Here is a 112,144-nt window from a genome sequence, read left to right on the forward strand (position 1 = left end):
GTTACAGATTCAGGATGTGACACCGTGATGGCTGCGATAGTTGGTGCAGCTGGTTTAGTGCCCACCTTAGCTGCTGCCAAAGCAGGTAAAAGAGTACTACTTGCCAATAAAGAAGCTTTAGTGATGTCCGGCAATTTATTTATGCAAGCGATGAAGGGGGGCGGAGGTGAGCTGCTGCCAATTGATAGTGAGCACAATGCAATCTTTCAATGTCTTCCTCCTCAATTTTCTAAAACACCAAATCCAAGCCTGGGGGTGGAAGAGTTGTGGTTAACCGCCTCAGGCGGCCCTTTCAGAAATACCCCTCTGGAGCAATTGGGTGACATTACACCTGATCAAGCTTGCGCTCATCCAAATTGGGTCATGGGTAGAAAGATTTCAGTCGATTCAGCCACGATGATGAACAAGGGTCTCGAAGTGATTGAGGCTTTTTGGTTGTTTGGTTTACCTTTAGAAAAAATTAAAGTGTTGATTCATCCACAAAGCGTAGTGCATTCCATGGTGCGCTACCGAGATGGCTCTGTGATTGCGCAATTGGGTCAGCCAGATATGCGCACTCCTATCGCTTATGGTTTAGCGTGGCCAGAGCGTATCGAGGCTGGTGTTGCGCAATTGAATTTGACTCAATTGGCAGCGTTAAGCTTTTCCGAACCAGACTTGGCGCGCTTTCCTTGTTTGTCTTTGGCTTTTGCGGCTGCAAAAGCGGGAGGTACGGCACCTACAGTTCTCAATGCGGCTAATGAGATTGCGGTGGCAGCATTCTTGAATGAAGGTATGCCTTATCTGGATATCTCCTCAGTTGTTGATAAGACATTAAATGCAATACCAGTTTCAGGTGCAGACTCAATCGAGTATATTTTGGATATTGATATACAAGCCCGAAAAGTGGCGCGTGATTGCATTAAATCTATTAGCCCTTAATTTAAAAAGTCATTAGGAATTCATTTGCAGACACTGATTACTCTCGCTGCATTTTTAGTCACCTTAGGCGTCCTCGTGAGCTTTCATGAGTTCGGACATTTTTTAGCTGCCCGCTTATGTGGAGTGCGCGTGCTCCGATTCGCGGTTGGCTTTGGTAAGCCAATATTTACTTATGTAGCAAACAATAAAACAGAGTGGGTGATCGCCTCTATTCCTCTGGGCGGTTATGTGAAGTTGCTTGATGGCCGTGATAGTCAGCAAACGATTGCCACCACAGATGAGCTAGAGGCTTTTGATCACAAACCGCTGTGGCAGCGTTCCTTGATTGTTGCGGCCGGCCCATTTGCTAACTTCTTTTTAGCAGTCGTTTTATTTGCTGTGATTTATGTTTCTGGTGCACCACAATTGCCGGCGATATTAAAGGCTCCACCTGAAAATTCAGTGGCTGCCAAACTCGGTGTTGAAGGCGGGGATCGCGTGATTGGCTGGCAGATGCTAGCAAACTCAAATTCAGTACCCCTTTCTGATGAATTTGAATCCGTTCTCAGTTGGAATGCTTTGCGCTGGACTCTTTTAGACGCCCTTACTGGTGAGACCGGATTTTCCTTGGAAATGGAGACTCCTTCGGGCGGTCGCTATATCAAGACCTTTTTAGCCAAGGATTTACCTCAGCTAAGCCCTCAAACTGACCCCATGTTGGCCCTTGGCATTTTGCCTCAGTCTGTGCCCCTCACGGATTGGGATCAGTTGAAGTTGGGCCCGCTTGATGCTATGGGATTTGCTGCCGAGAGGGTTTGGTTGATTACCAAGGTCTCCACAAGGCTAATGGCAGGGATTTTTACCGGAAATACCTCCGTAAAACAGCTGGGAGGCCCCTTAAGTATTGCGGATATGGCGGGTAAGTCTGCCCAGGTAGGCTGGCAGCCATTTTTTGCATTTTTAGCACTTATAAGTATTAGCATTGGCCTCTTGAATTTGCTCCCTTTTCCCATGTTAGATGGGGGGCAGCTCCTGTATGATGCATGGGAGTTAGTCGCTGGTAAGCGGATATCGATTTCGGTACAAGAACAGTTCCAGAAGGTGGGCTTTTTACTACTGATTTCTTTGTCCCTTCTGGCCTTATTTAACGATTTACAACGCTACCTTTCACCTTGAATTTTCTGACCTCGCCTTTGCGTATTTCTACCCGCTTGATTGCTCAGCTTTTGTTGGTGATCACTGCTGCGCTCAGTTTAAATATTCATGCAGCTGAATCTTTTGTAGTTAAAGATATTCGTATCGAGGGATTACAGCGCGTAGAACCAGGTACGGTATTTAGTTATCTTTCTGTTCAGGTTGGAGATACTTTTACAGAAGAAAAGGGCGGAGACGCAATCAAAGCCTTGTATAGCACAGGCTTTTTTCGAGATGTGCAAATTCAAGCTCAGGGCGATATTCTGATTGTGATTGTCGAGGAGCGCCCAACAGTTTCCCGTATCGAATTCACGGGGATGAAAGAGTTTGATCAAGAGATTGTGCGAAAGTCATTAAAGTCAGTAGGCGTTGCAGAAGCACGCTTTTATGACAAGGCGATCATTGATAAGGCTGAGCAAGAGTTAAAGCGCCAGTATGTCGGTAAGGGCATGTATGCGGCTGAAGTGGTCGCTACGGTAACTCCTGTTGAACGTAACCAGGTGGCGATTTATTTCAATATTGATGAAGGTCCAGTTGCCAAAATTCAAGAGATTAACTTTATTGGTAATGAAGTCTTTAGCGAAAGCACTCTTAAAAGTGAGATGCAATTGAAGACTGGTGGATGGTTATCTTGGTATAGCAAAGATAACTTGTATTCGAAGCAAAAGTTGACTGCTGACTTAGAGACTATTCGTTCTTATTATTTAAATCGTGGATATCTTGAGTTTGTCATTGAGTCTACTCAGGTATCGATTACTCCAGATAAAAAAGGTGTTTACCTCACCATTAGTATTAAGGAAGGTAAAAAGTTCACAGTGAAGGGTGTACGTGTAGCTGGTGATACTTTGGGTAAAGAGGCCGAGTTAATGCAGTTGATTACATTGAAGCCGGGTGACACCTTTTCTTCTGCCAAGTTGACAGAAAGCACCAAGGCAATTGCTGAGATATTAGGCTCATATGGCTATGCTTTTGCAACTATTAATCCGCAGCCAGATGTGCGACGCGAGCAAGCTGAAGTTGATCTAACCCTAGTGATTGATCCGGGACGTCGTATTTATGTTCGCAATGTGAATATTTCTGGTAACGCAAAAACCCGTGACATCGTTATTCGTCGCGAGATGCGTCAGTTTGAGAGCTCTTGGTTTGATAGTGACAAGATCGATCTATCTAAAAAACGTTTAGGTCGCATGGGTTACTTTACTGAAACCGACATCACTACTGAGGATGTTCCTGGGTCTCCTGACCAGGTGGACGTAAAGGTAAAAGTGACTGAAAAACCAACGGGTGCGGTAACCATTGGTGCTGGATTCTCTTCCACAGAAAAATTAATTTTGTCAGCTGGTATCAATCAGGAAAATGCATTCGGAACAGGTACATCCGTTGGTTTGAATTTTTCCATGGGCAAAGTGAATCAAAACCTCGCTTTTTCTAATTACGACCCTTATTTCACTGAAGACGGCATTAGCCGTTATACCGACTTGTACTATCGCTCTGCAAAGCCGCTCTATTACGCCGGAGATCCTAACTACCAAATTAAGTCAGTAGGTTCAAACATGAAATTTGGCGTTCCCTATACCGAAGTAGATAGGGTGTTTTTTGGGACTGGTATAGAGGCTTTCCGAATCAGCACCTCTTCGAATACACCGCAGCCGTATCTCAACTATGCAATGGATTACGGCATTCCTTCACCCGGTTACCCTGGCACTTTAACCACTTATAACGTGCCCTTGACTGTGGGTTGGTCACGCGATGGTCGTGATAGCGCATTAATTCCGTCGGAAGGTTCATTGCAGCAGCTATCTGGTGAGGTAGGTACACCGGTTGGTGACCTGACTTTCTATCGATTGTTTGGGCAGTACCAGAAATATCACTCTTTCTCAAAAGGCAATATTTTGTCCTTCAATGGTGAAGTGGGATATGGCGAGGCATATGGCACTAAACCATTCCCTATTACCAAAAACTATTATGTCGGTGGTATTGGCTCTGTACGTGGTTATGCTCCGGGATCCTTGGGGCCCCAGTACTACAACTACAATATAGGCTCTTACCAAGCCACTGGTGGTCAGTCTAAGATCGTCAGTAACGTGGAATATACCTTCCCGGTTCCTGGGTCTGGCGTAGATAAAACCCTGCGTTTATTTACCTTCGTTGACGGTGGTAATGCCTTTGGGGAAAATATCAATTTAGTCTTAAAATATTCCTACGGATTAGGTTTATCATGGATATCTCCGCTAGGACCCTTGAAATTTAGTTACGGTATCCCGTATAAATCTCTACCAACAGACAACGTCCAGCGATTGCAATTCCAGGTAGGTACGGCGTTTTAATTGTTTAAGGAAAGATTATGAAGTTTTATCACTCTTCAAAATGGATTCAAGTTGGCTTCATTGCTGCAATGGCGGCGATGATTGCCCCACAAGTTTTTGCTCAGGATGCAGGAGCCAGAATTGGCGCTGTCAATGTTGATAAAGTATTTAACGAATCCAATATTGCCAAACAAAGCCAGGCCAAAATCGAAAAAGATTTTTCTAAGCGCCAAAATGACATCAGAGATGCTGCAGGAAAGATAAAAGCTGCAGCTGAGAAATTGGAGCGAGATGCTCCTGTCATGAATGAGACTGAGCGGGTACGTCGTCAACGTGAGCTGGCCGAGCAAGATCGCGAACTGCAACGTAAGCAACGTGAGTTTACAGAAGACCTTAATCAAAGAAACTTTGAGGACCGTGCCAAGATTGCTGAGAAGGCTAATATCGCGCTCAAACAGGTTGCTGAGCAAAAAAAATTAGATATCATCATCCAGGATCCTCCTTACGCAAATCCTAAGGTTGATGTTACTGATGAAATCATCAGGGTTTTAAATAGCCTAAAGTAAATTTATGCCGACTGCCATCGAGCTGGCCGAACAGTTTCAAGCAAGCTTGGTGGGGGAGGCCTCCCGAGTATTGACTGGCCTCGCTCCTTTGGAGCGGGCGCAATCAAACCAAATATCTTTCCTCTCCAATCCACTGTATCGCCAACAGGCCAGTGATAGCCTTGCAGGGGCATTGATTGTTAGTAAAGCCGACTTAGACTTTTTACAAGCGAATCCAAGCCTTGGTTCATCAAAGCGGGTTTACTTTGTCTCTAAAAACCCTTATGCAACTTTTGCCAGAATGGCGCAGTTTTTTGCAAAAGAAAGCTCGCCAACATATGCCCCTGGAATACATCCAAGCGCTGTGATAGATTCAACTGCAATTGTTCCAGCTTCATGCCATATTGGACCCTTTGTACAAATCGGTGCCGGCGTAAAGTTAGGCGAGCGTGTATCGATTTTGGGAAATTCCTCGATTGCTAGAGATAGCGTTATTGCAAGCGATACACTGATTTACCCTTCAGTTTCAATTTATTACGGAACTCAAATTGGCGAGCGCTGCATTATTCATAGTGGCGCTGTGATTGGTGCCGATGGTTTTGGGTTTGCACCAGATTTTTCTGCAACTGGCGGAGAGTGGGTCAAGATTCCACAAACCGGCAGAGTAGTGATTGGTAATGATGTCGAGATTGGTGCTTCAACCACAATTGATCGTGGTGCTATGAGTGACACCATGATTGGTTCTGGAACTAAAATTGATAATCAAGTACAAATTGCGCATAACGTCACTGTTGGTGAGTGCTGTGTGATTGCAGGGTGCGCCGCTATTTCGGGCAGTACAAAAATTGGTAATTTCTGCATCATTGGAGGCGCCTCGAATTTTGCAGGGCATCTCACTATTGCGGATAGAACTACGGTTTCTGGCAATACCTCAATTATTCGCTCTATAACCGAGTCAGGACAGCATTTTACGGGTGTTTACCCCTCAATGCTCCATAGTGCCTGGGAGAAAAATGCAGCGATCTTGCGTGGCCTAGATAAAATACGTCAACGTTTGCGTTTATTGGATAAGAGCAAAGGTTCTGGATCTTAAGACCCGCCAGTAATTACATTTATTTTAACTTTTAAGTAGGTAGCCCATGAGCAAGCCAATTGCGATCGATATCAATAAGATTCTGAACTTATTGCCGCATCGCTATCCATTTTTGCTAGTTGATCGCGTGCTCGAAATCACACCACGTGAATCTATTACAGCATTAAAGAATGTGACGATGAATGAACCATTTTTTCAGGGACATTTTCCGGACTTTCCGGTAATGCCGGGAGTGCTCATTATTGAGGCTTTGGCACAAACTGCTGCGCTACTGACTTTTTCAGAAGAACGTGCAGAGGATGCAATTTATTATTTCGCTGGAATTGATAATGCCCGCTTTAAAAAGCCAGTCCTACCGGGTGACCAACTCATCATGACTGCTAAATTAGAGCGCGGACGTGCTGGTATTTATAAGTTTTCCGTTCAAGCAGCAGTAGATGGTGAGATTGCTGCAGAAGCAAATATCACTTGTGCGGTTCGTACGAAAGGCGCGTAATGACTCGGATTCATGCATCCGCCGTAGTTGATAGCAAAGCGGAGTTGGCTAGCGATGTTGAGATTGGCCCTTACTCTGTTGTCGGCCCTAATGTCAAGATTGGTGCCGGCACTAAAGTAGGCTCACATACCGTGATTGAGGGTTATACGACTATCGGCAAAGAGAATAATTTTGCGCACTTTGCTGCCATTGGTGGCCCGCCTCAGGATATGAAATACCGCGGCGAACCTACTCAACTCATTATTGGTGATCGCAATACAGTACGTGAGTTCACAACCATTCATACCGGCACAGCGCAAGACGAAGGTATCACTCGTATTGGAAGTGATAACTGGATCATGTCTTATGTGCATATTGCGCATGATTGCCAGATAGGCGATCACACCATCTTCTCTAGTAATGCACAAATTGCAGGCCACGTTCACGTTGATGACTGGGCGATTATGGGCGGTATGTCTGGAGTACATCAGTTTGTTCGCATTGGACAGCATGTCATGTTAGGCGGAGCTTCTGTTTTAGTTCAAGATATTCCGCCATTTGTGATTGCAGCTGGTGACAAGGCTAGCCCTCATGGAATTAACGTTGAGGGTCTCAAGCGCCGTGGATTTTCAAGTGAAACGATTTCTGCATTGCGCCAGGCCTACAAAGTGCTCTATAAGGATGGATTGAGCTTCGAAGATGCCAAGGTAGAAATCAAAAAAATGATCAGTACACATGCAGCTGATACTGCTACTGTAGAAAAATTGACTCAGTTTCATGATTTCATTGCCGCCTCTACGCGCGGCATCATTCGCTAAGGCTTTACTTTGCCTAAGTTAGCTTGTGTAGCGGGAGAACCCTCTGGTGATTTACTTGCTGCACCAGTGCTAAGCGCTTTGAATCAAATTCCAGATATGGTTTGCTTGGAGATCTATGGCATCGGCGGCCCTCGTATGCAAGCTCAGGGCATGCGTTCCGATTGGCCTATGGAGACCTTGAGTGTTCGAGGCTATGTTGAGGCAATCAAACAGCTTCCTGCTATTTTGAAGCTCCGTAAGGATCTCATCCAAAATCTGACAGGCGAAGGGCGCCCGGATGTGTATTTAGGGGTAGATGCTCCAGATTTCAATATAGGTGTTGAGTTCCATTTACGCAAAGCAGGTATTCCCACTTTGCATTTTGTTTCACCATCGATTTGGGCGTGGAGAGCGGGCCGTATTAAGAAGATTTCTCAGGCTGTCGAGCGCATGCTGTGTATTTTCCCTTTTGAAACTGAAATCTATGATCGAGCTGGTGTGGCTTCAACCTATGTGGGTCACCCCTTGGCAAGTGAAATTCCACTTGAACCAAATACAAACGAAGCCCGAGAAAAAATCACCAATACACTAAATCTTTCTAGCGGTGCGCTAGATGGAGTTGTGATTGCAGTGTTGCCTGGTAGTCGTAGTTCAGAGATTGAGCTCATTGCCCCAGTTTTTTTTGAAACGATGCAGTTGTTGACTGAGAAGTTAAAAGGACAGAAGCTTCAGTTTTTAATTCCGATAGCTACACCACGATTACGTGCGCCGTTGGAGGAGCTTCTACTTCAAGCTAAAAATCTGAATCCTGATATTCAGATTCAGTTACTTGATGGTATGGCTGATGAAGTATTAGAAGCCTCAGATGTAGTGTTAATTGCCAGTGGTACTGCCACATTGCAAGCAGCGCTATGGAAAAAACCCATGGTGATTTCTTATAAGGTGCCTTGGTTAACTGCACAAATCATGAAACGTCAAGGCTACTTGCCCTATGTCGGTTTGCCGAATATTTTATGTGGTGAGTTTGTAGTTCCAGAGCTGTTACAAAATGAGGCTACTGCAGAAAAGTTATCCCAAGCTCTCATTGATTGGTTGAACCATCCCAATAAAGTCGCCGAACTCAAGACGCGGTTTTCTCAAATGCATGAGACCCTCCGTCGTCCAACGGGCCTCTTGGTTGCGCAAGCAGTTGCTCAAACTATCACAAACAGTCGTCAGAAAAGAGTGCAGTCGTGAGTCTGATTTGGGTCTGCGGAGTTGATGAGGCTGGGCGAGGTCCATTAGTCGGTGCGGTCGTGGCAGGGGCGGTAGTGCTGGATCCAAGCAATCCTATCGAAGGCTTAAGAGACTCCAAGAAACTGACTCCTGCACGGCGTGAGTTTCTCTACGAACAAATCATGGAGAAAGCCAAGGCCTGGGGTGTTGGCCAAGCTAGTCCCGCAGAGATAGATGAGATTAATATTTTGCAAGCCACGATGTTAGCGATGAAGCGGGCGATCGAGGATTTAACGGTGCGATTAGGCGCTTGGCCAGATAAAGCACTTATTGATGGCAATCGTTGCCCTGAGTTGCCGATATCTGCTGAGGCAATTATTAAGGGGGATGCCAAAGAGCCAGCGATTTCAGCGGCATCTATCATCGCTAAAGTAACACGCGATCGCCAGATGCAAATATTAGATAGGCTCCATCCACAGTATGGATTTGCACAGCATATGGGCTACCCAACCGAAGCACACTTTGCCGCTCTCAAAGAATTTGGTGCATGCGATGAGCATCGCAGAAGTTTTTCTCCTGTACGAAAAGTGCTTGAAGGTCTTACAGCTTAGCCATGAACTTTGACCTCATTAGCTCTAAAGAAAATCCTCTATTTAAAGAGATACGCCTTTTGCAGGCGACTGGCTCAAAGGGTCAGAAGGCAAGGCTAGCAAGTGGCCAGGCTTTATTGGAAGGCATTCATCTCGTACAAACCTGGGTGGGTGATCCCGCCTTAAGAACCTTATTAACTTCAGAGCTTGGCCTTCAGAATGCAGAAATCTCACAGGCAGTATATGAACATATAGAAGTCTGTCCCAATACCAAGGTTTATCAACTCGATAGTTCCTTATGGGATTTACTGAGTGAGTTAGTGAATGCACCACATATTGCGGGTCTGCTCGATCTGCCAAAAACTTGCTTAACCCCATCGCAATCGATCGCTACGCTTGCTGGTGATGTGCTGATCCTAGATCGCATTCAAGATGCAGGGAATGTCGGCTCTATCTTGCGTACAGCTGCTGCTGCAGGATTCACCAAAGTCATTGCTACAACGGGTTGTGCACACCTATGGTCTAGTAAAGTATTGCGAGCTGGGATGGGCTCACACCGCTTATTGGATCTACATGAAGCTTGGTCAAATCAGCAAGTACTCAGTGCAGTGACCGCTCCAATGTTGGCCGCTACTGCAGATGCTGACTGTGAAATCTACTCACTGCAACAAAAACTTCAGCATCCTGTTGCTTGGATCATGGGTAGCGAAGGACAGGGAGTCTCCGAAGATCTTCTAGCTCAAGCCCAAGGAGTATCGATCCCGATTGATGCCAGAGTAGAGTCATTGAATGTCTCTACTGCAGCGGCGGTATGCCTCTTTGAAACGCTTCGCATCAGGCGCAGTTAAATTTAACACTAGCCCAGAATCGTTTTATCCGATTTCATGGCCTGCAATACCGTGGTTGCAATCTCTTCAATGGATTTACTCGTGGTTAAAACCCAAGGGATAGATTGCTTTTTCATCATTGCAGTTGCTTCATTAATTTCGTAGCGGCAGTTTTCTAGCTTGGCGTAATTACTACCTGGACGTCGTTCATTGCGAATTTCTGAAAGCCGCTCAGCATCAATCATGAGGCCAAAAATCTTTTGGCGATAGGGCATCAAGTCTTTAGGCAGATGTCCTCGCTCAAAGTCTTCTGGAATCAGTGGATAGTTTGCTGCCTTCAACCCATACTGCATCGCTAAGTAAAGGCTAGTTGGGGTTTTGCCAACCCGCGAGATACCAACCAATATGACATCAGCCTCAACCAGATTTTGATTCGATTGCCCATCATCGTGAGCGAGAGAGTAATTGATGGCTTCGATACGATTCTTGTAAGCCTCGGTATCTGCATTGTGATGTAGACGGTTCATGGCGTGGGTGGATTTCATGCCAAGTGCGGCCTCTAGGGGTGCCACAAAGGTTTGAAACATATCCAAAATAAGGCCGTTAGCTTTGCTGACAATATGATTGAGTTCAGGGTTCACTAAAGTAGTGAACACAATGGGCTGAACATCATATTTTTCAAATGCCTGGTTGATATTGCTGACAGCCTCATGAGCCTTGTCGACGCTATCCACAAAAGGGATGCGGATGTGCTTAAAAGTGGCCTCAAATTGAGCCAAAATCGATTGGCTGAAGTTCTCGGCAGTGATGCCGGTTCCGTCAGAAACTATGAAAACGATACGGGTTTCGGTAGACATGGATTTGGCCTAAAAGTCAGGGTCAGCACTACAATAGGAATTATTGAAGTATGCCCCATTTGAGTGGCCGCTCTACCAGTTTTCCTACCCTTAGAGAGTATTTTATGTCCAACCAACAGCAACAAAATAGCAGTATGGCAGATGCCTATGTTTTGCCTTTTGAGCAGCTTCGTATGACTGATGTTGAATCAGTCGGCGGTAAGAATGCTTCATTGGGTGAGATGATTTCTCAGCTGGCTTCCACTGGAGTTCGTGTACCAACTGGTTTTGCGACTACCGCTTTGGCATTTCGTGATTTTCTGAAACATAATAATCTGACTGAGCGCATTCAGAAGCGTTTGGAAGGTTTAAATATTGATGATGTACGTGCACTGGCGCAGGCTGGTGCAGAGATTCGTGAATGGATCGAAACGGCGCCATTTCAGGCCAAGTTAGATGAAGAAATTCGTAAAGCTTTTGCAGTTTTGGACGATTCTGGCAAAGGCTCCTTTGCTGTACGTTCATCTGCTACTGCGGAAGACCTGCCAGACGCCTCCTTTGCTGGCCAGCAAGAAACATTTTTGAACGTTGAAGGCATCGACGATGTTCTGAAGAAAATTCGTGAGGTATTTGCTTCCCTTTACAACGATCGCGCCATCTCTTACCGGGAGCACAAGGGCTTTGCCCATGCTGAAGTAGCTTTATCTGCCGGTATTCAGCGTATGGTCCGTTCTGATTTTGGCGCGGCTGGCGTCATGTTTACCTTAGATACTGAATCTGGTTTTGAGGATGTCGTCTTTATTACCTCTAGCTACGGTTTAGGTGAGACCGTCGTGCAGGGTGCGGTGAACCCTGATGAGTTTTATGTATTTAAAACTACGCTAGCCCAAGATAAAAAAGCGATCATTCGTCGCTCTTTAGGGTCTAAGTTAATTCAGATGCAATTTGCACCTAAAGGCTCTAGCGAGAAAGTACAAACTGTGGATGTCACCCCTGAGAAGCGTAATCGCTTTTCTTTAGAGGATACAGACATCACCGAGCTGGCTAAATACGCTGTCATTATCGAAAAGCACTACGGTCGTCCAATGGATATCGAGTGGGGCAAAGATGGTCAAGATGGCCGTATCTATATTCTTCAGGCGCGCCCTGAGACTGTGAAGAGTCAAGCAGCTGGTCAAGTCGAGATGCGCTACAAACTCAAAGGCAGCTCCAAAGTACTAGCTAAAGGGCGTGCAATTGGCCAGAAGATTGGTGCAGGCCCCGTCAGAATCATTCGTGATCCTAGCGAAATGGATCGTGTTCAGCCAGGCGATGTATTGGTTGCCGATATGACTGACCCGAACTGGGAGCCAGTGATGAAGCGCGCTTCTGCAATTGTGACTAACCGTGGCGGCCGTACTTGCCACGCAGCGATCATCGCACGTGAACTAGGGGTGCCTGCAGTAGTAGGCTGCGGTGATGCTACCGAGCATTTGCAAGATGGCATGATGGTGACCGTTTCTTGTTCTGAGGGTGATGAGGGTCATATTTATGATGGCTTGATCGAAACCGAAGTCACCGAGATATCTCGAGGTGTATTGCCAGAGATTCCAGTGAAAATCACAATGAACATTGGCAATCCTCAGTTGGCATTTGATTTCTGCCAAATCCCCAATGCAGGCGTAGGCCTTGCCCGTCTTGAATTCATTATCAATAACTATATTGGCGTACATCCACGTGCTGTATTGGAGTATCCCAATATTGATCCAGAGCTCAAACGTGCAGTAGAGAGCGTAGCTCGCGGTTACGCCAGCCCACGTCAGTTTTATGAAGATAAATTAGTTGAAGGAGTGGCAACGATTGCAGCCTCTTTTTATCCAAAACCCGTGATCGTTCGTTTATCCGATTTCAAATCGAATGAGTACAAGAAGTTAATTGGTGGTTCACGCTATGAGCCGGATGAAGAAAATCCAATGCTAGGTTTCCGCGGCGCATCACGCTATGTATCTGCAGATTTTGGCGAAGCCTTTGCACTTGAGTGCGCAGCGATGAAGCGTGTGCGTGAAGAGATGGGGCTTGATAACGTCGAGATCATGATTCCGTTTGTACGTACCATTAATCAAGCTAAGCGCGTGATTGAGATGATGGAGAAGCTTGGTCTGAAGCGCGGAGTCAATGGCTTGCGCCTCATCATGATGTGCGAGATTCCTTCGAATGCGATTTTGGCTGATCAGTTCTTAGAGTATTTCGATGGCTTCTCGATTGGCTCTAACGATATGACGCAGTTAACACTAGGACTAGATCGCGACTCTGGCATGGAATTGCTTGCGATTGACTTTGATGAGCGTGATCCAGCAGTGGAGTTCATGATTGCGCGCTCTATTGATGCTTGTCGCAAACAAAACAAGTATGTTGGTATCTGTGGTCAGGGCCCATCAGATCACCCAGACTTTGCACGCTGGTTAGTGGAGAAAGGGATTACTTCTATCTCATTGAATCCAGATAGCGTTGTGGAAACTTGGGAGATGTTGGGAAAGAGTTTAAAAGCCTAAATTACTCAAGCAGCACATCAAAAGGCCTAGTCTCAATCTAGGCCTTTTTTCTTAGAAATATTAGGCATTCAAATCGCCTCTAGCAATGCGACCTTTTTGCACTTCCCATTCACGCTCTTTGGTGGCAGCACGTTTGTCATGCTGTTTTTTACCTCGGGCTAGCCCAATCTCACACTTCACATTACCTTTGGAAAAATGCAGGTTTAGGGGTACTAAGGTGTAACCCTTTTGCTCTACCTTGCCGATGAGCTTACGAATCTCAATGGCATTGAGCAGGAGTTTTCTGGTACGGGTGCTATCAGGAACAATATGGGTGGAAGCAGAAAGCAGGGGGGTGATATGGCAGCCGATCAGGAAAAGCTCCGCCTGGCGAATGACGACATACGCTTCTTTGATGTGCGCGCGACCAGCGCGGATGGCTTTGACTTCCCAGCCCTCCAGCACAAGTCCGGCCTCAAAGCGTTCCTCGATAAAATAATCGAAGAAAGCTTTTTTGTTATCGACGATACTCATAGTTATTTAGCTTCCAAGATCGATTATGGCAGACGTCTACAAGACCGTTTTAATTGGGCAATCAGCCGACCGGATGTATGGCTTGGTAACTGATGTGGCGAAATATCCCGAGTTTTTGCCTTGGTGTGGCGGGGTGGAGATTTTTGAGCAAACTGAGACGGTCCTGGACGCCAAAATTAATATTCATTTCAAGGGTATTAACCAATTTTTTCATACCCGCAATATCAACCATCGCCCAGAAACCATTGATATGGTCTTTGTGGATGGACCTTTTAAGCATTTTTCGGGGCAGTGGAATTTCATTCCTTTGCGAGAAGATGCCTGTAAGGTGGAATTTAAGCTTCATTGGGAATTTAAGAGTGCCATTCTCGATAAGATTATTGGCCCTGTTTTTAGCCATATTGCCGGCACTTTTGTTGATTGTTTTGTGAAAAGAGCTGAGGATCTGGATGGCTAGCCGCAGACTAGATCTTTTACTCTGCGATGCCAGAAAGGGTGACCCTGTTCTGAGCCCGTTCCAATTTATTCTTGAGGAGGGTGAGCTTGCTACGGTGGGCTTAGCCTTGGTAAGGGCGGGTATTGCCACAGGTCAAGATGACCCACTCCTAGGCAGAAAAGGCTGTTTTGGGGTCTTTGGCAAGCGTAAAGATTGGGACAGCCCCATTTACTCTGGTGATCGTTTGGAGCTGTATTCCCCCCTGTTAATTGACCCTAAAAGCGTCCGCCGTAAGAAGGCTAACCAGAATCAGGACGCCAAATTCCAGGCTGCCGCTGCTAAAAGAAAGGCTAGGAGGCTATAATCTGTTTTTGTGACTAGGGGTTTTGTATGCGACTCATTCAAAAAGCACTCACTTTTGACGATGTGCTCCTCGTGCCGGCCTATTCATCGGTACTTCCTCGAGATGCCAGTCTGGCAAGTAAGTTAACTCGGGAAATTTCTCTCAATACACCGCTGGTGTCTGCTGCAATGGATACCGTGACCGAAGGTCGTTTGGCAATTGCCATGGCTAGTGAGGGTGGCATTGGCATCATTCATAAAAACTTAACGCCAGCTGAGCAAGCGCGTGAAGTAGCAAAAGTAAAGCGTTATGAATCTGGTGTTTTGCGCGACCCAATCACGATCGGTCCAGATTTCACTCTGCGCCAAGTGATTCAGCTTTCTCGTGAACATGGCTTCTCTGGGTTTCCAGTTTTAGTAGGTAAAGAAGTTGTCGGCATTATTACGAACCGTGATTTGCGTTTCGAAGAAGATTTAGATGCCCCAGTTAAAACCAAAATGACGCCGCGTGAGCGCTTGGTGACTGTACAAGAGGGCTGCTCATTAGAAGAAGCAAAGCGCTCAATGAGTCAACATCGTTTAGAGCGCGTATTGGTTGTCAATAATAAATTTGAGTTACGCGGCCTCATTACCGTGAAAGATATTCTCAAGGCCACAGAGCACCCTAATGCCTGTAAAGACGGTGAAGGCAAGCTGCGTGTAGGTGCTGCAGTGGGTGTTGGTCCAGATAATGATGAGCGTATTGAGCTTTTAGTGCGCGCTGGTGTCGATGTGATTGTGGTGGATACCGCTCATGGCCATAGTCAGGGTGTTTTAGATCGCGTCAAATGGGTTAAGACAAAATTTCCACACGTTCAGGTGATTGGCGGCAACATTGCTACTGGCGATGCTGCTAAAGCCCTAGCTGATCATGGTGCTGATGGTGTGAAGGTTGGTATTGGCCCTGGCTCCATTTGTACTACTCGGATTGTTGCGGGTGTTGGCGTTCCTCAAATTAGTGCAATCGTCAATGTAGCTGCAGCACTGAAAGGCACCGGTATTCCATTAATCGCTGACGGTGGTGTTCGTTACTCTGGTGATGTTGCAAAAGCGCTTGCCGCTGGCGCAAGCTCCGTCATGATGGGCGGTATGTTTGCTGGTACAGAAGAAGCCCCGGGTGAAGTGTTCTTATATCAGGGACGCTCCTATAAGAGTTATCGCGGTATGGGTTCATTGGGCGCGATGGCTGATGGTTCTGCAGATCGTTATTTCCAGAGTGATATCGTAGCCAATGCAGAGAAACTCGTTCCAGAAGGTATTGAGGGGCAAGTCCCTTACAAGGGTAGCGTGCTTGCGATCTTGCATCAACTCACAGGAGGCATTCGTTCCTCGATGGGTTATCTGGGATGCAAAACCATTGCCGAGTTACATGAAAAAGCCAATTTTGTGGAAATCACTTCAGCGGGTGTGCGCGAGTCACACGTTCATGATGTGAAGATCACTAAGGAAGCGCCGAATTACCATATTGATTAAGGCTGTTTCTTTCGTGCACGACAAAATACTGATTCTCGACTTTGGTTCACAAGTAACCCAATTAATTGCTAGACGTGTACGTGATGCACGAGTCTATTCAGAGATCCATCCCTACGACTGTGATCCAGAATTCATTCGTAAATTTATTCAAGAGCAGGGCGGCAAGGGAATCATTCTCTCGGGCGGCCCTAGCTCAGTAACAGAAGCTGGCAGCCCACGCGCACCGCAAATTGTTTTTGAACTAGGCGTCCCTGTTCTTGGTATTTGCTATGGCATGCAAACCATGGCAACCCAATTGGGTGGTGCTGTAGCCTCTGCTGAGTCATTAGGTAAGGCACGTGAGTTTGGCTATTCTGAGGTTCGTGCTCATGGCCACACCAATCTCCTCAAAGGTATTCAGGATTTCTCTACTAGTGAAGGCCATGGCATCCTCAAAGTTTGGATGAGCCATGGCGATTCGGTAACGACCTTGCCACCTTCATTTAAGTTAATGGCTTCTACTGAGTCTTGTCCTATTGCGGGTATGGCAGACGAAGAGCGCCGCTTCTATGCATTTCAGTTCCATCCAGAAGTGACCCATACCATCCAAGGTACTGCAATCATTGAGCGTTTTGTGCATGAGATTTGCAAATGCAAGCCAGATTGGGTGATGGGCGATTACATTGCTGAAGCTGTTGAAAATATTCGTAAGCAGGTTGGAGATGATGAAGTCATCCTGGGCTTATCTGGTGGCGTTGACTCTAGTGTCGCTGCGGCTTTAATTCATCGCGCAATTGGTGATCAACTCACTTGTGTTTTTGTAGATCATGGCCTGCTTCGTTTGAACGAAGGCGATATGGTAATGGAGATGTTTGCCCGCAATCTTGGCGTTAAAGTGATTCGCGTGGATGCCAAAGATACCTTCATGGGTCAATTGGCTGGCCTTTCTGATCCTGAAGCGAAGCGCAAGATTATCGGAAAAGAGTTCGTAGAAATTTTCCAGACTGAGTCTGGCAAGATTGAGAATGCCAAGTGGTTAGCTCAAGGAACAATTTATCCAGATGTAATTGAGTCTGCTGGCAAAGGTAAAAAAGGCGCGCATACGATTAAGAGTCACCATAACGTGGGAGGCTTGCCAGAAGATATGCATCTGAAGTTATTAGAGCCGTTACGTGAACTTTTTAAAGATGAGGTTCGTGAGCTCGGCGTTGCTTTAGGTCTACCAAGAGAGATGGTCTATCGCCATCCATTCCCTGGACCAGGTCTAGGTGTTCGCATCTTGGGGGAAGTCAAGGCAGAGTTTGCAAACCTCTTGCAACGCGCTGATGCCATTTTTATTGAAGAGCTGCGCAACACGATTGATGAAGCTAGTCAAAAGTCTTGGTATGACTTAACCAGCCAGGCCTTTGCAGTATTTCTCCCAGTCAAATCAGTTGGTGTCATGGGTGATGGCAGAACCTATGAATATGTCGTGGCGTTGAGGGCAGTGCAAACGCAAGACTTTATGACTGCCCATTGGGCACACTTACCGCATGAGTTATTGGGTAAAGTTTCGAATCGCATTATCAATGAAGTGCGTGGTATCAATCGAGTGGTTTATGACATTAGTGGAAAACCGCCTGCAACGATTGAGTGGGAATAATTCTTTCTAGACTTCTGTCATCAATGCCAGAGCTTCGCCAAACTGCCCTTGAATTATTGGCCATCACTAATCCGACAACCAAGGTTGAACGGGTAAAGCAATTATTTATCCAGTATCAGCAAGAACACATCGATCTAGATACATCCAGTGTTTTGAATGCAGATGGGCTGTCACTTCCTGGACGCCCACAAAAGCCAGAGTTAGTTCCACCATTAACTGTTCCCAAAAGAAAAATGGATACGGTTGAGGGCAGGCTTTCTTTACTACATTCTCTTGCCCATATTGAATTTAATGCCATGAATCTTGCGCTAGATGCAATTTGGCGATTTGCTGATATGCCTGAACAATACTACGAGGATTGGTTAAGGGTTGCTAAGGAAGAGGCTCACCACTTTAGCTTGATTGAGAATCATCTGCAATCGGTTGGTGTTGCCTACGGAAATTTTCCTGCTCACAATAGTTTATGGGAGATGGTTGAAAGAACCTCGGATGCAGTCATCGCCAGAATGGCTTTAGTCCCCAGAACAATGGAGGCCAGAGGTTTAGATGCGGTCCCAGCCATACGAGATCGCTTTAAGCAAATTAAAGATCATGAGGTTGTCGAAATTTTAGAAACTATCTTAAGAGATGAAGTGGGACATGTGCTGATTGGTAATCGATGGTTTAATTTTTTATGTGCCAAAGAGAACGTGTCTCCAATTAAGACTTATAAAGAATTAGCTAGGGCATACTGCGCCCCGACATTAAGAGGCCCATTTAACCTAGAGGCTCGCAAACAAGCGGGGTTCACCTCTGAAGAGTTAAGTCTGCTTGGAACATAATTAGATAAACCTGGAGGAAATATGAATTTATCTCGTCGAACATTTATTGCATCCGCCGCCTTGGCTCCAGTTGCTTGTGGTGTACCACTTTCTTATGAGCGTGGGATTCCGATTGCAGCCCCCAAGCCAACGCCTACAGTTCGACCACCCCAGATTGGTCAAGAGTGGTCCTATATAAAAAAGGATGTTTTCAATGGTAAAACACTTGGCTTAGTTACTGAGCGCATTTCTAAGATTGGACCGAATATTGTGATTGATCGCCGCGATCAAGATGGTGGGATGCTGCCTAGTGAAATTCAAACTTCTTGGGGTATGGTTGCAACGGATACCCAATGGTCTCGTTTGCTGAACTTTAATCCTTCGCTACCCCTATGGCCACTAGAACTTTCCACTGACTGGAGTAAGCAATTTACTACCAAGTACAGTGTTGCTGGTTACTCTGACTCCAGTTTAAATTGGCAGGAATATATGAGTGTGCAGGGCTGGGAAAAAATCACCGTCCCTGCAGGAGAGTTTGTTGCGCTGCGCTTTCAGAATCTCATCAATTATGAGAGTTCAGATGCAAATAAAGTAGATTGCATTCGTAAGGAAACGGTTTGGTTTGCTCCGCAAATTGGGCGATGGGTGGCTCGTGAGGCGTCTGGCTCTTATCAAATTCAAGGCCAGATCGGTGTAACCATATTAGAGGGAAGTTACCAATGGCAGCTGACCTCTTACAAGTAATGAAAATAAATCGCTGCCGAGTATTTTTACTTGTAGCCCTACCTATTATTTTGGCGGGGTGTATTTCCGCGCAACCTTTTCCTCAGGGTGTAAATGTAGCGCAACCCGCATCCCCACCTGCCGTTAGGGCGCCTAAGGTTGGGCAAGAGTGGGTCTATCAGGTTCGCAATGTTTTTAATCAAGAAATTGTTGATACCGTTACCGAGAGGGTTGTCTCGGTTGGTAGTGAAATTCGTATTGCAAGGTCTGGAGTTAAGACCGGCCAACTTCCAGATGAAATCCAATCACCTTGGGGTTTCATTTTGCAAGATCCTCACTGGAGTCCTCCGCAGTTATTTCAACAGCCAATTCCTCTTTGGCCAGAGCAACTTCAAGTAGGTTCTTCACGGTTTTACAAAACCCAGTATCAAGTACTTAACTATCCCGATGCTAGCTATTACTGGGGGCTAAGCATGGCCACGCTTGCATGGGAGCAAATCCAGTCTCCCGCTGGAAAGTTTCTCACCATTCACTATCACAATGAGATGCCTTATTTTGCGAGTAATGACCTTTTTAGGCTTCAAAGTGTGCGCGAAGAGAATGTATGGTTTGCACCTGAAATTGGTCGCTGGGTCATACGCAGAGGTAGTGGGCGCTACATTACAGCTGGCGTCTATTGGCCTAACGCTTATTGGGAAGATTATCTTCAGTGGGAGCTAGTCTCCTGGAAGTAGTAATGCGCTTAAAATAGGCTCATTGTGTATACCGTTAAAGAACTCTTTCCTACTCTTCAGGGTGAAGGCGCCCATGCTGGACGAGCTGCTGTTTTTTGCCGCTTTGCTGGTTGTAATTTATGGAGTGGTCGTGAAGAGGATCGTGCAACTGCTACCTGTAAATTTTGTGATACCGATTTTGTAGGTAGTGATGGTGATGGTGGCGGAAAGTTTGAAACTGCTCAAGATTTGGCGAATGCTATTGAGTCTTCATGGACAAGTACTTCAGCAGGGCCACAACAGCGCTATGTAGTTCTCACGGGTGGTGAACCGCTGTTGCAGCTAGATGAAGAGCTTATTGAAAAGCTTCATCAAAAAGGTTTCGAGATTGCGATTGAAACAAATGGCACTATCAAAGTCCCTAAGGGTGTCGATTGGGTATGTGTCAGTCCCAAAGCAGGCTCTGATTTAATTGTTCTCCAAGCGAATGAGCTCAAGTTAGTAATACCTCAAGAGGGGCATGATTCTCTGGAAAAGTTATTGGCACGTTTTGAGAAGATGGATTATCGTAATCGCTTCTTGCAGCCAATGGATGGGGCAAACCTTAAAATCAATACTGAATTAGCTATCAGTCTGTGCCAAAAACGCCCACTTTGGAGATTAAGTCTCCAATCCCATAAACTCATCGGTATTAGATAAAGTATTCGATAATCTGGCTAAGTCCAGTAGTGCTACTCATGAGATCTAAATGACAAGTAAACAAGCTGCAATTTCCATCACCCGCCGTCTTGAGTTTGACTCAGGACACCGCATTCCCAATCATGATGGGCAATGTAAGCATTTGCATGGACATCGTTATGCAATTGAAGTTACCTTAACTGGAGAGGTTGCAGATCATCCTGGTAAGGCTGATGACGGTATGGTGCTCGACTTTGGGGATATTAAACGCCTAACAAATCAGTATATTGTTGATCTTTGGGACCATGCATTTTTGGTAGCTAAAGAGGATGAGGGCTTAGTTGCTTTCTTGGCGACACTACCTAATCACAAAACAGTCGTAATGGAGCATGTCCCTACTGTTGAAAATTTAGCCAATACTGCTTTTGCTATTTTGCAGCCAGTATTTAGTAAAGCTTTTGGTGGGCGCCTTGAGCTTTCTGCTCTTCGTTTATATGAGACACCCAATTGCTGGGCTGACGTACATCATCCCTAATGAAGCAAGTAGAGCTTGATCGCCAGTTCATGCAGCAGGCTCTAGAGCAAGCTGGGTTGGCTGCTCTTGCGGGTGAGGTTCCAGTGGGTGCTGTGATAGTGCGCGATGGCCAGGTGATTGCTAGGGCATTTAACCAGCCTATCACTAATCATGATCCTAGTGCTCATGCTGAAATGCTGGCGCTAAGACAAGCCGCGTTAGCTGAAGAAAATTACCGTTTACCAGGTACAACGCTATATGTAAGCTTAGAGCCTTGCACAATGTGCGCTGGTGCAATGCTGCATGCTAGAGTTGACCGGATTGTTTATGGGGCCGCAGACCCAAAAACAGGTGCTGCTGGCAGTGTTTTGGATGTATTCTCATTAAAACAACTCAATCATCAGACTGTTATTGAAGGTGGAGTGATGGCTCAAGAGTGCGGTCAATTACTGCGTGATTTTTTTAAGGAGCGACGTTGAAATCCATTCACTTGATTGCTCCTTCCGGAGCAACTCTAGACGATAAAAGTCCTTTAGCTGGGATTGATTGGCTAAAGAGTCAGGGTATTGCGATTCTGAATTCAGAATGCGTGAAGCGTGTTCATGAGCGTTTTGCTGGAAATGATGAAGTGCGCTTAAATGAATTAAATAACTTAGTGACACTTGCCCCTGAAACTGTAGTCATGGCTATGCGGGGTGGTTATGGTATTCATCGTCTACTACCAAAGATCGATTGGGTCGGCATTGCCAAGGCCATCGGCAATGGCTTACAAATTTCTGGTCATAGTGATTTCACAGTATTTCAATTGGGCTTATTGGCTAAGACAGGCGCCATCACTTTATCTGGGCCAATGCTGAACTATGATTTTGGTAAGCTTGATGACGGCGGTAAAGCAATCGCTCCTGATGCATTTATGTGGAGCCATTTTCAAACTGCTATTCAAGACCGAAAGCTGGATTGCAAAGTATCAGCACCACAATCCTTTTTGGCCAAGGCAAATAGTAGTGAAGTTAAAGGGATTTTATGGGGTGGTAACTTAACAGTCCTAGCGGGCTTGGTCGGAACTCCGTATTTACCATCCTTACAGCAAACTCAAAATGGCATCTTATTTTTAGAGGATGTGAATGAGCATCCTTATCGCTTAGAGCGAATGCTGATGCAATTGCTCGATGCTGACATTCTGAATCATCAGTCTGCGATTCTGTTGAGCAGTTTTTCTGCCTATCGCCTTTACGATAACGATAAAGGTTATACATTGGAGCGGGCTATTGAGACTATCCGTCAGCGTTTACCAGATAACATTCCTATTTTGACGAGTCTACCATTTGGTCATCAAGCCAATAAGGTAACGCTGCCTGTGGGTGCGCAGGCAACTTTAGATTACAACGGTAATGGTTTTCATCTCAAGGCAAACTGGTAGATGCGATTAAAGCAGTTTCTAGTGAGAATTATTCTGCTTGTGATTACGCTGACTTTTACGGGAGCAGTAATGGCAACTGAAGAACCGCAATTTACCGTCCTAGAAAAAACACCTCCGTTTGAGCTGAGATCCTATGCGCCCATGATTTTGGCTGAGGTGAAGGTAGAGGGTGATTTAGAGGAGGCCTCCGGCCAAGGTTTTCGTCTCATTGCGGCCTATATCTTTGGACAGAACCAAGTGAGCGAGAAGATTGCCATGACGACACCAGTGGCAATTGAAGAGCAGGCACCCAAAAGCGCCAAGATTGCGATGACTTCTCCAGTCAGCATTGAATCAAATGCTGGCCAATTGATTGTTTCATTTGTGATGCCCGCTCAATACACTATGGAAAACTTGCCAAAGCCCCTGAACTCTAAGGTGCAGATTCGACAGATTCCTGCAGTAAAGCGAGCAGTGATTAGCTTTTCTGGTTTTTATAATGCGAATAAAGTCGCCGAAAGAACTCTAGAGCTAGAGGAGTGGATGAAGACTAAAAATCTTCAGGTAGCCAGTGCGCCAAAGTTTGCACGCTATAACCCGCCTTGGACGCTACCATTTATGCGCCGAAATGAAATTATGATCGATGTGCGGGACTAGAAACTGTTGAAGTGAATTACTTAAGCTTCGAAGCTCTTTAGTAAAAATTGAGCACCAGCGTCTACACCTAATGCCTTAGTGAGAGTGGGCAAAGCCTCTGCCAAATGCTTTTCCAGAGTCCATGGCGGATTGATGATGAACATACCGCTAGCTTGTAGGCGACGCTCTCCTGGCGCATTCTCAACCCTTAACTCAGCCTGTAACCATGAGCGTGTATGGCTAGCAGCAATTTTTTTCATGCGATCTGGCAGTACTGCTGACTCTCTTCGGGAGAGGATCGGGTACCAAATGGCATAGCAGCCAGTAGCAAAGCGTTGCAAAGCTTCTTCCAGCGCTAGTTCAAGATATCGGTAGTCCTGTTTATCCTCATAAGAAGGGTCAATCAGTACTAGACCACGTCTACTTGGCGGTGGCACTAAGCCTTTGAGTCTGGCAAAGCTATCTTCGGCATAAACATCAATCTGCTTTGCCTGCGCCAACTCTCTCACATTGTGTCTCAGTATGTCGATCTCTTTGGGGTGTAGTTCAAATAATTTGAGTCGATCCTGTGACCTTAGTAAGTGAGCCAAAATAAAAGGTGATCCAGGATAGCTAGCAAGTTCATTACCCATATTTTCCGCTTGAACAAGGGCTACATATTTTTTAACACTCTCTGCGCATGGATTACCTACCTCGATAAACTTAAGAAGTCGGAATATTCCACCCTCAGCTTCTTTGCTGACTGCGGCAAAGCCATCTTTCAGACTATAAATACCGGCTCCAGCATGTGTATCAATAATCGTCAGGGCGCCAGGCTTTTCCTGCAGATATTCGACCAGATGAATCAGAGTTAGATGCTTGAGAATGTCGGCATGACTGCCAGCATGAAACGCGTGTCGATAACTAAACATGGTGAATCACTCTGATTTGGTGAGCGAGGTATTAAATTGCGCTTTAATAAAAAAAGCTAAAGTGATCAGCAGTATGGCTATTGATCCATATTGAAGCGGCAGATTGAGTTCATGATCCATGATTTGAGTCAGATGGGCATAAATAGCAGTTATGCTGCCAATGGCTACGAGCCGAAGCCACGCCCCCTGAAGCGAAAAATATCTTTCAGGAATGAAGCTCGCAAAGAGAGCTCCTAGCATTCCACACCATATTCCAAAGCCTGCGCCACCTAATACATCGGTTAACCAGTGAGCTCCAATGGCACTGCGTGATAAACCAACGAGGGCTGCAACAACAAATAGAAGCAACAGGGGTTTACGTTTATCTTTATCACAAGAAAAATATAAGGCTGCAGCTATAGCAAAAGCCGTGAGGGTATGCCCAGAGGGGAATGCTTTATGAAGTAAGGGTTCACCCAGTCGATAAAAGCTACCATCTGCTAAAACACCAGCCGGTCTTGGTAGGTCAAAATAACTCTTTAAAGCGGTGCTTGTAATTGCCACAATGACACCAGCAAAGATTCCGGCAGTTAACACGCGGGGCGCTAGCAAGAGGAGGGGAAAGGTAATGGCGAAGACTCCCCATCCATTGCCTAGAAATGTGAGCCATACCCATAGGGTATCAGGCAAGGTTTGTGCTAATTCATTGAGATATAAAAAGCTACTACTTTGTAGTTCACCAAAATAGATGGCAGATGCAAGGACTAGTGGGGCTAGCGGAATAAACCAGGCTAATGTCGGAATTACTTTGTTGCGCATTTCGCTTAGCGACCCTTAGCCTTATCTGCGTCTTGTAATTGGATGGCGACTTTTTCTAAGACTTGGGATACGGTGATGGCTTGCATGCAAACATTATCTTGACATGGCGTTTTACGGTGGTTAGCAGCGCTTACACATGGAGAGCATGCTAAGTTCACTGTGATCGCAATTGAGTTTCCGATCGATCCGTAGAGGGCCGGAGTCTCTGGCCCAAAAAGGACAACCGTTCTCAATGGAGTGACAGCCGAGAAGTGCCCTGGACCAGAATCATTGGTCACCATCACATCTGAGAGGGTATAGAGCGGCGGTAGTTCTGTAAAGCTAACTTGGCCCGCAAAGTTCAGGGCATTCTTGATATTGGCTACTACACGCACTTTTTCTACGTAAGCAAATTCAGCAGGAGAGCCGGTAATCAATATCAGATCACTTGGGTATTGTTGATGTACGCCTTGAATTAATTCAGAAAAACGCTGCTGAGCCCAGCGGCGTTGTGGCAATAAGTCGCTAGCATTTGGATTAATCAAAATTAAGCGGTTCTTACCGTAGGTATATTCAACACCAGCTTCTTTTGCTAATTTTTCAATTCGCTCACGTACTTTCTCAAGCGCTATTGGATTGATGACTGCTTGCTCTAAACGTACTTCAGAATCTGGGATCTGAATCTTACTGAATGGCACTTCGATCTGTTTTGCAAAGGCCGCATGAATTAAAGATAGAAAATTCTTAGTAATGTGGATATGTGGGTTGTAGTGCACCTTGCGGGTGAGCATGAAACCACGCCATAAGCCTTCACCATGAAAGATGTGATATCCCACGCGATGCCGGGCGCCACACAAGCCGGTAAGTAGGGCGGTAAAGCGCGAGAAGAGCTCTAGATCAATCACGGTATCAATACGATGATGACGAGCGACGATTAAAAATCGTAAAGTATCTTTAATCAAGCCAATCAAGCTAGAGGAGTCAATGGTAAAAATATTTTCTGGTTTGACGGTATTGAGTAGAGTGAGACTCGCACGATTACTCTTAAAGATTAAGAAGAACAGTTCAGCACCACGAGCTTGTGCATTACGCATAGCGGGGTCAACCAAAATGGCACTACCCATTTCTGAGAGCTCAATAAATAGTAATTTCTTTGGGGCTTCTGGACCACGACTAAAGATATTCTTGATGCCATCCATCAAGGCTACTAGTGGGCTAGCGATTGCACACAGTGGTACACCGACCCAATGATCAATGGCACGCATAGTATTGACGCTAATAGTCATTGTTTTTCTCTGAAAGAATTATTTTCGTTTTAGTAAAAAGTATGCACCAGGTAATACCGATAAAACAGTAATTGCGCCATAGCTAATAGATGCCAGTACGGTTAAAGAGGGATTAACACCCCACAACGCTAATACTGAAGATAAGGTGGCCTCACGTAATCCCCAGCCTGAGATGCTAATAGGAAGCATGAGTAATAAACTGAGTGCTGGCAAACCAATCATCAATCCCTCGATGGGCGCATCAACTCCATATGCCTTCATGCAGAATAAAAGAGTGAGAATGGTTAGGCAGTGAATTCCAATAGCTAAAAAAGCTTGCGCAATATTCGTAGGCCAAGCAAAAGCTAGCTTGATACCAGGCATTGCATTATTCATTTGCAAACGGTCAAGTAGCTTTTGAAGCAATTGACGGCTAGGAGTCCATGCCAAGACAAAGGCGATGATCAGTCCTGCCAACAACATGATGCTCAGTACGGCGTAGCCTAAATCCTGACCCCAAGCAGCTAGAGTTACGCCGCCTACTATTAAACCAATCCCGCCCAACAAATTATTGCCAGCAAGACCAAGAAGGCGATCAACTAAAGTCATTGAAAAGCTCAGTCGTAATTTGGGTGTGGCATGACCTATATCAACCGCATGATGGAGTTCTTCATCCAATTCTTTGGTGTCGCTTAATTTTCCGGAGCTGGTGAGATGGGTCGCGGTAATGGCGCGATAGCTATCGCCGCCCAATGTACTTGGTAGGCCTTGGTTGATTAACCCGCCCGCAAAATAAAGACCGATATAAGAATGAATGCGACGCGGGAATCCAACTGCCTGCATCAATAGTCCCCAGCGATAGCCGCCACAGATAAAGGCGGTCATCATGCTGGCCAAAGCAGCTAAAAACCAAATCGGCTCCATTTTGATTTCAGAATTAAATAGGGCGTGCCAATCAATTCCGCTAGTTGCTTTCCATAGGAGTGCAATCGATAGCAAAATACGAATGGTGGGCCATGCACGCTTCAGAATTGATTTCCACCCAGAAGGGGTTTTAGAGGTGGATTGGGGGATTGAGCTCATAGGCGTAAGGATAATGCCTTGGACGCCTAAGATCCTGAATTTACGCTATTTACTGTGCAAAAACGGGTCCCTGCCAGTTGCTGCAGAGGCTAAAGTCAAATTTAGACAGTACTTGGCCAAAGCGCGTGATTTCTAGGCTATCTAAGAGTTCGCAACGTTCAAAGGCTGACTGACTGGAAATAGGGGGTGAGAAGCTCATGCCAGACCAATTAATGAGAACAATATTTGCTCCCAAGGGCAGCTGCCCAAACCAGATATCAAATTGATCTTTTCTTTGATCAAGAACAAATACTGGAATCGGTTTTGCGTACCAAGCAGCACGACTGCCTAGTGTCCAGTTTTGTACAGCAATGCCATCTGCTTTAGTGGCTTCGGTGAGTTCGGCTGCTTTTTGTCCTGCTAATTTCCAGCCATAAAGATCAGCAATAGGATTGGACTTAATGGACGCAGAAGTAATGCCACCAGACAAAACAAAGCCAAAGCCAATCAGGCAAAGTGCTATTTGAAAGATCAATAGAGCGCGTATGACGGTTCGATGTTGAAGAGACCAAGCCTTTGCTAAACCAATACCCGCGAAGGGTGCCAAACAAAACCACGCAGGTGTTGTCCAGTGAGGCAGGCCACCACCACCGGAAAGACTTGCAAAAATAGTAAAGGGGATAAAAAAGAATCCGAATAATGCCAATAAAGAAAGCCTAGTTGCGCGAATGCAGTCTTTCAGAAAAATATAGCTGCCAATAATGAGCAATGGACCAAAGACGAGAATTTGAATTCCAAGAAATGCACCTAATCTACGCCATAACCATTCGCCGCCGCTACCATGAGCGATTTGGTATTTAAAGGAAATCCAATCATTGAGCCAGTTCCAATAGAGTACAGGCCCAATGAAGATGAGGGCGAGTAGGATTGCCAACCAAAAACCGATTTTGCTAATCCAAGGTTTTCTGCGGGCAACTACAAATACAAGCACTAAAGCAAGTGCAGTAAATATGGCCGTGTATTTACTGAGGCCAGCTAATCCTAGTAATGCGCCCGTCAATAACCAATCGCCAATCGAGAAGTGATCTTGAATTAACCAACGTAGCGCCATGAACATGAGACCAAGACTTAAGGGCGCCAACAAAGTGTCAGGTAATAAACCAATAGCTAGTACATGTGGCATTGGCGCTGCCACAATAGCGAGCACAGCCATCAGGCCACAAGCATTGGCAGAGGGCAGTGCGCTGGTGAGATATCCTGAGTTACGACCTTGAATAAAGTGATGTATCTCGAGCGTGACTTGGTAAACCAAGAGACAGGAGATAACCCATAACAACTCTGGCACTAAGCGAATGAAGCCTTCTGAAGAGGTGAGGGCAACGAGTGGCCACTGAATCCAACCGACTAATGGCGGGTGATCAAAATAGCTCCAAGCTAAGTGTTGGGCATATAAGGCGTAGTGTGCTTCATCAACCGAAAATTCAATTGAAAAACCCAGGGCAAAATGTACTAGCGCTGCTATGCAAACGCAGATTACTGCCCAACTTGAAGGTGATTGATGGCGCATAGGCTGATTTTAGACTCACTTGAGTAAATCTTTGGGACAATTAGAGATATGTTGAAACACGTTTTACGCCCCCTGATTCTTGCGATACTGCTGGCGCTAGCTGGCTGTGCTGGTTTTGGTGGGAGCTCAGTTCAAGATGAGTCAGGACAGACCTTTGATCCCAGCAAACTAACGGCACAGGATGAGCTTCCTAAATTTTCTGCACAAACTGCTCGCAATGGCATGCCTCATGGCTGGAATTTTTATCGCATAGCGCCCTATAAGAAAAATACGGTTTACCGTCTTGAAAATTATCAAGGTAGAACAGTACTGAGCGCTAATTCCAAAACATCTGCCTCGGGTCTAGCTGTGAAATTACGCCCAAGAGCAGCAAATAATTTATGGTTGCAGTGGGAATGGAAGGCATTAAGTGCAATTCCTGAGGCTGATAATGCTGAGCGTTATCACGATGATGCACCCCTAAGAATATTGGTGGCATTTGATGGTAATAAATCTAAATTGCCATTAAAAGAAAAGATGAACTTCGAGATGGCCAGCCTCATTAGTGGTCAAGAAATGCCCTATGCCACTCTCATGTATATCTGGTCTGGCAAATCTCCAGTAGATACGATTATTAATAATGCACATACGTCGCGCGTTAAGATGATTGTGGTTGATTCTGGCTGGGATAATTTAGGCGCTTGGCACAAGCATCAACGTGACCTTGCTACTGATTACATGCGCGCTTACGGTGAGGCTCCAGGCGAAGTCATTGGAATTGCTTTATTGACTGATACAGACAATACCAAATCAGAAACACGCGCTATCTATGGCGATATTGAACTCATTCGTAAGAGTCCTAAATAGATTATTTAAGGGCGTGAGGGGCGCCAGCGTTTTAATAAGATCGCATTACTTAAAACACAAAAGCTCGAAAGTGCCATGGCACTGCCTGCCAGCATCGGCGATAGGTAGCCCAAGGCTGCTAAGGGAATCCCAGTGGCATTAAAGATAAAGGCCCAAAATAAATTTTGCTGAATCTTTGCCCAAGTCTTTTTGGAGATATCAATCGCATCCGCAACTAAAGTGGGATCTCCACGCATTAAGGTAATGCCCGCAGCCTGCATTGCAACATCAGTGCCAGTAGACATGGCCATACCAACATCTGCCGTAGCTAGAGCGGGCGCATCGTTAACACCATCACCTACCATCGCAACCCACTGCCGCTCCCCATCCTTTGGAGATGATTGCAGCTTGCGAATCATATCTGCCTTATTGTTTGGCATGATTTGTGCAAAGACTTCATCGATGCCAATAATGTGACCTACTCGATTCGCTGCGGCAGTATTGTCACCCGAGAGCATGACAGTCCGAATGTGCAGTTGATGTAAAGAGGTAATTGCTGCCTTTGCATTGCTTTTGAGCTCATCACCAAAAGCAATAATAGCAAGCGGTGATGATGTGGATTCATTCATCAAAACAGAAACCGTTTGACCTGCATCAAAACACGCTTGCGTTTTTTCAATCATGTCTGCGTAATGAGTGTTTGAACTTAGTGATGCAACGCTTTGTAAGCAAAGATTTTGTCCCATCCAAGGCCCAGCACTAGGCTTACCGCTAATGCCGATGCCTGGGATGGCTTTACTTTCAGAGGGCGGGATGGGACTCATTCCTTTTTGCTTGGCCGCATCGATTGAAGCCTTAGCCAAAGGATGTTCACTACCCAATTGCAAACCTGCTGCGCTCGTGAGGATGACATCTGTATCTACTGAATTAGTCAATGAAATGATATTGAGGAGCCTGGGCTTGCCAAGTGTCAGCGTCCCCGTTTTATCAAAGGCAACAATGTTTAAGCGGTGTGCAAGTTCAAGCACTTGTGGATCTTTAATGAGAATGCCAAACCGCGCCGCTATTCCAGTTCCCGCCATAATGGCCGCAGGCGTTGCCAAGCCAAGAGCGCAGGGGCAAGCAATCACCATGACAGATACCGCCCTCAATATTGCGATTGATGCAGAGTCTAAATAAAGCCAATTGACTAAACCAGTGATGATGGCAATCACAATCACGCTAGGCACAAATACTGCACTGACTTGGTCTACTAATTTTTGGATCGGGGCTTTTTGAGTTTGTGCATCTTCCACCAAAGCAATAATTTGGGACAATACACTTTCGATACCAACAGCTTGTACTGCAATTACCAGAACACCCTCGCCATTAAGCGATCCCCCAATGACTTTTGAATCTAGGGATTTTTTCACTGGGGCGCTTTCTCCAGTGAGGAGAGATTCATCTACATGGCTGCTGCCAAGTAGAATCAGTCCATCAACAGGAATGCGCTCGCCCGGTAAAACTAATACGCGGTCTTTAGGAAAGACTTGATCTAAAGACAGGTCGCGATATTGATCTAGTGAAACGCCTTCGGTAATGGCAATACCGGGATTGAGTACCTTGGCATGCTCTGGCCAAAGCTTTTGCAGTGCTCGAATGGCGTCACTGGTTTCTTGCTTTGCACGAGCTTCTAACCATTTACCTAAGAGCACCATACAAATGATGACGGCAGAAGCTTCAAAATACAATTCATGTACTGCATGTGGTGAAGCGATTAACTGATAAACGCTGAGGCCGTAAGCAGCGCTAGTACCCAGGGCGACGAGCAAGTCCATATTGCCTGTACCTGACATCAGCGATTTAAAGCCGGCTTTATAAAAGCGCCAACCCAAAAAGAATTGCACAGGGCTTGCTAACAGTAATTGCCATTCTGGAGAGGGTGCCCAATGAATACCAAAGGGCATGAGAAACATGGGTATTAATAATGGCGTTGAAAGAGAAAATCCTAATAAGACTCTTCCTAAGCCATCTGCTCCCCAAAAGGTGTGTGCGTGATTTAACGGAGTATTTTTATGAGGGGTACTTAACTTAGCTTCGTATCCCGTTTTTTGGACCAGAGCAATGACGCTGTCAATCGTCATCTCAGAATCTAGATTTAGGCGTATTTTTGCCTGTTCGGTAGCCAAATTGACGCTGGCAGCCTCTACCCCCGGGATGCGTCCGAGAGCCTTCTCAACCCTGCCCACACAGGATGCACAGGTCATTCCGCCAATATCTAGAGTAAATAACCCAGAATTGATCTCTTTTGGAGTCCTCATATAGAAGATAATCTACTCCTTACAGCAGATAATTACTGCAAAAGGACTTATATGTTGAGTTTAAAAGTATCCGGAATGACTTGCGGTGGCTGTATTAGTGCCGTGACTAAGGCAATTCAAGTTCAGGATCCACAGGCTCAGGTGCAGGCTGATTTGGTATCCCAGACCGTGAATCTAGAGACTTCTTTGTCGGTAGCACAGGCCAGCCAGATCATTACAGATGCAGGCTTTCCTGTTTCTCAATAACCCTAAAGTTAGATTTAGCAATTTTTTGCAGGTGCGGTTAATCTACCCGCTATTCAACAAAATTAATAAAAGTAATTCTTAAAATAGATCCGGAATTACTTCGTATAGGAGAAAGTAGTGTCAGTTACTGTAGAGGCTGTTCAAGGTGCCCTTAAAGGCTTGGTTGATCCAAATACAAAGATCGACTTTGTAGCGGCTAAAAATCTCAAAAATTTACGTGTTGAGGCTGGTGATGTCTCGTTCGATATTGTTTTAGGTTATCCCGCTAAAAGCCAATTTGATTCGATTCGTAAATTAGTCATTAATGCTGTGCGTGAATTACCTGGCGTTAAAAACGTGAGCGTCAATGTCAGTAGCCAGATAGTGGCGCATGCTGTGCAGCGTGGCGTGAAATTATTACCTGGCGTAAAAAATATTATTGCTGTTGCTAGTGGTAAGGGCGGGGTAGGTAAATCAACGACCGCAGTGAACTTAGCTTTGGCTCTTGCCGCCGAAGGTGCGCAAGTTGGAATCTTAGATGCTGATATTTATGGCCCAAGCCAGCCAATGATGCTTGGCATTACAGGCAGACCAGAATCGATCGAAGAAAATACCATTGAACCTATGGAAGGCCATGGCTTGCAAGCAAGCTCGATTGGTTTCTTGATTGAAGCAGATGCACCGATGGTTTGGCGCGGCCCAATGGTCACCTCTGCCTTAGAGCAATTACTTCGACAAACACGTTGGCGCGATCTAGATTACTTAATTGTGGATATGCCGCCAGGTACTGGGGATATTCAGTTGACCTTATCGCAAAAAGTTCCCGTGACTGGTGCAGTGATTGTCACTACTCCACAAGATATCGCCTTGCTAGACGCACGCAAGGGCTTAAAGATGTTCGAGAAGGTTGGTGTTCCGATTGTTGGCATTATTGAAAACATGAGTACTTATGTTTGCACTAAATGCGGCCATGAAGAGCATATCTTTGGCAGTGGTGGTGGCGAAAAAATGTGTAAAGAGTATGGCGTAGATTTTTTAGGCGCTTTACCGCTTAATTTATCGATTCGTAAGCAGGCCGATGCAGGACGTCCTACTGTAGTAGCTGACCCCGATAGCGCTATTAGTGCGATCTATAAAAACATTGCTCGGCAGGTTGCTATCCGCGTTGCTACTCTGTCTAAAGATATGAGCAGTAAATTTCCAAGTATCGTCGTTCAAAATACCTAAGGCCCTGAGAATTTATGCGCTTTGCAGTAGTCATGCGTAAGCAAAATCTAGATAACCCATGGGTTTCTTATCGATGGGCTCCTGCGGAGGTTTTGCCTGATTTTGGACAATTCAATCCTCAGAGCCTTCAAAGTAATTCGATCTCAGGTCAATTTCTGGGGCGCGATGCCGACGGAGAGTCTTGGTTATTTACTGGCTTTGAATTAAATCTCTTTCCGGATGAGGCTGAAGGCTACTACCTCACTGTCTCTGCGATAACGCCTGCATGGTTTGTGATGTGGAGATTAGAAGAAGACATTGAGCGTTACATTGATGAGCAATCTCTCGCGCTTGCAAAAGCAGAAACAACAATGGCAATACCTCACCGAATTTGTGTGAGCTATAACGAAGCTGCCCGATTGCTAGATGGGGGAGAGTCAGTAGACACAGTTCCCATGAGTGATGAACATGCTTCATGGTTACAAGAGTACGTTAATGAAAACTATCGACCTGAGCCCAAAAAGCGGCACAAGCCAGCATCATTCAAGGGTGCAAATCGCCCAGCGGAGGAATAATGGCAGATAGTTTCTTAAGTCGCTGGTCTAAGCGTAAAGCTGGCAAGGAAGATGATTTAGTAGAGCAGCCCAAAGAAACTGCTCAGACTCCTGCGCCCATACCTGCCGATGAAGAAACTAAGCCACCAGCATCTCTTGAGGATGTAGAAAAGATTGATCGTTTTGCCCCTGATTTCTCTGCTTTCATGAAGCCCGATGTCGATCCTGCAGTTCAGCAGGCCGCACTGAAAAAGATGTTTACTGACCCCCACTTCAACATCATGGATGGTTTAGATATCTATATAGATGACTACTCAAAACCTGACCCTTTGCCGCCAGGCATGCTTGAAAGAATGGTACAGAGCGATATGCTCAACCTTTTCCGTAAGACTGAGGAGGCTTCCAATACCAAGGAAGCGCAATCTGTGGAGCAGACGGCAGGAACCCAATCTGATCAGAGCCTTTTAGAGGCTCAGGACCAAACTGATTTAACATCCACAGATCCCACAGAGCAGACAAAAACTGCTCACTTGGATGAAGTGCCAATAGAGTCCACCCAGAAAAAAACTTAAGAAGATAGTGCATGAGTCAAAAATTAGTCTGTAACTGTAATGGCACCATGCCTTTGGATGCAAAGGCGCTTGGTGTTCCAGTGCATCGCTCTTTATGTAGGCAAGAGGTCGGCTCTTTTTTAAAGGCGCTTGATGGATCTGATTCTTTACTGGTTGCTTGCACCCAAGAGGGCGCTCTTTTTAACGAGTTAGCAGAGCAATCAGAAAAGCCTTTGGTGGCACCCCTGCGTTTTGTCAATATTCGTGAAGTGGCAGGTTGGACTCAAGAAGCTAAAGCATCAGGACCAAAGATTGCTGCTTTGCTTGCTTTAGCTGATATGCCAGAAGCTGAGCCCGTCCCAGTGGTCAACTATGAGAGCCAAGGTAGACTCTTCATTATTGGTCCAGGATCTTCAGTATTGCCTTGGGCAGAAAAACTGAGCGGATCATTGGATGTTTCTGTCTTGTGTACTGAGCCGGGTGATTTACCTCTTGCACGTAACTACCCCATCTATACCGGAGCAGTGACTAAGCTAGATGGCTATCTTGGCAAGTTCTCAGTTAACTGGGATCTGCAAAACCCAATTGACCCAGAAATGTGTACTCGTTGTGGCGCTTGCGTTGAAGTTTGCCCAGAGAATGCGATTGATCTCTCCTTTCAGATTGATTTGGCTAAATGTAAATCACACCGCGATTGTGTCACTGTGTGTGCAAGTATTGGGGCAATCTCCTTTGATCGCAAGGACCGGGAGCGTAATGCAGAATTTGATTTAATTTTAGATCTGCGCACTGATCCCAAAATGCGGATGAGTCAAACACCTCAAGGGTATTTTGCTCCCGGCAATAATCCTCTGGAGCAGGCTTTAGTAGTTAATCAATTGTTAGAAATGGTTGGTGAGTTTGAGAAGCCAAAGTATTTTGTCTATAACGAAAAAATTTGCGCACATGGCCGCAATGGCAAAGTAGGGTGCAAGGCTTGTATTGATGTCTGTTCGACTGGTGCTATTGGCTCTATATTCAAAAATGGGCAAGGTAGTGTTGAAGTTAATCCCAATCTTTGTATGGGTTGTGGAGCATGCTCTACAGCATGTCCATCAGGCGCAATGCGTTACAACTACCCGAGCGTACCCCATCAAGGCAAAGAGTTAAAGACTATTGCCACAGTCTTTACTGCCGAGGCTAAAAAAATCAGTCAAGCTGCAGCACCAAGCCTACTCTTACATACTTTAAAAGCAGGTACTCAAATGATTGATGGCTTGGGCCGCTCTGCACATGTGCTGCCTAAGCAGTTTGAAGGCTTGCCATCATTTGTGATTCCCTACGGCATTGAGCATATCGCCTCCACCGGTTTAGATTTATGGCTTGGCGCCCTTACTTATGGATTTGCAGAGGTGGTCTTGCTCTTAAGTGGTGATGAAGATCCCGCTTATCGCGCAACACTTGAAGAGCAGGCTGAGCTTGCCAACGCAATCTTGAAAGCTTATGGTTTTGATGAGCGTATTCATTTAATCATGGCTAAATCAGCCGATGATTTGCAAACAGTTTCTAAGGCGATGGCTGCACTACGTCAGCGTGGTTCTCTGAATTCTATTTGTACTCCCGCAAGTTTTGGTTTATCTACCCAGAAACGGGAAACTGTTGAAGCAGTCTTGGAGCATTTGCAAAAACAGGCAAAGACTCCATTGCCAGAGGCGGGTGCTGTTCTACCGAAGTCATCTTTATTGGGCGGCTTAAATATTAATAAAGATGCTTGTACCTTGTGTATGTCTTGTGTCAGTAGCTGTCCTGAAGGCGCTCTCTTGGATAACCCAGATGAGCCGATTCTTTCCTTTATTGAAAAGCAATGCGTGCAATGCGGCATTTGCGTTCAGACTTGCCCAGAAAAAGCTTTAACTCTAAATCCTCGTTTGCAGACTGTTGAGCAGCGCAAACAGAGAACAATCCTCAATGAGACCCAGGCTTTTCATTGCATTAGCTGTGGAAAAGCGTTTGGAACTCTAAAGATGGTTGATCTGATGCTCACTAAGTTGGGTGCCCACGGCGCCTTTGCAGGGGCTGCGATGGATAGGCTCAAGATGTGTGGCGACTGTCGAGTAGTAGATATGGTGAAAAAAGAAACATGAGCGAGATTGAGAAAGTGGTAGCGAAAGATAGCCCGTCAACCGAAGTGGGGGATGTAGGCTTACCAGAGGATTTAGCGAGAGCTGACCTTTACGGCCTCATTGCCAGATTTTTCCAGCTCCCCCCAGACCAAGCGCTGTTAGATCAAATTGCTGCCACAGCAGATCAACAAGATGCTGCTGATCAAGCCCCTTTAGCCAAAGCCTGGATGGATGTTATTGAAGTAGCTAAAAATAATCCTGCCAAAGCTTGGCACGATGAGTTCGACTTAAATTTCATTAGCGTTGGTAAACCCAACGTTGTTCTCAATGGCTCCTTCTATATGGCAGGTCATCTCAATGAGAAACCGCTAGTCAATATTCGCAGGGCTTTAGACGAATTTGGACTTGAAGCTGCCGAAGAAGTCACCGAGACTGAGGACCACATTTCAGCTCTTTGTGAAGTCATGCGCTATCTGATTGCCGGCGATGATGTAGAAATATCAAACCTTACAAATCAAAGGGTTTTTTTCAACGACCATATTCGCCCTTGGTATGACGACTTTTGCGATGCTATTGAGGCAATTCCTGAGATGCATCTTTACCACCCAATCGCCGCTCTGACCCGAGAATTCTTGGCTATAGAGGGTCAGGGCTTTGACATGATTTGATCCTGTCTTGTAAGTGAGGGTTTTCCCTAGCGTTCCCCTAAACATATAAATGTGTCAAAAATGCAAATACGAATTACACTTGATTGCAATCAAGAATTACTAAATAGGAGCATGCCATGAGCACTAAATCCACAGTTGCTTTAAGCGAAGAAACAAAGCCATCTCGTCGCAAGTTTTTTGTAGGCGCAGGTGCGGCCGTTGGGGCTGTTGCTGTTGCCTCACAAACCTCCATTGGCAAAGCTGTGATTCAAGAAATTGGTAGCACAGTAAAAACTAAAGACGAAGGCCATACGATTACTGCGCATATGCGTAAGTATTACGAAAGCACCATGCTTTAAATAGCGCATTACCGCTAAATATTGATTTAACCGTTACTCAATAAATAAAAAACTTTCTCAGGGACAACATATGAGTCTGACTCGTAAATCCAATACCCCCCAAAGCAGTCGCTCCACATCACATTTGATTGGCAGCCTATCCCGCGGCTTAAAAGCAGCGGTACCTACTATGGATCGCCGAACTTTCCTAAAGCGTTCAGGAGTCGGTGTTGGAGCCGGTATTGCTGCTAGCCAATTAAGCTTTGTACAAAAGGCATCAGCCGAGCAAAGTAAGGCAATGCTAGATGGCAAAGGAAAGATCGAAGTCAAAAGAACCATTTGTACCCACTGCTCAGTAGGCTGTGCAACAGATGCAACCGTTGAGAATGGTGTTTGGGTTCGTCAAGATTCCGTATTTGATTCACCGATCAATATGGGTGCCTATTGCGCTAAAGGCGCTTCATTGCGTGAGCATGGTCATGGTGACTACCGTTTGCGCTACCCAATGAAGCTGGTTGATGGAAAGTATCAGCGTATTTCTTGGGATCAAGCGTTAACAGAAATTACTGCGCAGATGAAGAGCATTCGTGAGAAGTATTCTCCTGATGCTATGTATTTCATTGGTTCATCTAAGCACAACAACGAACAAGCCTATTTACTACGTAAGTGGGTTTCTTTCTTTGGTACAAACAATACAGACCATCAGGCTCGTATTTGTCACTCCACCACAGTTGCCGGTGTTGCAAACACCTGGGGCTACGGTGCGATGACCAATAGTTACAACGACATGATGAACTCTAAAGCTGCCATGTACATTGGTTCAAATGCTGCAGAGGCGCACCCAGTTTCGATGTTGAGCTTATTGCACGCCAAAGAAAATGGTTGCAAAGTGATTGTGGTTGATCCACGCTATACCCGGACTGCTGCAAAGTCTGATCAGTTTGTACGTATTCGTTCTGGTTCTGATATCCCATTCTTGTTTGGTGTGCTTTATCACATCTTTAAAAATGGCTGGGAAGATAAGAAGTACATCAATGATCGTGTTTACGGAATGGAAGAGATCCGTAAAGAAGTGATGGAAAAGTGGACTCCTGCAAACGTTGAAGAGGCTTGCGGTGTTCCAGAGGCTCAGGTTTATCAAGTTGCCAAAACTATGGCAATGAATCGTCCGAGCACAGTTGTTTGGTGTATGGGCCAAACCCAGCACACCATTGGTAATGCAATGGTTCGTGCCTCATGCATTTTGCAATTGGCTTTAGGTAACGTTGGTAAATCCGGCGGCGGCACAAATATTTTCCGCGGTCACGATAACGTTCAAGGCGCAACTGACGTAGGTCCTAATCCAGACTCATTGCCTGGCTACTATGGTTTGGCTGCCGGCTCATGGAAACACTACGCAACAGTATGGGGCGTTGATTACGAGTGGATTAAAGGTCGCTATGCACCAGACATGATGGAGAAGTCTGGTACTACCGTATCTCGTTGGGTTGATGCCGTTCTTGAGAAGAACGACATGATCGATCAGCAGACTAACGTTAAAGGTTTGTTCTTCTGGGGTCATGCTCCTAACTCACAAACTCGTGGCCTTGATATGAAGCGCGCAATGGACACCCTGGATCTGCTCGTTGTAGTTGATCCATACCCAAGCGCAACTGCTGCAATGGCTGCAATGCCTGCCGCAGAAGGGCAGCCAGTAAACAAGAATCGTAATGTTTATTTATTACCAGCTGCAACTCAGTTTGAGACTTGCGGAACTGCAACTGCATCTAACCGCTCATTACAGTGGCGTGAGAAAGTGATTGATCCATTGTTTGAGTCCGTTCCTGATCATGTGCTCATGCAAGCCTTTGCTGATCGCCTAGGTTTCGGTGACGAGTTATCAAAGAACTATAAGATGCTCAGCACTAAATTTGCTGGTAAGCAATGGAAAGAGCCGCAAATTGAAGACATTTTGCGCGAGATTAATCGCTCCGTTTGGACTATTGGTTACACAGGCCAAACCCCAGAGCGTCTAAAAGCTCATATGAGAATGGTTGCTACATTTGATCCTAAGACCTTGAAGTCACGCGGTGGTATTGATCCGGTAACTGGCTACAACACAACTGGTGATTACTACGGTTTGCCTTGGCCTTGCTATGGAACAGCTGCAATCAAGCATCCAGGCTCACCAAATCTCTATGACACTAGTAAGAGTGTGATGGAGGGTGGTGGTAACTTCCGCGCTAACTTTGGTGTTGAGCGTGAAGGAGTAAGTTTGTTGGCTGGAGATGGTTCTCATTCCAAGGGCGCTGCTATTACTACTGGCTATCCTGAGTTCGATCACGTATTGGTGAAGAAGCTTGGTTGGTGGGATCAGTTGACTGAAGACGAGAAGAAGCTCGCTGAAGGTAAGAACTGGAAGACTGACTTGTCTGGCGGTATCCAGCGCGTTGTTATGAAGAACGGTTGCCATCCATTTGGTAATGCGAAAGCTCGTGCAATTGTTTGGAATTTCCCAGATGCAATTCCAGTTCACCGTGAAGCTCTCTATAGTACTAACGCTGCAATGATGCGTAAGTACCCAACTTCTGCAGATAAGAAGAATTTCTGGCGTTTGCCAACGCTTTACAAGACCGTTCAGGATCAAAACTTGAGCGAGAAGTTGTATGAGAAGTTCCCAATTATTTTGACCTCAGGTCGTTTGGTTGAATATGAGGGTGGTGGAGACGAAACTCGTTCCAACCCATGGTTGGCTGAGTTACAACAAGAAAACTTCGTGGAGATCAATCCTAAAGCAGCAGCAGCTCGCGGTATTAAGAACTGGGATTATGTTTGGGTGAAATCTCCTACCGGCGCCAAGATCAAAGTACGGGCAATGGTGACTGAGCGCGTTGACCAAGAAACTGCCTTTATCCCATTCCACTTTGCAGGATGGTGGCAAGGTAATGACTTGCGTAAGTACTATCCAGAGGGTGCTGCCCCAGTCGTTTTGGGTGAGGCGGTCAATACTGCAACTACTTATGGTTACGATCAGGTGACGATGATGCAAGAGACTAAAACCACTATGTGTCAAATCGAAAAATTTGCCTAAGTCAGAAAATAAAGTCAGGAGAACACAATGGCAAGAATGAAATTTATCTGTGACACGGAACGTTGCATCGAATGTAACGGTTGTGTCACTGCTTGTAAAAATGATAATGAAGTACCTTGGGGCGTCAATCGTCGCCGTGTTGTTACGGTAAATGACGGCATCATCGGACAGGAAAAATCGATTTCAGTTGCTTGTATGCACTGTACCGATGCACCTTGTATGGCTGTGTGCCCAGTAGATTGCTTCTACCGTACTGATGAAGGCGTTGTCCTTCATGACAAAGATATTTGCATTGGTTGCGGCTACTGCTCATTTGCCTGCCCATTTGGCGCACCACAGTTCCTAAGTCAAGGCGCTTTCGGTACTCGCAGCAAGATGGATAAGTGCACATTCTGTAGTGGCGGTCCAGAAGCGAATGGTAGCGTTGCTGAGTTTGAGAAGTATGGTCGTAATCGCTTGGCAGAAGGTAAGTTACCTCTGTGCGCTGAAATGTGCTCTACCAAGGCTTTGATTGGTGGCGATAGCGATATCATCTCTGGCATCTTTAATAACCGTGTTGCTACTCGTGAAAAGAATGGCAAGTACGCTGGTTCTAAAGCTTTTGGTTGGACCACTGCATATGGTGGGCCTGATACTCCAGCGCCAACCCCAACGGCAGCTGCAAAAATTCCAGGAGCTAAATAATGAAATTCAATTTCAAAACTCTTGGGTTGTGTTTTGCAGCAGCAACTCTGTTGGCCGCATGTTCTGAGCCACCAGAAATTGCAGCCAAAGCGGCGAAGCGTCCTGACGTTGCCCCATACATGGGTGCAGACAATGGTTTCATGACCAAGAACTGGGCTCCAAAAAATCAAGCCAGTTGGACTGAATCCGTTGATAAGCGCACTCAGGGTCAAAATGAATACAGTCGCGTTAAGTGATCAACTAAATAACAATAAATAAAACGAAAACGTTTAAGGACATGTGTATGAAACGATCATTTTCTAAAGTTCTACGCACTTTGGTGGTGGCTGCTGGTTTGTCGCTGACCCTGGCGAGCGGAATAAGTTATGCAGAGCGTGGAGCAATGGCGCCTTTGCCCTCTCCTAGCGGAGTGGATATTCCACCTAAATCAGTGCCAGCTAACCCTAATGCCTTAGCTAATGGAACTCAGGCGCAGTCACAACCAGCCAACCCATCTATTTTTACATCTGCTAATAGTGATCCATATAACTTTGTCAGCATCCCAGACAAAGAGGCTAGTGTTCTGATTCAGCGTTCTGGTGAGCAGTGGCGTGTGATTCGTAATGGTGTGATTACCGTTTACGGTGGTTGGTTGTTGGCGATTGCCTTCTTCGGTATTGCAGCCGTCTTTATTATCAAGGGCCCAATCAAATTACATGCGCCGCTATCTGGTCAAAAAATCAAACGGTTTAATGGCTTTGAGCGCTTTACCCACTGGGTAATGGCTGTGAGTTTTATTGGACTTGCTGTAACTGGTGGCCTGATTTTGTGGGGTAAGTATTTTGCTATGCCTTTGATGGGCGGCGTTGCTTACGGCACCTTCCTCAATATTTGCAAAAATATTCACAACTATTCTGGTCCCTTATTTACTCTGAGCGTAGTGATTTTCTTCTTACTCTTTGCCACTAGAAATATCCCAGGGCAAGGCGATCTGACTTGGATCAAGTCATTTGGTGGAATGTTTGGTGGAAAGCATCCTCCTGCTGGCTTCTTTAACTTCGGTGAAAAAATTTGGTTTTGGTTTGGTATGACCTTCCTAGGCTTGGTGATCTCGGGCTCTGGTCTTGTACTGGATATGATCGTACCGTTTATGCAGGTTGAGTACATCCGCGGAACCATGCAGATTGCTAATATTATTCACGGCGGTGCATCAGTTCTAATGATGACTATGGCTATGGGTCATATTTATATTGGTTCAATTGGTATGCAGGGTTCTTCCGATGGCATGATGTCTGGCTACGTTGATGCAACCTGGGCTAAAGAGCATCATGAGCTCTGGTACAACAAAGTTAATAAATAAGGATAAAGCCATGAAAAAAATCATTGCTTTCACACTCTGCGCATTTACTGCTGCTTCTGTCATGGCTGCATTGCCTCCATTAACTCCGGAAGCGCAAGAAGCTGCAGCATTAGCTAAGGCAAAAGCTGCTTACGGTGATAGAGTTGGCGCTTTTCAGCTTTGCCAAGCTCAAAATCGCGTTGCTGATCGCTTTAAAGTGGCTGGTACAGCAGCGCCTGCTGCTTGCGTAGCTCCGCCACCATTTGTTGCTCCTGTAGCAGCAGCACCTGCGGCGAAGTAATTAGTCAGCGATTAATTCTTGATGTAGGTAGCGTTTAGCAGCCTGTGTTTGAGGATTCAAAAAGAAGGGGCCTACGGGTCCCTTTTCTTTTATCTCACCATGATCAATAAAGATAATGTATTGCGCAAGTCTTTGCACTTGAGCGAGTTGATGTGATGAAAAAATAACATCAGTATTTTGTACATCAAACTGGCGAATCATTTCTTCAACTTGCTCAGTAGTATTCGGATCTAAGTTTGCGGTGGGCTCATCTAGCAAGACTAAGTTTGGCTTTTGCAAAATTGCTCTCCCAAGGCAAAGCTTCTGCCTCTCACCAGCAGAGAGTTTGTGAGCAGGGGTGGAGGCTAATTCCCCCAAGCCAACTTGTTCAATAACTTCTTCAATTGCCTCATCAGTAATCGTAGAGTCTGCATCTCTAACCATACTTAAATTCGTTTTAGTAGAGGCTTTAATCATTGGAGTGTGATGCAAAACCAATGCAGTCTTATTGGCAAACGAGTAACTCACTGTTCCAGTATCTGGTTTGATGAGTCCATCTAGTAATTTTAAAAAGGTAGTTTTGCCTGCCCCATTGGGACCAATGCAAGCAGTAATACGGTCAGCTGGAATGATCGCATGCTGAATATTGAGAATAACCCGACCATTACTTTTGACAGTGATATCGCGTAGCTCGATAAATCTTTCGAATTGCTCTGTCATATCAACCATAGCGACGCTCCGCTACTTGACGAACTGCAAACGTAAATAGGTTGGCTAATAGAACAATTCCAAGCAAGACAATACCTAAGGCAAGCGCTAAGGGCAGATCACCCTTGCTGGTTTCTAAGGCGATTGCAGTAGTCATGGTTCTGGTTGAATTTTGAATATTGCCGCCCACAATCATCACAGCGCCAACCTCAGAAATTGCTCTAGCAAGGCCAGCTAGGATGGCAATGGTGAGAGAGAAACGGCAATCCCAAATAAGCCACTTAAAGCGTGCCATCGATGGCAATCTGAGGCTTAAGAAGGTATCACGATGAATTCTCCAGGAATCTTCTAAGATTTGACGACTCAGGGCAGCAATTAAGGGTGTTGTCAGAAGCGTTTGAGCCACAATCATGCCCTTGGGTGTAAACAGCCATCCCCATGCCCCCATGGGGCCTGAACGAGACAGCATGAGGTAAACCAAGACCCCGACAATTACCGTTGGAACTCCCATTAAGGTATTGAGGCCAATAACAATCGATTTTTTGCCTGTAAATTCTTCAGTGGCCAATAAGGCGCCCAGGGGAAGGCCAATCAGGGTTCCAAAGAGTAGGGCAGTTAAGCTGACCTGGAGGGAAACCAGGACGATTCCCAGAACCCCACCATCTAGATGGGCCAGCAAGGCTAGGGCGTCTTCAAAAGCGGTCAACATGGGCTTGATTCTATCAAGGCAATGGCAAAATGAGCTTAATGCAATCTAAATCCCTATTTTCCGACTGATGGCCGAAGTAGTTTGCCTCTGCAACGAGATCCTTGACGAGGATCTACGCGAGTATCTGGATACTCATCCAATCGACTCAATAGAGGAGTTGCGAGAGCAGGCATCTATTTGCAATAAATGTATGCAGTGCCAAGATTTGGTTGAGGGTGAGATTTATTTGGCACGCGTTCGACGGCAGCGTGCGGCAGGGCAGTTTTAATGACTCACAGTAGAGGCGCTCGCTTTACTGTTATGAGTATGAATGTGCATAAAGGAGTTTCTCCTTTGTATAGGCACTCTACTATTTATCAGTTGCGACAAAGAATGCGCAATCATCATCCAGACTTATTGTTTCTTCAAGAATTACAGCAAGAGCATCGAGGAAGAATTCGGCGATTTGGTCAATGGCCTTTAACTGAGCTCACCCACTTTCTATCGGAAGACTTTTGGCATGACTGGCATTATGGAAAAAATATGGAGTACCCAGATGGCCATCATGGTAATGCCATTTTGTCGAAGCATCCGCTGCATAAAGGCCTTAATTACGATATTTCTGCGTATCGTTTTGAAAGAAGAGGGTTGTTGCATAGCGTGACCCAACTCGATGGAGCCGATCAACCCATTCATTGTTTCTGCGTGCACTTAGCCTTATTTGAGCGGGGTAGAGAGCGTCAGTTGGAGCAAATCATGCGACATATTGAAGAGTTGACCCAGCAAGGCCCAACCATTGTCGCTGGAGACTTTAATGATTGGCGTAATCGAGTAGGCGCACCAATGAAAGCGGCTGGTTTTGAAGAAGTATTTGAAGTCTTAACTGGCTCGCCAGCGAAGACTTTCCCTAGCGTCAAGCCCTTATTGGCAATGGATCGGATTTATGTGCGTGGACTGAAGATTCATTCTGCAGAAATATTGCACGATTGGATGAAATTATCTGATCATCTAGGTATAGCAGCAGAACTGGAATTGATATGAACGACCTACTCAGTATTTTTCTAAAACACACTTTCGAGCTCAATATTAATTGGCTTTTATTGATTCATTTCATATTGGTGACTTACTTTATTGGCGTGATTATTTCTGTTAGAAGGCCGGTGGGTGTGGCATTTGCATGGATCTTTATTGTGATGACTTTTCCTGTTCTAGGAATTAGTTTATATGTCCTGATTGGTGAACGTCCTGTAGGTCGTAAACTCACCAGAAAAATTACCCGCATGAATCTCGAATACACGCAGATTACTGAAAAAGTATGCCAAGACTATGCGGAAGATAGGCAGCAAATGCCTTTGGAGGGTAGGGCCTTAAGTCTTTTGGCGGAAGCTAAAAATGGCTCACCTGTTGTTGCTGGCAATCAGCTTGAGTTGCATACGGATTCACTGGAGATTTTGCAGTGCTTTATTAGTGAAATTAATCAGGCAAAGAAAAGTCTTCATCTAGAGTTTTATGTCTGGGCATTAGGCGGTGCTGCTGATGAAGTTGGTGAGGCCTTGATTGCTGCAGCCAGACGAGGAGTTGCTTGCCGTGTGCTACTAGACTCCTTGGGAAGTAAGGACTGGTTTAAGTCTAAATGGCCAGCGCGCTTTCGTAATGCTGGCATTCAGGTAACTGAAGCCTTACCCATTCAGATTGGTCGATTCCAGTTTAGACGTGCGGATTTACGTTTACATCGAAAAATATTTGTGGTGGATGGCGCTTTTGTTTGGACGGGCAGCATGAATCTGGTTGACCCCCGTACTTTTAAGCAAGGCTCAGGAGTAGGCGAGTGGGTCGATGCCATGGTTCGTGTGGAGGGACCCGTTGCTGCGCAGTTTGAGTTGACCTTTGCTTTTGATTGGAGTGTAGATAATCCCAGTATTACCCACTTTACCGAGTGTGTTCCGACTCAAGCACCTCATAAGGGCGCTGCGATAGCCCAGAAACTCGCTTCTGGGCCCGTGTATCGCGATGATATTTTGTATCAAGTGCTGCTTTCTGCAATTATTGATGCACGAGAAGAGCTCACCATTACCACTCCATACTTTGGTCCGGATGATGGCTTATTACAAGCGCTCATGGCAGCTGCTAGAAGGGGTGTCAATGTCACCCTGATTATTCCAAAGTTAAATGACTCAACCTTAGTCGCTTGGAGTAGTAAAAGTTATTACGCCGACTTATTAGGATCAGGAGTCAAGATTGCAGAGTTTGGCGGCGGACTGCTTCATACTAAAAGCTTATTGGTCGATAAAAGAATCGCCATTTTTGGATCAGTCAATTTTGATCAGAGAAGCCTGCGTTTGAACTTTGAGATTAGCCTGATTGTGTACAACGACGATTTCTGCGTCAAGCTACAAAAGCTCATTGATACGTATTTGGAAAAATCAGATTATATCGACTTTGATGTTTGGTCAAAACGGCCGCGTTGGCGTCACTACTTAGAAAATGCCGCTCATCTCACCTCGCCGCTGCTTTAAATTGCGCCGCTAGCGCGCATGCTCGCAATATCAGACTCTGTCATACCCAACTCTTTTAAGATGGAATCAGTGTGTTCGCCTACGGCCGGAATGGGATCCATGCGATAGTCGTAGCTGTCATTTAATCCTGGCGGTAAAAGAGCTGCAATATTGCCGTTAGGAGTGCCCACTTCAGTAAATCGATTTCGGGCTTTAAGCTGCTCATGCTTCCAAAGGCCTTCCATGTCGTTCAGATGAGCGTTCGCAATTTGAGCCTGATCCAGCTTGGCAATTAGTTGCTCCGCAGTGAGCTTGCTAAAGCAGGAATTAATAATTTCGAGCAATTCAGCACGTTTTTCATTGCGCTTGTAATTTTTATCAAAGCGCTCATCTTGAGCAAGTGCAGGATTCTCTAGTACCGCTTCACAGAACTTCACCCACTCTCGCTCGTTTTGAAGCCCCAGCATGACCGTTTTGCCATCGCCAGCTTTGAAGGGGCCGTATGGGTAAATGGTGGCATGCGATGCGCCGTTTCTGGATGGTGGATTAGCACCCTTATAGGCGTAGTAAAGCGGAAAGCTCATCCATTCGCTCAGTGCCTCGAGCATAGAGATATCAATGACTGTCCCTTTGCCCGTTTTTCCTCTTTGCAAAAGGGCTGCCAAGATATTGGTGTAGGCATACATACCAGCAGCAATATCGGCAATGGAGTTACCAGCCTTGCTAGGGGTTTCTGGCGTTCCGGTAATGGATAGAAAGCCTGCCTCACTTTGGATTAAAAGATCGTAAGCTTTTTTATCACGATAGGGACCGTCATTGCCATAACCTGAAATGGCACACAGGATAAGCCCCGGATTTTCTTGTTGCAATGCCTGCGCAGTAAGTCCCATGCGGGCAGCTGCTCCAGGAACCAGGTTTTGAATAAAGACATCAGCAGTTTTCAGTAAAGTCTTGAGTACTGCCAAAGCAGAATCTTGCTTAAGGTCGAGCGTTAAACTTTCTTTTGAGCGATTGACCCACGCAAAGTGGGATGAGAGACCATTAACCTGGGTGTCGTAGCCCCTCGCAAAATCACCATCACCAGGACGCTCAATCTTAATGACGCGAGCACCCAGATCAGCTAGCTGCCGAGTGCAGAAGGGGGCAGCAATGACATGCTCTAGCGCAACAACAGTAATTCCATCTAGCGGACGGATGCTCATCTCAATAACCTATTAGAACGATCTTGGTAAGCCAAGAACATGTTCGGCCATATAGGAATAAATCAAGTTTGTTGAGATTGGCGCGACTTGATAAAGGCGGGTTTCCCTAAATTTACGTTCAACATCATATTCATTAGCAAAACCAAAGCCACCATGAGTTTGTAAGCAAACGTTTGCTGCCTCCCACGATGCTTTAGCAGCTAAGTATTTAGACATATTGGCCTCGGGTCCGCAGGGTTGGTGATTATCAAATAGCTCACAGGCCCTAAAACGCATCAGATTGGCAGCCTCAGTTTCAATATAGCTATCGGCAATTGGAAACTGAATCCCCTGATTTTTTCCAATCGGGCGATCAAATACTACGCGGTCATTGGCATAGCGACGGGCGCGATCAATAAACCAATAGGCATCACCAATACATTCTGCTGCAATCAGAACACGTTCTGCATTAAGGCCATCGAGGATGTATTTAAATCCTTGACCCTCTGTACCAATCAGGTTTTCTGCTGGTATTTCTAAGTTATCAAAGAACACTTCATTGGTTTCATGGTTCACCATATTGGCGATGGGTCTAACCTCCATGCCTTTACCGATCGCATCTGCAAGATTGACGATGAAGATCGACATCCCTTCGGATTTGCGCTGCACCTCATTGAGCGGAGTAGTGCGCGCTAGCAAAATCATCAGATCAGAATGTTGAATACGAGAGATCCAAACTTTCTGGCCATTGATAATGTATTTATCTCCTTTTTTGACCGCAGTAGTTTTTAGTTTGGTGGTATCAGTGCCAGTAGTGGGCTCTGTAACCGCCATACTCTGCAGACGCAATTGCCCGCTGGCAATTTTCGGTAGATACATTTTTTTCTGTTCTTCAGACCCATGGCGAAGTAAGGTTCCCATGTTGTACATCTGACCATGACAGGAGCCAGCGTTGCCGCCTGCGAAGTTAATTTCTTCCATGATGACGGAGGCTTCGGCCAAACCCAATCCTGAACCACCATACTCTTCTGGTATCAATGCCGCTAACCACCCGGCTTCGGTCATGGCATCTACAAAAGCCTCTGGGTAGCCCCGCTCATGGTCTACTTTTTGCCAATAGGCGGAGTCAAATTTTCCGCAGAGGTCGCGTAAGGCCTCACGTATTTCTTGATACTGGTCTGGCTTGGGAATAGGGTGATTCATGAAACTCTCGTTTTATCAGTTTTATGGATTATTTTTGGGTGCAGACGCTAGTTTAAGCAAGATTTGAAAATCTTGGAGAATGATGGAAATCAGGTGAAAATAGCCTCAATAATCTGTACCTAAAGATAAATAAGGGATAAGCGCTTTCTCATGCACAAGAATCACCAACAAATTCTTTCTGGGGTCAAAGTTTTGGAGTTAGGTCAGCTTATTGCTGGCCCATTTGCCTCAAAAACACTGGCTGATTTTGGGGCAGAAGTGATTAAGGTAGAGTCTCCAGGCGCAGGTGATCCACTACGTAAGTGGCGCCTGCTACATGAGGGAACATCAGTTTGGTGGCAAGCCCAATCACGTAATAAACAATCGATTTGCCTAGATCTGCGCGTCAAGGAAGGTCAGGCGATTGCCAGAAAGCTAGCACTTGAAGCAGATGTCGTCATTGAGAACTTTCGACCAGGCACATTAGAGAAGTGGGGCTTGGGCTGGGAAGAATTGCATGAAGCAAATCCAAAACTGATTATGTTGCGCATCTCTGGTTATGGCCAGGATGGGCCTAGGCGTGATGAGCCTGGTTTTGCAGCAATTGGAGAGGCGATGGCTGGCTTGCGTTACATCACGGGGCATCCAAATGAAGTGCCAGTGAGGGCAGGCGTATCGCTTGGAGATACGATTGCAGGCTTGCATGGTGCGCTTGGCGTATTACTTGCTTTGTACGAGCGAGATGCTCGTGGTGGTCAGGGTCAAATGATTGACGTCGCTTTATATGAAGCAGTGTTTAATTTAACCGAAAGCCTATTGCCAGAGTATTCGGCATTTGGTGCAATACGTCAGCCTGCAGGCGGTGCTTTGCCCGGGATTGCCCCTTCTAATGCCTATTTGTGCGCTGATGGACAGTATGTCTTGATCGCTGGTAACGGCGATTCTATTTATAAGCGCTTGATGACCTTAATTGGAAGGACCGACTTGGGTGAAGACCCAGATTTGGCTTTTAATGATGGTCGCGCTAAGCGCGTTGTTGAGATTGATGCGGCAATTAATGCTTGGACGAAAACATTAAGTCTTGATGAAGTTCTGAGAGGTTTGCTTGAGGCAGAGGTCCCGTCTGGCAAGATTTATACGGCAAAAGATATTGCTGAGGATCCTCACTACCATGCGCGCGGTGTGATCGAGACCGTGCAAGCAGCGAGCGGCCTTAAAGTACAGGTCCCTGGAATCATTCCTAAGCTTTCGCAAAATCCCGGATCAATTCGTTATCGCGCTCCGACATTAGGAGAGCATACTGATGAGGTGCTTAAATCTGCTGGCCTGACTGAAGAACAAATTAGGATCCTAAAAAAGTCTGGGGTCCTCTCTTAATGGATCATACGCTCCAGCATTTTTTTGGATGGTTTGGTATGCCATCCATTGGATTACCAGCTGTTTTTATTAGTGCCTTTGTTTCTGCTACCTTACTGCCGATTGGTTCGGAGCCCATTCTATTTGGGTATACCGAACTGAATCCCGATATGTATTGGATTGCGATCTTGGTTGCAACCGTTGGCAACACTATGGGCGGTATGTTTGATTGGTGGTTAGGCCTCATTTCTCGAAATGGTTTTGAGTCATTAAAAGGCCCAACTCAAAGCCGTATGCAACTTTGGCTAGAAAAGCGGGGTCCTAAGATGCTGCTCTTGTCTTGGCTGCCTGGCTTTGGGGACCCTCTTTGTATCGCAGCAGGCTGGCTGCGCTTGGCCTGGTTTCCATGCTTAATCTACATGTTCATTGGAAAACTACTACGCTACCTCACGATGACGTGGTTGCTAACCTTAGTCCCCAATAGTTTTTGGCACCAATTGGGGCATTGGTTTCGCCTAATCTAAAACCTCGATAGCAAGTTACTTAAACTGCGCAGTACTTTTGCTGTATCTCGTCGTTGTTTAAGAGATTTTGTGCAGTGTCTTGGAACACGATTTCACCTTGATCAAGAATATAAGCGCGATCTGAGATCTTCAAAGCTTTCTGCACATTTTGCTCGACCAAGAGAATAGTGAGGCCCTGTTGCTTGAGTTTTGCGAATAACTCAAACATCTCTTCAACCAGGACTGGCATGATGCCCTCGGATGGCTCATCTAACAAGATCGCCTTAGGCTTAGCAATCATTGCTCTTGCAATCGCTAGCATCTGCTGCTCTCCTCCTGACATCGATGTACCGTCTTGGTGAAGACGCTCTTTGAGTCTCGGAAATGTTTCAGCAATTTCATCGACAAGAATATTCATATCCCCACGGTTTTTTTGGCTAATCACACCTAACTCTAAATTTTCTTTGACGGTGAGACCTGGAACAATGCGGCGATCTTCAGGAACATACGCTAAACCCAGGTGAAAGCGTTCATGTGCAGGTAAATCTAAAAAAGATACGCCATCAATAGAGGCTTTGCCTTGACGTTTAGGTAGTAATCCCATCAGTGATCGTAGGGTAGTGGTCTTACCAGCACCATTGCGCCCCATCAGAGTCACAATTTCACCTTTATTAACGTCTAAAGAGATTCCTTGCAGGACGTGACTTCGGTCGTACCAGGCATTTAAGTTTTCAATGCGTAACATAGGGCGCCTTCAATTTAACCTTGGCCTAGGTACACTCTGCGTACCTCAGCATTATTTTGAATTTCTTCGGGGGAGCCTTCTGCCAAGAACTCACCATGATGAAGAACGATAATCCGTTTACACAGACCCATAATCAGTTTCATTTTATGTTCTACCAAGATCACAGTGCGCTCATTGGCCAAGGTCTTAATGAGCTCCATCATGACCAGCGTTTCTTCTGGCGACATGCCGGCAGTCGGCTCATCTAGAAGTAGCAGGCTGGGGTTGCAGGCTAGAGCCATTGCAATCTCTAATGCGCGTTGCTGACCATGAGCGAGATCACCTGTTTTTTTATTACGCAGGTGTTGAAGATTAACGCGGCGTAAGAGTTGATCTGCGAGCTCGATTGGTTCAGCATAACTTTGTGCATTACGAATAAAGTTATAGCGGGCAGTTTCCATTTGCGCAGCTACGCGGACATTTTCATGAACAGTCAGCTGCTTAAATACATTGGTAATTTGAAAGCTCTTAGAAATTCCGATACGAGCAAACTCGTGCTGCTGTAAGCCAGTAATGTCTTTGCCGTTAAATAATATTTGACCGCTGGTAGGGGGGAATGCGCCACTGAGTACATTAAAGAAAGTACTTTTACCAGCACCATTCGGGCCAATAATGGCAGTTAATGTTCCAGGCATAAAACTGGTCGAAACATTTTGCAGTGCTTTGAACTTGCCAAAACTTTTACTAACGTGACGTGCTTCAAGAATAGGGGTATTGTTTACGCTATTCATTATTTTGAATCCTGCTGAATATGGAGTTTGCTCAAAATACTTCCCCAGATACCCTTGGGGAAGAACAATACAAAGAACATGAACACTAAACCGACAACAGCCATCCAATGCTTGGTGAAGGTGGTGACAACATCTTCGAGATAGAGCATGACTGCTGCACCTATGAAGGGCCCAAAGAATGTACCCATACCACCCAGAATACTCATCATCACAGCTTGACCAGACTGGAGGTAATGCAGGGAATCAATCGGCACAATCGAGAGATGCAGGGCTCGCAGTGAGCCAGCTAGTCCGCAGATAGCTGCAGACAATACAAATACCAGTAATTTTGTTTTAGCAACATCAAAGCCGCAGGCTGCAGCACGCTTCTCATTCTCTCGAATGGCTTCCATCACAGCCCCTAAAGGAGAGTTCAGAATGCGTGAGATCAGCCAAATAGCAATGACTACAAAAAAGAGAATGATGTAATACTTCACTAGTGGGTTTAAAAAATCCACAGGCATACCTAAGATGTTGAATGAGTCAACTCGAACGCCGCGTAAACCATTTTCACCACCAGTCAGGCTCTCAGCTTTATAAAAAACATAGTAAACAATTTGACCAAGCGCTAAGGTCACCATCGAGAAATAGATACCTCTGGTACGAATTGCTAAGAAGCCCATCATGAGTCCGCCGATGGCAGCGCCAATAATGCCAATCAAAATAGCCGCTGCCCAAGGCACTCCATAGTGAACAATGGCAATTCCAGTAAGGTAGCTGCCGATACCCAAGAAAGCAGCGTGACCAAAAGAGAGCAGGCCCATATAGCCAAACAATAGATTGAAGCCCATGGCAAATAAGCCAAAGATCAGGATATTGATTGCCAAAGCCTCATAGGGCATGATGAATGGAAAGATTGCTAAGAAGACCGTGCTGGCTAAAACACGGTGACGTGCAATGAGTTGGAAAAATGAATTCATATATTTACGGGGCCTTAGCCCATTGCCCCCGCTTTACCAAATAAGCCTTGTGGGCGGATCAACAACACTACAGCCATCAATACAAAAATAGAAAGCTCTGCAAGCTCTGGAAAAAATAAGGAAGTCATGCTGTAGACAACGCCAACTAAAAGGCCAGCGATAACAGCGCCAACAGGCGAGCCCATGCCACCAACGACCGTGACTACAAAAGATTCAGCTAGGATAGGAATACCCATTTCTGGGTTTACAGAGCGCGTTGGTGCTGCCAAGATGCCTGATAGGCCTGCAATGGCGCAGCCTAAGCCAAATACGAGTAACCAGACCTTAGCGATATCAACACCCAGTACTTTGACAATTTCTTGATCAGCAGCACCGGCTTTAATAATGAGGCCATAGCGGGTTTTTTGAATAAAGAACCACACACCCAAAATAATGAGGGCGGTAGCAGCAATGAGAAAGAGACGATATTTGGGAAAGTAGCCAATGCCAACATTCATAGTGCCGCCAAGGCCCTCTGGAGTCATGGATGGAAGGCCTTCAATACCAAAGGTGACTCGCATGGCTTCAATCAGAACATACGAAAGGCCGAAGGTGAGTAGTAATGGGTAGTCTAGGCCGCGACCATAAAGTGGTCTTACTAGGAATCTTTCCGTCAGTAAGCCAAGGCAGCCTGTAAGTAGTGGCGTTAACAATAGGCTGAACCAGAAATTTCCTGTGATTCCCAAAAAATAAACGCCTAAAAATGCGCCCACCATAAAGAAAGCGCCATGGGCAAAGTTCACCACATTGAGCATGCCAAAAATCAGGCACAAGCCAAGAGCAAGGAGTGCATAAATACTTCCCAGAGCAATGCCCGTAAGAAGTTGCATGCATAAAAGTTCGAAAGTCAGACCGGTCATAAATGTACTCAGAAAAACTCCCCTTGACCAATGAAGGTCAGGGGGAGTGAACCAGGGTAAATCAGCGATTTACCCTGAAATAGTGTCTTAGGCTTTGTGGCCTAGCTCTTCGCAGCTACGCATATTTTTCTCAGTAGTCGGTTCAATAGTCAGAATGTTAAAGACGTCGTACTTGTCTTTCATATTCTTCGATTTGGACTCAACAATGATGACGGTTTGAACGGCTTGGTGATCGCATTTGCGATAGTACTCAGGACCTTTGTACCAGTCATACTTCAGGGTCTCCATTGCAGCGATCACTTTTGCGGTATCGGTGGACTTGGCAATTTTGACCGAGGCTAGCACGCTTTTTATACCGGCATATCCTAGTGCACCATAGTCAGAGGGTACTGAGCCGTTATACATTTTTCGGAAAGCATCATTAAATGTTTTCGCAGTTGGGATGCGATCTTCAAGACCCCAATAGTATGAGGTGCCGCCAATGATGCCTTCGAAGGCTTCAGGTCCGCCAGCAAGACGCGCTGTATAGAGAAGCACAGGCGTCACAATTTTCATGCTGGATTTAAGGCCAAAGTCAGTACATTGTTTTGCAGAGTTAACAAGGTCACGACCAAAGTTGCAGAGAACCAAAATATCTGGGTTCAATGCTTTAATGCGCGGCAAGAACGCAGAGTAATCAGATGCACCTAGTGGATGACGAATATCAGCCAAAGTGGTAGCACCCATTTCCTTACCAGCACGCTCAAATGCCCGCACCATTTCATGGCCATAAGCATAGTCAGCCGTTAAAAATACAATCTTTTTGCCAAAACGAGGAATGGAGTAGCGCGCAAGAGCGCCAGCTGTCATTGTTGGGTTTAAGGCCTCATGGAAGGTATATATGCTCCAGTCTTTTACTTCATTAATGGCGTCAGACTGACTAATAGAATTGAACAGGATCTTACGTTCTTTGCAAACTGCATTAATGGAGAGCTGGGTGGCTGCGGATAGTGAGCCAACCACATAGTTCACTTTATCTTTTTCAATCAACTCTAAGGTGCGAGTTGCAGCCTCACCTGGATTGAGCTTGTCATCACGAACCAGTAACTCTGCTTTACGACCGTTGAATCCGCCAGCATCATTAAACTCTTTAATAGCTAACTCAGCAGCTTTGACCTGGTCTTGTGCTTCCGCAGAAAACGGTCCAGTTAGTGGAACTGGAAAGCCAATCTTAATTGTGTCGGCTTGCGCATTCGCAACATTTAACCAAAGTGGTGTGCTGGCAGCAGCAGCTCCACCAATCAACATCTTTCTTCTAGTTTGATTCGTTACTTTTTGTTTCATGGTTATCTCCTCCATTTAAAACTTTGTTTGAATAAGAACACTTTTTATTACACAAATCTTAACTGAATGCACCAATTAATGGATGGATTCAGGCACTGCTTTCCCTGCGGCTAATAAGGCACTGATATCTATAGCGGTTTCTGCCATTACAGTACTCGCATTTCTTTTGAGCTTATCGTTATCCCTTGCCCCTTTAATGCCTTGGGCTTGCATATAGCGACCCAAATACTGAGCTCTAGCAACTACCTGTTGCCCTAATTTTAGGCGTTCGTTCCCATAGGCCTGAAGGGCTTCTGGAGTGGCGCCCAGGCTAGCAATATGCTTGGCAATGACGATAGCCTCATCCCCAGCTTTCGTCACCCCCATTCCGACATGTGGTCTACCCACAAATGCTGCATCGCCCATTAAAGCGATTCTTCCGAAAACAATCTCTTCGGAGCGAACGTCATAGATAGCCTGCAGAAATGGCGAAGCTGTTTTTTCTAGTATTTCTGCGTATTGAGGTGCCAAAATCTTTTGAGCTAGCTCCCGCATGTGTGCAATATGTTTTTGGGAAACTTTGAGGGGCGGAATACCGGTTGGGTAATAGTGCCCATCATCATCGGTAAGAAGGCTGACTAGTTCTTGAGTCTCTGAGGCAGGCCGGTACCAAACAAAGTTATAGCGACGTTTTCCTGGACGAGTGTCATTACCAGATCCAGCTACTGGATACCCCAACATCTGCTCCCCATTCGGAAGACAAAATCCAAAGTAATTAAAGAGTGTATCTAGCGTGTGCTGAGATAGCGTTGATTCATCACATACTCCGCGCCACGCAATATAGCCTGCATATTCTGGCCCGATCTCTGGAGCAAGTTGCGCTCTTACTCCTGAGCGAATACCGTCGGAAGCAATTACTAGCTCCGCTTCATAATGACTGTTATCTTCGCAGCCAACTTTAACTGAACTAGCATCCTGCGTAACTGTTTTTACAGTTTTACCTTGTAGGTAGCGCTCAGTTGGAAAGCTTTCCTTGAGCATGTGATACAGGCGACTCCACGAGGTGAGTATTTGAGGTAGCTCCATTTCACCAAGAGTTTGCCCATCGGCACCTAAAGTGACACGCTTTGTCACGTGCACTCCGAGAGAATCATCAACCCTTACGCCCGAAGCACGCAAGGCCTCGGCCAATGCATCGTGAGTAACAATACCTGCGCCACGACCATCTAGTGAGCCGGTTGCTTTTTCTAGCAAGGTGACGTCATGACCTTGACGCAGCAACATATTTGCTGCGAACAAGCCGCCAAGAGATCCGCCAACCACCAGTATTTTTGCCATGTCTTCTCTTAGGCCGCTTTAGCATCCAAAGCAGCTTTTTCTTCCGCGGGGTAATTTAATTCAATCACCACACCATTAGGATCGTCTAAAAAGATCTGATGAAGCTCGATAGCGGGAACGGTGCGCTCACGGTAGGGGAGTTTTAATTCCTTTAATAGTGCGATCTTTTCTTCTAAGCCTGTAGCAAAGAAGGCAATGTGATCCACTGCGCCTGAGCCATATAGTGAGCTAGGATCACGCTCTCCTAAGTACTGCTTTAATCCGTTTGGATTGTTCTTATCAATGGCTATGAGATGCAGTACGGCATTGGCCCAGCTACTATCATCTCCGTTATAGAGCCATACGCCAGGGAAGGGAAAGTCGGGGCGCGGTCCCACGGTAAGGCCAAGTAGCTTACTGAAGAATTCCGTAGTCTTTTCAATTTCAAGACTGCGAATAGAGAAATGATTTAGGCTTAAATTAGTCATAGTTCCTTTGGAATTAAGCAAAGAGGGATTTAGCAGAAAGTAGATAGGAGCTGATGCGATCTCGAATGATGTCTTGTTCGGCATTCGGACTGCTGTCGTCATAGATGGCTTGACCATAGATCCAGCGTCGCATGCCAATGTAAAAGATACCACCATGAAGGCCCATTAAAAACTCTAATTCTCGATGACTTGGCTTTGGCCTAGTTGAGCGATCACAGTATTTGCGTGTTTCCCGTATCAGTCTTGGCAGCAGACGAGAGCGCAGAAGTTCAAAGAATCGATCACTAATAGAGTGATCACTTAAACCAGAGAAAATCAAAATACGCACAAACTCGTATGTGAGTACGGTGTTGGTGTAGTCAAGGTAAAACGCGTTTAACTTTTCTTCTGGCGAGAGATGTTTGTCATCTAGTAACTCCTCCCACTCTGGCTTCCACCTTGATTCAAATACTTCCTTATAGACCTCTTTGATTAAAGCCTCTTTAGTAGGGAAGTAGTGGTAGAGCAGGGTATGGGTCACGCCTAGCTCTTTTGTGAGATTTCTTAATTGACCATCTATGCCATGCCTTGCAAAGAACTGAATGGCGCCATCTAAGATCTGACGCTTGCGATCAGCGGTATTCATCCGGCGACGTATTGGTGCTATCTCTTCAGCCAAATTTTCAGCTTTTCTGATACCAAAGTTAGGATCTTCGTTAAAGCTCATGAGTTCTCAGGGTTTATCCGAATTTGGAGTTATTGACCAAAAGTTAAATAATGGTACATTGTTGAGCAGTTGGTAGATAAGACTCTATTCGTACAAACCCCAAGGAGACTAAATGGAATTAAATGGCGATCAACTGATAGCTGCTTCTGTCTCTGAGGTATGGAAGGGATTGAACGATGTTGACGTACTTGCCAAGTCTATTCCAGGTTGCGAGGAAATTAGTCGAGTTTCACCTGAAGAGGTTCATGCCAAGGTGATGTTCAAGATTGGCCCCGTCCGGGCGCGTTTTTCTGGGAAATTACTCTTGAGCGACATCATTCCTGATCAATCTTGTTCTATGGCATTCGAAGGCTCTGGTGGCGCTGCCGGTTTTGCTAAAGGGCGCTCCCGAGTTGAGCTGAAGGCGGCAGAAGGAGGCACTTTGGTTTCATATACAACTGAAGCTTCGATCGGTGGGAAGTTGGGACAAATTGGTGGACGCTTAATTAGTGCATCCGCGAAGAAGATTGCAGATGATTTTTTCCAGAAATTTGCAAAAGAATTAGGCGGTGAAGCAATTGCACTAGATGCTAGTTCCAGTAATGAATAAAACAGTAGTGACAAAATAAAAGTCATCAGACTTCAATAATTGGTGGTGGAGGAGACCTAATGAAATCAGCAGCATTTGATTATGTAAAGCCCAAGGCTCTGCAAGACGCTTTATCTTTGCTGGCTGAAGCGGGAGATGGCGCCCAATTAATTGCTGGCGGACAAACTCTGCTGGCTACTCTTAATTTGCGCCTATCAGAACCCAGTGTTTTGATTGATATTACCGATTTGACTGAGCTTAAAGGCATTACCTTAGTAGGTGATCAATTGAGAATCGGTGCATTAGTGACTCATACCGAAATTGAAGATTCTGAGTTAATTGCAAAGCATGCTCCTTTATTAAAGGCGGCTGCACCTCATATCGCACATCGTGCAATTCGTAATCTTGGTACATGGGGCGGCTCACTAGCTTATGGAGATCCAGCAGCGGAATGGCCAGCATGTAGCTTGGCATTGCGAGCGACCATGATTATTCAGGGGCCCGGTGGAGCGCGCCGAATTTCTGCCAATGATTTCTTTATTGATCTCTATACCACCTCATTAGAGCCCGATGAAATTCTCGTAGCTACCGAAATGCCGATCGCTACAAGCCAAGAGGTTTTTTATTTCCATGAACTGGCAAGACGTCACGGTGATTACGCTGTAGCAGGTTTGGCTGCAGTTGCACAAAAACAGGGTGATGTTTTGACGAAATGCGCATTTACCTTTTTCTCAGTGAGTTCGAAGCCTGTCATGGCAACCAAGGCTCAGGATTTGGTTAATGGAAAAAAGCTCAATGATGAGTTGATTGGAAAAGCGGTAGCAGCTACTCGCGAAGAGATCGAAGCTATCGCTGATATTACTAATAGCGCGGAAGCAAAAGAGCATCTAATGGGTGTCTTGCTTGAGCGTGGCTTAAAACACATGCTTGCCTAAATAAGTAAAGCTAAAAAATAGAAAAAGTATTTGGAGATCTAGATGAGTCTGAAGAAACAAATTTCAATGACAGTGAATGGCACTCTTGTGAATGCTGAGATTGAGCCGCGTAGGCATTTAGTTGATTTCTTGCGCGAGGATCTGCATTTGAAAGGCCCGCACCTAGGTTGCGAGCAGGGTGCTTGTGGTGCTTGTACCGTCAAGGTGAATGGTCAAATTATTAGAGGCTGCTTATTCCTTGCGGTGCAGGCCAATGGCGCCGTAGTAGAGACTGTTGAGGGATTAACTAAAAGCGGCGCTTTAGCGGATCTTCAGGAATCCTTTATGCGTCGTAATGCAATGCAATGTGGATTTTGTTCCTCAGGCATGTTGCTTGCTGCTGCAGAGTTAATTGAAAAGCAGCCAAAGGCTACACGGGAGCAGGTACGCGAATGGATATCTGGTAATTATTGTCGTTGTACTGGTTATCACTCTATCGTTGATGCGATTGTCGACGTATTAGAGGCCCGTTCAAAGGGTCAAAAAGTTAAACCTGTTGTTGCTCACGCTTAAGAGATTTAGGAAACCGCATTATGAATAAGCCAACTGATTTAAAAGGACTGGTTCTCGATCCTGTTACCAATGATCAGCGTTATATCGGTAATAGCGAGCCAAGACATGGCGCTCGTCGTTTGCTCGAAGGTCAGGGAACGTATATTGACGATATTTCTCTTCCGCGCATGGGCCACGTTGTCTTCTGGCGTTCGCCAGTAGCCCATATGAGGATTGGAAAAATTCATACTGAACATGCTAGCAAGATGCCTGGCGTTCTAGCCGTTGTGGATGGCGTACAAATGGCAAAGATTTGTAAACCATGGGTAGCTACCTTGGGTCACCTGGTTGGTATGAAATCTGCCCCCCAGCATGCACTAGCAATTGAGCGAGCTTGTTGGCAGGGTGAGCCGGTAGTGGCCGTAGTAGCAGAAACTCGGGCTCAAGCTGAAGATGCTTTACAACATGTTGAAGTGGAGTGGGAAGAGTTGCCTGCAGTAGTTTCAATGGAAACTGCACTGGATGCAGACACACCATTAATTCATCCTGAGTTGGGTGATAACTTGTGTTTCACCCGTAGCTTAGATGTAGGCAATGTAGATGAGGTATTTGCCACTGCAGATGTAGTTGCAGAAGCAACCTTTGGATTTGGGCGCCACACTGGCGTGACGCTTGAGCCTCGCTGTCAAATTGCTGATTACAATCCGGGCGATCGCCGTCTTACTGTCTATCACTCTCAGCAAGCGCCGCATATGATGCAAGATTTGTACTGCCGTCAATTTGGTTTATCGGAATCAGACGTGCATGTTATCTGCAAAGATGTAGGTGGTTCCTTTGGTATTAAGGTGCATGCATACCCTGATGACTTTGCCACTGTAGGCTTGGCAATGATGTTGGAGCGCCCAGTAAAGTTTGTTGCTGATCGCTTGGAATCATTTACCAGTGATATTCATGCGCGTGAGCATCGTATTAAAGGTCGAATTGCTGCCAATAAAGCAGGGGATATTTTGGCATTTGAGATTGATGACCTCACAGCTATCGGTCCTTACTCGATGTTTCCTAGGACTAGTGCCATTGAAGGAAACCAAGTTGTCAATTTAGTGGGTGGCCCCTATAAGCACCAAAACTATCGAGCCAAGTTAAATGTAGTTTTCCAAAATAAAACACCAACTTGTCAGTACCGTGGTGTAGGTCACCCCATTGCTTGCGCAGTGACCGAAGGCTTGGTCGATTTGGCTGCCCAGAAATTACAGATGGATCCATTAGAGTTCCGTAAACGCAACGTGATTCCAGATGATGCTTATCCTTGCTCGGGAATTTCTGGAATTAAGCTGGAAGTGCTGTCGCATGAGCAATGCTTGCGAACGATTGAAAAGATGATGGATTATTCAGCTCTGCGTAAGGAGCAGGCTGCGCTTCGTAAAAAAGGCATCTACCGAGGAATTGGTTTTGCAACCTTGATTGAATTAACCAATCCCAGCCCAGCCTTTTATGGGGTTGGTGGTGCGCGCATTGCCTCTCAAGATGGCGCATCAGTGCGTCTTGATCCAAGTGGGGTAGTTTCAGTATTAGTGGGTGTTGGCGAACAAGGCCAAGGTACTGAAGGTATCTATGCGCAGATTGCAGCCGATGCTGTTGGTGTTTCAATCAATCAGGTGCGCATTGTTACTGGTGATACTGACGTGACCCCATACGGTGGAGGTACTTGGGCCTCACGTGGCGCAGGGGTGGGTGGCGAAGCGGTTCTATTAGCCTGTCAAGCTCTGCAAGAAAATATTCTGAAATTAGCAGGTGCGATCTTGAACCGTCCTGTTACAGAGCTCACTGTTCACCGTAGCCATGTTTTAGATAGAGTTACTAGAGAGCAGTTATTGCCATTTAGCGAGATTGGTCGAGTTGGATACTTCAGAACGGATACTTTACCGCCAGGCTTTTCAGCCGATCTAATGGTCACACGTCATTACACACAAAAAGATTACCCGTTTATTTTTACTAACGGCGTCCAAGCTTCTTATGTAGAGATCGATCCAGAAACAGGTTTCGTTAAATTATTGAAGCACTGGGCTGTGGAGGATTGTGGACGCGTACTGAATCCGATGTTAGTAGATGAGCAAGTGCGCGGTGCAATTGTTCAAGGTATTGGTGGTGTTTTATTCGAAGAGTGTCTCTATGACGAAAGCGGCTTATTGCGTAACGGCAATATGGCCGATTACCTGGTGCCGATGGCAAATGAGATGCCTGATATCGAAGTGGCTCACGTTGAGACTCCAACCCAATCCTCTAAATTAGGGGCAAAGGGGGCTGGTGAGGCGGGCACTGCAGGAGCTCCAGGAGCTGTCCAAAACGCCATTAACGATGCTTTAGCACCATTTAATGCGGCTGTTTTTGACCAGCCTATTACCTGTGAAAAAATCTTACGCGCTCTCAAGAAAATCTAAGGGTTTGGTCAGTTCTGATTGCCTCATCCTGTAACATCCAGTTTTGGTCTTTGCCGCCAGTTTGCGCGGCGCGACTACCTGGTTAACTTCTTATGGTAAATAAATATGTCTTCTTTAAAAGGTAAAACAGCTTTAGTCACTGGCTCTACGAGTGGCATTGGCTTGGGAATGGCGCTTGCTTTAGCCAAGCAAGGCGTGAACATCATGGTGAATGGCTTTGGTGAGAAAGACGAAGCGATTGCAAAAATCAAAGCATGCGGTGTTGAGGTTGATTATCATGGCGCCGACATGAGTAAGCCTTCTGAAATTGAAGACCTCATTAAGCAAACTGAAAAACGTTTTGGCTCATTGGACATACTGGTTAATAACGCTGGTATTCAGTATGTGGCTAGCATTGAAGATTTTCCAGTAGACAAGTGGGATGCGATTATTGCTATCAATCTTAGTTCCGTATTTCACACCACACATCACGCATTACCAGGTATGAAAAAACGTAACTGGGGCCGCATTATTAATATCGCCTCAGCGCATGGCTTGGTAGCTTCTGCTCAAAAATCCGCCTATGTTGCATCTAAGCATGGCGTTGTTGGTTTGACTAAAGTGACTGCACTGGAGACTGCACGTACTGGCATTACCTGTAATGCGATTTGTCCTGGTTGGGTCTTGACACCTTTGGTGCAAAAGCAGGTTGATGCACGTGCTGAGCGCGAAGGTATTTCAAATGAGGCCGCCAAGATGGGATTAGTTTCCGAGAAACAGCCATCAGGAGAGTTTGTCACTCCAGAACAGTTAGCTGCTTTAGCTGTGTTCCTGTGCGGGCCAGATGCCTCAGAAGTTCGGGGCGTTGCTTGGAATATGGATGGTGGTTGGACTGCGCAATAAGTCAGCTCAAACCTTTTATCTTTTACAGCCGGGTTTTACTCGGCTGTAATTTTTCTCTCAGAAATAATTTTTCCCCAGGTCACTGATTGGCTTGCGATGTACTTTGCTAGATCTTCGCGGGTTCCAGGATTTGGAGTTAAGCCGTGGTCTGCTAACTGCGTGCTAATCGTTTTATCCTTAAGAACGGCCACTAGAGCTTTATTCCACCTCTCTAAAATGAGGTCGGGCGTTTTCCCTGGCGCTACAAATGCATACCAATTACTAGCATCAAATCCAGGATAGCCTGACTCTGCAATGGTTGGCACATTGGGAAGGGTGGGCGCGCGTTTTAAGCCGGTAGTGGCAATCGGAATTAACTTACCATTTTTGATATAGGGATCTGCGGTGGCAAGAGCAGAGTAGTAGGATGAAACTCGGCCACCAAGGAGATCAACCATTGCGGGGCTGCCACCCTTATAAGGGATATGTACCGTATCAATATCTGCACGTACGTTTAAGAGTTCACCTTGCAGGTGGGATGCAGAACCGCTACCAGTGGATGCAAAAGTAATCTTGCCAGGATTCTTCTTGGCCATAGCGATATATTCTTTGAAATTCTTGACGCCTAGCTCTGGAATAACCACCAAGACGTTTGGAAAGGTGACACCCATGGTCAGAGGAGCTAAATCTTTTTGAGGGTCATAGGGCAACTTCATGAGGTGTGGTGCAATCGATAGTGGCCCAATCGATCCAAATAAAATCACCGAGCCATCTGTTGGTGCAGTGGCAGTATAGGCGTGGGCAATGTTACCGCCTGCACCCGGTTTGTTGTCCACAATCACATTTTGACCAAGATCTTCACTGAGCTTTTTTGCGATCACTCGGGCAGCGCTATCAGCCGAACCCCCTGCCGCAAAGCCAACCACAATAGTGATGGTTTTCTTTGGTGGAAATTCTTGTGCATTTACAGTTGAGGTAAGACTCGTAACTACAATCACGAGAGCGGTCAGTGCTTTATGAATCATTTGAAATGGCATGATCGTGCTTCTTTTCTAGTTTATGGCTGGCATGGTGCTTCATGTAATCTGTCTACTTTGCCTGCCATTAAGAGCTGGCTTGGCAATGTGCGGCCAATTAAAGATTGCAGATCCTTAGAGCAATCTAATAGCGCATCAATCTGCATATTGGTATTAAAGCCCATGAGATCAAGCATATGCACAAGTTCTTCGGTGCAAATATTGCCTGTTGCCCCTGGAGCATAAGGGCAGCCGCCCAAGCCGCCTAGTGAAGAATCAAAGCGGACAATGCCACTATTGACTGCAGCAAGAGCATTAGCCAGCCCCATGCCACGAGTGTTATGGAAATGTAAGGTCCATTGCAGCTTAGGATATTTTGCTTGCACCGCTTCGCAGATAGATTGAACTTGCGCTGGATTGGCCATGCCTGTGGTGTCGCAGACCGTAATACCACGAACACCGCTAGCCGCAAAGCGATCAACCCAGTGCATTAATTCTGTTAAAGAAACGGTGCCAGACATGGGGCATCCAAAACTGGTCGACAAAGAAATGTTCACGGCAGTATTGTTAGAGTGCGCTAAGTCAATCACAGAAGACAATCCTTTAAAAGAATCTTCACGACTCATTTTGAGATTAGCCTGGTTGTGCGCTTCGCTTACTGACATAACGAGATTAAATTCATCAACCCCAACACTTAAAGCGCGCTCAGCACCCTTGAGATTTGGAATGAGGACGGTGTATTCAACGCCTGGTATACGGTCAATTCCTTGCATCACCGCTTCTGCATCGGCTAGCATGGGGATAGCTTTAGGGCTAGTAAAAGAAGTTACCTCAATCTTGGCATAACCAGCGCGACTTAAGCGATTGAGTAGGGCAATTTTTTGCTCGGTGGGCACAAATGCACTTTCCGCCTGAAATCCATCTCGAGTGACTACCTCTTGAATGTAGATCCGTTTCGGGTTTTGAGGGGCTAAGGTGCTTGTCATGTAGTTACGTGGATTTTGCGCTCCAAAACGAGCTAAGTATCTATTTTAAGTAAGAATTATATATTTTTGCAGGATCGAACAAAATTACGAGAATCGTTTATAGTTAGACCCATTATTAATCATAGGAGATCCTTTCATGGCATCAATTTTGACCTCATTGGGACGTACTGTTTTAACTGGATTTGTACTTCTCATTCTCATCATCTTCGCTTTGGGCGGTAACTTTAGCTCTGCTGAATTACCTTTCATATTCCGTTGGTTGCATGTGATGTTTGGTGTGATGTGGATTGGATTGCTCTGGTACTTCAATTTCGTACAAATTCCTTCAATGCCAAAAATCCCTGATGAGCAAAAGCCAGCTATTGGTAAAGTGATTGCTCCAACAGCATTGTTTTGGTTCCGCTGGGCAGCACTCTTTACTGTATTGACTGGTTTGATCGTAGCCATCCTAAATGGCTATGCACATCAGGCATTCACCTTACAAGCACCATTCCGTGCAATCGGTTTGGGTATGTGGATTGCTTTAGTAATGGCATTCAACGTATGGTTCATTATTTGGCCAAATCAAAAGCGCGCTCTAGGTATCGTTGCTGTTGAGCCAGATGTAAAAGCAAAGTCAGCACGCGTTGCAATGTTGACTTCCCGTATCAACACAGTACTTTCAGTACCAATGTTGTTCTTGATGAGTGCTCAGTCACACAATACGACTTGGTTTGTGGTCGTATCTTAATCAGCACTTTAGTATTAAAGAAAAGGCCCGCATCGCGGGCCTTTTTATTTCTTCAACATCAAGCGCTATCAACAAGACTTCACTGGAGTAGTGGTGGCAATTCCTTAGTTAAAGTTGCCCGCTGTGACGTTGCGGCTCCCATTAATGCAAATCCGAGTAGCTTGCCGTCAGGTGCTTCAAAGCGAGCTTCAATCCCGCCTTCAATCGTAGTTGTTTTCCATTGACCATCAGCGCCTTTGGCTGGCGGAGAAACCACGGTGGGTAGTGCCGGAGTTTTGACCATGACCGGCATTGCTGGGTAGCTGAGCGCTGTGACTTGTCCAAGTAGCGTAGGTGCTAGTGCTCGCGCAGCTTGCATGATGGGCATGACATAAGGGAGAACTAGACCATCCACCTCAGCACAATCACCAAGCGAGTAAATATTGCTAGAGCTGGTTTCTAAGTGGCGATTCACCTGAATACCCACGCCGGTTTTTATTCCCGCAGCGTTAGCTAAATCTAATCTGGGCTTTAAGCCAACAGCAGAGAGGGCGACATCACAAGAAATCGAATGGCCATTCGCAAGCTTCATTTCTAGGGTGTCACCATTGCGATTAACTGCTTGGACAGTGGTAGAGAAGTGCCAGCGGACACCAGATTCACTCAGTTTATCTTGGAGCGCTTTGGCTGCAGGTTCAGGCAATAAACGACCAAGTACCTGGGGGGCAAGATCAATCACATCAACCTCATAGCCGCCTAAGGCTAAATCATTAGCAAATTCGCAACCGATGAGACCGGCTCCAAGAATAGCCACCTTCTTTTTGCCAGCAATGAGCTTACGAAATTTTTCATAATCTTCCAGATCATTCACAGTGAGCACTTCACTTACGGCATTGCCTTCCAAAGGTATCTGTATTTGATCTGCGCCAAGGGCTAGAACTAGCTTTCCATAAGAGATTGGGCCTGCACTGGTTTGTAGTTTTTGTGCGGCAGTATCAATGGCACTGACGTCAGTCTGGGCGAGGATATCAATGCCCAGCTGCGATGCCATACCTTCGGATGCCGTGGTAATGAGTTGACTAGCTTCTTTCTTGCTGGCAAGAGCAGTAGAGAGCATCGGCTTAGAATAAAAATAGCCAGGCTCACGGGTGATCAAGGTAATCGGTGCAGCTTTATCTAATTTGCGAATTTCACGAATCAGAGTATATCCAGCCAAACCACTGCCAATGATGACAATGGTGGATGAACCTGGTGTGTTTTGAGTCAAAGCTAAACTCCTAATGAGAGCAAAAAGATCAATAAAGCTACAGCGGTGGAATTACTTAGCTTATACCTGAACCATTTCAAAGTCAGATTTCGCTACACCGCAATCTGGACATTCCCAGTTCTCTGGAACATCTGCCCACAAGGTTCCAGGTGCAATACCATCTTCTGGCAAACCTTTTGCCTCGTCATAAATGAAGCCGCATACGATACATTGCCAAGTGTTCATTTTTATCTCCGGAAATATCAGGTCCATATTTTAAATTTAATCCCACTTTTTTTCTTGGGACGTGTCATTTTGCAATATTCGGCAAAATTCACCAATTCTTGTTACAGTGGTCGATCTCAACATTCATCCATAAAAGGCTTCAGATGTCCGGTAAAGAAATCATGTTCACCCCAGTTAGTCTTGGCTCACTCCAATTAAAAAACCGCCTTGTCATGGCGCCATTGACTAGGATGCGTGCAGTCGCCGGTGATGTGCCAAATCCTTTGGCAAAAACTTATTACGCACAACGTGCAAGTGCTGGCCTGATCATCACTGAGGCAACCCAAATTTCTCCACTGGGTATGGGATATCCAGCAACGCCTGGTATTTATTCACCAGAACAAACTTCCGCTTGGAAAGAAATCGTAGAAGCTGTTCACGCAAAGGGTGGGTCTATTGTTGCGCAGTTATGGCACGTAGGCCGTATTTCCCATTCTTCCTTGCATCCAGAGCACGGTGTACCAGAAGCGCCTTCAGCAATTACACCCGCAGGTCAAACCTATGGTGCCGATTGGAAGCTACATAACTACGAGACTCCTAAAGCTATGAGTCTTGATAATATCGCGCGCTTATTAAAAGAGTTTGAAGCTGCAGCGCAAAATGCTAAAGCAGCTGGTTTTGATGGTATTGAAATTCACTCGGCTAACGGTTACTTGTTAGATCAGTTCTTGCAAGATAAGACTAATCAACGTAGCGATCAGTACGGTGGCTCTGTCGAAAATCGTTTACGCCTGTTGGGCGAGGTGATTGAGGCTGTTACGAAGGTGTTCCCAAGTGATCGTGTGGGTGTTCGTCTTTCTCCTTACGGTACCTTTAACGATATTAGCGACAGCGATCCGATTGCACTCTTTACGGCAGCCATCAACAAACTCAATAGCTATAAATTGGCTTATGTCCATATGATTGAGCCACGTGCAACTAGTGCTGGTGGTGGTGATCAGGTTAATGAAGAAGCGCCCGTAACATCAGAACTCTTCCGTGCAGCCTATCAAGGTAAGTTTATTACTGCAGGCGGCTATGATCAGGCGCTAGGTGAGAAGGTTTTAGAGGATGGTTTAGCCGATGCAGTAGCTTATGGCCGTATTTATATTGCTAACCCAGACTTAGCAGAACGCTTTATGCAGAATGCTCCGCTAAATCCATATAACCGCGCCACCTTTTATGGCGGCCAAGAGGTCGGCTATACGGATTACCCAACGCTCTAAAGCTAATTCAGTTGAGTCAATAAACCCCGATCTTAAAAGCGGGGTTTATTTTTTATCCTCAGGATCTTTCAGAAGATCGTAGTGATTAGCAACCAGAAGCAAAGCAATCGAGGCACAGCCCATGGCAAAGAATTGCCATTGATGGAGCATTGCTGTACCAATCACCGTCATCAATATCGTCCAACCAACAGCCATCTTTGCTTTTTTAGACAAAGGCTTCATTTTTTACTAACTCCTAAGCTTGCGCTTTCACTTTATTGAGCATGCGACGAAGTGTATCGTCCTTTACAACGTAATGTTGCCATAAAGCTGCTAATGCATGAGCGCCGATCAAAAAGTAAAGAGTATTTCCTAAAAACTCATGAATCTCTTCAACTAGTTTTTTCATCTCTGGATTCGGGGTAACTAGTTGAGGCCAAACCAGACCAAAGAAATTAATTTCCTTGCCGCCATACTGGAAATACAGAATGCCAAAGATAGGAGAGATTAGTAGTAGGGCATACATGAGCCAATGCATTGCCTGAGCTAAGGAAATGAATACAGGCCTTGGATTTGTGGGCTTAGGAACGCCATAGGTGAAGCGAAATACCAGGCGAAGAGCCATGGCTAGAAAAATGAGCTGTCCGAAGACGCCATGAATACTTTTACAGAGGTCACGTGCCTCGCTTCCCTTGGGAAATTGGCCTTTTAATTCAATGGTAATCAAGGCTGCAACGATCAGCAGAAATACAAACCAGTGAAGAAAGATGGATGCGGGGTGATAACGGGTTTTGGACATATCGAGCTGCTATTAATTAAAGATTCATTTTAAATGATAATGAATCTCATTAACAATAGCAACTATATGGGTAATTTCCCTAATTTGGCCTGACTTTGGCACTCAGTTCGTTGGGCAGACCCCTTTTATCCACTTGGGAGAGCCTGAGGGCCTCGGCTTCAAAGTCGAGTTGGCCAGGATGAAATTCATCATCATTTTGAAGGTCAATGACATAGGTCCATACAAGCTCACGGCCATGCTTCTTAAATACATCAACAACACGTTTCATATGTACCGCCTTTATGGTGATGCTAATTGCCGACTTGAGAAGAGCTTTGGATCTTCGTCTGTGTAATTTAAAAAGTTCCTGGGTACAAAATATCTTTAGTCACATTTTGAATATCGCGATGTCCAGTAAATGCCATGGTGATATCTAATTCGTTTTGAATGATTTCTAGACACTTGGTAACGCCTGCTTCACCCATAGCGCCTAGACCATATAGAAATGGTCTGCCAATCATTGTGCCACGCGCACCTAAGGCCCACGCTTTTAAAACATCTTGGCCAGAACGAATACCACCATCCATCCATACCTCAATATCTTTGCCAACCGCCGCTACGATTCCTGGTAGCGCTTCAATGCTAGAGATAGCGCCGTCTAATTGTCGGCCGCCATGGTTAGAAACAATTAAGGCATCAGCGCCAGTATTCACGGCTAGGCGAGCATCGTCCTCATCTAAGATTCCTTTGATAATGAGCTTTCCGCCCCAAAGTTTTTTAATCCACTCCACATCGTCCCAACTTAGCCCTGGATCAAATTGCTCGGCAGTCCAAGATGAGAGAGAGGACATATTGCCTACGCCAGTTGCGTGCCCAACAATATTGCGGAAAGTTCTGCGCGGCGTCATCGCCATACCAAGACACCAACGTGGCTTGCTCGCCATATTGATCATGTTGGCGATCGTCAGCTTCGGTGGCGCGCTCAGGCCATTCTTGAGGTCCTTATGGCGTTGCCCCAAAATCTGCAAATCTAATGTGAGCACAAGTGCAGAGCACTTAGCAGCTTTAGCGCGTTCAATGAGACGCTCGATAAAGCCACGGTCTTTCATGACATAGAGCTGAAACCAAAATGGCTTGCTAGTGTGCTCTGCTACATCTTCGATGGAGCAGATGCTCATAGTAGATAAACAAAAAGGCACGCCAAATTTTTCTGCCGCTTTTGCGGCCAGAATTTCACCATCAGCATGTTGCATCCCGGTTAGTCCAGTAGGAGCAAGTGCTACAGGCATTCTTACTTCTTGACCTACCATCGTTGTTTTCGTGGTTCGATTGGTCATATCAACCGCTACACGTTGACGTAGTTTTATTTTCTGAAATTCAGATTCATTAGCGCGGTAAGTAGATTCAGTCCAAGATCCTGAGTCGGCGTAGTCATAAAACATCTTGGGGGTGCGCTTTTTGTGGAGCACCCTTAAATCTTCGATATTGGTAATGATTGCCACAATGTATCCTTCTGTTGAATGCCTCTGATATGGGGCATTTATCTAATTAAGCTCTATCTTAGCAATACCTGGGATTTGTTTCTACAATGCTAGGGTAACCCTCTTAGGGTCCTTGAATGCCTCTCTATTTTTGATCTTTCTGAATGCCTCAGCTAAACCTTGCAACGACTATCTATTTATTGACTGCTACCGCCTTATGGGCTGGTAATGCGATTGCGGGTCGTGTTTTGGTTGCTAGTGGAGCTGTTTCACCAATCACCCTAAGCACAGTACGTTGGGGTTTAGCAGCATTGCTACTACTTCCCTTAGGTTGGCGAGTTTTTACTCCTAGTAGTGCTTTATGGCGTAACAAGAAGCGTTTTCTGCTCTTAGGTTTATTTGGGGTTGGTAGCTACAACGCTCTGCTATATCTCGCCTTAGAGACATCCACGGCCATCAATGTCACTTTAATTGGCGCAAGCATGCCTATTTGGATGCTATTCATTGGCGCTGTTTTTTACCAAACTAAACCTCGTTTATTGCAGGCAGTTGGGGCAGTTATTTCGCTCATCGGAGTTGCGATTGTATTGACGAGAGGTGATTTATCGACCCTGCTTTCAATGCAAATCGTGCTTGGTGACTTTTTTATTATGCTAGCTACCATCACATGGGCTTGGTATAGCTGGATGTTGACCAAGCCTGGCTCAAGCAATGAGCGCCAGTGGCCTTGGGCGCAATTTTTAATGGCGCAGATATTTGCAGGATTGTTGTGGTCAGGATTTTTTAATGGCTTTGAGATTGCCGCTGGACAAGCGTATTTGGATCTCAACTTCTGGACTGCTTCCTTAATTCTGTTTGTGGCCATTGGCCCTTCATTAATTTCTTACCGTTGCTGGGGCTTAGGTGTAAACGGGGCAGGACCTACAGTGGCCGCTTTCTTTGCGAATTTCATTCCATTATTTACGGCAATTCTTTCTGCTGCTATCTTGGGAGAACCTCCGCAGTTATTCCATGGTCTGGCATTCGCTTTGATCGTGACGGGCATTTGGGTTTCATCATCCCAAGGCCGCTCTAATAAGCCTTGAGCTATGTCTAGGTGAAAAATCTAAAAAAACAGTAAAGTATTTTCTTTTCTATCGAAGTCTGAGCCATGTTGGATGTATTAGTGATTGGTGGTGGTAATGCTGCTTTATGCGCTGCTTTGATGGCTCGGGAGGCTGGCACTAGCGTTTTGCTGCTAGAGGCTGCACCTAAAGAATGGCGCGGTGGAAACTCTTCTCATACTCGCAATATCCGTGCAATGCATGATGAGCCTCAAGACGTCATGCTTGAGGCCTACTCTGAAGAAGAGTATTGGCAAGATGTTTTGAAAGTCACTAGTGGGGTTACCGATGAATCATTAGCAAGATTGGTTATTCGCGCTTCCTCACAATGTCGAGATTGGATGCGTCATCATGGCGTGCGTTTTCAGGCGCCTTTATCAGGCACCTTGAATCTCTCTCGTACCAATGCTTTTTTTATGGGCGGTGGTAAAGCTTTGGTCAATGCCTACTATCGCAGCGCAGAAAAGTTGGGTATTCAAATTCGATATGAGGCTCCAGTCTCCTCAGTTGAAATCAAAGATGGAAAATTTATCGCTGCCTATGTTGGTGATGAACGCATTGAAGCAAAAACCTGCGTCTTAGCTGCGGGTGGTTTTGAGTCCAACCGTGAATGGCTCAAAGAGGCCTGGGGCATCAACCAATACGGCGAATCCCCAGCAGATAATTTCCTCATTCGCGGCACTAGATATAACAAGGGCGTTTTACTAAAGCAGCTAATTTCCTTAGGGGCTGATTCAGTAAGTGATCCAACCCAAGCGCATATGGTCGCTGTAGATGCGCGGGCGCCTTTATATGATGGCGGCATCTGTACTCGTATCGATGCAGTTTCATTTGGAATTGTGGTCAATAAAAATGCTCAGCGCTTCTCTGATGAAGGCGAAGACTTCTGGCCTAAGCGGTATGCGTTTTGGGGTCGCTTAGTGGCTCAACAATCTGGCCAAATTGCCTACTCTATTATTGATTCAAAAGTATTGGGCAAATTTATGCCGCCAGTATTTCCTAGTGAAAAAGCAGACACAGTAGATGGGCTAGCTGTTCAGTTAGGTTTAGATCCAAAGGCGCTACAAGAGACCATCAAGTCTTATAACACTGCTTGTAGAGTAGGTACTTTTGATCACACCATCTTGGATGATTGCCATACCGATGGGATAGAGCCAGCCAAAACACATTGGGCCTTACCAATCGACACGGGCCCCTTCTATGGTTATGCGGTTCGTCCGGGCGTTACATTTACTTACTTAGGTCTGAAGACTGATGAGACTGCGGCTGTTCACTTTGGTGGCCTAGCTAGCCCCAATTTATTTGTTGCCGGTGAAATGATGGCTGGCAATGTATTGGGCAAGGGATATGCTGCAGGTATTGGGATGACTATCGGCACTGTCTTTGGCCGCATAGCAGGAGCGCAAGCAGCTCAGGCTGCGCAAGCATCAAAAAATCAAACTCTGGAGACTGAGCATGCATGAGCTTAAGTCGCTGATTAAAGAGGCTGGAGATCTCGCGATGGGGTCGCCAGAGTCAGAAGCTAATCGTATGCTACAGATTTGCAATGCTTGTCGCTATTGCGAAGGATTTTGCGCAGTCTTTCCGGCAATGACCCGTCGGATTGAGTTCACACCTAGCGTAGTGAATTATTTGGCCAACTTGTGTCATAACTGCGGCGCCTGTCTACATGCCTGCCAATACGCGCCACCACATGAGTTCGGCGTCAATATTCCACGGGTGATGGCCCAGGTTCGCAAGGAGACCTACATCACTTATTCGTGGCCTAAGTCATTTGGCGCTTTATATAAAAGTAATGGCGTTAGTGTCTCAATAGCGGTATCGCTATCAATTACTTTTTTCTTATTGTTGAGTGCACTGTTAAATGACTCCCTGTTCTTGGGGCCACTTGAGGGTAATTTTTATGCGGTCTTCTCTCACAACACAATGGCAGTGATGTTTGGTGTAGTGTTCAGTTTTTCATTATTGGCCATTGCGATTGGTATTGTTGATTTTTGGAAAAGTATTTCTGCTGGAGTAATCTCTACTAGTGCTGCGGTAGAGGCAACTCATGATGCTTTGACTCTGAAATATCTTGGAGGAGGGCATGGTGAAGGGTGCAACAACGAAGACGATGCTTTTTCTCTTTGGAGAAAACGTTTTCACCATTTCACTTTCTATGGATTCATGCTGTGCTTTGCCGCTACGAGCGTTGCAACAATCTATCATTACTTTTTCGGTTGGTATGCGCCTTACGCCCTGAGCAGCCTACCCGTCATTTTGGGAACGCTTGGCGGCATTGGTCTGCTCATTGGTCCTGCAGGTTTGCTGTATTTAAATTTGCAAAGAAACTCTGCGCACGGAGATGCTAGTCAAAAACCGATGGATAGGGCGTTTATCGTGCTCCTATTTTTGATTAGCGCTTCAGGTCTGCTCTTACTAGCCTACCGAGATTCTGCCGCTATGGCTGCTCTGCTGGCAGTACATTTGGGTTTTGTCATGGGCTTCTTCTTGACTATGCCTTATGGCAAATTTGCCCATGGCATGTATAGAGTGGCTGCCTTATTGAAAAATTCCATTGAAAAGCGCCAGAAGGGCCATACAAAGTTTGGTGCTGATTAATTAGCCCCCTGATTTTCTGCATTTCTAGCCTTAGATCAGCCAAAATAGGCAAAATTGACCAAAAAAGTAAGGTTGCAGTGCAGTAAGCTGCTAAATCGGTATCATTTAGGTCTACCCACAGAAATCCCTAGGAAACTGCTATGCCAGGTTTACTCCCCAATGTTGATCCAGACGGTTTATTGGAGTTCTCGGTTGTCTATACCGACCGCTCCCTAAATCACATGTCTGAAGAGTTCAAGCGCGTCATGGTTGATATTTCCAGCGTTTTGAAGGATGCCTACAATGCCAGCTCTGCAGTTATCGTTCCCGGTAGCGGTACTTTCGGCATGGAAGCGGTGGCACGTCAATTTGCCAATAATCAAAAATGTTTAGTATTGCGTAACGGTTGGTTTAGTTATCGTTGGACACAAATTTTTGATCTAGCTCATATTACTAACGACATTACTGTTATCAAAGGCCGTCAGTTAGAGTCGTCTACTCAGGGTGTATTTGCACCAGCACCAATTGAAGAAGTAGTGGCCTTCATTAAAAAAGAAAAGCCAGCAGTCGTTTTTGCGCCGCATGTTGAAACCTCAGCCGGAATCATCCTTCCAGATGACTACCTCAAGGCAGTTGGTGAAGCTGCGCGCTCTGTGAATGGTTTGTTTGTACTGGATTGCATCGCTTCAGGCGCAATGTGGGTAGATATGAAAGCCTGCAATGTAGATGTAGTGATCACTGCCCCACAAAAAGGCTGGAGTAGCTCCCCATGTTGCGCATTGATCGCGCTGAGCGAGAGGGCGCGCGAGAAAATTGATGCAACTCAAAGCACTAGCTTCTCGATGGATCTGAAGAAATGGTTGCAGATCATGGAAGCTTATGAAAAAGGTGGTCACGTGTATCACACGACGATGCCTACAGATGCGCTCAAGATCTTACGGAATGTGATGAAAGAAACGCAATCACTAGGTTTTGCATCACTCAAAGCAAAACAGGTAGAGTTGGGCACTAAGGTTCGCGAATTATTAGTGTCTAAAGGTTATCCCCCTGTTTCTGCTAAAGGTTTCCAAGCTCCTGGCGTAGTAGTGAGTTACACCAAAGATCCGGATATTCAATCTGGTAAGAAGTTCATTGCGCTCGGCTTACAAACTGCTGCAGGTGTTCCCTTGCAGTGCGATGAAAGACCAGACTTCCGTACATTCCGGATTGGTTTATTCGGTTTAGAGAAATTGGCTCATGTTGATCGCACTCTTGGTCAACTGGCTACAGCCCTTGAAAAAATTACTGAAGCAGAAGCTTTGCCTGCGTAATTTTTGCCCTTGAGATAATAAAGGCCATCTGATGATGGCCTTTTTCTTTTGATAGATTCCACTCCTTCACAAAAATGATGCTTTCATGGCAACTTTATGAGTATGATCAAATGATCTACAAACCGTCTTGGAGAATTTGATGATTTCTCGTATTACTCGTCTTAGCTTAGCCACCCTGATTTCTGTAGCCATTGGCATTTCTCCAATTTCAGTGATGGCTGCTGATCCTGCTCCAGCAGTAGCTCCAACTGAGAAAGCGACTGACCAGAAAGCAAAGAAAGCAGCAAAGAAGGAAAAGAAAGCTGAGAAAAAATCTAAAAAGAAATCTAAGAAGAAAGCTAAGCCTGCTACAGACGCAGCTACTTAGTAATACTTTTCCCCCTAATTAAGGGACTCCGTTTTATCAAAGTCACCCTGCTCACTCGAGTTCGGTGATTTTTTTCTTGCATCATCGTTGCGAACTAATAACCACATTGCAGCCATTACTAGGCTCATCCCACTGATTTGAATCCAGGTAATAGGTTCAGACAAAATAAAATAGCCCAAAAAGATGGTGGATACAGGCCCCAAGATTCCGGCTTGTGCTACCAGCGGTGAGCCAATTCGGTTAATAGCAATCATGATGAGCAACATTGGGATGACGGTGCATAAGCCTGCATTTACGAGGCTTAACCAATAAATTGCTGGTACTTGTTCGAAGATGGCGCTTGGGTTGTAAAAGGATGACTGTATTAAGCTAAAGACTGCGGAAGCAGTGCTTGCATAGACTACTAGTCTTACGCTGCCAATGCGCTGAACCATTTCGCCTGAACCAATCATGTAGATTGCATAAGAGCAGGCGCTGCCAAATACCAGAACCATTCCGAGCCATGCACTAATTCCGGTAGAGCTGGCATCCTGAATAAAAACAATGAATACACCCAGGTAACCTAATGCTAATGCGTACCACTGCAAACGAGAGATGACTTTGTGTAAAACAAAGTATGAGATCAAGAGCACGATGGTGGGCGTGAGATAGAGCACAATGCGCTCAAGTCCAACGGAGATATATTGCAATCCTAGAAAATCTAGATAGCTCGATAAAAAATAACCCAAGAAGCCCAAGAAAAATAACTTAAACCGATCAGGCCAGGTGAGTGGGTTCATGGGCTTTCTGCGAGATTCCCACCAATAGATTGCCCAGAACATCGGAAGCGCCATGAGCATGCGTAAAGCCAATAGCGTTTCTGCGTTAACGCTATAGCCGAATGCAAGTTTGATGAGGATGGCCTTGCCAGAAAAGAGCATCGAGCCAACGCCGGCCATCAAGATGCCATAGAGATAGCGACTTTGATGTTGTACTGTGTTGGCTGATTGCATAGGGCTTTATAACAGTTTATTGAGCAAGCTTCTCATCTCTAGGATGATTTCTGAGGGGGTTAACCCAATCGGCCCAATACCTTTCCCAACTAGACTATCAGCTGCTGTTGCATGTAACTGCACGGCAATGCTGGTAGATTTCCATAAATTAAGTTGGTGGCGAACGCCCTGAGCTGCAACTGCGGCAATACTTCCTGTGAGAACATCTCCCATGCCTCCAGTAGCCATGCCGGGATTACCTTCTTGACACTGAAGGGCGGCATTCTTGGGGGATCCGATCAAAGTATGCTGACCCTTTAGGACAACAATGGATTGTGTCAGAGTCATTAATTTTTCTAGAGCGCTCAAGCGATTCGCTTGAACATCTTCTGTACTGATGCCCAGTAATTTTGCTGCTTCCCCAGGGTGTGGTGTGATAACGGTCTGTTCAGGAGATTCTTGATTCCGTTTTTGCAATGCCCCCAAATGATCCATAGATGCTGCAATGAGATTGAGTGCATCTGCATCAATGATCAAAGGGATATTTGGATAATGCAAGACTTCCATTAGCCATGCAGAGGCAAGATCAGATTTTCCTAGTCCTGGGCCAATAGCAATGACATCGGGCTGAGTTTTCAGGAGCGCACTTTCAACCTCTGAGTCTGCTAAATGAATCATGAGTTCAGGAGAATCTTGATAGGCATGCGCAGAGGCAGGATCAAACATCTCTAACATCGTCCAGCCAGCACCCAGATGAAGGCAGGCATTACCAGCAAGTAATAGAGCGCCTGCCATACTAGGTGCACCACCAACTAATAGAACTTTTCCTGCGCTGCCTTTATGTTCGGCAGCGCTACGCTTTAAGAGCTTAATCAGTTCAAGGGCGTTCAGTTTGGATGGTGATGAAGTCATATGAATAGTATCGCTCTGATTGAGGACGCTTGAGTTAATTGTAAGAGAGAGTATGCTCAAAATATGAAGATTCAATTTCTTGGTGCCGCTGGTGAAGTCACTGGATCACGCCACTCAGTCGAGATCATGTTAGCCGGCCGGCAGAGACACTTTATGGTTGATTATGGGATGTTTCAGGGTGGACGAGAGGCTACTCATAAGAATTTAGAGCCCATGCCGTACCCTCCTAAAGATCTCGATTTTGTAGTGTTGACGCACGCACATATAGATCACAGCGGTCTATTGCCCCGTTTATGTGCTCAGGGCTTTACTGGCACCATCTATTGCACTACTGCTACTTTTGAATTGTTGAAAATTCTTCTGCCAGATAGCGCATATCTACAGCGTGCTGATGTTGATAGGGCGGAGCGAAAACAAAAAGTAGGGAAGTGGCGAGGAGAAATGCCTGTTGCTCTTTATTCTAGGGAAGAAGTTGAGCTCACTCTGGCCCAATTTGAAGTCTTGGAGTATGGGCAGATGGTAGAGCCAGCTCCTGGTATTCAATTGGAGTTCCGCAATGCTGGGCATATCTTGGGATCGGCAATCGCTGTGATTGATATCACTGAAGATCATAGTGATAAGAAGCGCTGTGTTTTTTCTGGTGATATTGGGATGAAAGGCAAAGTACTCATGCCCGATCCCGATTTAATTGCCAGTGCTGATGTAGTGGTCGTTGAGTCAACTTATGGTGATCGCCAGCATCGTAGCTTAAAAGATACCGAAGATGAGCTAGTTGAGGTGATTTCATCAACGATGACAGCGCATGGCAATATTGTGATGCCTGCTTTTGCAGTCGGTCGAACACAAGAAATCTTGTTCTTATTGATTGATTTGGTAAAAAGAGGGCGCTTGCCGCATCTCAGTATTTGGGTAGACTCCCCAATGGCAACTGCTGCCACCCATTTAACCCAACATTTCTTTTCGCAATTGGATAGCCAGTCTCGGACAACGTTCGATTGGTACAAAGCCAATCCGGGAGCTGTCGATTTACGATTTATTGCTGATGTTGAGGAGTCTAGAGCCCTCAATAAAATCAAAGGAGGCGCCATTATTGTCTCAGCAAGCGGTATGTGCGATGCTGGGCGGGTTGTTCATCACTTGGTAAGCAATCTACCACGAGAGCAAAATGCCATCATCATCACGGGCTTTCAGGCGTATGGAAGTTTGGGCAGGCGCCTTGTAGATAAGGTAGAAAAGCTACGCTTATTTGGTGAAGAGGTCTTAGTGAAGGCCTCTATTCACACCATCGGAGGTTTATCTGCCCACGCCGATCAAGCTGGTTTGTTAGATTGGCTCAAGGGCTTTAAGACGTCACCCAAAACAGTCTTTGTAGTTCATGGTGAACCCGAATCATCTTCAGTATTTGCGGAAAGTATTCGGGATGAGTTAGGCTGGAAAAACGTCATTATTCCTGAGCGCTTGCATACCTATTCATGTTGAGCTGAGAGCCCGCTTTAGTCCGCCACTTTCGCACCCTGAATATGATGGCGCTGTAGGGAGTTAGCTATAAATCCTGATTGTTTCAGTTGTGTAATCACTTCACTTAAGTACAGAGTTGTTTTTTCAAAATCAGGCCTTGCTTTAGCAACCCCCATAGCTTGGTTAATGACCATGAATCGTCCTGGCAGCATGCGTAAGCCTTCATAGCGCTTAGCGTCACTTTCTAGCTGCTGTTTTACACCAGATGCAACATTGCCCTTACCAAGCATAAAGTCATCAACTACTGATTGTGAGTTAGCAGCCCTTAGTAGGGTGGCATGCTTAATTTCTCGTGTGAGGAAGAGGTCGTAGGCACTGCCTTTGCCAACAACAATTTCGGTGCCAGCAACATCCACTTCCTCATTGCGCTTTAAAGCAGAAGAAGATTTCACCATATAGGCGCCTTCAATTTGAATATATGCGGGGGTATAGCTGACATCAGCACCGCGCACGGGGTCGATAGCAACAAACACCAAATCAAGATCGCCATTTTTAATGCCATCGACAGTCGCACCCGCGCTTTTATATGGAATGAGTTGTACGGGCAGATTGATGCGTTGACCAATTTCATTGGCAATATCAATCGTGACGCCACTCAGGTTCTTAGTGGCAGAATCTTCACTTGCTAGAACTGGATTTCCTAGGTTAATTCCAACGCGCAAGGTGCCATTTGGAGCAAATGATTTGAGTATCGCAGGATCAATCGGTTTCATAGCTTGGGATGGCTGGCCAAACGTCAGTTGTGAAATACAAAAAAGAGTGAGGCCAAGTAAGAATTTCATATTCAATCAGGGATAAAAAAACCGCGGCGCACCGCGGTTTCATTTGGCGATAGAAGCTTACTTCTTAGCGTCTGCTGCAGGAGCCGCTGCTGGAGCTTCTGGCGCTGCCGCAGGAGCTGCTTTCTTAGCTTCTTCCATATGGGCTGCTTCTGCACCATGCTTTTCGCCGCCCATATCAATGTCGCCGTCACCTTTAATGAGTAAATAGGCTGTGGCACCAATTAATACTAGTACCATGATGATGAGAGAACGGTTGCTCATTGCATTTCCTTCAGTTTGGTTGAAATTAGGACAATATTAACCCTTGTTGGAATTGGGGTAAATCCCCAACAGCCCTAAGTGCCTCTTGATCGGCATTAATTAGGTATTAATACTAAGTTTTAGGTGGGGCAATCGAGTCCGATCGCTTTAAAACGTAAGAGGTAAGATGGCATGATGTCGATATCAAAGGCAAGAATATGAGCCCAAAGCTCCCTAGTAATAATGCTCAGACCATTACTGATTTTCTAAATCCTGAGCCACATCACATTTCTGAGGAGACTTCCGCAGAGTCCTATAAGTTTGCATTTGATGATGAGGCTTTTCTGGCCCGCAGAGAAACGATTGGAATTCGTTTTGAATTAGAGCTTTTAAAACCAGAAATTTTGCTCAATGAGCATGGGATTGACCATACCATCACAGTCTTTGGCTCAACACGCTTTGTTAGTCGTGAAAAAGCATTAGAGATGGAAAAGAACGCACAAACTGCAGATGAGAAAGCTGCAGCAAATAAAGCATTGCTGCATAGTCGCTATTATGAATCTGCTCGCGAGTTTGGCGCCACAGTGGCTCACTACAACACCACTCAAGATAAGAACTCTAATAAATTACATATTTGTACTGGGGGTGGTCCCGGCATTATGGAGGCCGCCAATCGGGGGGCATTTGAAGCAGGGGATCAAACCATTGGTTTTAATATTAGCTTGCCAAGGGAGCAGCACCCCAACCCATATATCAGTCCTGGCCTTAGTTTTCGTTTTCACTATTTTGCCTTGCGCAAGATGCACTTTATGTTGCGGGCGCGAGCAATCGTTGTTTTTCCAGGAGGCTTTGGCTCATTTGATGAGTTCTTTGAGGTACTCACCTTAATGCAGACTAAAAAAGTAACTGCCTTTCCTATCATCCTGGTGGGGAAAGCATTTTGGGCCGAGATGGTGAATTTTCAGCAGATGATTGAGTTTGGCGTAATTGATGAGAGTGATATGCAGGTCATTCATTTTGCAGAGACTGCACAAGAGGCTTGGGCGATCATCCAAAAGCACTACCAATTAAGCTAGTGAGAGCTTAATTGCTCCAATTGCTTCGCCTGTAAAATAGCGCAAAGCCCAATCATGACACCACAAGACGCCAGCATCGCCACCACTTTAGATTTACCTAGCTATCTTCTAGGTGCCATCATGCTATTGCTAGTGATGATTCTTCATGGCTTCGTATTACTACAAATTACGAAGCGTTACGAGGTTAAATCATTTCTGTATTTAGCAGAAAAGAAATACTCAGAGGTGACGCTCTATTTCTATATCAGCATTTTCTGTTTATTTTTAACTCACATTGCTGAAATTATTCTCTGGGGTGTTTCACTTTATGTCCTAAAACTAGTTCCAACTTTAGGTCAGAGCATTTTATTTAGTGGCAGTACTTATACGGCAATGGGATTCATGGAAGACATCTTGCCGGATGGCTGGAAAATGTTGGCAGTCATTATTGCCTTCTCCGGCATGTTTGCTTTTGCTTGGACTGCGTCAGCCATGATCTCCATGACGAAAAATTTTCGGCAAGCCTACACCAAACGTCACATGGAAAAACTCAACATTTCTTCTGACATGATTGACCGTTTTAAATAAGTGATGACTAAGACATGGGATACCGTCATTGTTGGCGGTGGTGCAGCCGGGTTATTTTGTGCCGGAGTTGCTGGTCAGCTAGGGAAAAAAGTCTTAATTCTTGACCACGCCCCAGTGCTGGGTGAAAAGATTCGTATTAGTGGCGGCGGGCGCTGTAACTTTACTAACTTGCATAGTAGCCCGGCTAATTTTCTTTCACTCAATCCGCATTTTGTTAAGAGTGCACTTGCAAAGTATCCGTCAAAAGAATTTATCAAGCTCGTTGACGCATACGGGATTGCTTATCACGAGAAGCATCAAGGGCAACTCTTTTGTGATGATTCGGCCAAACAGATTATCGATATGCTCATGTCAGAGTGCGCCAAGGGTAAGGTCACTATTCGTAATCCTATTTCTATTGAAGCGATTACTCAAGAAGCATCAGGCTGGTTGGTTCATACAAATGCAGGTATCGAAAAAACAAAGACCGTAGTGATGGCCACGGGAGGCTTACCAGTTCCCGCCATTGGTGCTACTGCTTACTCTTTGGATATCGCTAAACAGTTTGGACTTTCAGTAGTGGAGCCAAGACCCGCATTGGTGCCGCTATCATTTACGGCGGATACTTTTGGTAATCTAAATGAGCTAGCTGGTTTAAGTGTTCCCATCAGAATTGCATCCGGCTCTAAGGGGCATCGTTATGGTGCCTGCCGATTTACCGAAGACCTACTCTTGACTCACAAAGGCTTATCAGGCCCAGCAGTTCTTCAGGCAAGTAGCTATTGGGTCGAGGGCGAAGCGATTCATATTGATTGGCTTGGCGCTATTGAAGTGGTTGGCGGATTTAATTGTGATGCACTGTTTAATGATGAAGACAATCGTTTAAAGCTCACCGAAAATATACTAGCTTCTGTTTTGCCGCAGCGTTTGGCTAAAGCATTTTCTGAGCAACGAAATCTGAGCGGTCGTAAGTGGGCTGAGGTATCTAAAAAAGATCGTGAATCTTTAAAAGAGTTACTCACTAATTGGTCTGTAAAGCCGGCTGGGACCTTGGGCTGGAAAAAAGCTGAGGTCATGTTGGGCGGTGTGGATACTAAAGATTTAGATGGTCAAACGATGATGTCACGCACACACACAGGTTTATTTTTTATCGGTGAGTGCGTAGATGTTACCGGCCATCTAGGTGGCCATAACTTCCAGTGGGCCTGGGCAAGTGGTTTTGTTTGTGCCCAAGCTCTTTAAACCAGATTCACTTTTTCTTTTTTCCTCGAGAGCGAATATTGAGTAGTTCTACAGAGAGCGAGAACGCCATCGCGACATATACATACCCTTTAGGAATATGAACGCCCATACCTTCGGCAATCAGTACTACGCCCACAACAGTGAGGAATGATAGAGCCAGAACTTTAATCGAAGGGTGGCGATGTACAAAATCACCGATCGGTTTTGCGGCAATTAACATAATCATTACAGAGGCTAGGACTGCAGCAATCATGATGCTAATTTCATCGACCATCCCAACAGCAGTAATGACGCTGTCTAGGGAGAAGATGATGTCCAATATGCCAATTTGTACTACAGAACCCACAAATAAAGAAAACATTGATTTATTCAGGTTTGCTTTATTGGCATCACCTTGTTCATCATGCTCTTCATTGAGCTCTACTTCAACATAGATCTCTTTCGAGGCTTTCCAAATTAAGAAGAAGCCTCCTAATAATAAAATCAGATCCCTGCCGCTAATGGCGTGATCGTTAATGCTGAAGAGGGGGTTGGTGAGGCTCATCACCCAAGACAGGCTGAGCAGCAACAGAATTCTGGTTACTAAGGCAAAAATGAGGCCAAACTGTCGGACTTTCTCCCGAATCTCAACAGGGAGTCTATTGGCAATGACGCTAATAAAAATAATGTTGTCTATTCCTAGAATGATCTCTAGGGCGGAAAGTGTTAAAAAAGCTACCCAAGCATTGGGATCGCTCATCAGCTGTAAAAGACTATCCATTGATTTCTATTTCTAAAGTAGGTTTGAGGTAAAGTGTATCTAACTAAATTACCCGTGTGATTTCTATGCTTAAGCCCACACATATTATCAGGACATTGCTCTTCAGTATCACCATGGCACTCACGTTTCATGTGCAAGCTGCCTACCCTGATAAGCCGATCAAAATCATTATTGGTTTCCCTGCAGGCGGCCCCCTGGATGCACATATTCGTCTTTTAGTGGATAAGCTGCAGTCTGTTCTTGGACAGACTGTGATTGTCGACTACAAAGCAGGTGCTGGCGGTACTGTCGGCGCGCAATTTGTAGCGCAGTCTTTGCCAGATGGATATACGCTACTCTTGGCAAATACTGGCACGATGGTCATCAATCCGACCATCTACACCAAAGCGCCATACGACACACTCAGAGATTTTCAACCTATTGCCAGAACTGCCCAACAACCTCTGGCATTAATTGTGAATAAAGATGTGCCTGCTAATTCTCTAAAAGAATTGATTGCCTATGCTAAGGCTAATCCAGGAAAGTTGAATTATGGTTCTGCCGGAAATGGCGGCATCTCGCATTTGGTTCCCGAAATGCTCAAAAGTGAGACTGGTATCTTTATGGTGCATATTCCATTCAAAGGGAGTGCACCAGCATTCACAGACCTAATTGCTGGCCATGTGCAATTTATGGCGGAGTCTGTTCCCCAGGCTGCAAACTATGCCAAGCAGGGCAAGGTAAAAGCATTGGCAGTAACCAGTGCAAAACGTAATGCTGCATTACCTAATACTCCTACTGTGATTGAAACAGGCGTAGCCAATCTGGAGGTTGTTGGTTTTTATGGAATTCTGGCCCCCAAAGGGACGCCACCTGATGTGACAAACAAATTAAGCCAAGCCTTTAAGGAGACTCTAGAGTCTCCTGAGATACAGAAGAGGATGATTGAGCAGGGGGCTGATCCAGCCCATCTCAATGCCGATCAATTTACAAAGTTTCTTGCTATCGAGATGCCGCGCTGGGCAAAAGTGGTGAATCAAGCTGGTGCGAAGCTAGATTAAGGTATTAGCTTGGCTTCTCATCCAAATAGTTATATTGTCATATTAATGACTTAAATTAGAAGTAATTGGCAGTTTGCTAATTTCGGTTTAAAGTGAAATTGAAGCTTTTTCTGGACCCTTTATTGATAGGAGTATAAAAATGGATGCAAAAGAATTGCAAAAATGGCAGCGCGAAAAAGCAAAAGAATTGTTTGATTACTCGCATACTTTGTTAGAAGCCGCTAAGAAACTCAGCGAACATCATATGGCAGAGATGGAGTGGGGCATGAAAAATGCCTTAGAAAGCGCAAAGTCAGCTGCTAAAAATGATTTAGCCAAGTTAAAGGATTTACAAGCAGAGGCTGCTAAAGAGGCTGCTAAACGTGCAGCTACTTATCAGAAGAAGGTGAAGTCAGTATTGAAAGATCTTGGTGATAGCGCTGCCGATGAAACAGAGAAGCATCTTGAGAAAGTCCGCGCTTCTTTGGTAACTTGGCTTGAGGAAGCTGAAAATAAAATGCCAGTACAGGCAGAAAAGTTATCAAAGGTGGTTCATGAGATGTCTACTACTGGTCAGAAGATGTTCAAAGAAGGCCGCCGTATCGTGAATGAAGTTGCTGATACTGCAGAAAAAAATATTGATGAGATGGTCAAGAAATCTTCAGGGTCAAAAAAGAAGTCTGATTAATCGCTTAAGCTTTACTTAAAGAGCCGCCTCAAATCAGAGGCGGTTTTTTATTGCCAACCCTGTATCCATAGCTCGCTATTGCCAAGATCCCGCCAGGGAATCAGCGTAACCTTTTTCGAGTACACCGCTTCAATTTCGACAAATTCAATTTTTGCGTTAGGAGGCTCTGGCAGAATGACTTTACTCACTAAGAAATGTTTCTGTTTGGCAATGGGTTTCACTGCCGTCCATTTGGTCAGTAAAAGTTTCTTGGGGCTAAGTGGGTTCATTTTTATAGTGCGCTGCACTGATAATTTTGGTCTTTACTCATGAGCACTCCAGAGGACGGAGTAAATGTATAAGCAGATTCTTGAATCAGTGAAGGACATTTTTGGTCAAAATAGCTTTGATTACCCAGACTGCCACAATAGTCGAGCTTGAGGTCTTTGAATTCCATACGGGCTTTTCTGAGCACCATAGAAACTTTCATCTCTGCTGCTGAATTGCAGTTCCAGCTAGTGTAAGTTTCTCGCTCACAGGCCGTTAACCCCAAAAGGATCGGAAGGAAGATAGAAAGTCGTATGAAGGGCAAGAGCTAGAGCACCCAGAAGTGATGGGTCCCATCCTTGCCTAGTTGATCCACTAAACCAAATTCCCAGTCTAGGTAGGCTTGCATTGCAGCAGGGTCGACGCTAGTACCCTCGTAAGGTCGCTTATAGCGATCCAAGGGTGGGGAGGCTAAATGACTAGGACCTTTCTCAAGCTCCAGACCTGCAGTAGTCCAGGCAGCATTGCCGCCTTCTAATACCAAGACTTCAGCCTTACAGAGAGATTGAAACTCTTGTGCAACAAACATGCTTAATTGGGTTGGGGTGCTCGTCAGCACATAGCGATCAACTCGGGGAAGCTGTTTGATTGCATCAGCTAGTTGTGAACGCAAGGCATACCAACTTCCTGGAATATGACCCTTCACATAATTGGCGTGAGTACTGAAATCTACTGCAATCGTATTGCTATCTGTCTTGAGCCAATGAGAGACCTTAGCAACATCCACGAATTGAACCTGAGGAAGCGTAGGCATGGGGGCTTTCCAGACTCCTGTTTCACTCAGGTCAGATAACTTCAGGCCATCCACTACGTAAACATCCCACGCCATTTGCGCTAACCAGGAAGCTGGCATATTCGATCTGACGCTGCTAGTAGCATCAGCTAACACAATGCGCGCGCCGCGCACGGGTGCCACCATCTCAGTTTCTTGTACGAGCTGGCCGCCAGGCACGGAACGAAAGCCGGGAAGATGGCCCGCTTCATATTCTTCAGGTGTACGGGTGTCAAAGAAATAAGTAGTGCGCTCTGATTGCAATTTCCATTTCTCAATTTCGGCAAGATTAGTGCGTTTAACGTGCGCTCTGTCTGCAACCTTACGAGCCCGCTCTGAGGCTTCACTTGTGGTGTTCTGACTGACTTCTTTAAACTTGCGACTCTGACCCTTGTCTAATTCTTGTCCAGCAAGAGTCCAGCCAATAGTGCCATTGCGCAATGCATTGACTTCATTCGGAATGCCAGCGTTGATCAACGATTGTGTGCCGATGATGCTACGGGTTCTGCCGGCGCAGTTCACAATAATTTTGGTTTTCGGATTCGGCGCAAGTTCGGGAACGCGCAATACTAACTCAGCACCCGGAACGCTAATACCACTCGGAATACTCATCGTGTTGTATTCATCAAAACGGCGCACATCGACCACTACGACATCTTCTTGATCATCTAGCAGCTTCTTAACCTCTTGTGCTGATAGCGAAGGGGTATGACGTTTAGATTCAACAAGCTCTCCAAAAGACTTGCTGGGAACATTGACGTCTCTAAATAGCTCACCACCAGATTTTTTCCAGCCTGGGACGCCACCCTCGAATGTCGATACATCCGTATAGCCAAGACTGATTAATCGCTGGGCTGCGAGTTCAGCATCGCCTTCATCATCATCCAGTGTCACGATCGGAACATTTTTTCTAGGGAGTTTGCCGTATGCATCTATCTCAATACGAGAGAGTGGAACATTGGCAGCAAATAAAGGATGTTCCTGAGCATGCGGATCTTCCTCGCGCACATCCAGAAAGGCAATCTCTTCTTTATTGAGAAGTTTGTTGCGAACAAACGCATAGTTTTTAGTTGGGATACTCATTTTTTTATTTAATCTAGCTTGGCACCAGATTTTTTGACGACCTCACTCCAGCGTACGATTTCTTGATTGATATAAGTTGCCAGCTCAGGACGAGTCATTTTAGGGACGCTCGCACCCAATCCCGCCCAGCGCTCTTTAATTTCGGGCGAGGCTAAAGCGATCTGAACTTCATTGCTCATTTTTTCAACGATATCTTTTGGCGTACCTTTAATGGCCCACATGGCATACCAGCTAGAGACGACAAAGCCAGAGATACCCAACTCTTGAGCTGTTGGCACATTTGGAAAGGCCTCGCTACGTTTATTGCTGGCCACTGCTACTGCGATCAGTTGACCGCTCTTAATAAATGGTGCTGCGCCTGCTAAGGTATCGAACATCATATCCACTTGACCTGCCACTAAGTCTTGCAGCGCAGGACCAGTGCCACGATAAGGAATGTGAGTAATAAATAATTTGTTTTGCATCTTAAAGAGTTCACCCGCTAAATGCTGTGAGGTGCCATTACCAGTTGATGCGTAGTTATATTTCCCTGGGTTCTTGCGAATCGCTTCCATGATCGACTTCAAATCATTTTTGGGAAACTTTGTTGGATTAACAACGATCACATGAGGAACGCTACCAATAATGGCAATCGGTTCAAAGTCTTTAGTAATGTCATAAGGTAGGTTGACATACATACTTGGCGCAATAGAGTGATGCACCGCCCCCAGAAGCCAGGTGTAACCATCTGGCGCCATTTTTGCCGCCGCTGCAGCGCCAACCGTGCCACCCGCACCGCCGCGATTATCGACCACGATCGAGTCATTTAATTGGGTAGAAAGCTGCTTGGCTAGGGGGCGCCCAAAGGCGTCCACAGCCCCGCCAGGGGGGAAGGGGTTAATAAAGGTAATGGGCTTATTTGGGGATGGCCAGGCGCTACTCTGCGCGGCGGCCGACACTGAGAGGGTGCTGACTAGTAGTAAAAATAGGATATTTCTGAGCATTTTGGGTGTCTCCATCAGGATTCTAGTTATTTAATCATTTTGGCTGAAATGCCGTTTCTAAGCGTTATCCCTGATAAAAAAGGCCATTTCTGAGTGTTTTTATGGGGATATACTGACTTCGTTGTTGGTATGAATATTGATTAGATAACGGGAGACGAGATGTCACAACACGATACATTGTTAGCTGCTTTTGAAACATATAAAGCTGAAAACGAAAAATTCATTGAAAAAGGTATTAAGGCATCTGCAGCGCGTGCTCGTAAGGCATTGCAAGAAATTGCTGGCGCATGCAAAGAGCGTCGTAAAGAAATCACCGCTACAAAAGAGGCGATGGAAGCTAAGAAGTAATTCTCAAGCACATTCATCCCTAAGCCTAGCTTTTACCAGCTAGGCTTTTTTATTTTCATGTTTAGATAGTTACTGCAAAGAGAGTTAGCTTCATTGCTCTATTGCGGATGGCAACTAAAGCTTGATACTCGGGGCTGTGAGCCCAAGCTTTTGCATCTTCTTGGCTCGGAAAAGTAAGTTCTACGAATGCGCCAAATCTGGCGCAATTTAGTTCGTTCCAAAATATCTCGGTGACACTTCCTCGGTTTTGAATACTGCCTTTGTAGGGTTCTACGGTCTGGCTAACCTTGTTGCGATATTGTTCAAAGGCATTTTGATCTGTCAATTCAATGAGTCCAATTACTTTTGCTGTCATATGCGCTCGCCTTTGGTAGTGAATGGAAAGAGTTTATATCTAGGATATAGTTGTGGCATGAATCAGGCACAGTTTATTGAGATGTTGCAGCAGGAAGACTATCCCGATCCTGTTGAAGTAAGACAAGCCCCCAATGGATCCTTGGGAGAACATAGTCATCCATTCGCAGTCAAAGCTTTAGTGATTGACGGAAGTATCAATATCACAATCCAAGGCAATCGAAAGACGTACTCCATTGGAGATGTCTTTCAGCTTGGGTTTGAGGAGCCCCATTCGGAGAGCTACGGGCCTACTGGAGTGGTCTATCTAGCTTCAAGAAACCACTAAAGGTTTCTCTTGTCGTTTGCTCATCTGGCCAATGACGCGTGCACCCAAGAAGTGATGTTGATTAAATATATCCAAGACTTCTTGTACACATTCAGGAGCACAAGAAACCAGTAAGCCGCCGCTCGTTTGCGGATCAGTCAATAAAGCCAGTTGTGCTGGCGTAAAGTTCGCAGGAATGCCAACATTAGATCCATAGCTTTCCCAATTGCGACCGGAAGCGCCAGTAATCACTCCATCATTAGCTAATGTCTGTACATTAGAAAGCAGGGGAACTTGGCTCCAATCAATATGTGCCGTGCAGTCAGAGCCTCTTGCTAATTCCAGCATGTGACCCGCCAATCCAAATCCAGTGACATCTGTTAAGGCATGGACACCTGCTAGCTTTGCTAAGTCAGGCCCTGCAGCATTGAGCTTAGTGGTATTGGAAATCATCTCCCGATAACCATCATGGCCTAGCATGTCCTTTTTCAGAGCTGCTGAGAGAATACCTACGCCAAGCGGCTTACCTAATATCAAGACATCGCCAGGCTTCGCGCCAGCGTTACTCTTGACCCTCTTGGGATCAACTAAGCCGATTGCCACTAATCCATAAATTGGCTCAACCGAATCAATGGTGTGACCACCCGCAATCGGAATGCCAGCGCTACGACAGACTTCAGACCCGCCTTCTAGAATTCGGGCAATGGTCTTGTTGGATAAAACCTTAATTGGCATACCCACTAAGGCCAGCGCAAATAGAGGTGTACCGCCCATGGCATAGATATCGCTGATGGCATTGGTTGCTGCAATTCTCCCGAAATCAAATGGATCATCCACGATCGGCATAAAGAAATCCGTTGTAGCTACGATCGCTTGAGACTCATTAATTTGATAGACCGCAGCATCATCTGAGGTTTCAATGCCAATGAGCAACTCCTTAGGAAACGGTAGTTGCGGAACATTCTTAAGGATTTCAGAAAGAACGCCTGGCGCAATCTTGCAGCCGCAGCCGCCACCGTGAGAAAGGGAAGTCAGACGAGGTTCTGTAGTTTGAATATCTTGGGTCATGAAAATATTTTATATCCGAAGAAACTCTATCGATTAAAGCTGCGCTTAGGAGGGCTGCTACGCTTGGCTGGAGCGCGACCAGATCCACCACCATTACCTGCAGCCTTAGGCTTTCTAGATTGTTGGTGCTGTTGGCTACGTAGCTGAATGGGTTGAGCAACGGCATTAGGGTCTGGCTCAAATCCTGCAATGATCTCTTGCGGCAGTTTTTGTTTAATCAGCTTTTCGATATCCCTGAGCATCTGATGTTCATCAACGCAAACTAAAGAGACTGCGACACCATTAGAACCTGCACGACCAGTACGTCCGATCCGATGGACATAATCTTCTGATACGTTTGGTAGGTCGTAGTTCACCACATGGGGCAGTTGATCAATATCGATACCGCGAGCAGCAATATCAGTTGCTATCAGCGCAGTTAGCTTGCCTGCCTTGAAATCTGCTAAGGCCTTTGTTCTTGCAGTTTGACTCTTATTCCCATGAATGGCCATGCTGGTGATGCCATCCTTTTCTAATTGCGTCACCAGTTTGTTGGCACCATGCTTGGTACGAGTAAAGACTAATACTTGCTTCCAGTCATTGGTTTTAATCAAATGGGCAAGTAAAGGATGTTTCTTGGTTCTGTCTACAGGATGAATCAGCTGGGCAATGGCTTCATTTGCACTATTACTTCGAGCCACTTCAATTAATGCTGGTGAATTAAGTAAGCCGTCTGCCAAGGCCTTAATCTCAGTAGAGAAGGTTGCTGAGAACAAGAGATTTTGTCGTTGCTTGGGAAGGGCGGCCAAGATCTTTTTAATATCGCGTAAGAAACCCATATCCAGCATGCGGTCAGCTTCATCTAAAACCAAAATTTCAATGTGATTAAGTGAGACACATTTTTGTGACATCAAATCTAGTAAACGTCCTGGCGTGGCAACTAAAATATCTAAGCCACCAGCAATCGCTTTAATTTGCGGATTAGCACCTACACCGCCAAAGATCACGGTTGATTTGAGTCCAGTGTATTTGCCATAAGTCTCAACTGACTCTTGAACTTGGGCTGCTAGTTCGCGAGTAGGAGTCAATATCAATACGCGTAAGAGACGCTTGCCTGTACTTGCTTTTGTGGAGCTGAGGCGTTGCAAAATGGGGAGCGTAAAGCCTGCTGTTTTGCCCGTGCCGGTTTGTGCTGCTGCTAGGAGGTCTCCTCCTTGAAGTACTGCAGGAATCGATTTAGCTTGAATCGGTGTGGGGCTGGTATAGCCTTCTTCAGCAATAGCGCGAAGAATGGGTTCTGATAAACCAAGATCTGTAAATAACATAGGGGCCAATAAAGTATTGACCCGTATTCAATTAAACGACTATCCCGGTCAATGGGGTGAGCTGCCACGCTAGAGCGTTTGCAGTAAGAGACCTTATTTTAAGTCATTAGCCTTATTTCGCTAAAAATAGCCACTCAGGTAGTGCTTTGGGCTTGAGGGTGGTGGTATCCACGCAAACGATATTAATTAAAGCACTCACGATGAGCTCCATTTCAGCCTCATTGCCATCCTGAGATTTTCTTTTGGCCGTCTGCCTCACACTCACTTGAGCTTTGCTCCGACGCTCTATGATCTGATCAATTTGGAGTAGATCATCCAAGTAGGCAGGCTTGTGGAAATTCATTTGCAGATCTCGGACGGGGAGCAGTATTCCAAAGTCATTAATCAGCTTGCTTGGACTTAGGTCGAACTGAGCCAACCATTCTGCGCGACTGCGCTCAAAAATATCCAAATAGCGCGCGTGATAAACCAGGCCAGCGGCATCAGTATCGGAGTAACACACTCGATGGATGTATGGGAAGGAAGAATGAGTAGTGCTCATAAGTGATAAGTGGTTATTTAGGTAATGACAGCATCATATTACGATGGGGAATGCCTGCTTCGTCATAGATAGGCCCCTCCGCTATAAATCCAAGCTTTGCATAAAAAGGAATTGCTGAAACTTGAGAATGCAGCATTAAGGTTAAAACTCCTTCTGCTTTTGCTAGAGCGATCAAGTAACTCAAGATGGCTTTACCAATGCCTTGGTTTCGGAAAGTGCTTAAGACGGCCATGCGACCAATTTGTGCATGATGACTATCTAGGAGAACTAATCGCCCTGTGCCTACACAGAGATCATGTTGGTAAGCTAAAGCATGCTTTGCTGAAGGGTCATGCTCATCGAGCTCCATATCCTTAGGTACCCCTTGCTCTTGTATAAACACCTTCTGTCGTATCAAGTAAGCTTCCTTAGAGGCTTCCTGCCAGGGTTTAATGAGAATTTCTAAGGGATTCAAAGGATTCGGAAATTAATAGTAATTTTTAGTAGGGGTATAGCTTAATTTACCAAATAAACGCAGGAAACTACACATGTCGTGGTTACAATGATTTGTGGTCCTAATTCGGGATCAGCCCCAACTACTTACTTGCTTAGGAGTTATTTTGAAAAAATCGTTACTTGCTGGTTTATTTGCCGCAGCTGGCTTAGCTTTTGCAACTTCTTCTTTCGCTCAGGCGCCTGCAAAGATGCTGCCATTGGCTGCTGAAGTGATTGTGCTGACTGCAACTGTTGATTCTGTTGATGTGAAAAAGCGCATCGTTGTATTAAAAGATGCCAATGGTAATTTGGCGCAAATGAACGTTGCTAAAGCAGTCAATGATTTAGATAAAGTTAAAAAGGGTGACGTATTTGTAGTGGAGCATGCCCAAGCGATTGCCGTTGGTTTAACCGCGGCCGGTAAGGATGCTAAGCCAGGTGTTTCTGGTGTCCGCTCTGTAACAGTAGCGGGTAAGGGCTCTGCTAAGCCGTTTGAAGAAATTACCGATACTGTTTATGCAACTGTGAAAATCTCAACAATCAATGCAAAAACACGTATCGTGACTTTCACAATGCCAAGTGGTGAGAAGCAGAAGGTAAAAGTTGACCAAGCTGTTCTCGGTCTTGAGAAATTTAAAGTTGGTGATGACGTCATGGTTGAGTTTGTTGACGACACAGCCATTGGTTTCGTAACACCCAAGAAGTAACAAGCTACTCTGACCAAGCGCCAGAAGCTAGTAAAAAGCCCGCAGATGCGGGCTTTTTCTTTATCTACTAATTCTTAGCATTCGGAAAGAAGAGTTGCTCACCACCAATTTGGTAGCTGGCAATCACATCTTGACCATTCTTAGAGAGCAACCAATCAATAAAGGCTTGTCCCTCGGCTTTTTTCACATGAGGAAACTTCGCTGGATTTACTAGCATCACACCGTATTGATTAAAGAGCTTAGGATCGCCTTGTACTAGGATGACTAAATCACCTCGATTCTTAAAGCTCAGCCAAGTTGCGCGGTCTGCAAGAATATAAGCATTCATAGCGGACGCAGTATTGAGAGCAGGGCCCATACCAGAGCCAGTTTCTTTATACCAAGCTTGAGTTGGTGATACTGTAATGCCCGCACCTTTCCAGTAACGCAACTCAGCTGCATGTGTGCCGCTCTTGTCGCCACGAGAGACAAAAGGAGCTTGTGCAACAGAGATTTTCTGAAGAGCCGCCTGAATATCTTTACTGCCACCCACTTTTGCAGGATCTGACTTCGGTCCAATCAGTACGAAGTCGTTGTACATCACTTCATTGCGTTTAGTTGCAAAGCCTTCCTCAACAAATTTTTCTTCAGCTGGCTTGTCATGAACGAATACGACATCAGCATCTCCACGACGACCAATATCGAGTGCTTGACCCGTTCCTACTGCAACTACTTTGACGCTAATGCCGGTCTTCATCTTCAAGATAGGAAGCATGAATTCAAATAGTCCAGATTGTTCTGTGGAGGTGGTGGATGAGACCACAATACTTTTTTCTTGGGCATAGACCTGGCTACTGTTCATCAAGACTGCTACCAAGACACTAATAAATAGGTTTGAAATGAGCTTTTTCATAAGATTTAATAAGTGGTTGATTAAAAGATAATTCTCGCATACATTAATACTTATTGAATATGCAAAAAATTACATATGCGAATTGAGATCCACCCAACCCTCATTCTTCAATCCCAGACCGAGGAAAAAGGATCTATAGACTTGATTTGGCTTGCAGGCCTCCTCAAAGACATTGGCTATGGCAGCTCTTTAGTGGTTGCTAGTAAAAAATCTGGCACTTCATATAGAGGCGCCTGGGGAAAATTGAATCAGGTGGAAGCAAGCCTTGGCATGCCATTAATAGTGAGGACCAAAGGTCATGGCTCAGTTTTGACTGACTTTGGGGCCTTCTTCATTCAGTTTGTTGATGAAATGCAAGCCGCTCATCGTGAGAGTGGAAACTCTTATCAAGATGTTTTACTAAAAGAAATTAAAAAGATTCAGAAATCAGAAAGTGCTCGTTGGAAATTTCTATCAAGCAGTGATTCAATTATTTCAAGAGCGGTGAGTGAGGTTAAAGGCTTTGATTTAAAAATTGCTGGCTCTGGAGAGTCATTAGAAAAGCTTTTAAATAATGAGGCCCATATTGCTGGCTACCATGTCTCAGACGAAAAAAGTTCAAAGGCTATTCATCGTCGGCTATCTAAATATGAAATACAAATTTATCCCGTGATGAAGCGTACCCAGGGCCTCATTGTCAAAAAAGGCAATCCATTACGAATTCGTTCAATAGATGATTTGGTTGACCGAAAAGTGCGCTTTATTAATCGGCAAATTGGCTCTGGCACAAGACTGCTCTTAGACGCGCTATTAATGGAGGAGGGAATTGAGCCTTCCGATATCAATGGCTACTTACATGAGGAGTTCACTCACTCCGCAGTAGCCAATGCCATCTTGGCTAGTAAGGCCGATGTGGGCATTGGCGTTAAAAATGTGGCTATTGAAAGTGGACTAGGGTTTATTCCTTTGAGGGATGAAATTTTCTTTATCGCCATGCACAAGGAAATGGCATCTCAGTCCGATTCCTCAAAGTTAATTCGCAAAATTCGGAATTATTCTGGGCAGACCCCTGGTTATAAAGCGGTTAGTCTCAACCGCCAGATCGAGGGCTGGTTATAAATGGGTAGCAAAGCTAGAATAAGTTTCATCATGAAACTTCGCCTCTGTTCGCTGCTTGCCTCTTTGCTGTTTACTGCAAGCTTGGCAAGTGCACAAACTACAACGGTCGCTGTTGCTGCCAATATGAAGGATGCTTTTGCCCAGATTAATACAGCATTTAAAGCCGCTGGTAATTCCGATATTCGGATTGTCTATGGATCTTCTGGGAACTTTACTGCGCAGATCATGAATGGCGCACCATTTAACTTATTGATCTCTGCTGATGAACATTTTCCAATTGAGCTTTATAAGAAAGGGAAGGCAATTGATGAGGGTGCCATATACGCTATCGGTAAGTTAGCCATCATCTCCAAAAATTCTGCTGCAATAAGTTTGGCAGATGATAAGGCTGAGCTTGTCAGGGCTATCAACAAGGCTAATAAGATTGCTATTGCTAAGCCTGAGTTAGCGCCTTATGGAAAAGCAGCTATTGAGTATTTGAAGGCGGAAGGACTGTGGGATATCGCTAAAGACAAATTGATCTACGGGGACAATATTGGTATTGCAACCATGTACGTAGTAACGGGCGCAGCTGATTTAGGTTTTACCGCACTATCGTTGGCGAAGTCAGCAGAAGTTGCCAAAGAGACCCATTTCATTTTGGTCAATAGCAAACTTTATGAGCCAATTCAGCAGAGAATGGTTTTAATCAAAGGTGCTCCACGAGAGGCTACAGCTCTTTATCAGTTCATGCAAAGCTCCCAGGCCAAATCCATTCTTCAAAAGTATGGCTACAGCACGCCTTAGCTTTTCTGTTAACTAAAACACTCTCTTTTTTGCTTTAGATCAAAGCTGCAAAGCTTTAACAGGCTCAATATTGCTTTGTAAACACTGGGTCGCCACGAATGATATTCATTCTCATTTGGGGATATAATATCCCTATAAATCACTCAAAAAAGCATATTGAATGAATTTGGAACAAGCTGAACTGGAAAGCCTTTACCGTGTAAGTGAAGTCAATTCTCCTCAAGGCGCCCCACAAATCAAAGGGCAGTTGGAGGACATCGGCTTTTTGCCTGGCGAGCAAGTGACTCTTTTGAGAAAGGGATTGCTTGGTAAGGGCCCTTATATGGTTCGAGTTGGCACATCTACATTTGCTTTGCGTCAGTCTGAGGCGCGCATGATTGAAATTGAGTTATTTGCGCATGACTGAATCTCAAGTCCATTTTTTTTCTAGCGAACCAGTTGTTGCGCTACTAGGCAATCCCAATTGTGGGAAAACGGCTCTATTTAATTTACTCACTGGTAGTCGTCAGAAAGTTGCGAATTATTCTGGCGTCACAGTAGAGCGTAAAGAAGGGCGTTTGACGCTCGAGTCAGGCAAGAACATTCGGATTTTGGATTTACCCGGTGCCTATAGCCTTTATCCAAGATCACTTGATGAGCGCGTCACTTGCAATGTTCTATTGGGTAGAGCAGAAGGTGAGAAGCGCCCTGATTTGGTGGTCTGTGTATTAAGCGCCAGCAACTTGCGCCGTAATCTGCGTTTGGTCTTGGCTGCTAAACGTCTGGGACTGCCTTGCTTGGTTGTGCTGAACATGCTCGATATCGCCAAGCGTCAAGGCCTTCAGATCGATACTGCAGCTCTCTCTCATGAGTTGGGACTACCGGTAGTGACTAGCATTGGCATCCATGCTGATGGCGCTGATGATCTTAAATCTTTCTTATCTAATCTAGATTGGCGTAATTTAAGTGCGCTACAAACAGGCACCAGTGACGCAACGCTAGAAAATGTTGCTTCTCATATTGCTCATACAGAGTCTGACAATATTTTGGTTCAGAAAATTTTACAAAACTTGAAGTTAGATCAAGTTATTCCGGATCATTTAAGTGATCGCTTGGATGCTGTCCTGCTCCATCCGGTGTTTGGCCCCTTAATTTTGATTACGCTATTGTTTTTCATCTTCCAGGCCGTATTTAGTTGGGCAGCTTTGCCAATGGAGTTGATCAAGGCTGCGATTGAGTTTCTGGGTACTCAAATTACGGAGATCCTGCCAAATAATTGGGTACGCAGTTTATTGATTAACGGTATCTTGGCTGGACTCGGTGGTGTAGTGATCTTCTTGCCGCAGATCCTAATTCTGTTTTTCTTTATTCTTTTGCTGGAGGAGTCTGGCTATTTGCCTAGAGCGGCCTATTTACTGGATCGTGTGATGGGCTCGGTTGGTCTCTCTGGTAGATCATTTATTCCGCTTCTGTCTAGTTTTGCCTGCGCTATTCCAGGGATCATGGCAACTAGAAGCATTTCAAATTCACGAGATCGTTTGGTCACTATTTTGATTGCACCCATGATGACTTGCTCAGCACGTTTACCAGTGTACGCATTATTGATCTCCGCTTTTATCCCAGAAAAAAAGCTTTGGGCGAATATTGATTTACAAGGCCTCGTTTTATTCTTACTTTATCTTGCAGGTATTTTAGGTGCGATGGGCGTTGCTTGGATTTTGAAGTATTTCACCAGTGAGCAATTTCGTATGAATGCACTCATGATGGAGTTGCCTAGTTATCACTTGCCACGCCTTGGTAATTTAGCGATTAGCTTGTGGCAGCGTGCAGAAATTTTTCTGCGTCGCGTCGGAGGCATCATTCTCATTATGACAATCGCTTTATGGGCTTTATCGAGCTTTCCACTTCCACCTGAAGGTGCAACAGGTTCAGCTATTCAATATAGCTTTGCAGGTATGTTAGGCCAAGCTCTTGCGCATCTCTTTTCACCTATTGGATTTAACTGGCAAATTAGTATTGCCTTGGTTCCGGGCATGGCAGCACGTGAAGTTGTAGTGAGCTCTCTAGCTACTGTCTATGCTTTATCGAGTGCAAGTGCAGATGCGGCTGAAGCATTGATCCCATTAATTTCTTCCGGTTGGTCATTAGCCACAGCGCTTTCACTCCTGGCTTGGTTTGTATTTGCACCACAGTGCTTATCAACCATTGCTGCAGTAAAGCGTGAAACAGGTGGCTGGAAGATCCCAGTGATCATGCTCAGTTACTTGTTTTGCTTAGCCTATCTAGCCTCCTTTATTACATATCGGATTGCAAGCGCATTTGGTTTAGCTTAGTGATGCACTAATGTTTAAAGCCACCCTAGGGTGGCTTTTATATTTCGATAGTTCTGCTTCTGACTTACTTGGCTACGAAAGTATTTTCCAGTTTGCCGATGCCACCCATTTCAACGACAACAACATCACCGTTTACTAAATACTTAGGCGGCTTAAAGCCAATTCCCACTCCTACAGGAGTACCTGTAGCGATCAAGTCACCTGGGTATAGCGTGATCCCAGCCGAGACAGTAGCAATCATATTGGGGATACCAAAGATTAAATCTTTGGTATTGGAGTTCTGACGCAATTCGCCATTAACCCAGCACTTCACTGAGATATCGTTTGCGTCAACTTCATCTGCTGTCACAACCCATGGACCCATAGGGCAGAAGGTATCAAAGCTTTTACCTAAGAACCATTGCTTATGCCGTTGTTGCCAGTCGCGAGCCGTAACATCATTAATGGCGGTGTAACCCCAAACATGCTTCATAGCATCGGCTTCACTAATACCTTTGCCACCTTTACCGATCACGATTGTTAATTCTGCTTCGTAGTCAATGCAAGTAGACACAGCAGTTGGAATAATCACATTAGTATTTGGGCCAGTGACAGATTCTGGTGGCTTGGTAAAGAAGATGGCGTGACTAGGAATATCTTCGCCTGGTTTGGCGCTGCCATCAAAGCCGCTATTGGAAAACTCTTTTGCATGCTCATGGTAGTTTTTACCAACGCAAAAGATATTGCGGCGCGGCCTTGGTACTGGGGCTAATAAGCGAATATCACTAAATGCATGGGTAGCAATTGATGAGGGCGTCTTACCAGCCAAATCGGCGCGCAAAATAGCAACGATCCCATCCTCGCTTACATCGACCCCAAGATCAAGCTCTTGCACTGTCTTGCCATCGGCAGAAATGGTGCCAACGCGTGTCTTGTCTGGCTCTTTTGCTAAAGAAAATGCTGCGTATTTCATGATGGTGATCTCCAGTGGGGGCTATATCTATGCCAACTCTTGTAGTAGGATAAAGACCATAAATAATAACCAAATAACAAATATGAGACAAAAAACGAATATGAGCCGTCTGCTAGCCTTTGTAGGAGCTTGTTTTCTGGTTGGTTCCGTATTCGGGCAGGAAGCTTGGCCTACGCGCCCCATTACGATGGTGGTACCTTTTCCTCCAGGCGGAGTAGCCGATACTGTTGGCAGGCCAGTAGCTGAAGCCTTGTCTCGAAGCTTAGGTCAATCTGTGATTGTTGAGAATAAGCCGGGCGCTGGTGGCGGTATTGGAATGGCTGCTGTGGCTAAGTCAAAACCAGATGGCTATACGATTCTCATGGCCCTATCTTCCATTTCCATCATTCCTGAGGCGGATAAAGTTGTTGGCCGCGAACAATCATTCCAATTAAATCAGTTAAAGCCGATTGCACGATTCACAGCTGACCCTACTGTCTTGGTAGTGAGGGCTGATAGTCCATGGAAGGATTACAAATCTTTTATAGCGGCAATGCGCGCTAATCCAGGTAAATATAACTTCGGCTCCTCGGGTAATTATGGAACGATGCATGTTCCGATGGAGATGCTCAAGGCCTCAGAAAAGTTTTATATGGTTCATATTCCTTATACGGGAGCTGGCCCAGCCATCGTAGGATTATTGGGTGGGCAGGTTGATGCAATTGCTACTGGCCCTTCTTCGATTGTGCAGCAGATCAAAGCCGGCAAGGTGCGAGCGTTGGCACACTGGGGTGATGGTAGATTGGCGAGTATGCCCGAGGTACCTAGTTTTAAGGAGATGGGCGTCAAGATTGAATTTTCTCAATGGGCTGGTTTGTTTGTTCCCAGCGCAACCCCTGAATACATTACCAATAAGTTACGCGATGCAGCCAAGCAGGCGGCCACTGATGAACGGGTTCGTTCGGTCATTAACAGTGCTGGTAGCCCCATTCAATATATGGATGCACCTGAATTTAAAGTCTATTGGGATAAAGAGTCAGCGCAAATGGGGGATGTTGTCAGAAAGATTGGAAAGGTCGAGTAATGAAAAAAAGTTTCATTACCGCTCTCTTTGCCGTAGCTATTCAAGCTCATGCTGCGAGTGTTCAAGAACAAATGGAGCAAAATCCCGCCGTCAAGATCGCAGTTGAGGAACTGGTCATTGCAAATCATATTTTGTATGATCAAAATGCGGTGGATGGTTATGGGCATATTAGTGTTCGCAATCCAGCAAATCCTAATACCTTCTTTTTAGCCAGAAGCGTCGCGCCTTCAGTAGTGAAAGTCCAAGACATCATGGAATTTGATATGAATGGCAAAGCCTTAAATGGCGATACCCGAGTTGCCTATGGTGAACGATTTATCCATAGTGGAATTCTGAGGAATCGCCCTGATATTAATTCAGTTATTCATGGTCATGCCTCACCCATTCTGTCATATGGTTTAACTGGCGTACCTTTGAGACCGGTTTATCACATGAGTGCCTTCTTGGGTGAGGGCGCGCCTATATTTGAGATCCGTAATTTTGCTAAACCAAATCCAGATACAGATATGTTTGTGAGTAATTCAGATTTAGGCGATGCCTTGTCTCAAACGATGGGTTTGCAATACTTTGTATTGATGCGTGGTCATGGTTATGCTGCTGGAGCTGACTCAATCAAGAAGGCGGTATTTAGAACGGTCTACGCCATTCAGAATGCGAGCATTCAGGCAGAAGCAATGAAGATGGGTCAGGTTCAGTACTTGACCCCTGGAGAAGCGACAACTTCTAAAGAAACAATCGAAAAAACGATTGGGCGTCCATGGCAACTCTGGACTGAGCGCGTTAAACAATCACAATAACTTTGCCAGGAAAATATGGATATGAAGATACAAAAATCAGCCTCATTTATCGCCTTAGTAGCCTTACTATTTTCTGGATCAGCTTTTGCTCAATCTGGTGAAGCCACATACAAGCAGGTCTGCATGAGCTGCCATGGAGCTGGTGTTCTGAATGCGCCCAAGCTGGGTGATAAGGCAAAGTGGGCGCCACTCATTGCTGAGGGACAAGTTACCCTTACTGCGCATGGTTATGTTGGCGTTCGTTCCATGCCTGCTAAAGGAGGCAATCCTAATTTAAGTATTGAGGGGTTTGCTGACGCATTGGTTTATATGGTGAATAACTCTGGCGGCAACTGGAAGTCGCCTAATCCTCAAACGATTGCAGCGATTAATAAAGAAGTGGAAGCTCGTAAAGCAGGGTTAAACAAGAAGTAGTAAACAAACTTAGCACCAAGGATCACCCTTGGCGCTAAATCTCATGATTTAGTCTGCTTTAATTCCAGCATCTTTAATGACCTTGCCCCACATATTCAATTCTCTGTGAATACGCTTTGCAGAATCAGCGGGTGTTAGGTAGTTCACATATACACCAGCAGCCAACATACGTTCTTGTACATCTGGGCGCTGCAAAATTACTTTGATATCTGCATTCAGTTTGTCAATGATGGGTTTGGGCGTTGCTGCAGGAGCCAAAATTCCGAACATACTCACGACATCAAAGTTCGGCAAGCCAGTAGCTTCAGTAACGGTAGGCACATCCGGCAATTGACCAATCCGTTTCGCAGTAGTTACCGCTAAAGCTCTTAATTGACCAGCCTGAATAAATTGCAGTGCTGCAGGTACTGTCTCAGACATACTGAGTACTTGACCACCAACGAGGTCTGTCATCGCTGGACCACTACCCTTATAAGGCACGTGTAAAAGATCTAAGCCCAATTGCGCGCGGAACATTTCCATTGCTAGGCGTTGTGGTGCTCCTGCGCCAGAGGAGGCGAAAGTGAGTTTGCCAGGATTGGCTTTAGCATAAGCAATAAATTCCTTCATATTCTTTACGGGAACCGAAGGGTTAACAACAAACACTAGTGGCACTACACCAACTACACCAACGGGTGTGAAATCTTTTTCTAGGTTGTACTTAATGCCATCTTTGTTCAGATTGGTATTAATAGCGTGCGATGTGAGTGCACCCATGAGCAATGTGTAACCATCGGCTGGAGACTTGGCCACTAAGTCCGCGCCAATATTGCCGCTATCTCCTGAGCGATTATCGGGTACCACTTGCTGACCTAGTGATTTGGATAACTCTTGCGCCATGATGCGACCAATCACGTCAGTCGCACCTCCTGGAGGGAAGGGAATGACTATACGAATTTGTTTATCTGGGTAATTCTTAATAGCTGCATCACCTTGGGCATAGGCATTAGCTAAAACAGCAGTCGCGCAAAGTGTAATAAAAAGGGATTTTTGGATTAGTTGTCTCATGGCTTATTTTTAATATAGGTTTGTAAGGCAAGCTTGTATTATGACCAGAATTGGAGTTTCTGCGCTAGATCAATGAATGTTTCATTTCATTAATTACAATGGATTCATGAACCTTGAGCCCCACCAGATTGAAGTCATTGGTTATTGTGCCGCATTCTTGACCACGTTCGCCTTTTTGCCGCAGGCAATACAGTCCTGGCGGACTCGGGATTTATCAGGCGTATCTCTGGGCATGTACTCCCTATTTACAGCTGGGGTAGGGCTCTGGCTGATTTATGGGCTCATTATTGAGAAGTGGCCCCTGATATTGGCCAATGCTTTGACCTTTGCTTTGGCTCTGAGCATCTTGTTACTAAAATTGCGTCATACTTCTCTACATCGTAAATAGAGACTAATCCATAGGATTTGATAGAAAGGGTTTTATGAGTTCAGCGTTTGTGATTGATCCACCAGCAGTGATATCTTTACCAGTTACTGGTGATACTCGCCGTTTTGCAGTAAATCGGATTTACTGTGTTGGTCGGAATTATGCAGATCATGCGCGTGAGATGGGCCATGATCCAGATCGTGAGCCACCATTCTTTTTTATGAAGCCAGCTAACTCTATCGTGACCGATGGAAAAGATATGGCGTACCCCAATTTATCAAAAGATGTACATCACGAAATTGAAATGGTCGTTGCCATTGGCAAAGGCGGTGCAAATATCCCTGCTGATAAAGCCTTAGACCATGTTTATGGTTACGGTGTTGGTTTGGATATGACAAGACGTGATCTACAAGGTGAGGCCAAGAAAATGGGGCGTCCTTGGGACACAGGAAAAGCATTTGACCAATCAGCCCCTTGCGGTGAAATTACCCCGGTAACTCAATGTGGCCATCCAGCAAAAGGCACTGTCAAACTTTTAGTGAATGGTGAAGTGCGTCAAGAGGGTGATTTAAACCAGCTGATCTGGAATGTGCCTGACACCATTGCCTATCTCTCTACCTTATTTACTTTAGAAGCAGGCGATTTAATCTACTCAGGTACTCCAGCTGGAGTTGGCCCGATCAAGAAGGGCGATGTACTTGAGGGAAGCGTCGAGGGCTTAATCAATCTCAAAACAAAGATTCTGTAATGAATACATCCTTTAATAAGTCGATTCTGAGAACCATTGGTTTAGTTTGCGCTACCTCGCTACTATTGGCAGCATGTGCCAGTACAGAGCAGGCTGTAGTCAGTTCTCCAGCTCCAACTCCAGCTAGCTTGTATACCAATGCAGCACCGTTGGATCTACGTTTAAGTACTTGGCCCTATCCCTACGCGACTAAAGAATTCAAAACCAGTTTGCAAGGTCAGCCTGCGACGATGGTTTATATGGATGTGCCTGCTATTGGTAAGCAAAAGGGTGTAGTGCTCTTGTTCCATGGCAAGAATTTTTCTAGCGATTATTGGGCTCCTACGATTGCTGGGCTAACACAAGCTGGATATCGTGTAGTTGCTCCAGATCAAATTGGTTTTGGTAAGTCTTCTAAGCCAGATGTGGCATATCACTTTGATGATTTAGCTGCTAATACCAAAGCGTTATTGCAGTCGCTCAATGTCAAGCAGGTTTCAGTCATTGCTAATTCGATGGGTGGTATGGTTGGCGTGCGATTTGCCCGCTTGTACCCGAATATGGTGCAAAAGCTTGTTCTCGAAAATCCTTTGGGTCTTGAGGATTACAGCAAAGATATTCCGCCACAGCAAAATGACAATTTGCTCAAGTTAGAGATGGCGCAGACTGAAGTGAGCTATCGCCGTTTCTTGCAAACCTACTTCCCAACTTGGCAACCGAGTTATGAAAAGTTTGTAGAAGTGTATGTGCGCGTACAAAAAGGATCTGACTATCCTGCTTACGCTAAAACTTCTGTCTTAACTTATCAGATGATTGCAGAAAAACCTGTTGTCAATGATTTGCCACAATTGAAGATGCCTGTATTGTTGGTGATTGGTCAAAAAGATAGAACGGTCTTTGGTCGCCGTTTTGCTCCACCGGAAGCGGTGAAGTCATTGGGTAACTTTCCAGAGCTAGGTAAAAAGGCGCAAGCTGCAATACCGAATGCAAAGCTGGTACCTATTGATAATGTTGGTCATGTGCCCCATGTGGAAGTCCCAGATCTCTTTGTAAAAACAGTAGTAGAGTTTTTAAACTCAAAGAACTGATCAGTAGATTACCCTTTCTCCAAGATGGCTTAAGCTAGCCATCATTTGGGTCTACTGCACTAGAATTCTCTTATGTATATGTTCTTACCTTTTCTGACAGCATTGATCGGACTGATTTTGGTTTGGTTTGATAAGCGCATTGCTGGCTTAATCCTCTTAGCCATTACTGTTGGGCTTCTGGCTGCTTGGTTCTACTTGCATGCAAGCACTCATCTTAATATCAGCTTATGAGTAATCTTTCTTTTCCCTCACTAGCTGCGCTTGGCAATCAACTAGCATTACTTGCGGTAATCAGTGTCTTGTCATATGCCTTTGTTGATCAACTGTATTTTGGTGAATTGCCTTGCCCATTATGTCTCATGCAGCGCATCGGGTTTGTCATCATTGGCTTTGCCTTAGTTTTGAATATTCGCTGTGGCACCCACGCGGCACATTATGGTTGGGGCATCATCGGTGGATTAGTAGGAATGATGGTTTCTTTGCGCCAAGTACTGTTGCATGTTCTACCGGGCGATAAGGGTTATGGCTCTACCTTTCTGGAGTTGCATTTTTATACCTGGGCCTTTGTGGGTTATATGGGGCTTTTACTAGGCCTTGCAATTTTACTGATACTGCCAAATCGTGAAGTCCGCTCTCGCTCTATGTTCGCCAATGTTTTGGTGATGATCTTGATCCTATTAGTGGCAGGCAATCTGATATCTACGCTACTCGAGTGTGGCCTTGGTCCATGCGCTGATGATCCTGTGAAGTATGAGGGCTGGCTCTGGTTGCGTAATCGCTTTGGCTTTTAACTAAGTTAATGATGCTATTTTCTAGGCTCATGAAAAGCCTCTTCGTTCTTCTGTTTTTCTGGCTTGGCATATCGACTGCTCATGCACAAGCAAAGACGGCTTGGCCCAAGCAAGCCATTCGGATTATTGTGACTTTTACACCTGGTGGCGCACCCGATATCTTGGCGCGCGTCTTAGCTGAAAATTGGCAGCAAACTCTGGGTGTCCCAGTGCTCGTTGAAAATCGTCCAGGCTATGGTGGCAATATTGGTGCAGATTTAGTTGCTAAGAGCGAACCTGACGGCTATACCTTACTGATTGGTACCGTGGGTATTCATGCGATTAATGGCGCTCTTTATGAAAAGATGCCTTTTGATCCAGTGAAAGATTTCACGCCGATTAGTTTCTTGGCGAGTACTCCCAATGTATTGATTGTGAATAATCAATTAGGCATTAGCAATATTCATGAATTAATTGAGCTTGCAAAAGCTAAGCCAAATCAATTAACCTTCGGCTCTTCAGGAGTCGGTACTTCTTTGCATATGTCTGGTGAGCTCTTTAAAGAAATGGCCAGAATCAATATTCGCCATATTCCTTATAAGGGGCGCGCTCAGTCATTACCAGATTTAGTCAGCGGACGTATCTCGATGCTCTTTGATAATCTATCTTCCTCATTGCCATTGATTAAAGCAGGGGAGGTGCAGGCTATAGGTGTCACGACATTAAAACGCTCGCCTGCTGCCCCAGAAATTCCAACCTTGGCCGAACAGGGTTTGCCAGGTTTTGAAGCAGTTTCGTGGTTTTCCTTAATGGCCCCAGCAAATTTGCCACCAGCCATTCAAAAACGTCTTAACCAGTTAACTAAACAAGCTTTAGAAAGCCCAGATATAAAAAATAGACTCTTAGTTGGTGGTTTGGATCCTGCTCCTAGTAGCCCTGAAGACCTTTCTAAATTGATTGCAAAAGAATCCCGCAAGTGGAGTAGAGTGGTTCAGCAGTCAGGCGCTAAAGCTGAGCCGTAATTTCTGATTTTCTTGTCAGCTTAAACAGATTTGAGGCGTTATTGGTAGTGAGGCTAGTTAAAATTAAATGAGAGCTTCAAAGAAGTGTCAGACCAAATTTAGGGGGTCGATCATGAAAAAAATCAATCAATTTAGTATCTTAGGAGTTGCCTTAGCTTCATTATTGCTAGCTTCACCAGCTACTACCCAAGCGGGTAACGTAGGCTGGAATGTATCCGTGGGTGGCGGTTATGGCGGTGGCTGGCGTCCAGCAGCTTATGGTCCAGGCTGGGGTCCAGGATGGCGAGGCAATTGGGCATATGGCGGTTCTTATTACGGACCTTATGGAGGCTACTATGCTCCTCCAGTCGTTTATGCCCCACCAGTAACTTATATGCCCCCTCCTCAACCAATGGTTTTGGCGGCACAACCACAGCCTGCAGTTTGGTATTACTGCCAAGCGAGTGGCCAGTATTTTCCATATGTACAAGAGTGCTCTACTGGCTGGCAAGCAGAGCCTGCAACACCGCCCACTAGCAGTGCTCAGCCCAAACGACCACAACACTAAAAAAGATTCTGAAAATTTTAAGGTTTTATATGAAACGATTTATTAGCTTCACAGTATTAATTGCATCTACTTTTGCATCATTAACCGCATGCGTATCTGCGCCAACTGGCCCGACCATTGCCATCATGCCGCGCGAAGGTAAGCCTTTTGAAGTATTTCAGCAGGAAGATCAGCAGTGTCGTGGATTTGCCGCCAATTCCATTAAAGATAGCGGCAATGCAGCATTAAAGGATGCTGCCACTAGTGCTGCCGTAGCTGCTGCCTTGGGCGCTGCTGCTGGCGCAGTGATTGGTGGCGGTAGCAGCGCTAATGTCGGAACTGGTGCAGGCATTGGATTATTAGGTGGAGCAGGAATCGGTGCCATGAATGCATCCGGAAAAGAAAACCAAGCTCAAACGCAATACAACATCGCATACCAGCAGTGTATGTATTCCAAAGGGAATCAGGTTCCTAGCTATCCAGCTCGTGGAACAGGCCCAAGCTATCGCTAAGACTGCAAAAAATCTAGCTTTCTAAACCTTAAGCGGCGGATGCGTTTTTTCATAGCGCTCCGCTGTTTTTCTAAAGAGGTAAAGTAGGAAGCAAGCAGCTAAGCCAAGGCTAATACTGTTGCCAGCCCAAAAGCCATTAGCACCTTGCAAGAAAATGGGCACATTACCAAATACATTAAAGCCCATGAGGTAGCCGCCACCAAGACCTACGCCCCATAGCGATCCTGCGTAGATCAACATGGGCCAAAAGGCAATTCGATAAGCCCGCAGAATAAATGCTGCCGTCACTTGTAGGGCATCAAATATTTGATAAAACGCGATAAACAAAAAGAGAGGGATTGAAAAAGCCTTCACCTCAGCCGGAGGATCATATAGATCTAATAGCTGCATTCTGAAGACCCAGACAGCAATCCCAATCGTGATGCAGGTAGCAGTTGTAAAAAATACAGATGACCAACCGATCTCCTCGGCACGTTCAGGCTTGTTAGCGCCAATCGATTGGGATACCAAAGTCATCGTTGCAATCGAGAGGGAGAGTGGCACCATATAAATTACAGTGCCTAGATTAGCAACAATTTGATGTCCAGCCAATGCAGTAGTTCCCAGGCGCGCAATAAAGAGTGACATGAAAGTAAATGAAGTGACTTCAATCAAGTAGCTAAAGCCAATAGGAGCACCCAGCTTTAGTAATACCCAAATACGATGCCAGTCAGGAGGGCTAAAGCGCACAAAGATCGAAAACGGTTTATAGAAACGATCAAACAAAACAAAGCCCAGAGTCAGCAGCATCCAGGTCCAGTTAATGATCACAGTAGCGACTGCACACCCAGGGCCGCCCATGCCTTCAATCCCAAAGCCACCATAAATAAAGAGTAAGTTCAGAGGTAGCTTTAGTCCCAAGCCAATGAGTTGAATGATGGTAATGACGGCAGGACGAGATACGGCATTATGTAAAGCCATCAAGACACGCATCACCATACTGGCAGGCAATCCAATAGCCAAAATATTGAGATATAACTTTGCCTTGTCTTCTATATCTGGACTCAAATGAGAAATCTCAAGCACATGATCTGCATTGGTCAAAATCAGACAACCAAGAATGGTAAGTCCGAGAGCAAGCCATGTAGCTTGCCTTACCTCTTCGCCGATCTCAGAGTAACGTTTAGCGCCAAAGAGTTGACCAGCAATCGGGGCGAGGGCAGACACCACACCAGTCAGGCCAACATAAACACTGATAAAGATTGCTGAGGCCATTGCTAGTGCTGCCAAGTCTTCAGCGGAGTAGCGTGCTGTCATAGCAGTATCTAGAACCCCAAACGTAATGACTGCTAACTGACCAATCAGCAGGGGTCCAGCAAGTTTCAGTAAAGCGGGGACGTCCTCGCGCAGGCGCGATAGTTTAAAGTGCAGCACTATTTATTCCGGGATGACTTCGTAAAGACGTAGGCGTTCATCACGGTCAGCTGCACGACGGTCTTCCCAAAGTAACTGCAGTTTTTTATTATTGAGCTTTGCGTATGCTTTAGCTTCGGATTGATTATGGGTCAACATCCACGGGCAATCAGCGTCATCACGTAAAGAGAGCTTAGTGAAGTAGCTAAAAGAGGCAAGTTGGGCATCGCCCAGATTACTCGTATTAATGCAGCCAGCACCGGATGGCACCACTTGCACAAGACGTGCAGCGACTTGACGATAAGTTTTAGCATAGTTAATGGTTGGCAACCATAATGTCATCAAGAGTACCCACATCAAGGTTGTGCCAGATGCAGAGATGATGAGACAGCGCCAGATTTCTTTAGGAGCGCGAGAGGTTCTCCAACGCACAATGGCGAGCCATGCACCAGTAATCACCATTGCAACAAAAAGGGCTAGGTAGTTGAATTGAAATTCAAATCCGGGGAGTAAACGCGCTACATTTGCAGCGGTTGATTCTGGATAGCCCGTTACTTTTGCCAGCCAAATAATCCAAATAGCAATCGCGATAAGAGTAAAGCTAAACATCGCAAACCAATCAATGAAGCTAATCATGCTGCGTTTTAAGATGGGCAAGCTAAACGCAGCCATGATCGATAGGCTCGGAATCAAAATCATCAAATCATGTTCGTTGGCTTCTGAGCGGAAAAAAACATAAATTAAGCTGCCAATAAATAAGCTTAGGGGAATACAAAGATGAGGAGCACGCCAAGCGCCCGCTTCTTTCACGCGACCCCAGTGGGCTAATGAGATGATTGCGAGAGGCCAAACAGGCCAAGCGTAGGCCCAAAAGTTCACGCTTAAAAAGCCAAGAGATTCGATTGAGGGAGTGGCGCGCATTTCTGGGATATTGCGCCAGCCTTCTTGCGCAGCATGGCGTAAATCAACTGGCAGATCAGTCAAATACCAAATGATCGGCCATATAGCAAAACCAATTAAGCCTAAAACAGTGCTGGTTAATGTCCAGCGAAAACGCAATTTGGCATTACTGGCTAGAACAGCGATGATGGTTGAACTAATGATGATTAAACTTAAGGTGAGATTGCTAGAGAGCGCAACAATCGTGATGCCGAGACCAGTCCATAAGCCTCCTTGCCATGGTTTATCTAAGCCACGTACAGTCCCATAGAGCAAAATACTAATACCCATGAGTTGAGCCATCATTGGCGTAGTTTCATGAGCGCGTTGAGCTAGTCCAACGCAAGCTAAGAAGATGAGTAGTGCACCATCCGCTAAAGTCATGCCATAACTCTTCAAATCGGGTTGACCGCCAACAGCAAGAGCCATTGGTTGCACTTCACGACGACGACCTAAAAGGTAGGTGGCATACCAAATCGCTAAGGCAGCAGAGAAAAAGCAAATAGCAGAATATAAGCGCGCAGCATTGGCAGCGCCAATCCAAGAGCCAAATAATTCGATGAGAGTAGCGCCCATCCAATAAGGCAGTGGAGCGCCTAAAGAAATATCGCGACCGGCGATGTGAGGAACAACCCAATCAATGGAGTTACCGCGGAACAAAGTCCACATGCCCCCAAAACCAACCGCATCTTCATTCTTCCAGGGATCACGAAAGAAGAGACCCGCAAATCCATAAACCAAGGTCAGCGCAAAAATAATAATGCGTGGAATGGATTTAGTGGCAGCGGCGGTTAGTTTGACCATGGACTCTATTTAAGCAAAAACAAGAAATAAAAAAGGCAGCAAACGCTGCCTTGATTATCTCGCAGAGCAGGTATTTGACA

The 112,144-nt window shown here is 45.5% G+C and carries 124 protein-coding genes (1 of these 124 cut by a window edge); 77 read left to right on the forward strand and 47 right to left on the reverse strand.

The features are described from left to right. The 10 genes in view from ispC to ICN31_RS01320 are tightly spaced (at most 46 nt apart) and all read left to right on the forward strand, a layout consistent with a single transcriptional unit that may run on beyond the window. Window positions 1–921, forward strand: the 3' portion of a protein-coding gene (gene ispC, locus ICN31_RS01275) for a 1-deoxy-D-xylulose-5-phosphate reductoisomerase (RefSeq protein WP_216260663.1). Its footprint begins 264 nt before the window's first position; 921 of the gene's 1,185 nt are visible here — the last part of the coding sequence; its start codon lies off the left edge, out of view; its stop codon occupies window positions 919–921. A 24-nt stretch (window positions 922–945) separates the two neighbouring features. Beyond that, window positions 946–2,076: an RIP metalloprotease gene (locus tag ICN31_RS01280; RefSeq protein WP_216257834.1), complete on the forward strand. Its 1,131-nt coding sequence runs from the start codon at window positions 946–948 to the stop codon at window positions 2,074–2,076. A gap of 5 nt (window positions 2,077–2,081) precedes the next feature. Next, window positions 2,082–4,421 (forward strand): outer membrane protein assembly factor BamA, encoded by a 2,340-nt coding sequence (bamA, locus tag ICN31_RS01285; RefSeq protein ID WP_370624319.1) that lies wholly within the window; start codon window positions 2,082–2,084, stop codon window positions 4,419–4,421. Between the two features lie 17 nt (window positions 4,422–4,438). After that, window positions 4,439–4,966, forward strand: a complete 528-nt coding sequence (locus ICN31_RS01290; protein ID WP_216257838.1) for an OmpH family outer membrane protein — start codon at window positions 4,439–4,441, stop codon at window positions 4,964–4,966. 4 nt (window positions 4,967–4,970) lie between these two features. Further along, complete coding sequence (gene lpxD, locus ICN31_RS01295; protein WP_216257841.1) at window positions 4,971–6,038, forward strand: UDP-3-O-(3-hydroxymyristoyl)glucosamine N-acyltransferase; 1,068 nt, start codon at window positions 4,971–4,973, stop codon at window positions 6,036–6,038. Between the two features lie 46 nt (window positions 6,039–6,084). Continuing rightward, window positions 6,085–6,534 carry a 3-hydroxyacyl-ACP dehydratase FabZ gene (gene fabZ / locus ICN31_RS01300; protein WP_216257844.1) on the forward strand — a complete coding sequence of 150 codons (450 nt, stop codon included), beginning with the start codon at window positions 6,085–6,087 and terminating at the stop codon, window positions 6,532–6,534. Next, window positions 6,534–7,331 (forward strand): acyl-ACP--UDP-N-acetylglucosamine O-acyltransferase, encoded by a 798-nt coding sequence (lpxA, locus tag ICN31_RS01305; protein ID WP_216257846.1) that lies wholly within the window; start codon window positions 6,534–6,536, stop codon window positions 7,329–7,331. Before fabZ ends, lpxA begins: the two co-directional genes overlap by 1 nt. Window positions 7,332–7,340: 9 nt before the next feature. Next, the gene (lpxB, locus tag ICN31_RS01310; RefSeq protein ID WP_216257848.1) at window positions 7,341–8,546 is read left to right on the forward strand and encodes a lipid-A-disaccharide synthase; all 1,206 of its coding nucleotides are present in this window, start codon (window positions 7,341–7,343) and stop codon (window positions 8,544–8,546) included. Next, window positions 8,543–9,136: a ribonuclease HII gene (gene rnhB, locus ICN31_RS01315; RefSeq protein ID WP_216257850.1), complete on the forward strand. Its 594-nt coding sequence runs from the start codon at window positions 8,543–8,545 to the stop codon at window positions 9,134–9,136. The genes lpxB and rnhB overlap by 4 nt, the downstream gene beginning before the upstream one ends. A 2-nt stretch (window positions 9,137–9,138) precedes the next feature. Continuing rightward, window positions 9,139–9,963: an RNA methyltransferase gene (locus ICN31_RS01320; RefSeq protein ID WP_216257852.1), complete on the forward strand. Its 825-nt coding sequence runs from the start codon at window positions 9,139–9,141 to the stop codon at window positions 9,961–9,963. Between the two features lie 8 nt (window positions 9,964–9,971). Here ICN31_RS01320 and ICN31_RS01325 read toward each other — a convergent pair whose 3' ends face one another. Beyond that, on the reverse strand, window positions 9,972–10,799 hold the full coding sequence (locus tag ICN31_RS01325; protein WP_216257854.1) for a pyruvate, water dikinase regulatory protein: 828 nt from the start codon (window positions 10,797–10,799) through the stop codon (window positions 9,972–9,974). 104 nt (window positions 10,800–10,903) lie between these two features. Between ICN31_RS01325 and ppsA the strand changes: the two genes are divergently transcribed. Continuing rightward, complete coding sequence (ppsA, locus tag ICN31_RS01330) at window positions 10,904–13,309, forward strand: phosphoenolpyruvate synthase (RefSeq protein WP_216257856.1); 2,406 nt, start codon at window positions 10,904–10,906, stop codon at window positions 13,307–13,309. Window positions 13,310–13,369: 60 nt separating this feature from the next. Here ppsA and smpB read toward each other — a convergent pair whose 3' ends face one another. Beyond that, a complete protein-coding gene (gene smpB / locus ICN31_RS01335) occupies window positions 13,370–13,822 on the reverse strand; it encodes an SsrA-binding protein SmpB (protein ID WP_088524595.1) in 453 nt (150 codons plus the stop codon). A gap of 25 nt (window positions 13,823–13,847) precedes the next feature. On the opposite strand from smpB, the gene ICN31_RS01340 reads away from it, so the two are divergent. The 12 genes from ICN31_RS01340 (at window position 13,848) to ICN31_RS01395 (ending at window position 23,217) form a co-directional block, all read left to right on the forward strand. Continuing rightward, on the forward strand, window positions 13,848–14,279 hold the full coding sequence (locus ICN31_RS01340; RefSeq protein ID WP_088524596.1) for a type II toxin-antitoxin system RatA family toxin: 432 nt from the start codon (window positions 13,848–13,850) through the stop codon (window positions 14,277–14,279). Continuing rightward, window positions 14,272–14,622, forward strand: coding sequence for an RnfH family protein (locus ICN31_RS01345; protein ID WP_088524597.1), 351 nt, complete (start codon window positions 14,272–14,274; stop codon window positions 14,620–14,622). Before ICN31_RS01340 ends, ICN31_RS01345 begins: the two co-directional genes overlap by 8 nt. A gap of 26 nt (window positions 14,623–14,648) precedes the next feature. Next, window positions 14,649–16,112 carry an IMP dehydrogenase gene (guaB, locus tag ICN31_RS01350; protein ID WP_088524598.1) on the forward strand — a complete coding sequence of 488 codons (1,464 nt, stop codon included), beginning with the start codon at window positions 14,649–14,651 and terminating at the stop codon, window positions 16,110–16,112. Window positions 16,113–16,125: 13 nt separating this feature from the next. After that, a complete protein-coding gene (gene guaA, locus ICN31_RS01355; RefSeq protein ID WP_216257858.1) occupies window positions 16,126–17,733 on the forward strand; it encodes a glutamine-hydrolyzing GMP synthase in 1,608 nt (535 codons plus the stop codon). 23 nt (window positions 17,734–17,756) lie between these two features. Then, the gene (locus ICN31_RS01360) at window positions 17,757–18,554 is read left to right on the forward strand and encodes a ferritin-like domain-containing protein (protein ID WP_216257860.1); all 798 of its coding nucleotides are present in this window, start codon (window positions 17,757–17,759) and stop codon (window positions 18,552–18,554) included. A 21-nt stretch (window positions 18,555–18,575) separates the two neighbouring features. After that, window positions 18,576–19,277, forward strand: coding sequence for a hypothetical protein (locus ICN31_RS01365; protein WP_216257862.1), 702 nt, complete (start codon window positions 18,576–18,578; stop codon window positions 19,275–19,277). Beyond that, complete coding sequence (locus ICN31_RS01370) at window positions 19,253–19,990, forward strand: hypothetical protein (protein ID WP_206075422.1); 738 nt, start codon at window positions 19,253–19,255, stop codon at window positions 19,988–19,990. The genes ICN31_RS01365 and ICN31_RS01370 overlap by 25 nt, the downstream gene beginning before the upstream one ends. Window positions 19,991–20,011: 21 nt before the next feature. Next, complete coding sequence (queE, locus tag ICN31_RS01375; protein WP_216260664.1) at window positions 20,012–20,668, forward strand: 7-carboxy-7-deazaguanine synthase; 657 nt, start codon at window positions 20,012–20,014, stop codon at window positions 20,666–20,668. A gap of 49 nt (window positions 20,669–20,717) precedes the next feature. After that, window positions 20,718–21,182 (forward strand): 6-carboxytetrahydropterin synthase QueD, encoded by a 465-nt coding sequence (gene queD, locus ICN31_RS01380; RefSeq protein ID WP_088524602.1) that lies wholly within the window; start codon window positions 20,718–20,720, stop codon window positions 21,180–21,182. Next, window positions 21,182–21,640 carry a tRNA adenosine(34) deaminase TadA gene (gene tadA / locus ICN31_RS01385; protein ID WP_216257864.1) on the forward strand — a complete coding sequence of 153 codons (459 nt, stop codon included), beginning with the start codon at window positions 21,182–21,184 and terminating at the stop codon, window positions 21,638–21,640. Before queD ends, tadA begins: the two co-directional genes overlap by 1 nt. Continuing rightward, window positions 21,637–22,581, forward strand: a complete 945-nt coding sequence (locus tag ICN31_RS01390) for an LD-carboxypeptidase (protein WP_216257867.1) — start codon at window positions 21,637–21,639, stop codon at window positions 22,579–22,581. The genes tadA and ICN31_RS01390 overlap by 4 nt, the downstream gene beginning before the upstream one ends. Before the next feature lie 69 nt (window positions 22,582–22,650). Beyond that, complete coding sequence (locus ICN31_RS01395) at window positions 22,651–23,217, forward strand: heme-binding protein (RefSeq protein ID WP_216257869.1); 567 nt, start codon at window positions 22,651–22,653, stop codon at window positions 23,215–23,217. A 20-nt stretch (window positions 23,218–23,237) separates the two neighbouring features. On the opposite strand, the gene ICN31_RS01400 is transcribed toward ICN31_RS01395, so the two are convergent. From ICN31_RS01400 to ICN31_RS01420, 5 genes are read right to left on the reverse strand one after another with little or no spacing between them, the layout of a single operon-like run. Then, entirely contained in the window at window positions 23,238–24,107 is an 870-nt protein-coding gene (locus tag ICN31_RS01400) for a 23S rRNA (adenine(2030)-N(6))-methyltransferase RlmJ (protein WP_216257871.1), read from the reverse strand. A gap of 6 nt (window positions 24,108–24,113) precedes the next feature. Then, window positions 24,114–24,905 (reverse strand): phosphatase PAP2 family protein, encoded by a 792-nt coding sequence (locus ICN31_RS01405; protein ID WP_216257873.1) that lies wholly within the window; start codon window positions 24,903–24,905, stop codon window positions 24,114–24,116. A gap of 5 nt (window positions 24,906–24,910) precedes the next feature. After that, window positions 24,911–26,170, reverse strand: a complete 1,260-nt coding sequence (locus ICN31_RS01410) for a glycosyltransferase family 9 protein (RefSeq protein WP_216257875.1) — start codon at window positions 26,168–26,170, stop codon at window positions 24,911–24,913. 18 nt (window positions 26,171–26,188) lie between these two features. Continuing rightward, window positions 26,189–27,232 (reverse strand): lysylphosphatidylglycerol synthase transmembrane domain-containing protein, encoded by a 1,044-nt coding sequence (locus tag ICN31_RS01415; RefSeq protein WP_216257878.1) that lies wholly within the window; start codon window positions 27,230–27,232, stop codon window positions 26,189–26,191. A gap of 49 nt (window positions 27,233–27,281) precedes the next feature. Beyond that, window positions 27,282–28,778, reverse strand: a complete 1,497-nt coding sequence (locus ICN31_RS01420) for a glycosyltransferase family 39 protein (RefSeq protein ID WP_216257879.1) — start codon at window positions 28,776–28,778, stop codon at window positions 27,282–27,284. A 48-nt stretch (window positions 28,779–28,826) separates the two neighbouring features. On the opposite strand from ICN31_RS01420, the gene ICN31_RS01425 reads away from it, so the two are divergent. After that, window positions 28,827–29,624: a DUF3047 domain-containing protein gene (locus ICN31_RS01425; RefSeq protein ID WP_216257881.1), complete on the forward strand. Its 798-nt coding sequence runs from the start codon at window positions 28,827–28,829 to the stop codon at window positions 29,622–29,624. A 5-nt stretch (window positions 29,625–29,629) separates the two neighbouring features. Here ICN31_RS01425 and ICN31_RS01430 read toward each other — a convergent pair whose 3' ends face one another. Beyond that, complete coding sequence (locus tag ICN31_RS01430; RefSeq protein WP_216257883.1) at window positions 29,630–31,903, reverse strand: cation-translocating P-type ATPase; 2,274 nt, start codon at window positions 31,901–31,903, stop codon at window positions 29,630–29,632. Between the two features lie 51 nt (window positions 31,904–31,954). Between ICN31_RS01430 and ICN31_RS01435 the strand changes: the two genes are divergently transcribed. The 12 genes from ICN31_RS01435 (at window position 31,955) to ICN31_RS01490 (ending at window position 42,899) form a co-directional block, all read left to right on the forward strand. Continuing rightward, a complete protein-coding gene (locus tag ICN31_RS01435; protein ID WP_255530861.1) occupies window positions 31,955–32,149 on the forward strand; it encodes a heavy-metal-associated domain-containing protein in 195 nt (64 codons plus the stop codon). Window positions 32,150–32,266: 117 nt separating this feature from the next. After that, complete coding sequence (gene apbC / locus ICN31_RS01440) at window positions 32,267–33,355, forward strand: iron-sulfur cluster carrier protein ApbC (protein WP_216257885.1); 1,089 nt, start codon at window positions 32,267–32,269, stop codon at window positions 33,353–33,355. 32 nt (window positions 33,356–33,387) lie between these two features. Continuing rightward, window positions 33,388–33,909 (forward strand): DUF3305 domain-containing protein, encoded by a 522-nt coding sequence (locus tag ICN31_RS01445; protein ID WP_370624252.1) that lies wholly within the window; start codon window positions 33,388–33,390, stop codon window positions 33,907–33,909. After that, a complete protein-coding gene (locus tag ICN31_RS01450; RefSeq protein ID WP_216257890.1) occupies window positions 33,909–34,460 on the forward strand; it encodes a DUF3306 domain-containing protein in 552 nt (183 codons plus the stop codon). The genes ICN31_RS01445 and ICN31_RS01450 overlap by 1 nt, the downstream gene beginning before the upstream one ends. Window positions 34,461–34,471: 11 nt before the next feature. Then, entirely contained in the window at window positions 34,472–36,562 is a 2,091-nt protein-coding gene (locus ICN31_RS01455; RefSeq protein WP_216257899.1) for a 4Fe-4S binding protein, read from the forward strand. Continuing rightward, window positions 36,559–37,209, forward strand: coding sequence for a molecular chaperone (locus tag ICN31_RS01460; protein WP_216257901.1), 651 nt, complete (start codon window positions 36,559–36,561; stop codon window positions 37,207–37,209). The genes ICN31_RS01455 and ICN31_RS01460 overlap by 4 nt, the downstream gene beginning before the upstream one ends. Window positions 37,210–37,325: 116 nt before the next feature. Further along, a complete protein-coding gene (locus ICN31_RS01465) occupies window positions 37,326–37,547 on the forward strand; it encodes a twin-arginine translocation signal domain-containing protein (protein ID WP_216257903.1) in 222 nt (73 codons plus the stop codon). 70 nt (window positions 37,548–37,617) lie between these two features. Further along, entirely contained in the window at window positions 37,618–40,596 is a 2,979-nt protein-coding gene (locus ICN31_RS01470) for a formate dehydrogenase subunit alpha (protein WP_216257906.1), read from the forward strand. 27 nt (window positions 40,597–40,623) lie between these two features. Continuing rightward, window positions 40,624–41,280 (forward strand): formate dehydrogenase FDH3 subunit beta, encoded by a 657-nt coding sequence (fdh3B, locus tag ICN31_RS01475; RefSeq protein ID WP_088524618.1) that lies wholly within the window; start codon window positions 40,624–40,626, stop codon window positions 41,278–41,280. Beyond that, on the forward strand, window positions 41,280–41,516 hold the full coding sequence (locus ICN31_RS01480) for a hypothetical protein (protein ID WP_216257908.1): 237 nt from the start codon (window positions 41,280–41,282) through the stop codon (window positions 41,514–41,516). Before fdh3B ends, ICN31_RS01480 begins: the two co-directional genes overlap by 1 nt. A gap of 47 nt (window positions 41,517–41,563) precedes the next feature. After that, window positions 41,564–42,619, forward strand: a complete 1,056-nt coding sequence (locus ICN31_RS01485) for a formate dehydrogenase subunit gamma (RefSeq protein ID WP_216257910.1) — start codon at window positions 41,564–41,566, stop codon at window positions 42,617–42,619. A gap of 10 nt (window positions 42,620–42,629) precedes the next feature. Further along, entirely contained in the window at window positions 42,630–42,899 is a 270-nt protein-coding gene (locus tag ICN31_RS01490) for a hypothetical protein (protein WP_216257912.1), read from the forward strand. Here the strand turns inward: ICN31_RS01490 and ICN31_RS01495 are convergent, their stop codons facing one another. Continuing rightward, entirely contained in the window at window positions 42,900–43,607 is a 708-nt protein-coding gene (locus ICN31_RS01495) for an ATP-binding cassette domain-containing protein (protein WP_216257914.1), read from the reverse strand. It lies immediately after the preceding gene. Further along, complete coding sequence (locus ICN31_RS01500) at window positions 43,600–44,295, reverse strand: ABC transporter permease (RefSeq protein WP_216257916.1); 696 nt, start codon at window positions 44,293–44,295, stop codon at window positions 43,600–43,602. The genes ICN31_RS01495 and ICN31_RS01500 overlap by 8 nt, the downstream gene beginning before the upstream one ends. Window positions 44,296–44,362: 67 nt before the next feature. Here ICN31_RS01500 and ICN31_RS01505 point away from each other — a divergent pair, with 67 nt between their 5' ends. From ICN31_RS01505 to cls, 3 genes are read left to right on the forward strand one after another with little or no spacing between them, the layout of a single operon-like run. Further along, entirely contained in the window at window positions 44,363–44,563 is a 201-nt protein-coding gene (locus ICN31_RS01505) for a hypothetical protein (protein ID WP_216257917.1), read from the forward strand. Next, window positions 44,563–45,315 carry an endonuclease/exonuclease/phosphatase family protein gene (locus ICN31_RS01510; RefSeq protein ID WP_216257919.1) on the forward strand — a complete coding sequence of 251 codons (753 nt, stop codon included), beginning with the start codon at window positions 44,563–44,565 and terminating at the stop codon, window positions 45,313–45,315. The genes ICN31_RS01505 and ICN31_RS01510 overlap by 1 nt, the downstream gene beginning before the upstream one ends. Then, window positions 45,312–46,790 (forward strand): cardiolipin synthase, encoded by a 1,479-nt coding sequence (gene cls / locus ICN31_RS01515; protein ID WP_216257927.1) that lies wholly within the window; start codon window positions 45,312–45,314, stop codon window positions 46,788–46,790. Before ICN31_RS01510 ends, cls begins: the two co-directional genes overlap by 4 nt. Here the strand turns inward: cls and ICN31_RS01520 are convergent. After that, the gene (locus tag ICN31_RS01520; RefSeq protein ID WP_216257929.1) at window positions 46,787–47,971 is read right to left on the reverse strand and encodes a CaiB/BaiF CoA-transferase family protein; all 1,185 of its coding nucleotides are present in this window, start codon (window positions 47,969–47,971) and stop codon (window positions 46,787–46,789) included. The genes cls and ICN31_RS01520 overlap by 4 nt on opposite strands. Window positions 47,972–47,983: 12 nt before the next feature. Then, a complete protein-coding gene (locus ICN31_RS01525; RefSeq protein ID WP_216257930.1) occupies window positions 47,984–49,153 on the reverse strand; it encodes an acyl-CoA dehydrogenase family protein in 1,170 nt (389 codons plus the stop codon). Window positions 49,154–49,303: 150 nt separating this feature from the next. Between ICN31_RS01525 and ICN31_RS01530 the strand changes: the two genes are divergently transcribed. Both ICN31_RS01530 and ICN31_RS01535 read left to right on the forward strand, forming a co-directional pair. After that, window positions 49,304–50,509 carry a CaiB/BaiF CoA-transferase family protein gene (locus ICN31_RS01530; protein ID WP_216257932.1) on the forward strand — a complete coding sequence of 402 codons (1,206 nt, stop codon included), beginning with the start codon at window positions 49,304–49,306 and terminating at the stop codon, window positions 50,507–50,509. Continuing rightward, complete coding sequence (locus tag ICN31_RS01535) at window positions 50,509–51,012, forward strand: YqaA family protein (protein ID WP_216257934.1); 504 nt, start codon at window positions 50,509–50,511, stop codon at window positions 51,010–51,012. The genes ICN31_RS01530 and ICN31_RS01535 overlap by 1 nt, the downstream gene beginning before the upstream one ends. Before the next feature lie 19 nt (window positions 51,013–51,031). Here the strand turns inward: ICN31_RS01535 and ICN31_RS01540 are convergent, their stop codons facing one another. From ICN31_RS01540 to ICN31_RS01575, 8 genes are all read right to left on the reverse strand, one after another. Beyond that, on the reverse strand, window positions 51,032–51,736 hold the full coding sequence (locus ICN31_RS01540) for an ABC transporter ATP-binding protein (protein WP_216257936.1): 705 nt from the start codon (window positions 51,734–51,736) through the stop codon (window positions 51,032–51,034). Window positions 51,737–51,750: 14 nt separating this feature from the next. Beyond that, window positions 51,751–52,506 (reverse strand): ABC transporter ATP-binding protein, encoded by a 756-nt coding sequence (locus tag ICN31_RS01545; protein ID WP_216257938.1) that lies wholly within the window; start codon window positions 52,504–52,506, stop codon window positions 51,751–51,753. Further along, window positions 52,506–53,465: a branched-chain amino acid ABC transporter permease gene (locus ICN31_RS01550; protein ID WP_216257940.1), complete on the reverse strand. Its 960-nt coding sequence runs from the start codon at window positions 53,463–53,465 to the stop codon at window positions 52,506–52,508. The genes ICN31_RS01545 and ICN31_RS01550 overlap by 1 nt, the downstream gene beginning before the upstream one ends. Window positions 53,466–53,479: 14 nt before the next feature. Beyond that, window positions 53,480–54,334, reverse strand: a complete 855-nt coding sequence (locus ICN31_RS01555) for a branched-chain amino acid ABC transporter permease (RefSeq protein ID WP_255530862.1) — start codon at window positions 54,332–54,334, stop codon at window positions 53,480–53,482. Window positions 54,335–54,451: 117 nt separating this feature from the next. Further along, a complete protein-coding gene (locus ICN31_RS01560) occupies window positions 54,452–55,687 on the reverse strand; it encodes an ABC transporter substrate-binding protein (protein ID WP_255530863.1) in 1,236 nt (411 codons plus the stop codon). Between the two features lie 75 nt (window positions 55,688–55,762). After that, window positions 55,763–57,004: an FAD binding domain-containing protein gene (locus ICN31_RS01565; RefSeq protein ID WP_216257942.1), complete on the reverse strand. Its 1,242-nt coding sequence runs from the start codon at window positions 57,002–57,004 to the stop codon at window positions 55,763–55,765. 8 nt (window positions 57,005–57,012) lie between these two features. After that, window positions 57,013–57,471 carry a glyoxalase gene (locus ICN31_RS01570; RefSeq protein WP_216257944.1) on the reverse strand — a complete coding sequence of 153 codons (459 nt, stop codon included), beginning with the start codon at window positions 57,469–57,471 and terminating at the stop codon, window positions 57,013–57,015. A gap of 13 nt (window positions 57,472–57,484) precedes the next feature. Next, window positions 57,485–58,177, reverse strand: coding sequence for a TetR/AcrR family transcriptional regulator (locus ICN31_RS01575; protein ID WP_216861382.1), 693 nt, complete (start codon window positions 58,175–58,177; stop codon window positions 57,485–57,487). Window positions 58,178–58,289: 112 nt separating this feature from the next. Between ICN31_RS01575 and ICN31_RS01580 the strand changes: the two genes are divergently transcribed. The 5 genes from ICN31_RS01580 (at window position 58,290) to ICN31_RS01600 (ending at window position 63,531) form a co-directional block, all read left to right on the forward strand. Next, the gene (locus ICN31_RS01580; RefSeq protein ID WP_216257946.1) at window positions 58,290–58,766 is read left to right on the forward strand and encodes a CoxG family protein; all 477 of its coding nucleotides are present in this window, start codon (window positions 58,290–58,292) and stop codon (window positions 58,764–58,766) included. Between the two features lie 59 nt (window positions 58,767–58,825). Then, window positions 58,826–59,680: a xanthine dehydrogenase family protein subunit M gene (locus ICN31_RS01585; protein WP_216257947.1), complete on the forward strand. Its 855-nt coding sequence runs from the start codon at window positions 58,826–58,828 to the stop codon at window positions 59,678–59,680. A 42-nt stretch (window positions 59,681–59,722) separates the two neighbouring features. Continuing rightward, a complete protein-coding gene (locus tag ICN31_RS01590) occupies window positions 59,723–60,232 on the forward strand; it encodes a (2Fe-2S)-binding protein (protein WP_216257949.1) in 510 nt (169 codons plus the stop codon). A 20-nt stretch (window positions 60,233–60,252) separates the two neighbouring features. Further along, a complete protein-coding gene (locus ICN31_RS01595) occupies window positions 60,253–62,649 on the forward strand; it encodes a xanthine dehydrogenase family protein molybdopterin-binding subunit (protein WP_216257951.1) in 2,397 nt (798 codons plus the stop codon). Between the two features lie 105 nt (window positions 62,650–62,754). Then, window positions 62,755–63,531, forward strand: coding sequence for a 3-hydroxybutyrate dehydrogenase (locus ICN31_RS01600; RefSeq protein WP_216257953.1), 777 nt, complete (start codon window positions 62,755–62,757; stop codon window positions 63,529–63,531). Between the two features lie 35 nt (window positions 63,532–63,566). On the opposite strand, the gene ICN31_RS01605 is transcribed toward ICN31_RS01600, so the two are convergent. After that, complete coding sequence (locus tag ICN31_RS01605; protein ID WP_370624253.1) at window positions 63,567–64,547, reverse strand: Bug family tripartite tricarboxylate transporter substrate binding protein; 981 nt, start codon at window positions 64,545–64,547, stop codon at window positions 63,567–63,569. Window positions 64,548–64,567: 20 nt separating this feature from the next. Further along, window positions 64,568–65,512 (reverse strand): hydroxymethylglutaryl-CoA lyase, encoded by a 945-nt coding sequence (locus tag ICN31_RS01610; RefSeq protein ID WP_216257955.1) that lies wholly within the window; start codon window positions 65,510–65,512, stop codon window positions 64,568–64,570. 136 nt (window positions 65,513–65,648) lie between these two features. Between ICN31_RS01610 and ICN31_RS01615 the strand changes: the two genes are divergently transcribed. Continuing rightward, window positions 65,649–66,242: a urate hydroxylase PuuD gene (locus ICN31_RS01615; protein WP_088524631.1), complete on the forward strand. Its 594-nt coding sequence runs from the start codon at window positions 65,649–65,651 to the stop codon at window positions 66,240–66,242. A gap of 79 nt (window positions 66,243–66,321) precedes the next feature. Here ICN31_RS01615 and ICN31_RS01620 read toward each other — a convergent pair whose 3' ends face one another. Beyond that, window positions 66,322–67,488 carry an NAD(P)/FAD-dependent oxidoreductase gene (locus ICN31_RS01620; protein ID WP_216257956.1) on the reverse strand — a complete coding sequence of 389 codons (1,167 nt, stop codon included), beginning with the start codon at window positions 67,486–67,488 and terminating at the stop codon, window positions 66,322–66,324. Between the two features lie 60 nt (window positions 67,489–67,548). Continuing rightward, a complete protein-coding gene (locus ICN31_RS01625) occupies window positions 67,549–67,713 on the reverse strand; it encodes a rubredoxin (RefSeq protein WP_216257958.1) in 165 nt (54 codons plus the stop codon). 161 nt (window positions 67,714–67,874) lie between these two features. Here ICN31_RS01625 and ICN31_RS01630 point away from each other — a divergent pair, with 161 nt between their 5' ends. Next, entirely contained in the window at window positions 67,875–68,957 is a 1,083-nt protein-coding gene (locus ICN31_RS01630; protein ID WP_255530864.1) for an alkene reductase, read from the forward strand. A 45-nt stretch (window positions 68,958–69,002) separates the two neighbouring features. On the opposite strand, the gene ICN31_RS01635 is transcribed toward ICN31_RS01630, so the two are convergent. The 4 genes from ICN31_RS01635 to ICN31_RS01650 all read right to left on the reverse strand — a co-directional run bounded on the left by ICN31_RS01635 (window position 69,003) and on the right by ICN31_RS01650 (window position 71,216). After that, a complete protein-coding gene (locus tag ICN31_RS01635; RefSeq protein WP_161484699.1) occupies window positions 69,003–69,179 on the reverse strand; it encodes a hypothetical protein in 177 nt (58 codons plus the stop codon). 13 nt (window positions 69,180–69,192) lie between these two features. After that, on the reverse strand, window positions 69,193–69,735 hold the full coding sequence (locus ICN31_RS01640; protein ID WP_216257961.1) for a cytochrome b: 543 nt from the start codon (window positions 69,733–69,735) through the stop codon (window positions 69,193–69,195). A gap of 79 nt (window positions 69,736–69,814) precedes the next feature. Further along, window positions 69,815–70,003: a hypothetical protein gene (locus ICN31_RS01645; RefSeq protein WP_216257963.1), complete on the reverse strand. Its 189-nt coding sequence runs from the start codon at window positions 70,001–70,003 to the stop codon at window positions 69,815–69,817. Window positions 70,004–70,070: 67 nt separating this feature from the next. Then, window positions 70,071–71,216 (reverse strand): L-lactate dehydrogenase, encoded by a 1,146-nt coding sequence (locus tag ICN31_RS01650; protein WP_216257965.1) that lies wholly within the window; start codon window positions 71,214–71,216, stop codon window positions 70,071–70,073. A 143-nt stretch (window positions 71,217–71,359) separates the two neighbouring features. On the opposite strand from ICN31_RS01650, the gene ICN31_RS01655 reads away from it, so the two are divergent. From ICN31_RS01655 to ICN31_RS01675, 5 genes are all read left to right on the forward strand, one after another. Continuing rightward, window positions 71,360–72,280, forward strand: a complete 921-nt coding sequence (locus ICN31_RS01655) for a DMT family transporter (RefSeq protein ID WP_216257967.1) — start codon at window positions 71,360–71,362, stop codon at window positions 72,278–72,280. A 65-nt stretch (window positions 72,281–72,345) separates the two neighbouring features. Continuing rightward, entirely contained in the window at window positions 72,346–73,761 is a 1,416-nt protein-coding gene (gene tcuA, locus ICN31_RS01660) for an FAD-dependent tricarballylate dehydrogenase TcuA (protein ID WP_216257968.1), read from the forward strand. Continuing rightward, window positions 73,754–74,899 (forward strand): tricarballylate utilization 4Fe-4S protein TcuB, encoded by a 1,146-nt coding sequence (gene tcuB / locus ICN31_RS01665; RefSeq protein ID WP_216257970.1) that lies wholly within the window; start codon window positions 73,754–73,756, stop codon window positions 74,897–74,899. Before tcuA ends, tcuB begins: the two co-directional genes overlap by 8 nt. 140 nt (window positions 74,900–75,039) lie before the next feature. Further along, entirely contained in the window at window positions 75,040–76,188 is a 1,149-nt protein-coding gene (locus tag ICN31_RS01670; protein ID WP_216257972.1) for an aminotransferase class V-fold PLP-dependent enzyme, read from the forward strand. A 139-nt stretch (window positions 76,189–76,327) separates the two neighbouring features. Continuing rightward, window positions 76,328–76,555: a protein tyrosine phosphatase gene (locus ICN31_RS01675; protein WP_216257974.1), complete on the forward strand. Its 228-nt coding sequence runs from the start codon at window positions 76,328–76,330 to the stop codon at window positions 76,553–76,555. A 14-nt stretch (window positions 76,556–76,569) separates the two neighbouring features. On the opposite strand, the gene ICN31_RS01680 is transcribed toward ICN31_RS01675, so the two are convergent. Beyond that, window positions 76,570–77,547, reverse strand: coding sequence for a DMT family transporter (locus ICN31_RS01680; RefSeq protein ID WP_216257977.1), 978 nt, complete (start codon window positions 77,545–77,547; stop codon window positions 76,570–76,572). A 6-nt stretch (window positions 77,548–77,553) separates the two neighbouring features. Continuing rightward, window positions 77,554–78,438: an NAD(P)H-hydrate dehydratase gene (locus ICN31_RS01685; protein ID WP_216257978.1), complete on the reverse strand. Its 885-nt coding sequence runs from the start codon at window positions 78,436–78,438 to the stop codon at window positions 77,554–77,556. A gap of 63 nt (window positions 78,439–78,501) precedes the next feature. Here ICN31_RS01685 and ICN31_RS01690 point away from each other — a divergent pair, with 63 nt between their 5' ends. Next, on the forward strand, window positions 78,502–79,917 hold the full coding sequence (locus ICN31_RS01690) for an MBL fold metallo-hydrolase RNA specificity domain-containing protein (protein WP_216257980.1): 1,416 nt from the start codon (window positions 78,502–78,504) through the stop codon (window positions 79,915–79,917). Between the two features lie 14 nt (window positions 79,918–79,931). Here the strand turns inward: ICN31_RS01690 and ICN31_RS01695 are convergent, their stop codons facing one another. Continuing rightward, window positions 79,932–80,738, reverse strand: a complete 807-nt coding sequence (locus ICN31_RS01695; RefSeq protein ID WP_255530865.1) for an ABC transporter substrate-binding protein — start codon at window positions 80,736–80,738, stop codon at window positions 79,932–79,934. Window positions 80,739–80,795: 57 nt separating this feature from the next. Further along, window positions 80,796–80,999 (reverse strand): hypothetical protein, encoded by a 204-nt coding sequence (locus ICN31_RS01700; protein ID WP_216257982.1) that lies wholly within the window; start codon window positions 80,997–80,999, stop codon window positions 80,796–80,798. Window positions 81,000–81,196: 197 nt separating this feature from the next. On the opposite strand from ICN31_RS01700, the gene ICN31_RS01705 reads away from it, so the two are divergent. From ICN31_RS01705 to ICN31_RS01715, 3 genes are read left to right on the forward strand one after another with little or no spacing between them, the layout of a single operon-like run. Next, window positions 81,197–82,054, forward strand: a complete 858-nt coding sequence (locus tag ICN31_RS01705; RefSeq protein ID WP_216257984.1) for a TIGR00730 family Rossman fold protein — start codon at window positions 81,197–81,199, stop codon at window positions 82,052–82,054. 54 nt (window positions 82,055–82,108) lie between these two features. Further along, window positions 82,109–82,621: a hypothetical protein gene (locus ICN31_RS01710; protein WP_216257986.1), complete on the forward strand. Its 513-nt coding sequence runs from the start codon at window positions 82,109–82,111 to the stop codon at window positions 82,619–82,621. 3 nt (window positions 82,622–82,624) lie between these two features. Further along, window positions 82,625–83,842 carry an NAD(P)/FAD-dependent oxidoreductase gene (locus ICN31_RS01715; RefSeq protein WP_216257988.1) on the forward strand — a complete coding sequence of 406 codons (1,218 nt, stop codon included), beginning with the start codon at window positions 82,625–82,627 and terminating at the stop codon, window positions 83,840–83,842. A gap of 7 nt (window positions 83,843–83,849) precedes the next feature. On the opposite strand, the gene ICN31_RS01720 is transcribed toward ICN31_RS01715, so the two are convergent. Then, window positions 83,850–84,602: a TerC family protein gene (locus tag ICN31_RS01720; protein ID WP_216257990.1), complete on the reverse strand. Its 753-nt coding sequence runs from the start codon at window positions 84,600–84,602 to the stop codon at window positions 83,850–83,852. Window positions 84,603–84,715: 113 nt separating this feature from the next. Here ICN31_RS01720 and ICN31_RS01725 point away from each other — a divergent pair, with 113 nt between their 5' ends. Both ICN31_RS01725 and ICN31_RS01730 read left to right on the forward strand, forming a co-directional pair. Beyond that, the gene (locus tag ICN31_RS01725) at window positions 84,716–85,642 is read left to right on the forward strand and encodes a tripartite tricarboxylate transporter substrate binding protein (RefSeq protein ID WP_255530866.1); all 927 of its coding nucleotides are present in this window, start codon (window positions 84,716–84,718) and stop codon (window positions 85,640–85,642) included. 139 nt (window positions 85,643–85,781) lie between these two features. Then, on the forward strand, window positions 85,782–86,309 hold the full coding sequence (locus tag ICN31_RS01730; RefSeq protein ID WP_216257992.1) for a phasin family protein: 528 nt from the start codon (window positions 85,782–85,784) through the stop codon (window positions 86,307–86,309). Window positions 86,310–86,356: 47 nt separating this feature from the next. On the opposite strand, the gene ICN31_RS01735 is transcribed toward ICN31_RS01730, so the two are convergent. The 4 genes from ICN31_RS01735 to ICN31_RS01750 form a co-directional block, all read right to left on the reverse strand. Beyond that, window positions 86,357–86,578 (reverse strand): TIGR02450 family Trp-rich protein, encoded by a 222-nt coding sequence (locus tag ICN31_RS01735; protein WP_216257994.1) that lies wholly within the window; start codon window positions 86,576–86,578, stop codon window positions 86,357–86,359. Window positions 86,579–86,580: 2 nt separating this feature from the next. Beyond that, complete coding sequence (locus ICN31_RS01740) at window positions 86,581–86,778, reverse strand: hypothetical protein (RefSeq protein WP_216257996.1); 198 nt, start codon at window positions 86,776–86,778, stop codon at window positions 86,581–86,583. Between the two features lie 105 nt (window positions 86,779–86,883). Then, window positions 86,884–88,470, reverse strand: a complete 1,587-nt coding sequence (locus ICN31_RS01745) for a rhodanese homology domain-containing protein (RefSeq protein WP_216257998.1) — start codon at window positions 88,468–88,470, stop codon at window positions 86,884–86,886. Between the two features lie 8 nt (window positions 88,471–88,478). Then, complete coding sequence (locus ICN31_RS01750) at window positions 88,479–89,468, reverse strand: tripartite tricarboxylate transporter substrate binding protein (protein ID WP_255530867.1); 990 nt, start codon at window positions 89,466–89,468, stop codon at window positions 88,479–88,481. A gap of 144 nt (window positions 89,469–89,612) precedes the next feature. Between ICN31_RS01750 and ICN31_RS01755 the strand changes: the two genes are divergently transcribed. Beyond that, complete coding sequence (locus ICN31_RS01755; RefSeq protein WP_087909716.1) at window positions 89,613–89,801, forward strand: hypothetical protein; 189 nt, start codon at window positions 89,613–89,615, stop codon at window positions 89,799–89,801. A 61-nt stretch (window positions 89,802–89,862) separates the two neighbouring features. Here ICN31_RS01755 and ICN31_RS01760 read toward each other — a convergent pair whose 3' ends face one another. After that, window positions 89,863–90,156, reverse strand: a complete 294-nt coding sequence (locus ICN31_RS01760; RefSeq protein ID WP_216257999.1) for a DUF1330 domain-containing protein — start codon at window positions 90,154–90,156, stop codon at window positions 89,863–89,865. A 57-nt stretch (window positions 90,157–90,213) separates the two neighbouring features. On the opposite strand from ICN31_RS01760, the gene ICN31_RS01765 reads away from it, so the two are divergent. Next, complete coding sequence (locus ICN31_RS01765) at window positions 90,214–90,483, forward strand: cupin domain-containing protein (RefSeq protein ID WP_216258001.1); 270 nt, start codon at window positions 90,214–90,216, stop codon at window positions 90,481–90,483. Here ICN31_RS01765 and selD read toward each other — a convergent pair. From selD to ICN31_RS01785, 4 genes are all read right to left on the reverse strand, one after another. Next, window positions 90,469–91,530: a selenide, water dikinase SelD gene (gene selD, locus ICN31_RS01770; RefSeq protein WP_216258003.1), complete on the reverse strand. Its 1,062-nt coding sequence runs from the start codon at window positions 91,528–91,530 to the stop codon at window positions 90,469–90,471. The two genes, ICN31_RS01765 and selD, sit on opposite strands and share 15 nt — an antisense overlap. A 26-nt stretch (window positions 91,531–91,556) precedes the next feature. Then, window positions 91,557–92,834: a DEAD/DEAH box helicase gene (locus ICN31_RS01775; protein ID WP_216258005.1), complete on the reverse strand. Its 1,278-nt coding sequence runs from the start codon at window positions 92,832–92,834 to the stop codon at window positions 91,557–91,559. A gap of 112 nt (window positions 92,835–92,946) precedes the next feature. Beyond that, a complete protein-coding gene (locus tag ICN31_RS01780; RefSeq protein ID WP_216258007.1) occupies window positions 92,947–93,375 on the reverse strand; it encodes a YbgC/FadM family acyl-CoA thioesterase in 429 nt (142 codons plus the stop codon). Between the two features lie 13 nt (window positions 93,376–93,388). Beyond that, window positions 93,389–93,772 (reverse strand): GNAT family N-acetyltransferase, encoded by a 384-nt coding sequence (locus tag ICN31_RS01785; protein WP_255530868.1) that lies wholly within the window; start codon window positions 93,770–93,772, stop codon window positions 93,389–93,391. A gap of 202 nt (window positions 93,773–93,974) precedes the next feature. Between ICN31_RS01785 and ICN31_RS01790 the strand changes: the two genes are divergently transcribed. Then, entirely contained in the window at window positions 93,975–94,556 is a 582-nt protein-coding gene (locus ICN31_RS01790) for a hypothetical protein (RefSeq protein WP_255530869.1), read from the forward strand. Between the two features lie 67 nt (window positions 94,557–94,623). On the opposite strand, the gene ICN31_RS01795 is transcribed toward ICN31_RS01790, so the two are convergent. After that, window positions 94,624–95,448, reverse strand: coding sequence for an extracellular solute-binding protein (locus ICN31_RS01795; protein ID WP_216258013.1), 825 nt, complete (start codon window positions 95,446–95,448; stop codon window positions 94,624–94,626). Window positions 95,449–95,523: 75 nt separating this feature from the next. Here ICN31_RS01795 and ICN31_RS01800 point away from each other — a divergent pair, with 75 nt between their 5' ends. The 4 genes from ICN31_RS01800 (at window position 95,524) to ICN31_RS01815 (ending at window position 99,644) form a co-directional block, all read left to right on the forward strand. Next, window positions 95,524–96,546 (forward strand): substrate-binding domain-containing protein, encoded by a 1,023-nt coding sequence (locus ICN31_RS01800; RefSeq protein ID WP_216258015.1) that lies wholly within the window; start codon window positions 95,524–95,526, stop codon window positions 96,544–96,546. Window positions 96,547–96,576: 30 nt separating this feature from the next. Then, a complete protein-coding gene (gene modA, locus ICN31_RS01805; protein ID WP_255530871.1) occupies window positions 96,577–97,332 on the forward strand; it encodes a molybdate ABC transporter substrate-binding protein in 756 nt (251 codons plus the stop codon). A 160-nt stretch (window positions 97,333–97,492) separates the two neighbouring features. Further along, window positions 97,493–97,738 (forward strand): FeoA family protein, encoded by a 246-nt coding sequence (locus ICN31_RS01810; protein ID WP_216258017.1) that lies wholly within the window; start codon window positions 97,493–97,495, stop codon window positions 97,736–97,738. Continuing rightward, entirely contained in the window at window positions 97,731–99,644 is a 1,914-nt protein-coding gene (locus ICN31_RS01815; protein ID WP_216258019.1) for a ferrous iron transporter B, read from the forward strand. The genes ICN31_RS01810 and ICN31_RS01815 overlap by 8 nt, the downstream gene beginning before the upstream one ends. A gap of 64 nt (window positions 99,645–99,708) precedes the next feature. Here the strand turns inward: ICN31_RS01815 and ICN31_RS01820 are convergent, their stop codons facing one another. Further along, entirely contained in the window at window positions 99,709–100,596 is an 888-nt protein-coding gene (locus ICN31_RS01820; protein WP_216258021.1) for a fumarylacetoacetate hydrolase family protein, read from the reverse strand. Between the two features lie 100 nt (window positions 100,597–100,696). Between ICN31_RS01820 and ICN31_RS01825 the strand changes: the two genes are divergently transcribed. The 3 genes from ICN31_RS01825 to ICN31_RS01835 are packed head-to-tail and all read left to right on the forward strand — an operon-like array spanning window position 100,697 to window position 102,870. Next, complete coding sequence (locus ICN31_RS01825) at window positions 100,697–101,659, forward strand: tripartite tricarboxylate transporter substrate binding protein (RefSeq protein WP_255530872.1); 963 nt, start codon at window positions 100,697–100,699, stop codon at window positions 101,657–101,659. Next, entirely contained in the window at window positions 101,659–102,456 is a 798-nt protein-coding gene (locus ICN31_RS01830) for a class II aldolase/adducin family protein (RefSeq protein WP_216258025.1), read from the forward strand. Before ICN31_RS01825 ends, ICN31_RS01830 begins: the two co-directional genes overlap by 1 nt. Window positions 102,457–102,477: 21 nt before the next feature. Next, entirely contained in the window at window positions 102,478–102,870 is a 393-nt protein-coding gene (locus ICN31_RS01835) for a cytochrome c5 family protein (protein WP_255530873.1), read from the forward strand. Window positions 102,871–102,918: 48 nt separating this feature from the next. Here ICN31_RS01835 and ICN31_RS01840 read toward each other — a convergent pair whose 3' ends face one another. Next, a complete protein-coding gene (locus ICN31_RS01840; RefSeq protein ID WP_216258029.1) occupies window positions 102,919–103,917 on the reverse strand; it encodes a tripartite tricarboxylate transporter substrate binding protein in 999 nt (332 codons plus the stop codon). Window positions 103,918–104,023: 106 nt separating this feature from the next. Between ICN31_RS01840 and ICN31_RS01845 the strand changes: the two genes are divergently transcribed. The 8 genes from ICN31_RS01845 to ICN31_RS01880 all read left to right on the forward strand — a co-directional run bounded on the left by ICN31_RS01845 (window position 104,024) and on the right by ICN31_RS01880 (window position 108,929). Then, window positions 104,024–104,305 (forward strand): SemiSWEET transporter, encoded by a 282-nt coding sequence (locus tag ICN31_RS01845; RefSeq protein WP_216258031.1) that lies wholly within the window; start codon window positions 104,024–104,026, stop codon window positions 104,303–104,305. A 34-nt stretch (window positions 104,306–104,339) separates the two neighbouring features. Further along, complete coding sequence (locus ICN31_RS01850) at window positions 104,340–105,032, forward strand: fumarylacetoacetate hydrolase family protein (RefSeq protein WP_216258033.1); 693 nt, start codon at window positions 104,340–104,342, stop codon at window positions 105,030–105,032. Next, entirely contained in the window at window positions 105,032–106,099 is a 1,068-nt protein-coding gene (locus tag ICN31_RS01855) for an alpha/beta fold hydrolase (protein ID WP_216258036.1), read from the forward strand. Before ICN31_RS01850 ends, ICN31_RS01855 begins: the two co-directional genes overlap by 1 nt. Window positions 106,100–106,171: 72 nt before the next feature. Beyond that, window positions 106,172–106,330, forward strand: a complete 159-nt coding sequence (locus ICN31_RS01860; protein WP_216258038.1) for a DUF5993 family protein — start codon at window positions 106,172–106,174, stop codon at window positions 106,328–106,330. After that, window positions 106,327–106,890 (forward strand): disulfide bond formation protein B, encoded by a 564-nt coding sequence (locus ICN31_RS01865; protein WP_216258040.1) that lies wholly within the window; start codon window positions 106,327–106,329, stop codon window positions 106,888–106,890. Before ICN31_RS01860 ends, ICN31_RS01865 begins: the two co-directional genes overlap by 4 nt. Window positions 106,891–106,919: 29 nt before the next feature. Next, complete coding sequence (locus tag ICN31_RS01870) at window positions 106,920–107,891, forward strand: tripartite tricarboxylate transporter substrate binding protein (protein ID WP_255530874.1); 972 nt, start codon at window positions 106,920–106,922, stop codon at window positions 107,889–107,891. A 112-nt stretch (window positions 107,892–108,003) separates the two neighbouring features. Then, window positions 108,004–108,438 (forward strand): hypothetical protein, encoded by a 435-nt coding sequence (locus tag ICN31_RS01875; RefSeq protein ID WP_216258044.1) that lies wholly within the window; start codon window positions 108,004–108,006, stop codon window positions 108,436–108,438. Window positions 108,439–108,467: 29 nt separating this feature from the next. Further along, window positions 108,468–108,929 carry a glycine zipper family protein gene (locus tag ICN31_RS01880; protein WP_216258045.1) on the forward strand — a complete coding sequence of 154 codons (462 nt, stop codon included), beginning with the start codon at window positions 108,468–108,470 and terminating at the stop codon, window positions 108,927–108,929. Between the two features lie 21 nt (window positions 108,930–108,950). Here ICN31_RS01880 and ICN31_RS01885 read toward each other — a convergent pair whose 3' ends face one another. After that, window positions 108,951–110,342 (reverse strand): MATE family efflux transporter, encoded by a 1,392-nt coding sequence (locus ICN31_RS01885; protein WP_216258047.1) that lies wholly within the window; start codon window positions 110,340–110,342, stop codon window positions 108,951–108,953. 3 nt (window positions 110,343–110,345) lie between these two features. Next, window positions 110,346–112,064 carry a glycosyltransferase family 39 protein gene (locus ICN31_RS01890; protein ID WP_216258049.1) on the reverse strand — a complete coding sequence of 573 codons (1,719 nt, stop codon included), beginning with the start codon at window positions 112,062–112,064 and terminating at the stop codon, window positions 110,346–110,348. Window positions 112,065–112,144: the final 80 nt, after the last annotated feature.

Origin of the sequence: Polynucleobacter sp. UB-Piko-W3, from assembly GCF_018881635.1 — a bacterium.
Taxonomy (GTDB): Bacteria; Pseudomonadota; Gammaproteobacteria; order Burkholderiales; family Burkholderiaceae; genus Polynucleobacter.

Excerpts from the sequence above, each read along its gene's own strand:
- fabZ (WP_216257844.1), top strand. The coding sequence starts at position 6,085 with ATGAGCAAGCCAATTGCGATCGATATCAATAAGATTCTGAACTTATTG.
- ICN31_RS01470 (WP_216257906.1), top strand. The coding sequence starts at position 37,618 with ATGAGTCTGACTCGTAAATCCAATACCCCCCAAAGCAGTCGCTCCACA.
- ICN31_RS01425 (WP_216257881.1), top strand. The coding sequence starts at position 28,827 with ATGTTGAAACACGTTTTACGCCCCCTGATTCTTGCGATACTGCTGGCG.
- ICN31_RS01870 (WP_255530874.1), top strand. The coding sequence starts at position 106,920 with ATGAAAAGCCTCTTCGTTCTTCTGTTTTTCTGGCTTGGCATATCGACT.
- ICN31_RS01710 (WP_216257986.1), top strand. The coding sequence starts at position 82,109 with ATGACACCACAAGACGCCAGCATCGCCACCACTTTAGATTTACCTAGC.
- ICN31_RS01755 (WP_087909716.1), top strand. The coding sequence starts at position 89,613 with ATGTCACAACACGATACATTGTTAGCTGCTTTTGAAACATATAAAGCT.
- ICN31_RS01560 (WP_255530863.1), bottom strand. The coding sequence starts at position 55,687 with ATGAAACAAAAAGTAACGAATCAAACTAGAAGAAAGATGTTGATTGGT.
- ICN31_RS01445 (WP_370624252.1), top strand. The coding sequence starts at position 33,388 with ATGCGTAAGCAAAATCTAGATAACCCATGGGTTTCTTATCGATGGGCT.
- ICN31_RS01780 (WP_216258007.1), bottom strand. The coding sequence starts at position 93,375 with ATGAGCACTACTCATTCTTCCTTCCCATACATCCATCGAGTGTGTTAC.
- ICN31_RS01670 (WP_216257972.1), top strand. The coding sequence starts at position 75,040 with ATGCCAGGTTTACTCCCCAATGTTGATCCAGACGGTTTATTGGAGTTC.
- ICN31_RS01825 (WP_255530872.1), top strand. The coding sequence starts at position 100,697 with ATGAGCCGTCTGCTAGCCTTTGTAGGAGCTTGTTTTCTGGTTGGTTCC.
- ICN31_RS01550 (WP_216257940.1), bottom strand. The coding sequence starts at position 53,465 with ATGAATTCATTTTTCCAACTCATTGCACGTCACCGTGTTTTAGCCAGC.
- ICN31_RS01325 (WP_216257854.1), bottom strand. The coding sequence starts at position 10,799 with ATGTCTACCGAAACCCGTATCGTTTTCATAGTTTCTGACGGAACCGGC.
- ICN31_RS01580 (WP_216257946.1), top strand. The coding sequence starts at position 58,290 with ATGGAATTAAATGGCGATCAACTGATAGCTGCTTCTGTCTCTGAGGTA.
- ICN31_RS01725 (WP_255530866.1), top strand. The coding sequence starts at position 84,716 with ATGGCACTCACGTTTCATGTGCAAGCTGCCTACCCTGATAAGCCGATC.
- ICN31_RS01370 (WP_206075422.1), top strand. The coding sequence starts at position 19,253 with ATGGCAGCTGACCTCTTACAAGTAATGAAAATAAATCGCTGCCGAGTA.
- ppsA (WP_216257856.1), top strand. The coding sequence starts at position 10,904 with ATGTCCAACCAACAGCAACAAAATAGCAGTATGGCAGATGCCTATGTT.
- ICN31_RS01865 (WP_216258040.1), top strand. The coding sequence starts at position 106,327 with ATGAGTAATCTTTCTTTTCCCTCACTAGCTGCGCTTGGCAATCAACTA.
- ICN31_RS01860 (WP_216258038.1), top strand. The coding sequence starts at position 106,172 with ATGTATATGTTCTTACCTTTTCTGACAGCATTGATCGGACTGATTTTG.
- ICN31_RS01480 (WP_216257908.1), top strand. The coding sequence starts at position 41,280 with ATGAAATTCAATTTCAAAACTCTTGGGTTGTGTTTTGCAGCAGCAACT.
- ICN31_RS01730 (WP_216257992.1), top strand. The coding sequence starts at position 85,782 with ATGGATGCAAAAGAATTGCAAAAATGGCAGCGCGAAAAAGCAAAAGAA.
- ICN31_RS01500 (WP_216257916.1), bottom strand. The coding sequence starts at position 44,295 with ATGTTGACCGCTTTTGAAGACGCCCTAGCCTTGCTGGCCCATCTAGAT.
- ICN31_RS01465 (WP_216257903.1), top strand. The coding sequence starts at position 37,326 with ATGAGCACTAAATCCACAGTTGCTTTAAGCGAAGAAACAAAGCCATCT.
- ICN31_RS01810 (WP_216258017.1), top strand. The coding sequence starts at position 97,493 with ATGAATTTGGAACAAGCTGAACTGGAAAGCCTTTACCGTGTAAGTGAA.
- ICN31_RS01735 (WP_216257994.1), bottom strand. The coding sequence starts at position 86,578 with ATGAACCCACTTAGCCCCAAGAAACTTTTACTGACCAAATGGACGGCA.
- ICN31_RS01575 (WP_216861382.1), bottom strand. The coding sequence starts at position 58,177 with ATGAGCTTTAACGAAGATCCTAACTTTGGTATCAGAAAAGCTGAAAAT.
- ICN31_RS01345 (WP_088524597.1), top strand. The coding sequence starts at position 14,272 with ATGGCTAGCCGCAGACTAGATCTTTTACTCTGCGATGCCAGAAAGGGT.
- ICN31_RS01625 (WP_216257958.1), bottom strand. The coding sequence starts at position 67,713 with ATGAACACTTGGCAATGTATCGTATGCGGCTTCATTTATGACGAGGCA.
- ICN31_RS01820 (WP_216258021.1), bottom strand. The coding sequence starts at position 100,596 with ATGAAATACGCAGCATTTTCTTTAGCAAAAGAGCCAGACAAGACACGC.
- ICN31_RS01450 (WP_216257890.1), top strand. The coding sequence starts at position 33,909 with ATGGCAGATAGTTTCTTAAGTCGCTGGTCTAAGCGTAAAGCTGGCAAG.
- ICN31_RS01720 (WP_216257990.1), bottom strand. The coding sequence starts at position 84,602 with ATGGATAGTCTTTTACAGCTGATGAGCGATCCCAATGCTTGGGTAGCT.
- ICN31_RS01415 (WP_216257878.1), bottom strand. The coding sequence starts at position 27,232 with ATGAGCTCAATCCCCCAATCCACCTCTAAAACCCCTTCTGGGTGGAAA.
- ICN31_RS01690 (WP_216257980.1), top strand. The coding sequence starts at position 78,502 with ATGAAGATTCAATTTCTTGGTGCCGCTGGTGAAGTCACTGGATCACGC.
- ICN31_RS01340 (WP_088524596.1), top strand. The coding sequence starts at position 13,848 with ATGGCAGACGTCTACAAGACCGTTTTAATTGGGCAATCAGCCGACCGG.
- ICN31_RS01545 (WP_216257938.1), bottom strand. The coding sequence starts at position 52,506 with ATGAATAGCGTAAACAATACCCCTATTCTTGAAGCACGTCACGTTAGT.
- ICN31_RS01655 (WP_216257967.1), top strand. The coding sequence starts at position 71,360 with ATGCCTCAGCTAAACCTTGCAACGACTATCTATTTATTGACTGCTACC.
- ICN31_RS01525 (WP_216257930.1), bottom strand. The coding sequence starts at position 49,153 with ATGAATCACCCTATTCCCAAGCCAGACCAGTATCAAGAAATACGTGAG.
- ICN31_RS01420 (WP_216257879.1), bottom strand. The coding sequence starts at position 28,778 with ATGCGCCATCAATCACCTTCAAGTTGGGCAGTAATCTGCGTTTGCATA.
- ICN31_RS01680 (WP_216257977.1), bottom strand. The coding sequence starts at position 77,547 with ATGCAATCAGCCAACACAGTACAACATCAAAGTCGCTATCTCTATGGC.
- ICN31_RS01775 (WP_216258005.1), bottom strand. The coding sequence starts at position 92,834 with ATGTTATTTACAGATCTTGGTTTATCAGAACCCATTCTTCGCGCTATT.
- ICN31_RS01570 (WP_216257944.1), bottom strand. The coding sequence starts at position 57,471 with ATGACTAATTTAAGCCTAAATCATTTCTCTATTCGCAGTCTTGAAATT.
- ICN31_RS01490 (WP_216257912.1), top strand. The coding sequence starts at position 42,630 with ATGAAAAAAATCATTGCTTTCACACTCTGCGCATTTACTGCTGCTTCT.
- ICN31_RS01845 (WP_216258031.1), top strand. The coding sequence starts at position 104,024 with ATGAACCTTGAGCCCCACCAGATTGAAGTCATTGGTTATTGTGCCGCA.
- smpB (WP_088524595.1), bottom strand. The coding sequence starts at position 13,822 with ATGAGTATCGTCGATAACAAAAAAGCTTTCTTCGATTATTTTATCGAG.
- ICN31_RS01530 (WP_216257932.1), top strand. The coding sequence starts at position 49,304 with ATGCACAAGAATCACCAACAAATTCTTTCTGGGGTCAAAGTTTTGGAG.
- ICN31_RS01565 (WP_216257942.1), bottom strand. The coding sequence starts at position 57,004 with ATGGCAAAAATACTGGTGGTTGGCGGATCTCTTGGCGGCTTGTTCGCA.
- ICN31_RS01700 (WP_216257982.1), bottom strand. The coding sequence starts at position 80,999 with ATGAGCAACCGTTCTCTCATCATCATGGTACTAGTATTAATTGGTGCC.
- ICN31_RS01430 (WP_216257883.1), bottom strand. The coding sequence starts at position 31,903 with ATGAGGACTCCAAAAGAGATCAATTCTGGGTTATTTACTCTAGATATT.
- ICN31_RS01600 (WP_216257953.1), top strand. The coding sequence starts at position 62,755 with ATGTCTTCTTTAAAAGGTAAAACAGCTTTAGTCACTGGCTCTACGAGT.
- ICN31_RS01495 (WP_216257914.1), bottom strand. The coding sequence starts at position 43,607 with ATGGTTGATATGACAGAGCAATTCGAAAGATTTATCGAGCTACGCGAT.
- ICN31_RS01590 (WP_216257949.1), top strand. The coding sequence starts at position 59,723 with ATGAGTCTGAAGAAACAAATTTCAATGACAGTGAATGGCACTCTTGTG.
- ICN31_RS01505 (WP_216257917.1), top strand. The coding sequence starts at position 44,363 with ATGGCCGAAGTAGTTTGCCTCTGCAACGAGATCCTTGACGAGGATCTA.
- ICN31_RS01610 (WP_216257955.1), bottom strand. The coding sequence starts at position 65,512 with ATGACAAGCACCTTAGCCCCTCAAAACCCGAAACGGATCTACATTCAA.
- ICN31_RS01485 (WP_216257910.1), top strand. The coding sequence starts at position 41,564 with ATGAAACGATCATTTTCTAAAGTTCTACGCACTTTGGTGGTGGCTGCT.
- ICN31_RS01510 (WP_216257919.1), top strand. The coding sequence starts at position 44,563 with ATGACTCACAGTAGAGGCGCTCGCTTTACTGTTATGAGTATGAATGTG.
- ICN31_RS01830 (WP_216258025.1), top strand. The coding sequence starts at position 101,659 with ATGAAAAAAAGTTTCATTACCGCTCTCTTTGCCGTAGCTATTCAAGCT.
- ICN31_RS01455 (WP_216257899.1), top strand. The coding sequence starts at position 34,472 with ATGAGTCAAAAATTAGTCTGTAACTGTAATGGCACCATGCCTTTGGAT.
- ICN31_RS01890 (WP_216258049.1), bottom strand. The coding sequence starts at position 112,064 with ATGGTCAAACTAACCGCCGCTGCCACTAAATCCATTCCACGCATTATT.
- ICN31_RS01460 (WP_216257901.1), top strand. The coding sequence starts at position 36,559 with ATGAGCGAGATTGAGAAAGTGGTAGCGAAAGATAGCCCGTCAACCGAA.
- ICN31_RS01520 (WP_216257929.1), bottom strand. The coding sequence starts at position 47,971 with ATGAGCATCCGTCCGCTAGATGGAATTACTGTTGTTGCGCTAGAGCAT.
- ICN31_RS01835 (WP_255530873.1), top strand. The coding sequence starts at position 102,478 with ATGAAGATACAAAAATCAGCCTCATTTATCGCCTTAGTAGCCTTACTA.
- queD (WP_088524602.1), top strand. The coding sequence starts at position 20,718 with ATGACAAGTAAACAAGCTGCAATTTCCATCACCCGCCGTCTTGAGTTT.
- ICN31_RS01585 (WP_216257947.1), top strand. The coding sequence starts at position 58,826 with ATGAAATCAGCAGCATTTGATTATGTAAAGCCCAAGGCTCTGCAAGAC.
- ICN31_RS01800 (WP_216258015.1), top strand. The coding sequence starts at position 95,524 with ATGCGAATTGAGATCCACCCAACCCTCATTCTTCAATCCCAGACCGAG.
- ICN31_RS01605 (WP_370624253.1), bottom strand. The coding sequence starts at position 64,547 with ATGCCATTTCAAATGATTCATAAAGCACTGACCGCTCTCGTGATTGTA.
- ICN31_RS01540 (WP_216257936.1), bottom strand. The coding sequence starts at position 51,736 with ATGTTACGCATTGAAAACTTAAATGCCTGGTACGACCGAAGTCACGTC.
- ICN31_RS01410 (WP_216257875.1), bottom strand. The coding sequence starts at position 26,170 with ATGACTATTAGCGTCAATACTATGCGTGCCATTGATCATTGGGTCGGT.
- selD (WP_216258003.1), bottom strand. The coding sequence starts at position 91,530 with ATGACCCAAGATATTCAAACTACAGAACCTCGTCTGACTTCCCTTTCT.
- ICN31_RS01630 (WP_255530864.1), top strand. The coding sequence starts at position 67,875 with ATGTTCACCCCAGTTAGTCTTGGCTCACTCCAATTAAAAAACCGCCTT.
- tadA (WP_216257864.1), top strand. The coding sequence starts at position 21,182 with ATGAAGCAAGTAGAGCTTGATCGCCAGTTCATGCAGCAGGCTCTAGAG.
- ICN31_RS01535 (WP_216257934.1), top strand. The coding sequence starts at position 50,509 with ATGGATCATACGCTCCAGCATTTTTTTGGATGGTTTGGTATGCCATCC.
- ICN31_RS01405 (WP_216257873.1), bottom strand. The coding sequence starts at position 24,905 with ATGCGCAACAAAGTAATTCCGACATTAGCCTGGTTTATTCCGCTAGCC.
- ICN31_RS01765 (WP_216258001.1), top strand. The coding sequence starts at position 90,214 with ATGAATCAGGCACAGTTTATTGAGATGTTGCAGCAGGAAGACTATCCC.
- ICN31_RS01795 (WP_216258013.1), bottom strand. The coding sequence starts at position 95,448 with ATGAAAAAGCTCATTTCAAACCTATTTATTAGTGTCTTGGTAGCAGTC.
- fdh3B (WP_088524618.1), top strand. The coding sequence starts at position 40,624 with ATGGCAAGAATGAAATTTATCTGTGACACGGAACGTTGCATCGAATGT.
- ICN31_RS01555 (WP_255530862.1), bottom strand. The coding sequence starts at position 54,334 with ATGCAACTTCTTACGGGCATTGCTCTGGGAAGTATTTATGCACTCCTT.
- tcuB (WP_216257970.1), top strand. The coding sequence starts at position 73,754 with ATGCATGAGCTTAAGTCGCTGATTAAAGAGGCTGGAGATCTCGCGATG.
- ICN31_RS01740 (WP_216257996.1), bottom strand. The coding sequence starts at position 86,778 with ATGAAAGTTTCTATGGTGCTCAGAAAAGCCCGTATGGAATTCAAAGAC.
- ICN31_RS01615 (WP_088524631.1), top strand. The coding sequence starts at position 65,649 with ATGGCATCAATTTTGACCTCATTGGGACGTACTGTTTTAACTGGATTT.
- ICN31_RS01365 (WP_216257862.1), top strand. The coding sequence starts at position 18,576 with ATGAATTTATCTCGTCGAACATTTATTGCATCCGCCGCCTTGGCTCCA.
- modA (WP_255530871.1), top strand. The coding sequence starts at position 96,577 with ATGAAACTTCGCCTCTGTTCGCTGCTTGCCTCTTTGCTGTTTACTGCA.
- ICN31_RS01850 (WP_216258033.1), top strand. The coding sequence starts at position 104,340 with ATGAGTTCAGCGTTTGTGATTGATCCACCAGCAGTGATATCTTTACCA.
- ICN31_RS01695 (WP_255530865.1), bottom strand. The coding sequence starts at position 80,738 with ATGAAATTCTTACTTGGCCTCACTCTTTTTTGTATTTCACAACTGACG.
- ICN31_RS01635 (WP_161484699.1), bottom strand. The coding sequence starts at position 69,179 with ATGAAGCCTTTGTCTAAAAAAGCAAAGATGGCTGTTGGTTGGACGATA.
- ICN31_RS01855 (WP_216258036.1), top strand. The coding sequence starts at position 105,032 with ATGAATACATCCTTTAATAAGTCGATTCTGAGAACCATTGGTTTAGTT.
- ICN31_RS01715 (WP_216257988.1), top strand. The coding sequence starts at position 82,625 with ATGACTAAGACATGGGATACCGTCATTGTTGGCGGTGGTGCAGCCGGG.
- guaB (WP_088524598.1), top strand. The coding sequence starts at position 14,649 with ATGCGACTCATTCAAAAAGCACTCACTTTTGACGATGTGCTCCTCGTG.
- ICN31_RS01290 (WP_216257838.1), top strand. The coding sequence starts at position 4,439 with ATGAAGTTTTATCACTCTTCAAAATGGATTCAAGTTGGCTTCATTGCT.
- ICN31_RS01360 (WP_216257860.1), top strand. The coding sequence starts at position 17,757 with ATGCCAGAGCTTCGCCAAACTGCCCTTGAATTATTGGCCATCACTAAT.
- ICN31_RS01400 (WP_216257871.1), bottom strand. The coding sequence starts at position 24,107 with ATGTTTAGTTATCGACACGCGTTTCATGCTGGCAGTCATGCCGACATT.
- ICN31_RS01875 (WP_216258044.1), top strand. The coding sequence starts at position 108,004 with ATGAAAAAAATCAATCAATTTAGTATCTTAGGAGTTGCCTTAGCTTCA.
- ICN31_RS01880 (WP_216258045.1), top strand. The coding sequence starts at position 108,468 with ATGAAACGATTTATTAGCTTCACAGTATTAATTGCATCTACTTTTGCA.
- ICN31_RS01840 (WP_216258029.1), bottom strand. The coding sequence starts at position 103,917 with ATGAGACAACTAATCCAAAAATCCCTTTTTATTACACTTTGCGCGACT.
- ICN31_RS01595 (WP_216257951.1), top strand. The coding sequence starts at position 60,253 with ATGAATAAGCCAACTGATTTAAAAGGACTGGTTCTCGATCCTGTTACC.
- ICN31_RS01815 (WP_216258019.1), top strand. The coding sequence starts at position 97,731 with ATGACTGAATCTCAAGTCCATTTTTTTTCTAGCGAACCAGTTGTTGCG.
- ICN31_RS01675 (WP_216257974.1), top strand. The coding sequence starts at position 76,328 with ATGATTTCTCGTATTACTCGTCTTAGCTTAGCCACCCTGATTTCTGTA.
- ICN31_RS01705 (WP_216257984.1), top strand. The coding sequence starts at position 81,197 with ATGAGCCCAAAGCTCCCTAGTAATAATGCTCAGACCATTACTGATTTT.
- ICN31_RS01685 (WP_216257978.1), bottom strand. The coding sequence starts at position 78,438 with ATGACTTCATCACCATCCAAACTGAACGCCCTTGAACTGATTAAGCTC.
- ICN31_RS01320 (WP_216257852.1), top strand. The coding sequence starts at position 9,139 with ATGAACTTTGACCTCATTAGCTCTAAAGAAAATCCTCTATTTAAAGAG.
- lpxD (WP_216257841.1), top strand. The coding sequence starts at position 4,971 with ATGCCGACTGCCATCGAGCTGGCCGAACAGTTTCAAGCAAGCTTGGTG.
- ICN31_RS01750 (WP_255530867.1), bottom strand. The coding sequence starts at position 89,468 with ATGGAGACACCCAAAATGCTCAGAAATATCCTATTTTTACTACTAGTC.
- tcuA (WP_216257968.1), top strand. The coding sequence starts at position 72,346 with ATGTTGGATGTATTAGTGATTGGTGGTGGTAATGCTGCTTTATGCGCT.
- ICN31_RS01760 (WP_216257999.1), bottom strand. The coding sequence starts at position 90,156 with ATGACAGCAAAAGTAATTGGACTCATTGAATTGACAGATCAAAATGCC.
- ICN31_RS01395 (WP_216257869.1), top strand. The coding sequence starts at position 22,651 with ATGGCAACTGAAGAACCGCAATTTACCGTCCTAGAAAAAACACCTCCG.
- ICN31_RS01745 (WP_216257998.1), bottom strand. The coding sequence starts at position 88,470 with ATGAGTATCCCAACTAAAAACTATGCGTTTGTTCGCAACAAACTTCTC.
- ICN31_RS01435 (WP_255530861.1), top strand. The coding sequence starts at position 31,955 with ATGTTGAGTTTAAAAGTATCCGGAATGACTTGCGGTGGCTGTATTAGT.
- cls (WP_216257927.1), top strand. The coding sequence starts at position 45,312 with ATGAACGACCTACTCAGTATTTTTCTAAAACACACTTTCGAGCTCAAT.
- ICN31_RS01640 (WP_216257961.1), bottom strand. The coding sequence starts at position 69,735 with ATGTCCAAAACCCGTTATCACCCCGCATCCATCTTTCTTCACTGGTTT.
- ICN31_RS01645 (WP_216257963.1), bottom strand. The coding sequence starts at position 70,003 with ATGAAACGTGTTGTTGATGTATTTAAGAAGCATGGCCGTGAGCTTGTA.
- lpxA (WP_216257846.1), top strand. The coding sequence starts at position 6,534 with ATGACTCGGATTCATGCATCCGCCGTAGTTGATAGCAAAGCGGAGTTG.